This is a genomic window from Neopusillimonas maritima (genome assembly GCF_003576595.1).
GTDB lineage: Bacteria > Pseudomonadota > Gammaproteobacteria > Burkholderiales > Burkholderiaceae_B > Neopusillimonas > Neopusillimonas maritima.
The window spans coordinates 631318-744222 of the sequence record NZ_NQOU01000002.1 but is presented as its reverse complement, the minus strand read 5'-3'; the positions used below and the strand labels follow the sequence as shown (position 1 = coordinate 744222).

Sequence of the window (112905 nt, the reverse complement as noted above, 5' to 3'; positions counted from 1 at the left end):
TTCCCGTGTTACCAAGCCTCTGGCAGGTCACTTCGCCAAGGCCGGCGTTGAAGCCGGTAACATCGTTAAAGAATTCCGTCTCGACCCTACAAAAGCCGCAGAATTTGCTGCCGGCTCAGTAGTGGCTGTAGAAAGCGTATTCGAAGCGGGCCAAAAAGTCGACGTTACCGGTACCACAATCGGTAAAGGCTTTGCGGGCAACATCAAGCGTCACCACTTCAGTTCTCAGCGTGCTTCGCACGGTAACTCCGTGTCGCACCGCGCACCTGGCTCAATCGGTCAGGCACAAGATCCGGGCCGCATTTTCCCCGGCAAGCGCATGGCTGGTCACTTGGGTGACGTTACCCGCACTATTCAGAATCTTGACATCGTTCGCGTCGACGCCGAACGTGGCTTGTTGATGGTCAAAGGCGCTGTGCCCGGCCACAAGAACGCCAACGTTATTGTGCGCCCCGCAATCAAGATGTCGGCTAAGAAAGGAGCGTAATAAATGGAACTCAAGCTCCTGAATGATCAAGGTCAATCAGCTTCCACCGTCGCTGCGCCCGACACCGTATTCGGTCGCGACTTCAACGAAGCGCTGGTCCACCAGGTTGTGGTGGCCTTCCAGGCTAACGCCCGCAGCGGCAACCGCGCCCAGAAAGACCGCGCTGAAGTCAAGCACAGCACCAAGAAGCCCTGGCGTCAAAAAGGTACGGGCCGCGCCCGCGCCGGTATGACTTCCTCGCCCATCTGGCGTGGAGGTGGCCGTGCATTCCCGAACTCGCCGGATGAAAACTTCAGCCACAAGGTCAACAAGAAAATGTATCGCGCCGGTATTCGTGCGATTCTTTCCCAGTTGGCTCGTGAAGGTCGTATCTCTGTTGTTGATTCGTTCCAGCTCGACACCCCAAAAACCAAGCAGGCAGCCGCCAAGCTTAAAGGTATGGGTCTCGAGTCGGTTCTCATCATCACTGATGCGCTGGACGAAAACGTTTATCTCGCTACGCGCAACCTGCCACACGTTGCGGTAGTTGAACCGCGTTATGCCGATCCGCTTTCGCTGATCCACTACAAGCAAGTGTTGATCACCAAGCCGGCTATCGCTCAACTCGAGGAGATGTTGGGATGAACGCCGAACGCTTAATGCAAATTATTCTGGCACCCGTGGTTACTGAAAAAGCCACCCAGGTTGCCGAGCAAAATCAGCAAGTCGCTTTCCGCGTCGCCGCTGACGCCACCAAGCCGGAAATCAAGGCTGCCGTTGAATTGCTCTTCAAGGTTGAAGTGGAATCTGTCCAGGTTCTGAACCAGAAGGGTAAGGAAAAGCGCTTTGGCCGTTTCATTGGTCGTCGTCGCAATGAGCGCAAGGCTTATGTCTCGCTCAAAGAAGGCCAGGAACTCGACTTTACGGAGGTGAACTAAATGGCACTCGTAAAAGTCAAGCCAACCTCGGCAGGCCGTCGCGGCATGATCAAGGTGGTGTCGCCCCAGTTGCACAAGGGTGGCCCATTCGAAGGTCTGCTGGAAAAGAAAAAGCGCGGTTCCGGCCGTAACAACAATGGTCACATCACGGTACGTCACCGTGGGGGTGGTCACAAGCAGCACTATCGCCTTGTCGACTTCCGTCGCAACAAAGACGGTATTGTCGCCAAAGTAGAGCGTCTGGAATACGACCCGAACCGCACTGCGCATATTGCGTTGCTGTGCTACGCCGATGGCGAGCGCCGCTACATTATTGCGCCCCGCGGCCTGGAAGTCGGTAGCACACTGTTGTCCGGTAAAGATGCACCTATTCGTGCCGGCAACGCTTTGCCTATCCGTAACATTCCCGTCGGTTCCACTATTCACTGCATCGAAATGCAACCCGGCAAAGGCGCGCAAATTGCCCGTTCCGCCGGTTCGTCAGCGGTTCTGCTGGCGCGCGAAGGGGTTTATGCCCAGGTTCGCCTGCGTTCCGGTGAGGTTCGTCGCGTTCATATCGACTGCCGCGCAACCATTGGTGAAGTGGGTAATGAAGAACACAGCTTGCGTCAAATCGGTAAAGCCGGTGCCATGCGTTGGCGCGGTATCCGCCCCACCGTTCGTGGTGTGGCAATGAACCCGATTGATCACCCGCATGGTGGTGGTGAGGGACGTACTGGCGAAGGCCGTGAGCCGGTTAGCCCATGGGGCACACCGTCGAAGGGTTATCGTACTCGTCGTAACAAGCGCACGGACAACATGATTGTCTCGCGTCGCAAGCGCAAGTAAGGGGCGAACTAAATGGCACGTTCTATCAAAAAAGGCCCATTTGTCGATGCGCATCTGCTCAAGAAAGTAGATGCCGCAGTCGAGGGCAAAGACAAGAAGCCGATCAAAACCTGGTCGCGCCGTTCCACCATCCTGCCCGAGTTCATTGGGCTGACGATTGCTGTGCACAATGGCCGCCAGCATGTTCCCGTTTACATCAACGAGAACATGGTCGGTCACAAGCTCGGCGAGTTCGCGCTGACCCGTACGTTCAAAGGGCATGCAGCGGACAAAAAGTCCAAGAGGTAAGTGATGGAAACTACAGCAAATATTCGTGGCGTTCGTATTTCTGCGCAAAAAGCACGTCTGGTTGCGGACATGATCCGTGGCAAGTCGGTGGCCCAGGCGCTCAATATTCTTACGTTTACGCCTAAAAAAGCCGCGGGCATCTTGAAGAAAGCCCTTGAGTCCGCGATCGCCAACGCCGAACACAATGACGGCGCCGATATCGATGAACTGAAAGTCACGACAATCTATGTCGATAAGGCTGAGTCATTGAAGCGTTTCTCGGCCCGTGCAAAAGGCCGCGGTAACCGCATCGAGAAACAGACTTGCCACATCGTGGTCAAGGTCGGCGCGTAAGGAGTCGCAATGGGACAGAAAGTACACCCAACCGGGTTCCGCCTCGCGGTCAATCGTAACTGGACTTCTCGTTGGTACGCCGACGACAAGGCTTTCGGCGGTATGCTTGCCGACGATATCCGCGTGCGCGAATACCTGAAGAAGAAATTGAAATCCGCTTCGGTCGGTCGAGTCGTTATCGAACGCCCCGCCAAGAATGCCCGTATTACCGTCTACTCGGCTCGCCCGGGTGTGGTAATTGGCAAGCGCGGCGAAGACATCGAGAACCTCAAGGCCGATTTGCAGCGCCTCATGGGCGTGCCTGTGCACGTGAACATCGAGGAAATCCGCAAGCCTGAAACAGACGCTCAACTCATTGCCGACTCCATCGCGCAACAGCTGGAAAAACGTATCCAGTTCCGTCGCGCCATGAAGCGGGCCATGCAAAATGCCATGCGCCTCGGTGCGCAAGGCGTGAAAATCATGAGCTCGGGCCGTTTGAACGGTATTGAAATTGCCCGTACCGAATGGTATCGCGAAGGCCGTGTGCCCCTGCACACCCTGCGCGCCAACATCGACTACGGCACTTCCGAAGCCGCGACAACATACGGCATCATCGGTATCAAGGTCTGGGTCTATAAGGGCGACATGTTGCCTAACGGCGAAATGCCTCCTGAAGCAGCCGCACCGCGCGATGAAGAACGTCGTTCACGTCGTCCTCGCGGCGAGCGTCCTGAGGGTCGTCGTCCGGCGCGTGGTCGCGGGCCTCGCAAGTCTGATGCTGCTACAGCAGCACCAGCTGAAGGAGAATAATTATGTTGCAACCGTCACGCAGGAAATACCGCAAAGAGCAGAAAGGCCGTAATACCGGTCTGGCTACGCGCGGTGCACAGGTGTCGTTTGGTGAGTTCGGCCTGAAAGCAACAGGCCGTGGCCGTTTAACGGCTCGCCAAATCGAAGCCGCTCGTCGTGCGATCAACCGTCGTATTAAACGTGGTGGCCGTATCTGGATTCGTGTATTCCCCGACAAACCCATTTCCCGCAAGCCTGCTGAAGTGCGTATGGGTAATGGTAAGGGTAATCCGGAATACTGGGTCGCTGAAATTCAACCCGGCAAGGTGATTTACGAAATGGAAGGTGTCAGCGAAGAGTTGGCGCGTGAAGCGTTCCGCCTGGCCGCGGCCAAGTTGCCGATTTCCACGACGTTCGTCAGCCGTCGTATCGGTGCTTAAGGAGAAACGTTATGAAAGCCAGCGAACTCCGTTCCAAGGAAAAAGATGAGCTCCAGACAGAGCTCGAGAGCCTGCTCAAGGCACAGTTTGGTCTGCGCATGCAGCGTGCTACTCAGCAACTCTCCAACACCAGTCAGTTGGGCAAAGTACGTCGCGACATCGCGCGTGTTCGTACCGTCATGACTGAGAAGGCAGGAAAGTAATATGAGCGAAACTCAAAACACCACAGCCAAGCGCCAGCGTACTCTGGTTGGCAAAGTTGTCAGCAACAAGATGGATAAAACCGTTGTCGTTCGCGTAGAGCGTCGCGTTAAGCATCCTGTTTATGGCAAGATTGTGATTCGTTCCGGCAAGTACAAAGCGCACGACGAAACCAATCAGTTCAACGAAGGCGATATCGTCGAAATTGCTGAAGGTCGTCCTATCAGCCGCGATAAAGCCTGGACGGTTACTCGTCTGATCGAGGCTGCACGCGTTATCTAAACGCGTTGTCGTCCCGTAAAAAGCCAGGACTGCATTTTTGCAGTGCCTGGCTTTTTTTATGTGCGTTCCGCGATAAGTACGCCCTCGGCCGCCGTCTCAATATGTTGCATGAGTTTTTCGCATAACGCCGACGGTTGGGCATCGCGGCGTAAGATAAAACCGATTTCCCGCTCAGTGCCGGGAAGGTCAACATTCAGCACCTTGACCGAGCCGGATGCAATCTCATAGGCCAGGTACTCAGGTGATACAGCCGAAATGGCGTCGCTGCTGTACAGCAAGCCGCGCAGCAAACCCAGGTCGCCGGCTTGAGCAACCACGCGGGGCGATTCAAGCTTCAAGCGTCGAAACACATCGTTCAGCAATTCTCGTGTGGGCGCACCGCGGTCGCGCAATACCCAGGGATAGTGAAGGAGCGTTGCCGGGTCAATGAAGTCGTGATGTGTCAGTGGGTGGTCGGCGCGTGCCACAACGACCAGACGGTCCCGCCCGATAACCCGAATTCGGAAGTCGCGATGAAAATAGTCGGCGCTTAGCCCGGTTAGAATGAAGTCAATCTCGCCCGACTGCACACCCGCGAACAGCACTTCGAAAGGCGCGTCTACCATTGAAACCTGCACATCGGGGTGCCGGCTGCTCAGTGTTGAAATGGCTTTGGGCAAGACCCGCGTGCGAAGTGAAGGGAGCGCCGCAAATTGGATTTTGCCGGCAATTTCCCCACGCAACTGGGCGATATCCGCTTCCAAATGGCGAAGTTCCGCCAAGACACGCCGCAGTCTGAAAATTAACAGTTCACCGGCTTCGGTAACGATCATCCCCTTGGCGGTGCGGCGAAACAGCGAGAGCCTCAATGTGTTTTCGGCATCGCGTAAAAGTGCGCTAACCGCGGGTTGGGTCAGCCCCACTACCGCTGCAACACTGGGCATGTGTTTCATTTCCCTGAGTTTCACCAGCGCATGAAGTTGTCGTTCGCCGACGACCATAGAAAAAATGGGTGCATTGGTGGAAACCGCATAAGGTGCGAGTTCGACGCGGGCAAAATCCAGTTCGGCGGCAACCCGCCGGGCGCGTTTGTAGGCGGTCTGGCCGAAATGGGTGGGCGCCATGCCGGTGGCCTGACGTTCAAATAACGGTGCCCGGAATCGTCGCTCCAGTAAAAGTATGGCGTTACCGACGGCGGCGGGGGTGCGTAATAGGCGATCGGCAGCCTGCGCGATGCTGCCTTCTTCCACCACGGCAATCAATGCGCGAAGGTGGCGCATACAGTTTTTTTCATGCATGAAGGCGTTTTATGATTGAGCGAAAACTAGATCAATAAGAAAAATTTGGGTCATGTGAAGCATAACTTGGTTCCAGTTTGCTCAACAAGTCCCTAAAATCGATTTTAGAAATTCTATAAACGCATTCAGGAGACAACCATGCGACCGTTTCTAAAAACGTTGGGCTGTGCCTTATTTTCTGCTGTTTTTCTTTATTCATCAGGAGCTTATGCGGATCCCGTAAAAATTCGCGTGGGTCATGGCTCGGCTGCAGAGGAGCCCCTTTGGACGATGAAGGCCGCTCCGGAAGTTACGCCGAACCAGGGCAAGTCATATGATCTTGAATATGCCCTCTTCCGTGGTACCGATAAACGTTTTCAGGCTTTTGAGGCGGGTGAGCTGGATATTGCCACGGGGTCGGCCCACAGCGTCATGATGGCGGCGGCGGCAGGGGTAAAGTTCAAGGTCATTGCGTCTCTCTCCCGCGAGGGCGGTGAGAACGGTTTTGCCACCCAGTACATGGTCATGGACGACTCAGACATCAAATCCATTGCCGATTTGAAAGACAAAACCATCGGCATTAACGGTGCGCGCTCGTCGGCCGAAATCTGGGCTCGCCTGGCATTAGCCAAGAACGGTTTGAACCCGATGCGTGATGTGAAATGGGTGGCATTGCCCTTTCCAAGCCAGGGCGAGGCGGTGCGGGCCGGCAAGCTCGATGTGGGCGCATTCCCTCAACCCTTTGCCGCGTTTGAAGAAGGCCGGGGTGGGATGCGTACGGTATTTACCTCTACCGACGGTATCGGCCAGCAGGAAGACTTGATGCTCTTGCTGGTGAAAGAAACGTTCCTTCAGGAACATCCTCAAGTGGTGCGTGATTTCTTAAGCGATCTGGTGGCGGCGACCGATTACTACGTTAACAGCCCCGAGCAAAGTCATCAAAAATTGATCGACGCCAAGTTCGTGAATATTCCGCTGGAGATGTCGCTGAACATGCGCAAGTATGAGCACCCCATGGACGCCAAGGTTGATCAGTCTTCCATGGAAAAAATGGTCGATACACTTCAGGAATTTGGCTACATTAACGGCGACCTCGACCTGAAAACCGTGGTCGACATGAGTTATTTGCCGGAGTAACGATGTCGGAGGGATATCTCAAGGCGCAGGGCGTTTCCAAGACCTTCATGCGCAACGGTCAGGCGATTGTTGCGCTGGAAGCATTTGATCTTTCCATTGCCGAAGGTGAGTTCGTCAGCATAGTGGGTCCGTCGGGGTGCGGGAAAAGCACGTTTCTGCACATGGTCGGTGGCTTTGAACCCCGCAGTGCGGGAACGATTACGTTGGCCGGTACGCCGGTTTCACGTCCCGGGCCCGACAGGGGCATGCTGTTTCAAGACTATGCGTTGTTCCCCTGGCGTACGGTGTTGGGCAATGTGACCTGGTCGCTTGAGGTGAAAGGCATACCGAAAGCGCAACGCGTTGACCTTGCGCGCAAGTATATCGACATGGTGGGTTTGTCGAAGTTCGAGAATGCTTACCCGGCTGAATTATCGGGCGGCATGCGACAACGCGTGGCGTTGGCCAGAACGCTGGTGTATGAGCCGCAAATGTTGCTGATGGATGAGCCGTTCGGGGCGCTTGATGCGCAAACCCGCGAATTGATGCAGGAAGAACTGACCGACATCTGGCAAGCGAACCGGCGTACCGTGCTGTTCGTGACTCACGATATTGAAGAAGCCCTGTACCTGAGTGATCGGGTTATTGTGTTTACTGCTCGTCCGGGGCGCATAAAAGCGGATATGCGTGTGAATTTACCGCGTCCGCGTAGCGCCTCAATTCGCAAAAGCCCCGAGTTTATCGAGTACTACACGCAAATATGGGATATGTTGCGCGATGAGGTGCTGCGCGCCAGAGAGGCGGCATGACATCCCGGCCCAATAACAACAACGCATTGCGTTGGGTGGCCGGATTGGCGCTGCCCGTGGCGTTATTGCTGGCCATGCAACTGACGTCGGGGCAGGAAGGCATGCCGCGATATGTGGTTGCACCCACCGACATCGGCGCAACGTTATGGCAATTGCTGGTAAGTGGCGAACTGGTCAGTGATGCGGTCGCGTCGGCATACCGGTCCTACAGCGGTTTCCTGCTGGGTGCGGCCTTTGGAGTGGGCCTGGGGCTGTTAAGTGCGGTGTGGCGCCAGGCCGAAGCATTCTTCGATCCTTTGGTTTCAACTTTGTACCCGGTGCCAAAAATTGCGTTGTTGCCGGTCATTATTACGTGGCTGGGGTTTGGTGATGTTTCCAAGGTAGTGCTGATTGCATTGGCCGTATTCTTTCCTACTTTTATCAACACGTTGTATGGCGCGCGTGCGACCCCGGTAAGCCTGGTTTGGGCCGCTCGCAATATGGGTGCCGGCCGATTCTATATTTTCCGGCGCGTGGTGTTGCCGGCGGCGTTGCCGCAAATATTCACCGGATTGCGCTCGGGGCTGGCATTGTCATTCGTTGTGTTGTTTGCCGCTGAAATGGTGGGGTCGAACGATGGGTTGGGCGACATGATTATTCGTGCCGAAGAAGCCATGCGCTACGACTGGATGTATGCCGCCATATTAACGATTGGATTACTGGGCTTTCTGAGCGACCGGGTTCTGCTTGTAATTCGACGCAAACTGTTGGCCAACAAGTATCCAGGGGAGGCGGCGCGATCATGAAGCAACGTCTTTACGCTACGGTACGCCGCATGTTGGCAACGTTGTACCCGTTGGTGGTGTTGGCTATTGTGTGGGAAATTTTGTCCCGCTCGGGTTGGGTCTCATCCAGGCTTATGCCGCCGCTGGAGAAAATCTTTTCGGCGTTTATTACCGGAGTTGCCAACGGCGAACTGATCTATCACGCAACCGTGTCGTTTTCACGGGCCATCAGCGGTTTTGGGCTCGCTATTGTGGTGGGTGTTTTGCTGGGGGTGCTCATGGCGCGGGTGCGTTGGTTCGAATGGATGTTTGAGCCTATTTTTTCGTTTGGTTATCCGGTACCGAAAATCGCACTCTATCCAGTCTTTATTTTGCTTCTGGGGTTTGGCTCTTCGTCAAAAATCGCCCTGATTGCGCTGGAGTGCACGTTTCCCATTGCGGTGAACACGTACTTTGGTATTCGTGCCGTGGCCCCCCGCTTTATCTGGAGCGCGCAAAACATGGGGGCCGGTCCGTCGCGCATTTTCTTCAAAGTTTTGTTGCCCGCTGCATTGCCTTCAATTATGTCGGGTATTCGGGTTGCCTTGCCGCTTTCCATGGTGATTGTGGTGATTACCGAAATGATTGGGGAAAGTTCGGGCCTGGGGTATTACATTTCTTACGCATCCGCCTCGTTTATGTATGCGTCGTCGTATGCCGGGGTGATTGCCGTTGCCATGATTGGTTTCGTTATGGACCGAACCTTGGTGATGATTCGGAATCGCATCCTTTTCTGGGAGCCCAGCGGCGCGGCGCAGGCTTCAAAACTTTCTTTTTAAGAGTCTGTCATGGTGCTTGAAGAACAACTGGATCAATTGGCCATTGCGTGTCGTGTATTGGAAATGGAGGGTCACGGCGATATGACATTAGGTCATTTGTCTTTGCGTGACCCCGAAGGACGTGGGTTTTGGTTAAAGCGCAATGCGCGCGGGTTGGGTGAAATTCTGACGCACAAGGATTTTGTGCTGGTGAGTTTCGACGGCGAGAAGCTGGCCGGGGAAGGCGGTTTACACTCCGAGTGGCCGATTCATTCGGAAATTTTGCGTTTGCGCCCCGATGTGCAGGTGGTTGCTCATACTCATCCGTTCTACGCCAGTGTTTTGTCGGCTTTTGATACCGAGTTGTTGCCGTTTACGCTGGATGCCGATTATTTCGACGCACTGCCCTGCCACAGTGACGACGTGGCGTTGCTGAAAACCAAAGACGACGGTATCGCCCTGGCGCGAACGTTAGGCGCGCATTTTGCCGTGCTGATGGCCAATCACGGCGTGACTTTCTGCGGTACGTCAATTGCCCATGCGGTGTGTGTGGGTGTATTCCTTGAAAAAGCCGCCCGCACGCATGTACAAGGGATGCAGATTCGCGCCGATGCCGGTTTTCCAGACGCTGAAATTCGAGAGCGCCGACGTCATCAGATTATGACCTCGGTGCACGTTGAGCATTCCTGGCACTACTTTGTACGCAAGTTGCAACGCGTTGAGCAAGTGAATGGTCTGGCCGGGCTTTACAGTTAACAGGATTTCAGATGGGTCTGATTGATACGCTACTTTCTTCGTTACCCGAGCGCGATCGCGATGTCATGTCGCAATCGGGCTACGGTGCCACCATGGGTTTGGGGCAACGGCCCGTATTACTGGTGGTGGACGCCACCTATGGTTTTTGTGGTGATCGGCCCGAGCCTGTTCTGGAGTCAATCAAGCGCTGGCCTAATTCATGCGGGGAAGAGGCCTGGCTGGCACTGGCGCAAATTGAACGTTTGTTGAACGTGTTTCGTGCGCAGCAGCGCCCCGTTTTTTATACCCGGGGTGCTTACCGTGACGATAAATGGGATATGGGGTCGTGGTTATGGAAGCATGCCCGTTCACGCCCTGAAGAGGCACCACCGCCGGTTTCCGCGCATCATCATGACGATATCGTTGAGGCGATTGCGCCGCGCGAAAGCGATATTGTCATCGGAAAACAAAAACCCTCGGCATTTTTCTCCACGCCGCTGCAATCCTATTTAACGTTGGTCGGCGCCGATTCACTGGTGGTGGCGGGCGGAAGCACGTCGGGTTGTGTTCGGGCAACCGTGGTCGACGGCTTCAGTGCGAATTATCGGATTGCCGTGGCCGCCGACGCCTGCTTCGATCGCCTGCAGTCCAGCCATGCTATGAGCTTGCTGGACATGCATGCGAAATACGCCGATGTGCTGGAAACCGATGCGTTGATTCAGCAGATTAAGTCGTTGCAGGGCTAACATAGTTGTGCGCCATGTGCGCAACCAATAATTGCGCAGCCGGCGATAACGAGGCCCGAGACCGGACACATAAATGCAATTGCCGTTTTGCCCAGGGCTCATCCAGTTCGAGTATGCGAATGTGCAGGGCCTTGGCCTGTGTTTGCGCAACGCGGCGCGGCAAGATGCCGGTGCCCAGATCCGCCTCCACCATTAAACACAGGGCGTCGTAACCGGAAACCTGAAAGCGGCAGCGCCAGGTGCGGTTCAGGGCCAGCGCGGAGCGGGTTAATTGCAGGTTCATCTGGCTGCCGTGCGGTAACCCCACATAAGGGAAGTCTAGAGTTTCTTCGAAACGGACCTTGCGCCGTTTGGCCAGCGGATGATGCCGCGACGTAATAATGGCCAGTTCGTCGGAGCGGTAGGGTAAATACGTTAAGTCTTTAATGGGTTCATCCATGACCAACACGCCGATGTCGGCCGTGTTCTCGGCTACCGCTTGCGCAATTTCCGTGCTCATGCGTTCGGCCAGGTCGATTTGAATGTGGGGGTAGCTTTTAAGAAAGGCGCCCAATTCTGCGGGTAGAAATTGGTTGATGGCCGATAGATTGGCGTGAATTCGGACATAGCCTTTTTCACCTGAACCATAATCCTGAATATGGGTTTCCAGTGCGCCCAGATCGTTAAGGATGCGGTGCGCACGATCAATTAACGCGCGGCCGGCCGGTGTCGCCTTCAAGCCTTTGTTGCTGCGTTCCACCAGTGCGACACCCATTTGCTCTTCAAGATCGCTAATGCGTCGGCTAATTGCGGCCGCAGCAATGTGTTCTTGCTCAGCCGCCGCACTAATGGTGCCGGCCTGAATGACGCGGATAAACAGTTTGAGCGATTTCGGATCCAAAGCCATAACAAAAAGCGATAATAAGGGGTCAATTTTGATGGTTTATAGATTCATCATCGCATAAAACGATGATGGTATCGAAAATAACCGCTTTACAGTCAAGGTCGGTTAACGGGAAGATGACGGAAAGCGTAAAGAATGAGGAAGCTATGACGCAGGATAAGCAGGAAACCCCCATGGCGCTGGAAGGCGTTAAGGTACTGGAACTTGGCGCGCTGATTGCCGGCCCGTATGCCAGTACGTTATTGGCGCAATTTGGCGCTGAGGTGATCAAAATTGAACCCCCGGAAACGGGTGACCCGTTGCGCACCTGGCGCAAGCTGCACAACGGCACGTCGTTATGGTGGTATTCGCAGAGTCGAAACAAGAAGTCGGTTACGCTGAATTTGAAAGATCCCGAGGCGCAGGAGATGGTGCGCAAGTTGGCGGCTGAGGCCGATATCGTGATTGAGAACTTTCGGCCCGGTACGTTGGAAAAATGGGGCTTGGGTTGGGAAACCTTGTCGGAATTGAATCCGTCTTTAATCATGGTGCGTATCTCAGGCTATGGGCAAACCGGCCCGTATAGTCAAAAACCGGGGTTCGCAGCGATTGCGGAATGCATGGGCGGGTTGCGCTATGTCACGGGCTACCCCGATCGTGCACCGGTACGCACCGGCGTGAGCCTTGGCGATACGCTGGCTTCGCTGTATGGGGTGGTGGGGGCGCTGATGGCGCTGTATCACATTAAAGCCAATAAAGGTCAGGGTCAGTTTATTGATGTGGCCTTATACGAAGCGGTGTTTGCCGTGATGGAAAGCCTGATTCCCGAATACGCCGCCACGGGCACCATACGCGAGCGAACCGGCGCGGCGCTGCCGGGTATCGTGCCGTCCAACACCTATTTGTGTAAAGACGGCAACTATGTGGCGATTGCCGGCAACGGCGACGGGATTTTCAAGCGGCTGATGAATGCCATTGGCCGGCCCGATTTGGCCGAGAACCCAGAGCTTGAACATAACGACGGCCGTGCGCGGCATACGGAAATGCTGGACGGCGTCATTGGCGACTGGGCTGCCGAAAATCAATTGCAGTATGTGCTGGACACATTGGATGCCGCATCGGTACCGTGCGGGCGTATTTATACCGCCAAAGATATCTATGAAGACGCGCATTATCAGGCGCGTGAAATGATTCAGCGTTTTGAAATGGCCGATGGCGCACCTATCGACTTGCCCGGCATTGTGCCCAAGCTCAGCCAAACCCCGGGCCGCACCCGTTGGCTGGGTCCGGAATTGGGGCAGCACACTCGCGAAGTGCTGGAATCCATTGGTGTGACGCCCGAACAGTACGAAAAAATGAAACAGGCCGGCCTGGCGTAATGGCTGCGGTGGGCCCGAAACAGGAAATGGATATGCAAGAACGACAACGTGTTTACATACAGGAAGTATCGGTACGTGACGGGTTTCAAATTGAGGCCAAGTTCGTCCCTACGGAACAGAAAATCGAACTCATCAACGCGTTAAGCCGCACTGGTTTGGCCAAAATTGAAGTCACCTCATTCACTTCGCCCAAAGCTATTCCCAACCTGGCGGATGCCGAGGCCGTGATGAGCCAAATCGACCGTATGCCCGGCGTGGTGTACGCGGCGCTGGTGCCCAATGTGCGTGGCTGCGAGCGCGCGCTGGCTTGCAATGTGGATGAAATCAATTTATTCATGTCGGCCAGCCGAACGCATAACCTGGCCAATATCCGCATGACGCCCGAGCAATCGCTGGAGCAGTTTCAGAAGGTGGCGGATTTTACCGGCGATAAGGCGATGTTGAATGCTTCGGTGTCAACGGCCTTTGGTTGCCCTTTTGAAGGTGAAGTGCCGGCCGACCGCGTGATGGATTTAATTCAGCGTTATGTTGATATGGGCATTCAGGGTGTGAGCCTGTGTGACACCACGGGCGTGGCCAACCCCACCCAGGTGCGCGAGTTGTGTGAGCGGGTACGCAAACGCTGGCCTTCTTTGCTGTTAACGCTGCATTTCCACGATACGCGTGCAATGGGCTTGCCCAACGTGATGGCTGCGCTCAGTGCCGGGGTGGATCGCTTCGACGCCTCGTTGGGCGGCTTGGGCGGCTGCCCTTATGCGCCGGGCGCCAGCGGCAATGTTTGCACCGAAGACATGGTGCATATGTTGGAGGCCATGGGCTATGACACGGGTGTGGCGCTGGAGCCGTTGCTGGATATTGCACGCTTGTTGCCCGAGATTGTGGGGCATGAGGTACCGGGCCAGGTCATGAAGGCGGGGCCGTATACAAGGCGGTATCCAGTGCCGGAGTCGGTTAAGGGGATGTGAAAACGGGGTTAGCGCTTTAAAAGCCTGTTTGACCAGTCATTGAGAGCGGTCGCCCACAAACCGTCCACATCCCCAGCCGCATAACTTGCCGTGAAGTGGTTGCACCCCGGCAACTCAAGCGTTTCAACCGGAATGTCGTGCGCCTTCAGCGCGGCTTCCATTTCCTGGCCTTGGCGCTTTAAATGCGGGAAGTCTTCTTCTCCCCACGTGAGCAGGAAGGGCGGTAACCCCGATTTCAGATTTTTTATGGATGACGCGGCGGTGTCGGCGCCCACCTCGGGCGGCCCCAGGAAACGGGGCCGAATCGCCATCCCTGCATCTTCACCAAAATAATAAATGCCCGATATGGGCGCGCAGCCTTTTACTTGAGCGGAACACGCCATGCCGGGCACCGCCTCTTCAACAACGGCCAGAAGGGCGGCGTAATGTCCGCCCGCCGAATGACCGCTGACAAAAATTTTCTTGGGATCGCCGCCGTATTCGCTGATGTTTTTGCTGACCCAATCCAGCGCACGGGCGGCGTCTTGAAAGCCAACGGGGAACAAATGATTGGGTGCCAGACGATAGCCTGCTGAGGCAAACGTGATACCCAGTTTGTTCAGCGCGGGGGCGATGAAGTACATCCATTCTTTGTAGCCGTTAGTCCAGCCACCGCCGTGAAAGAAAAGCAGCACGCGGCCGTCGGGGTTTTCGGCAGGGAAAATGCCGATGCTTTGATAAGGATCTTCGCCGTAATTGACTTCAATGGGTTTCAGGCCCTTGGCCCGTTCAAGCAGATAGGCATGGTACTTAACCATGTTCTCGTTAAACGGTTCTTGTGCGGGGTAGCGTTCAATATCCATTATTTAACCTTTCTTTGCTTACACAAACCGATACCGATACACATGCCCCCGGGCTGCATCGGGGTCATCGTGTTTTACAACCTCGATTTTTCCTGCGTTCGGCGAAGGAAAGTGTGCCGGCATAACCGTGGTGCATTTGTGTGCCAGCTCGGCCATGGCATTTAAACGGGTGGCGCGTGACTTCAACGGATCGAGGCAAAACCGTGTGTTCCAGTGCGGGTAACAGCATTGCAAAGGGTGGTGGAAAAGGTCGGCTGTAATAAGGGTTGGCTCTGACACATCGTCAATTTCAACGCCCACATGCCCGGGCGTGTGCCCTGGCAAGGGAACCAATCGGATTCCAGGTACGATTTCGTGATCCATGTCGACCAAATCAGCCTGGCCGGCGTGGAACAGGGGCCATACTGAATCGCCAATGTAGTCGCCCGAGCGAACCAGCGCCGGGTGCCCCTCATTTTCTTTCCAGTAATCCCATTCCGGGGCGGTGAACAGATAGCGTGCATTGGGGAAAGTGGGTACCCATTCTTTGCCGTTGAAGCGTGTATTCCAGCCAACATGATCAACGTGCATGTGCGTTGATAAAACGATATCGATATCTTCAACGCCAAGGCCCAGACTTTCCAGCCCTTTCAGCCAGTTCCATTGTTGTTCGTGGAACTCTGATCGAACGCGTTGTTTGCAGTCGCCCACACAGGTGTCAATCAAGATTTTGTGGGTTTCTGTTTCCAGCAAAAACGACTGAATCGTAATGACCAGTTTGTCGGTCTCCGGATCGTAAAAATGCGGTACCAGCCAGTCGATGTTTCGGGCGATTATGTCTGGATCGGAATCGGGGAAAATCTCTGCAGGGCGAAGCAGTGGGTCGCTTGATTCAATGATGCGCGAGATCTTAACCTGGCCAAGTTGGGTGGTGGTTGTCTTCATCGTTTGAAATGCCGTTAGTTCTGCGGTTCAGCATACGAGAGTATGAGTTTACTGAAGAAGTCGAGATCCGCCTTTGATGTAATTTTCTTCTTTGTAAGATAAAAATTAATAGCATGTCCGTCGAAGGCCATTAATAGCAATGTTGCAATGGCCTGGATTCGTTCAGGGGCCAAATTCGACAAGCTGTTGCTCAACATCTGGCATAGTCTGTTTTCTACTGAAAGCCGTAGCGCCGGGCTGTAGCCTTCATTACTTGTTGCCGTTGATAGTGCCTGAATAAGGTTGTTGCTGAACCCCTTGTCTGCTGCGGGCAAGTCTCGCCACATTGTCGTCAAAATTCGCTGGAGTTTCTGTTCGTTCGTGCTCAAACGGTTTAAGGCTCTTTCCAGTTTGGCCATTCGTTCGTCCAGCCAGCCTTCATACAAGGTGAACAAAATTTCCAGTTTGGATGGAAAGTAAACGTAAATGTTGGCCGGTGAAGAGCCAGCCAACTTCGCGATCTGGGGTATTTTTGTACTGGAATACCCGTATTCCATGAAGCATTTATATGCGGCATCCAAGATTGCCTGCTTCATTTCCGGCTTTTTTACCTGAGCCACATCACCCCCTAAATATCTAATTTTTTTAATGTTACCTCATGGTAATCAAATTATCTTAAATAAGGAACGTTATTCGGTATTGACTTGCTTTTGGTATGTCAGTAAAGTCGTTCAAAGTGGGATGTTTTTCAGGTGGCCCATAGAAAAAGCAAGGAGATCAACATGTTGCAGGCAGACATCAGAACGCAATCGACGAATCCAGCGAAGCTTGCCGGGTTGTTCAAAAAGCAGTTCGAGCTATGCAAGGTTAAACCGGGAGAAACGATTGCAATTGTGAGCGACCTGGGCACCCGACGAGAATACATTGAGGCCTCATTCGCTGCAGCAGAAGAGCTTGGCGCCGATATTTATGAAATGTGCGTGAATGCCATCCCTACCTGGACCAGCGTGGGTGTGGAAACAGTGGGTAAATGCAAGGGCACGCTGGAGGCCTTGATGCAATGTGACATGGTCTTGATATTTCACGTGCCGCTGTTCAGTAGTTGGCTGAAGAAGGTAATGGATAACGGCGTTCGTATACAGATGATTATCGACGCCCCCGACGATCTATATGCTTTGCAGTCTCCGCCCGGTTTGAAAGAAGCGCTGCTGCACGCCCACAAACTGTACGAGAATACAAAGCAGGTGCGTGTAACCAGCAAGGCCGGAACCGACTTTACTTATGAGCGTGGCGAGTACCCCGTAATGAGCCAATACGGGTTTGCAGATGAACCCGGGCATTTCGATCACTGGGGTGCAGGCTTTCTTCATACGTTTCCCAATGAAGGTAGCGCAAATGGCACGCTGTATATACAGCCGGGCGATATTGTTATTTTGCCGTACAGCCGCTACATTCAGGACGAAATTATTGTCGAGGTTCGCGACGGGCATATCGTTTCCATCGAGGGTGGACTGGATGCCACTTTGATGCGCGAGTGGTTGGAAGACGGTAAGGATTTCCCCGAAGACCGCGACCCATTCGCTATTTCGCATTTGGGCTGGGGCTTGAATCCACAGGCTCGTTGGGACAGCATCGCGTTGTATGGTGATTCGCCCGAGCGAAACCGCGCGGCAACACGAGCGTTTCCGGGCAACTTCCTGTTTTCGACAGGCCCCAATACGCAGGGGGGGGGCACACGCAAAACGCGCGGCCATTACGACCTTCCCATGCGCGGGTGCACCATAGAGCTAGACGGTAACCGGATCATCGAAGACGGCAAGGTGCTTGATCCGAAAATGATTGTGCCACGGGAACGGCGTTAAACATCCCCGCACAAAAAGTGGAAGTGGCTGGGCAACACACCTTCAGTAAGCAATAAATGAAAACATCATCGGAGACAACTATGACGACACGACGCACGTTTTTGAATGTGGCTTTGAGTATTGGCCTGGCCGCAAGTATGTTTGGGGCGGCGGCTGCCGAGAAACCGCCTGTTCGTATTGGCTTTTCAATGTCGCAAACGGGGCCGTTTGCCAATGCGGCGCAAGACCAATATGCCGTTTATGAAATGTGGCGCGATGAGGTCAACGCGCGTGGGGGCATCGACGTTGCCGGTGAAAAGCGCTTGGTTGAGTTTGTCGAATACGACAATCAGTCCCGGCCGGAAATGTCGGTACGCATCTATGAAAAACTCATTACCGACGATAAGGTGGATTTGCTGATTGCGCCCTGGGGCACGCCGTTCCAGATTGCCCTTGCGCCGGTCGTGGAAAAGTATAAATTTCCGGTGGTTGGAAACACATCGGCCTCCGTCATGTTGCGTGAGGTGAAGCCCGGTTATATTTGGTTTCCCACCGCAGCCATACCCGATGTCATGGCGGTGGAACTGACCAAGCTGATGCAACAAAACAATGTTAAGTCGGTCGCCATCATGGCCAACGTGCTGTCGCTGACCAAAGAGCTGAAAACCTTTATTGAGCCCGAGCTTAAGAAGGCCGGAATAGAAATAAAGTTCAGTACAGAGTACCCGCCCAGTATTAAAGACATGACACCCATGTTGGCGCAAATCAAAGAGTTGAACCCCGATGCGGTGTTGGCGCTTTCCTATCCCGGCGATTCTGTTTTATATGGCAAGCAGGCTAAGGAAATAGGCATATCCAGTCCATTTCAATTCGTGGCGTTGGGCGCGTCGGCTGCTTTTTATCGTAAAGCCCTCGGTGATTCGGCCAATGGTTTTGTAACGATTGGCCACTGGGCACCGGATAACCCAGAATGGAAAAATGCGCGCAAGTTTTACGATAATTACGTTGCACGCTACAACCAGGAGCCCGACTATTTGAACGCTTCGCTGGCTTACTTGTCTTTGGAGATTCTGGAGCAAGCGGTTGCCAAAGTGGGTCTGGATAAAGAAAAGCTGCGCGAGACAATTGCCACCGACACGTTTGAAACCATTAATGGAAAGGTGAAGTTTGAAGGCGTGCAAAACGTTATTACCCCAACGGCATTCCTGCAAATTCAGGATGGGCACCTGAAGCTGATTTGGCCTGACTCAATTGCCACCAGCAAGTTCCAGCCAAAAGCGGCTATTAAATAATAAGCGCCCAACAAGAAAAAGGGCGGCCTAATGGGCCGCCCCTGGAACACTGACAGGGGTGTTGCATGAGTTTTGTGGATGTGTTTTTGTCGCAGCAGTTGCTGTTTGCCACGCTGGTAACAGGTGCTCTTTACGCGATTATCGCGTTAGGCCTGAATTTGGTTTATGGAACCATGCGCCTGCTTAATGTGGCGCACGGTGAGCTGGTGATGGTTGGGGCATACGTAGGCTATTGGCTGTTCAGCGTTTTTGGGCTGTCACCCTTGTTCTCCACCGTGGTTGTCGCGGCCTTCAGTGCCATCGTTGGTGTGTTGCTCTATAAGTTTCTGTTGCGAGACATGTTGGTGCGTGTCGACCGCAGGGAGCGGCTTGAAGCGAACTCTTTGTTGCTGTTTTTTGGGCTTTCGTTGTTAATTCAAAACATCGTGGCTTGGGTGGAAACGGCAACCCCTCGCGCTTATCAATACATGGATCATGTGTATCGGTTCGGCGACCTGGCCATGACGGGAAACCGAATTATTGCGCTTTTGGTTGCGTTGGCGATATGCATCGGGGTCACACTATTCCTGCGCTGGAGCGTTTTTGGTCTTGCTTTGCGGTCGGTGATAGAGCAGCCTGAGGCGGCTCGCATTGTGGGCGTGAATGTCGAGCAAGTGCATATTGTGAGTCTGACCTTGGGCTTTGCGTCGGCAGGTGTTGCAGGTGTGCTGTTAGGCATGATGGAGCAATTTTCTCCGTTTATCGGGTTCCCGTTGGCGATTGCGGCTTTTATCGTTGTGATTTTGGGTGGGCTGGGCAATATTCTGGGTGGATTTTTAGCCGCTTTATTATTGGGGGCCATCGAAACCTATGGTGTGGCCTTGACGTCCCCTAATTTACGTTCGGTCTTGCTGTATGGGGTGTTCGTGGCAACACTCATGTTTCTGCCGCAGGGTTTATTTGCCAAAAGGGTCAGTCGATGAATGTCACCCTGAAAGAAATAACGGTTTTTGTTTGTTTGATTCTGGCGTTCGCCGTTCTTCCCTTTGTTGCACAAGACTATGCAATTGGCGTGGGCTTGGCCATTCTGATGTGGTTGGCACTCACGCAAAGCTGGGCAGTGCTCTCTAGCATGACAGGCTACATATCGCTGGGCCAGGTGGTGTTTTACGGGATCGGCAGCTATGTGGTTGTGGTGACCTGGCAATGGATGCCGCTCTGGCTGGCTTTGATCATGGCCGGCGCTATTAGCGCGCTGTTCGCGTTAGTTGTGGGTTTACCGGTCATGCGGGTTCGTGGGCCCTATTTTGTCATTCTTACGTTTGGCTTGGCTGAGTTGGTGAAGTATTCCCTGATGGCCATTGAGGCCAAAATGGGCATTTCCAGCCGCCTTTTGTTTGGTACGCCGCCAATCGAAACCATTTACTGGATTGTATTAGTGCTGGCGGTGGCGTCGACCTTGTTGCTGGAAACGGTCCATCGCTCACCCTTCGGGCATGGTTTACGTTCGCTGCGCGAGAACGAAGAGGCGGCGGAAACACTTGGTGTGCCCGTAGCGCGATACAAGCTCATCGCGTTCATCTTGTCCGCTATTATTCCCGGCATGGTGGGTGGGGTAATGGCGCTGCGCTCAAGCTATTTCGAGGCGACCCAGGCGTTCGACCCAATGATTTCCATTACCGTGATCGTCATGGCGATTTTAGGCGGGGGCGATAACGCGCGCGGCCCCCTGTTCGGGGTGATTTTCCTGGTTATCCTGTCTGAACTGCTTTGGACGAACGCGCCACAGTTCTACATGATTATCCTGGGTATTTTGTTGATCGTGTTTGTGGTGAAGTTACCGAATGGCTTGCTCGGTTGGTATCGTAATTACAAGCATCGGGCTCAAGGAGAAGGCTCATGAGCTTAATCCAGCTGGAGGGCGTGAGTAAGAACTTTGGGGGCCTAAGGGCGCTGGCTGAAATATCCATGACGGTTGATGAAGGGAAAATCCTGGGCATTATGGGGGCCAATGGGGCTGGCAAGACCACGTTGTTCAACGTGATTGCAGGGTATCTGCCACCCACGACTGGAAATGTTCTTCTCGAGGGAAAGTCGTTGCTGGGGCTTCGCCCGGACCAGGTCTGTCGACGAGGCATTGCCCGTACATTCCAAATCGTCAAACCATTCCAAAACCTGACGGTCATGGAGAACCTGCTGACGGCGGCGATGTTCGGTTCGGTTCTGATCCGTAATCGTCAACAGGCTGTTGCGCATTGCCAGACCGTCTTGAAAGACTTGGGGATGTTGGGCCTGGCCGATACACCGGCCCATGCGCTTACCTTGTCCAAGCAAAAGAAACTGGAACTTGCCCGCGCGATCAGTACAGGTTGCAAGGTCGTCATGCTTGATGAGGTTATGGCGGGTCTGACCCCGCCCGAAGTCAGCGAGATGCTTGGCATTATTCGCGAACAACATCATTCCCGAAAGCTAACGATTTTAATCATTGAGCATGTGATGCGTGCCCTGATGCAATTGTCGGATCGAATCGTGGTGCTGCATCATGGAGAGCGAATTGCAATGGGAACGCCGCAGGAGATCGCGGACAATCCGCGTGTGCACGAGGTTTATTTCGGAGAACAGAAATGAGCACAGATATCCTGAGCCTGAAAGAGGTGGTGGGCGGCTATGGGGAAGTGCAAATTATCCATGGTGTTTCTCTGAACGTGCGCGCAGGAAGCGTGACGGCCTTACTGGGTGCAAACGGGGCCGGTAAAACCACGATTATGTTGATGTTGGCAGGAGTGTTGCCGGTAACGCAGGGCGAAGTGCTGTTCGATGGAAAAAGCATGGGTGCCCAACGTGGCCATCAGCGGGTAAACGCGGGAATGGTGCTGGTGCCTGAAGGGCGGCGCGTTTTTCCTAACTTGTCGGTTGAAGAGAACCTGCGCCTGGGCGGTATCGTGCCGGCTGCGCGCCCCACCTGGAAGCAGCGTATTGAAGAAATGTATGAATTGTTTCCTCGGTTACGAGAGCGTCGTAGTCAGGCGGCCGGCACGCTTTCCGGCGGTGAACAACAAATGCTGGCAATTGCGCGCGGCCTGATGGCGCGCCCCAAGTTATTGCTATTGGATGAACCCACGTTGGGTTTGGCGCCGATTATGGCGCAGTTGGTTTTCGACACAATACGTTCCCTGAACAGGAGCGGCCTTTCCATTCTGATTGCTGAGCAAGACACCCGCAACACATTGAATCTGGCCGATGAAGCTTACGTGGTGGAAAATGGGCGCATTACGCTCCACGGCAGCAGCGATAATCTGAAGAACGACCCTCGCGTGAAGGAGGCTTACCTGGGGTTGTAGTATCGTTGCAGTAAGCGTTTAAGGAGAACGACATGGCAGATCTTTTCGAGAACCCAATGGGTTTGATGGGGTTTGAATTCGTTGAGTTCGCCTCACCGGAACCGAATGTGCTGGAGCCGTTGTTTGAGAAGCTGGGCTTCACCAAAGTGGCCGTGCATCGTTCGAAAGATGTGGTGTTGTATCGCCAGGGCGGCATTAACTTCATTATTAACAAAGAGCCCAAAAGCCTGGCAGCCTACTTTGCCGCGGAACATGGTCCTTCGGCGTGCGGCATGGCTTTTCGGGTGAAAGACGCGCACAAGGCCTATAAACGGGCGCTCGAGCTGGGCGCCCAGGCCTTGGAAATTCCCACTGGCCCAATGGAATTGCGTCTGCCCGCCATTAAGGGGATTGGCGGCGCACCGCTTTATCTGATCGACCGCTTCACCGATGGCATGACCATTTACGACATTGACTTCGAGTTTATTGAAGGTGTGGCGCTTCACCCTGCCGGGCACGGCCTGAAAGTGATCGACCACTTAACGCATAACGTGTATCGGGGGCGCATGAGCTATTGGGCCGGATTCTACGAGCGTTTGTTTAATTTCAGGGAAATTCGCTATTTCGACATCAAAGGTGAATACACCGGCTTAACGTCGCGCGCCATGACGGCTCCCGATGGCAAGATCCGCATTCCGCTGAACGAAGAAGCCGGCGGTGGCGGGCAGATTGAAGAGTTCCTGATGCAGTTCAATGGGGAAGGCATCCAGCATATTGCCTTGCTTACCGACAACCTTATGGATACTGTCGACCGCTTGCGCAATGCCGGCGTTAGGTTGATGACGGCACCTCCCGCTACGTATTATGAAATGCTGAAAGAGCGCCTGCCGGGCCATGGGGAACCGGTTGAGGCGTTGCAGGCACGTGGCATTTTGCTCGACGGCTCAACGGAAAAGAATGATAAACGCCTGTTGCTGCAAATATTTTCAGAAACCGTGTTGGGGCCGGTGTTCTTCGAGTTTATTCAGCGTAAAGGCGATGAAGGCTTCGGCGAAGGGAATTTCAAGGCCCTGTTTGAATCGATTGAACGCGACCAGGTGCAGCGTGGGGTGGTGGGGAAGAAAAGCTGAGCGGAATAAGGCGTCATCGTGTATGGACGGCTCACGAAGAAATATAAAAAAACATATACCTCATACAAATATTTCATCGATAAACATATAACAAAGTACACAAATCCCGCCTCAACCGACGTATATTCAGGGTATGGGAATTCGGAGTAACCATCGACGTGGTCTTTCACCACTCCAGGTTTCCGATTCTGTTTCAAGGAGATAGCCATGAATAGTCCGGTTGCGAACAAAGCCGAGCGCGAGGCTTACTACGCGCGGATCGACAAGAAAGACATGACCCCGTTATGGGAGTCATTGCACAGTTTGGTGCCGCAGTCGCCCACCACGGAATGTGTGCCGCATTTATGGCGTTATGACGCGGTTCGATCCGACATTATGGAGTCGGGTGAACTGATTACCGCCGAGGAGGCGGTGCGGCGTGTGCTGATTCTTGAAAACCCCGGTTTGCGGGGCCAGGCTTCGATTACCCCCACACTGTATGCCGGCCTGCAACTGATTCTGCCTGGCGAAGTGGCGCCCAGCCACCGCCACGTGCAGTCGGCCTTGCGTTTTATTGTGGAAGGCAAAGGGGCTTACACGGCGGTGAATGGTGAGCGCACCACCATGCATCCCGGCGACTTCATTATTACGCCCACCTGGACCTGGCACGATCACGGTAACGCCGCCGTGGCCGATGGGGGAGAGCCGGTGGTGTGGCTCGACGGCCTGGATATTCCCTTCATTCGTATGATGGGCACGGGCTTTGCTGAAAACTATCCTGAGCCGGTACAGCCGATTGCACGGCCCGAAGGCGATAGTTATGCGCGTTACGGCTACAACATGTTGCCGGTGCACTACGAGGTAAACGGCAAGACCTCGCCGATTTTCAATTATCCCTACGAGCGCACCCGTGAGGCCTTGTATCAGTTACAGCGTAACGGCGAAATAGACGAATACGACGGCATCAAGTTGCGCTACGTGAATCCGGCGACAGGGGGCTTTGCCATGCCCACCATGGCCACCTTCATGCAGCTGTTGCCCAAGGGGTTTAAAGGGAAGGCGTATCGCACTACCGACGCCACCGTGTTCAGTGTCGTAGAGGGTACCGGCAAAGCGTATATTGGTGATAAGGTGTTTGAGTTCACGCCGCGTGATGTATTCGTTGTGCCTTCCTGGCACAAAGTGCATTTTGAAGTGCAGGAAGAGGCTGTTTTGTTCAGCTATTCCGACCGTCCGATTCAAGTTGCACTGGGTTTGTTGCGTGAGGAGCGCCTGTAAATCCTTTTTTAAGCGGAATACGCGCGGGTTGGTTTAACTAATTCAATTTTATTAATCGAAATAAAGAGAGACCCATTATGTCTTATGTTGTGAAAGCCCCTGAAGTTGTTGGCGTGCCGGTTGTCGGCACCACTGAGCAGTTCCCGGTTCGCCGCGTGTATTGCGTAGGTCGTAACTATGCCGCTCATGCCCGCGAAATGGGCTTCGACCCCGACCGTGAACCGCCCTTCTTTTTTTGCAAGCCTACCGATTCCGTAAAACCAGTGGCGTACGGCGACACCCTGGAAGTGCCTTATCCGTCGGAAACCGAGAACTATCATTACGAAATTGAATTGGTGGCGGCCATCGGCAAAGCCGGCTCCAATATTAGCGAAGCCGATGCGTTGTCGCACGTTTGGGGCTACGCGGTAGGTTTGGATATGACGCGTCGCGACCTGCAAATGAAAATGCGTGAAATGGGCCGTCCGTGGGAAATCGGTAAGGCTTTCGACGACAGTGCGCCTATTGGTCCCATGCATCCGGCCGGCACGGTAAACAATCTGGAACAAGCTGAAATTGCCTTGAAAGTAAACGGCGAGTTCAAGCAGAAAAGCACCATCGACAAGCTCATCTGGAATGTGGCCGAAACGGTGAGCTATTTGTCGCGTTACTTCCGGCTGGAAGAAGGCGATCTGATTTACACAGGCACGCCCGAAGGTGTGGGCCCGGTTGTAAAAGGTGACCTCATGGAAGGCAGCGTTGACGGCTTGGGAACCATTGCTGTAAAGGTGGTGTAAATATGGATTTCTACAGTTTTTTCAACAGTTCCACCTCCTACCGTATTCGCATTGTGCTGGCGTTGAAAAAAGTGGATTTCAACCTGAATCCGGTGAATATCCGGGTCATGGAGCACAAGGCGGAAGATTACGTTCGCAAGAATCCCGCCGCCAATGTGCCCTTGCTGGTTGACGATAACGGGTTCGAGCTGGGTCAATCGATGGCCATTGCCGATTATCTCGATGCGCGTTTTCCCGAGCCACGCCTGATTCCTGAAGATCTGGAAAAGCGGGCGCGCGTACTCGAGGTGGCGAATCTTATTTCCTGCGATATGCATCCGCTGAACAATTTGCGTGTTCTGCGCTATTTGGTGAAAGAGCTGGGCGTGAGCGAAGAGCAAAAGAACGCTTGGTATCACCACTGGATTGCCGAGGGGTTCAAGTCGCTGGAAGCCTTGTTGGAGCGTGCTGATTCAGGCAACTACTGCTTTGATAATCAGGTTTCGCTGGCGGATTGCTGCCTGGTGCCGCAGGTGGCCAATGCCGCGCGCATGAAGTGTGACCTCACACCGTATCCACGTGTGCTGAGAGTCTACGAGCATTGCACATCGCTGCCCGAATTCAAGGCAGCCGCGCCGGCCGTCCAGCCCGATTATCAACCGTAACCAAGCGGTTAATTGAAAGTACAGAGGTAAGGAAACCATGTCAAAACCAGCACAACAGAAAGTCATTATTGTGGGTGGTGGAATTGGTGGGTTGGCGGCAGCGTTGTCGCTCACCCGTCAGGGTATCGAAGTGTTGTTGCTTGAGCAGGCTGATGAAATTGGCGAAATTGGTGCCGGTATTCAGCTCGGCCCCAACGCGTTTGCCGCTCTCGACGCCTTGGGCGTGGGGCAGGTGGCGCGCGAGCGCGCCGTATTCACCGACCATATCACCATGATGGACGCCATTGACGCAACGGAAGTGGTGCGTGTGGAAACGGGCGAACGTTTCCGTGAAAAATTTGGCGGCCCCTATGCGGTCATTCACCGCGCTGATATTCACCTGTCGATTCTGGAGGCGGTACAAGACAACCCTCTTATCACGTTCAAAACGTCTACCCACGTTGAAGATGTCAAAATCAACAAAGACGGCGTAGAGGTGAAGGACACCCAAGGCCAGGTGTACAAAGCCGATGCCCTGATCGGCTGCGACGGCGTGAAGTCGGTAGTGCGTGCGAAAACGATTGGTGCGCAGCACCGCGTAACGGGTCATGTGGTGTACCGCGCTGTGGTTGACCGGGAAAACATGCCGGAAGACTTGTGCATTAACGCACCGGTACTGTGGGCCGGCCCGCGTTGCCATTTGGTGCATTACCCCTTGCGTGCCGGCGCTCAATACAACCTGGTGGTGACATTCCATAGCCGCGAGCAGGAAGAATGGGGTGTGCGGGAAGGCAGCAAGGAAGAAGTGTTGTCATACTTCGACGGTATTCATCCACGTCCTGCCCAAATGCTTGACCGCCCCACTTCGTGGCGTCGTTGGGCGACAGCCGACGCCGATCCAGTGGAGTCGTGGAGCATGGGCCGCTGTACCTTATTGGGCGATTCGGCTCATCCCATGACGCAATATATGGCGCAAGGTGCGTGTATGGCGCTGGAAGATGCCGTTACCCTGGGCGAGGCGGTGGCGCGCAGCGACGGCGATTTCGAAGCGGCGTTCAAATTGTATGAGTCGATTCGCGTACCGCGCACAGCGCGCGTGGTGTGGTCGACCCGTGAGATGGGGCTTATTTATCACGCCAAAGGCGTAGAACGCCAAGTGCGCAATCTGCTCTGGAAAGGGAAGTCACAAGAGCAGTTTTATACACAATTGGAATGGTTGTACGGCTGGAAAAAAGAGAATTGCCTCGAACCGCGATAACGCTGAGGCCCCGCGACCTTGTCTGACAAAGGCTTGGACAAGGGGGCTACTTGCAGGGAACTAGGGATAATTCCCAATATTAGTGCCCCTAGAAAAGCTTGAAGGTTAAAGCATTTCTGTATAAAGTAGAGAAAATTTCTAAAACTCTGCGGCAGCACGAAAATGTGGTGGGCCATCCTCAGGCGTCGTCCGGTGGCGTCAGGTTCACAGTGCTGTCGGTGTCACTGGAAGGTTCCCATGTTCTTGTTCATCGAGCAGGCTTTGAACGGCCTGCAATACAGTGCCCTGCTGTTCCTGCTGTCGGCGGGCCTGACGCTGATTTTCGGCATTATGAATGTCGTGAATCTGGCACATGGCTCGTTTTATATGGTGGGGGCGTTTAGTGCGGCGTCGGCGGTTGCCCTAACGGGCTCGTTTTTTGCCGGCGCACTTGCCGCCGTGGTCAGTGCGGGGGTATACGGCCTGATTGTTGAGCGTTTAATTATCAGCAAACTCTACCAGCGCGACCACCTCGATCAGGTTTTGGCGACACTGGGGGTCATTTTCTTTACCAATGCGCTGGTCACGTTGGTGTTTGGTCGCAGCCCTCCTTATATGGACATTCCGCCCATTTTCGCGGGTTCGGTTGAAGTTATTCCGGGGTTGAATTATCCCGTTATGCGTCTGGCGTTTATTGGGGCCGGCATTATTGTGGCACTGGGTTTGTGGTATCTCATTTCCCGTACCCGTGTCGGCATGCTGGTGCGGGCCGGGGCCGATGACAGCGACATTGTTGAAGCCTTGGGCATCAATATCCGTCGATTGTTTCTGTTGGTTTTCGGGCTGGGCGCGTTGCTGTGTGGTTTTGCCGGGGTGATGAGTGCCCCTTTGCTGGCCATTGAAATCGGCATGGGTGAGGGCATTCTCATTACTACTTTTGTCGTCATTATTGTGGGGGGTGTGGGGTCTGTGCGCGGGGCGCTGGTGGGCTCCTTGTTGGTGGGTTTAACCGACTCTTTGGGGCGGGCTTATATCCCCATCTGGATGTCACAAATTTTGCCGCCCACGGCGGCGGGGTCGGTGAGCGCCAGCCTGGTTTCGGCCAGTATCTACATTCTTATGGCCATCGTTCTGCTGCTCAAGCCGCGCGGCCTGCTTCCAGCTCAAAGGTAGTGAACAATGACTCGCAAATATATTGTTGTTGGATTAATTTTTGCCCTGCTCTTGCTGGTGCCGCCTATCGCGAATGTCACTGATGACAGCTTTTTGGTCAGCATGGTGACGCGGTTCGTTATTTACGCGTTGGCCGCGGTAAGCCTTGACCTGGTGTTGGGGTATGGTGCACTCATCAGTTTTGGCCATGCGGCGTTCTTCGGGCTGGGCGGTTATGTGGTTTCGATCATCGGCTTTCATATGGACATGGTCGACCCCTTGTTCGGCTTTATGGAAACCAATTCTGCGTTGATTATCTGGCCGTTGGCCATGCTGGTCACTGCGGGGCTGGGCCTGCTTATTGGTGTGCTTTCGCTGCGCACCAGCGGGGTGCAGTTCATTATGATTACGCTGGCTTTTGCTCAGATGCTGTACTTTGTGCTGGTGGGTCTGGTGCAGTATGGCGGCGACGACGGCATGTTGATTACCTACCGCAACGAACTGCCCTTTATCGACCTGGAAAACGATACGGTGTTTTATTACTTGTGTGTCTTTTTCCTTATTGTTTGGGTTTGGTTTTGCCGCCGTTTGGTGAATTCGCCCTTCGGGATGGTGTTGCGCGGTTTTAAACAGAACGAACGACGCAATGTGAACCTGGGCTATGCGCCCATGCGATACAAACTTACCGCCTTTGTTATTTCGGCTGCCGGTACCGGTCTGGCGGGGGCGCTCTGGGCGAATTATGCTTTGTACGCCAGCCCCGACATGGCCTCCTGGTTGAAATCGGGTGAGCTCATGGCCATGATTGTTCTGGGGGGGATGGGCAGTATCTTTGGGCCTATTATTGGGTCGGCCGTGTACATTGGGCTTGAGCAGGTTCTTGCCGCCTGGACGGAAAACTGGTTGTTGTTCCTTGGGCCTATTCTGATTCTCGTGGTGCTGTTCAGCCGCCGCGGTATTTTTGGCTGGCTGGTTGGAGGTCGCCACTATGACTGATAAAACACCCAAACTTGAATTGCGCGATTTATGTAAGTTGTTCGGTGCACTGACTGCAACCGACCACGTTAATCTCACGGTTCATTCCGACGAAATCCACGCACTGATCGGGCCGAACGGTGCGGGTAAAACCACGCTTATTTCCCAAATCAGCGGCGAACTGATGCCCGATTCGGGCCAAATTCTGCTTGATGGCAACGACATCACCCGGGTGCCGGCACACAACCGGGCTGCGGTGGGCTTGGCACGGTCTTTCCAAATCAGTCAGCTTTACAAAGAGTTCACGGTAGAAGACAACGTGGCCATGGCGGTGCAGGCGCATACAAGCAAACGCTTCAATATGTGGCTCGACGCCCGTAAAGATGCCGAATTGCGAAAGCCCGCCTACGAGGCGCTGCGCAAAGTGGGCTTGGAGCACCGTTCCAACGAATTGGTTTCGTCACTGGCGCATGGCGAAAAACGTCAGCTTGAATTGGCGATTGCGTTGTCATTGAATGCACCGGTGCTGTTGCTCGACGAGCCCATGGCTGGGCTGGGTGCGGAAGAGTCCAAACTCATGAAAGACATCCTGCTCGATCTGAAAGGTCAGTACGCCATGTTGCTGGTTGAGCACGATATGGACATCGTCTTCGCCGTGGCCGACCGGGTAACCGTGCTGGTTTATGGCCAAACCATTTTTACCGGCACCCCCGACGAGGTGCGTGAGCATCCGGAAGTGCGCGAAGCTTATCTGGGAAATTAATAATGCTGAAAGCTGAGAAGATCGAATCAGGTTACGCCGAAAGCAAGGTACTGTTTGGCCTCGACCTGGAAATCCCCGACAAGAGCGTGGCGTCGCTTATTGGGCGCAACGGCATGGGTAAAACCACCACGGTACGCACTTTGATGGGTATGCTGCCGCTGCAGGCCGGTTCCATTACGTTCGATGGGCAGGTGGTGAATGGTTTTCGCCCCCACAAAATGGCGCGTTTGGGGTGTGGCCTGGTCCCGGAAGGGCGTCATGTATTCCCGTCGCTGACGGTTTATGAAAATCTGTATGCCACAGCGCGCAACGACCACCAAGGGCCGTGGTCGCTTGACACGGTATATGAGCTGTTTCCCCGGTTGCATGAGCGCCGAAATCAGTCGGCCCGCACCTTGTCAGGTGGTGAGCAGCAAATGCTGGCCATTGGCCGCGCACTGATGACCAATCCGCGTTTATTGATTCTGGATGAGGCGACCGAAGGCCTTGCGCCGGTCATTCGTCAGGAAATTTGGGCGTGCCTGCGGCGATTGAAAGAGCAGGGTCAAACCATTTTACTGATTGACAAAAACCTGAAGGAAATGCACGACTTTGTCGATCGGCATTACATGATTGAAAAAGGCCGTATTGTATGGAGAGGCTCGTCCGACGAGCTGATGGCGCAACCTGAGTTGGTTGATCAGTACCTGGGTGTTTGATTAAGCGTAAGCCCAGCTGCGCACGCTTATATGTCATATGCTGACAAGCCTTCAGGTTTTGACTTGGCCCGTTGGCGCTAACGACACTTCAATTAGTTCTGCGGTTTTGCGGTAGTGTGCTTGCAGCAGTGCCACCGCGTTGGTGGTATCACGGCTAAGTGTGGCGTCTACCAGGTCGCGGTGCTCTTTGGAGACATCGCGCGGTGCATTGGTGCGAAACAGATTAACCAGCATGGGCCGGCGGTAACGTTCCGTTTGCACGTAAAGCGTCATGGAAAAGTCCAGCAGCCAACGTGAATCGCAGGCTGCAATTAAGGCCTGGTGCAGCGCCAAATGGCGCTGTTCCACTTGGTCGTAATGGGCCTCGAACGCGTCGTCGGACACGGGCTGGCGCGTAATCCACGATAGCGTGTGAAGGCAGCCCACAATATGGGCTTCCCATTCGGCGTTGCCGCGCTCAATTGAGCGACCCAAGGCGTCGCAATCGATCAGAATGCGGGTGCGCATGGAGTCGTGCATTTCCTTAAGCGACAAAGTCGCCACCCGAAAGCCCTTTAGCGCCTCAGACTCAACCAGCCGTTCACTGTGTAGCCGGTTCAGGGCTTCGCGCAGCGGGGAGAAACTTAGCTCGTAGCGTGCTTTCAGGAACTCAAGCCGTAGCGCACGCCCTGGCTCGAGCGTTCCTGAAATAATGTCACGCTTGATGGCGCGATAGGCTTGCTCGGCCAGTGTTGACGTTTTCTGTACGGCGGCAGCTTCAGGCGCGGCGATCTGATTCATGACTATTTCCGCTTATTTCGTCGGGTTCGTAGTCGAATGATTCCTGCGCCGGCGTATCGATGAACTGGGCCGATTGCTGCGGCAGGCGATTCACCCGCAAATCAAAAATATCGAAGCGGTTGTAATGCCCGACGATGTCGTGCATTTGCCGTGGCTGAATGCATTTCGACAAATCGATATCGGCATACACAATCCCCTCTTTGTCGATAAGCGGTTTACCAATAACGCGGCCGTCGGGGCCAATGACGCCGGAAAACGCGCTGTTCTTGCGACGCAGCATTTTTTCCGCCTGAGGGTGGGTGCTGCGGAAGGCTTGAATGATCTCATCGGACACAGTGGAGCACGACACCACGGTGTATACCTTGCCTTCAAATGAGTGCGCCATGGCGCGCACTTTGATGGCTTCCGACATATCGTAGTCGGGCGGCGCCACCGGCAAAGAAATATAACTGGCCACGTGTAGTAGTTCGCCTTGTGCCAGCAGGCTGAAGCGTGCCAGGGTGTTGGTGTTCTCACCGCAGGCCAGCCCCCCCAGTTTGCCGATGGCAGTGTCGTACACGCGTAAAGACGCGCCATCGCCATTGGCCCACGTGAGCTTCTCGGCCCATGTGGGAATCAGTTTGCGATGGCGGCCCAGAATTTTGCCGTCTGGCCCAATGAAAACCAGTGTGTTGTATATCGTGCCGATACCGTTGCGGTTGCGCTCGTTCACACCCACCACGACGTGAACGCCGTTGGCTTTGGCTGCTTGCGCAACGCGATGGATCTCAGGGCCGGGAATTTCAATGGCGCTGCGCGCCAGCTTCTCGAACCAGGGGCTACCTTCTACCGGCGACATAAACCAGTTCCAGTAAGGGTAACCTGCGATAAACACTTCCGGGAATGCGACCAGTTGCGCACCTTTGTTGGCCGCTTCTTTAATGAGGTGGCAAACTTTCTCTACGGTGGCGTCGGTATCCAGGAACACGGGGGCGGCTTGAACGGCCGCCACTTTGCATTGGGGCAGATTGAGCATAATTTACACCGCGACGATAGGGTTGCGAATGGAGCCGATACCTTCAACGTGGGCTTCAATAACGTCGCCCGGCCAGAGCCATTCTTGCGGATCACGGCCGGCGCCTACGCCTGACGGTGTACCGGTTGCAATGATGTCGCCCGGCTCCAGCGTAATACCCTGGCTAATGTCGGATACCAGTGTCTTCACGTTGAACAGCATGAACTTGGTGTTGGAGTCTTGCTTGGTTTCGCCGTTTTTCGTCAGCCACAGATTCAGCGCCTGTGGGTCGGGAATTTCGTCGGCGGTGACGATGCAAGGGCCGAATGGCGCGTAGGTGTCCATGCCTTTGGAGTAAATCCACTGGCCGGCGCGGCGATTGTCGCGTGCGCTAATGTCAACCATGACGCTATAGCCGAACACATAATTTAAGGCGTCTTCTTCGGAAACCCGCTTGGCGCGCGTGCCGATAATGGCGGCCAGTTCCACTTCCCAGTCCATTTGCTGCGTGATTTTTGCATTGTGCTCAACTGCATCGTCGGGGCCGATGACGCAAGTGGGTGGTTTCGAGAAAATGACGGGTTGCTTGGGCAGGTCGGCCGAAGTGTCGAGCGAACGGCTGGACTCTTCCACGTGCTCAACGTAGTTCAGACCAATACCGAAAATGTTTTTGCGTGGGCGAGGAATGGGTGCCAGCAGTTTTACGTTTTGCAGCGGCTGGGTAACACCTACCGGCCAGTCATCGCGAAAGCTGTTCAGCAACTCGGTGGTGGTTTCAATGGCGTTGGGGCCCAGATCAATGAAGTCGAGCATGTCGCAGGGCATGTCGTAGCCGGCAGCGTCGCCCAGCCATTGAATATCGACAACAAGGTTGTCAACCAGCGCGCCCAGGCGAGCTTCTTCCAGAACATTGCGACGATAGGTCACTAAACGCATGAATAATCCTTTTCTTAAGCTAAAAAATAATAGGAGACGGCACCTTCGGAAAAACGGCGCCGACCGGTTTCAGGTTTTCGAATCAATCAAGAATGGGCTGATGACCGCCATTTTCTTTCAGTGCTTCTTCGCGATACAGGCCCAGTGATTTCATCACGGGTAAATCGTTGAAGCAGAACAGGCAGGCATCTTCCGATTCGCTGGCATTGGCATGTTCGTGCAACATCCAGGACGGCACACAGAAAATATCGCGTTCCTGCCAGTCAAAACGTTTGCCATTAATAATGGAATAACCTTTGCCTTTGGCAACCTGGTAGATATAACTGCCCGTGTGGCGGTGTGCTTTGGTGTGTTCACCCGGGCGCAGCATTTGCATGCTGGCACCAATGGTTTGCATGACGGGGCCGCCTGTTTTCGGGTTCACGTAATTCATGAGGACGCCGTCGTACGGTGAGCCGTCGGTGACTTTGGCGTAATTGGACAGGGCCTCGTAGGTGGGAGCCCATTCGTACTTCAGTAGCGGCGAATAAGCATGGGTCCATTTGTCGTCGGCGGGTACCAGGCCCGTGCCGCCCCAGGTGGCAGTACTGTCGTCAACCGGGTGGGTGACCGCCTGCTGCAGATCAGGGTGCACCACATAGAAGTTGGCTTCCAGTGCGTTCATCAGGGGGATGTCCAGGCCGTCTTGCCATATGCAAGGGGTGCCGTCTTCACTTACGCCGTGTTCATGCCAGGTACCGTTTGGCGTGAGCACGAAATCATTCGCGCCCAGTGTCATTTTGTGGCCGTCGACAATCGTGTAAGCGCCGCTGCCTTCCATAATAAAACGCAGGGCACTGGCTGAGTGGGCGTGCGCCGAGGCCAACTCGCCGGGATGCATGACTTGCAGGCCGGAATAGAGCCAGCCGACTGCCGCGGCGACGTCCTGGCGCCCGGGGTTGTTCAGGTAGACAACGCGTCGGCCGGCTTTTTCAGGGGAAACCAGGTCGACGGAGCGCAAAACATGCTCACGCAAGTCGCGGTAGCGCCAAATAACGGGCTCCGATGACGATTGCGGAAACCAGGGTTCGATTTTATTGGCGACCGTCCAGAGGGCGGCTGTATTTAAGCGATCCAGTTCGTCATAATAGTGAAGCAGTTCAGGCGTGTCTTCAACATTGGCGCGTCCGAGAACGTCTTCCCGGAAGTTGTTATGTTCACGTGCGGCAGATTTCATGGGAGCCTCCAGCAAGAGGATTTTATAAAATATGAGTAATTTTCGAAGACTTTACCGTTTTTGATTCGCTGAGACAAGGGTTTTCTCTGCCATGGCAACCGACTGGACCGATCGCATCCGTTTGCGCAACCTGCGTTTTTTGCTCAGTTTGGCGCAAACGCGCAACCTCAGTCATTCCGCAACCGTGTTGAACACGACTCAGCCGGCTTTATCGAAATGGTTGCGCGATCTGGAAACGGATATTGGCTTGACGCTGTTCGAGCGCCACGCACGGGGACTGACGCCAACTGAACATGGTTGGGTGTTAATTGAGCATGCCCGTCGGGTTGAGGCGCAATTGAATCGGGCGGTGGATGACATGGCGTTGCTGCGTGAAGGGGGCGCAGGTCGCGTGGTAGTTGGTGCGTCGGGGGCGGCGGCCTCGGAAACGGCGCCGCGCGCGATTCTGGCAATGGCGCAGCAGATGCCCGAGCTGCGCATCGATCTGGTGGAAGGCACGATGGATCGCCTGCTCACGCAATTGGCGCAGGGCGATCTGGATCTGGTGATCGGCCGAACTGCGCAGAAAACCATTGATCACACACTGATTCGCTCCGAATTGCTGTATACCGAACCCGTGGTGTTGGTGGCGCGTCCGGGGCACCCGTTGTTCGGGCACGAAGAAATCGGCTGGGACGACGTGTTGCGTTATCGCTGGATCGTGTGGCCGCGTCAAACGCCGGTGCGTAACGCGCTTGAGGCGGCATTGGCGAATGCGGGGCGCGTACTGCCCTCTAACTACATAGAGTCAAATTCGGTCATTGCCAATGTAACGCTGCTGAACCATAGTGACATTATTGGAACGGCCTCGTACCGGACCACATTGATGCTGAACCGGATGAAGCTGCTGCGCATTTTGCCGGTCGATTTGAAAGGCTTTGGGTCTGTGTCTATGTATTGGCGCCGCGACGAAATTTTCCCCCGCTCGATCGAGTGCGCATTGGAGTGTATGCGGGAAGCGGCCCGCGAGTATGACGACACTTACGACGACACATTCGACTGAAGCAGTTCCAAAACAGTATCGATTGCCGCTTTCCGGTGGTCTTTTCGGATGACGGCATGCACGTGGGCCTGAAGGCTGGGGTGTGCAAGCGGGCTAAAGTGCAGCGTGTTCGGCTGGTAGTTGCGGGTGGACGATGGAACCACGGCAACCCCCAGCCCCGCGCTCACCAGGCTAAGCTGGGCCGGTACCTCTGCAACAGTGTGGGTAACTCGGGGTGTGAAGCCGTCGGCAATACACGCGTTGAACAATTTTTCCGCGAATCGTGACGTTTCGCGTCGCAGCATAATGAAGCGCTCATTGGCCAGTTGCGGCAGCTGAATCGCAGCGTGCTGAGCCAATGGGTGCTTTTTGGGCATGGCCACCAGTAGCGGATCGGGCCATAACAGGCGGCTGCACAGGAATTCGTCGTCGACCGACTGGCGCGAAATGCTGATGTCGATGCGCTGCTCACGCAAGGCGTCGATTTGGTCGTTGGGGGCCATTTCGTTCAACACCACGTCGATCTCGGGGTGTGATTGCGCCAGGTCGCTGATAAACTGGGGCAAGGGTCCCAGGAAATGGGACCCGGAAAGCCCGATTTCCACCCGGCCGGCCAGCCCGCTATGTATATTTTGCACACGCTGCACGGCGTCCTTCAGGCGGCTTTGTATAGTGCGCACATCTTGCAGGAAGGCGGCGCCGGCATCGGTGAGCTCTACTTTTCGGCTGTTGCGGTAAAACAGTTTCACGCCCAACTCTTCTTCCAGCTGTGCAATTTGGGCACTGAGCGGGGGCTGGGAAATGTGCAAACGTTCGGCGGCGCGGGTAAAGTTAAGTTCTTCTGCTAGCGCGGTGAAGTAGCGTAATTGGCGAAATTCCATGTGGGCGGTTAAGGTTCAAGTGCCGCGTTTATAGGTAAAACATGGTGCGCAAGACGAAATGAATATTGGTTTAATCGCCGGAAATCGGCGATGATGAAACAGACTTAACTCATTATATAAGGTGAACTTCCATGTCACGTAACTATCGTATCGGCCAAATTGTGCCCAGCTCCAACACCACAATGGAAACGGAAATTCCGCTCATGCTGCGTAGCCGTGAAGCGCATTTCCCCGAGCGTTTTACGTTTCATTCCAGCCGCATGCGGATGAAGAAGGTGACCAAAGAAGAACTCGAAGCCATGGATCGCGACTCCGATCGTTGCGCCCTCGAGTTGTCTGATGCACGTGTCGACGTACTTGGTTATGCCTGCCTGGTGGCTATTATGAGCATGGGCCTGGGTTATCACCGCCAGTCGGAAAAGCGTTTGCATGAAGCCACCGTTGCAAACGGTGGGGCCGCTCCGGTTGTTTCCAGCGCAGGTGCATTGGTTGAGGGCCTGAAAGTGATGGGCGCGAAGAAAGTTTCTATTCTTACGCCTTATATGAAGCCGCTAACACAATTGGTGGTCGATTACATCGAAAACGAAGGAATAGAAGTGCACGATGCGGTTTCCCTGGAAATTCCCGACAACCTGGAAGTGGGTCGTCAGGATCCGTTGGCGCCGGCCGAGCATGTCAAGAAGGTGAACACCTCGGGCGTCGATGCGGTGGTGTTGTCGGCTTGCGTACAAATGCCGTCGTTCCAATCGGTGCAGCAAGTTGAAGACCGTCTGGGCCTGCCTGTGACTACCGCAGCGATCAGCACGGTGTATCAGATGCTGAAAGTGCTTGAACTGGAACGCAAAGTGCCAAACGCAGGCGCATTGTTGTCGGGCAAATATTAAACTTTGGGGTGCCCCTGATCCATTCCGGGGCCCCCGCCCAAACAGCGCTGCGCGTCTGGTCGCAGCGCTGTTTTAAATTCAGAAATAGTCCTTGCGTAATTTTCATTAACGGGTTATACTAGAAAACTTGCTGAATCAAATCGGCAAGAACTCGTTATTAGGCAAGATTTCAACCCAGGGTTCATTTTGAACCTGACGGGACCAAAACTGATTAGGTTTTTCGTCAATTGTTGGCAAAAACGTAATTAAGTTGGCACAGGAACAATCATGATACAAATGCAGACCACGCTGGACGTGGCCGATAACACGGGTGCACGCTCTGTCATGTGCATCAAGGTGTTGGGCGGCTCCAAGCGCCGTTATGCCGCTATTGGCGACGTTATCAAAGTCAGCGTCAAAGAAGCGGCTCCGCGCGGACGCGTCAAGAAAGGCGAAATTTATAACGCTGTGGTGGTTCGTACCGCCAAGGGCGTACGTCGTAAAGACGGCTCGTTGATCAAGTTTGGCGGCAACGCCGCAGTATTGCTCAATGCCAAGCTGGAACCCATCGGCACCCGCATCTTCGGTCCTGTTACGCGCGAATTGCGTACAGAGAAGTTCATGAAGATCGTGTCGCTGGCCCCAGAAGTGCTGTAAGGAGCGATCATGGAAAAAATTCGTAAAGGCGACGAAGTCATTGTTTTGACCGGTCGCGACAAAAAGCGTCGTGGCACCGTACTTCAGCGCATTGATGCCGATCACGTTCTGGTCGAAGGCATTAACGTCGTTAAGAAGCATGTCAAGCCTAACCCCATGGCGGGTTCCCAGGGCGGCATTATCGACAAAACCATGCCCATTCATATTTCGAATGTGGCTATTTACAACCCCGAAAGCGGCAAAGCCGATCGCGTTGGTGTAAAAGATGTCGATGGCCGCAAAGTTCGTGTTTTTCGTTCCAGCGGCGCAGTCGTTGGCGCTAAAGCGTAAGGGGCGACAAAATGGCTCGTTTACAAGAGTATTATCGCAATAAGGTCACTGCCGACCTGCAAGCCAAGTTTGGCTACAAAAGCGTGATGGAAGTGCCGCGTATCACCAAGATCACTCTGAATATGGGTGTATCTGAGGCCGTGGCCGACAAAAAAGTCATCGAACACGCCGTTTCCGACCTGTCGAAAATTGCTGGTCAGAAAGCCGTGATCACCAAAACACGCAAATCCATCGCGGGTTTCAAGATTCGCGACAACTACCCCATCGGCTGCATGGTCACGCTGCGTGGCCGCCGTATGTATGAATTCCTCGACCGTCTGGTTGCAGTTGCGTTGCCTCGTGTACGCGACTTCCGCGGTATTTCGGGTCGTGCATTCGATGGCCGGGGTAACTACAACGTCGGGGTTAAAGAGCAAATCATTTTCCCTGAAATTGAATATGACAAGATCGACGCGGTGCGCGGGCTGAACATCAGCATTACCACCACTGCCAAGACCGACGACGAAGCCAAGGCACTGCTTACCGCCTTCAGCTTCCCGTTTCGTAACTAAGGGGCGATGACGTGGCTAAACTTTCACTGATTAATCGCGACATTAAACGTGCCAAGCTGGCTGAAAAGTATGCTGCCAAGCGCGCTGCACTGAAGACGATCATCGACGATCAGTCCAAGTCAGACGAAGAGCGTTACCAGGCGCGTTTGCAATTGCAGAAACTTCCTCGTAATGCCAATCCCACACGTCAGCGTAATCGCTGTGTGGTTACTGGTCGTCCGCGTGGCGTTTACGCCAAGTTCGGGCTTACTCGTCACAAACTGCGCGAAATGGCGCTGCGTGGCGAAGTGCCTGGCATGACTAAAGCTAGCTGGTAGGAGAAAACACCATGAGCATGAGCGATCCCATCGCCGACATGTTGACTCGTGTGCGTAATGCGCAAATGGTCAACAAGACGTCGGTCAGCATGCCCTCCTCGAAGCTAAAGGCAGCTATTGCTGCCGTGCTGAAAGACGAAGGCTATATCGACAGTTTTGAAGTTACCGGTGATCAGGCCAAGCCTGTTCTCGAAATTGGTCTCAAGTATTATGCGGGCCGTCCGGTAATTGAACGTATTGAACGTGTCTCACGTCCAGGTCTGCGTATTTACAAAGGCCGCAACGCGATTCCCCAGGTCATGAACGGCCTGGGTGTGGCAATCGTATCCACTCCGCGTGGCGTGATGACCGACCGCAAGGCCCGTGCAACGGGTGTTGGCGGCGAAGTTCTCTGCTACGTAGCTTAAGGGGGTATTGATATGTCACGTATTGCCAAGTATCCCGTTACGCTGCCCAAGGGCGTCGAAATCACATTGAACCCCGACCAGATCATGGTTAAGGGTCCATTGGGCACCTTGTCGCAAGCGCTTACCGGCGACGTCAAAGTCGAGCAACAGGAAGGCAAATTAACGTTTGCAGTTGCCAACGACTCACGTCATGCCCTGGCGATGTCCGGCACGGTGCGCGCGCTGGTCAACAACATGGTTACCGGTGTCAGCAAGGGTTTTGAACGTAAACTGAATCTGGTTGGCGTGGGTTACCGCGCTCAGGTTCAGGGTAACGCGCTGAAATTGCAGTTGGGCTTTTCACACGATGTGCTTCATCCTATTCCAGAGGGCGTCAAAATTGAATGCCCTACCCAGACGGAAATCGTCGTGAAGGGTTCGGACAAGCAGGTTGTGGGTCAGGTTGCGGCTGAAATTCGTTCCTATCGTGAACCCGAGCCTTACAAAGGCAAAGGCGTTCGTTATAGTGACGAAACAGTCGTCCTCAAAGAAACCAAGAAGAAGTAAGCGCGCAGGCAAGGAAGAATTATGGATAAAAGAGTCTCCCGTTTGCGTCGTGCAATTGCGACCCGTCGGAAAATTTCCGAGCTGCGTGTTCATCGCCTCTCGGTTTTCCGCTCCAATTCGCACATTTACGCCAACATTATTTCGCCGGAAGGTGATCGCGTTCTGGTCAGCGCTTCAACCGTTGAGCCAGAAGTCCGCAAGGAAGTGGCAAGCGGCGGCAACGTGTCTGCTGCAACACTGGTGGGCAAGCGTGTAGCCGAGAAAGCCAAAGCAGCTGGCATCGAGCAGGTTGCTTTTGATCGCTCGGGCTTCCGTTATCATGGCCGCGTTAAGGCGCTGGCCGAAGCCGCGCGTGAAGCCGGCCTGAAGTTCTAAGCAAGGAATTGTCATATGGCTAAAGCACAAGGCAAGCATCCCGCCGACAAAGAAGACGACGGCTTGCGTGAAAAAATGATTGCGGTCAACCGTGTCAGCAAAGTGGTAAAGGGTGGTCGCACCATGAGCTTTGCAGCACTGACCGTGGTGGGTGACGGCGATGGTCGCATCGGAATGGGTAAAGGTAAAGCCCGTGAAGTGCCGGTTGCCGTTCAAAAAGCAATGGAACAGGCCCGCCGGGGTTTGGTAAAGGTTCCGCTGAAAAGCGGTACGCTGCACCATGCGGTGGTTGGTAAGCACGGTGCATCCACCGTTCTTATCTCGCCGGCTGCCGAAGGTACTGGTGTGATTGCAGGTGGTCCCATGCGCGCTATTTTCGAAGTAATGGGCGTTCGCAACGTTGTTGCGAAGAGCTTGGGTTCAAGCAATCCCTACAACCTGGTTCGTGCTACGCTGAACGGTTTGCGCGCCTGCTCGACACCCTCCGACATCGCTGCCAAGCGTGGCAAGTCGGTGGAAGAAATTCTGGGGTAAGTCATGACGACACAAAAGCAAATCAAAGTAACCCTCGTGCGTTCTGTTATTGGCACAAAGCAATCTCACCGTGCAACCGTGCGCGGTCTGGGTTTGCGTCGCGTCAACAGCAGTCGCGTGTTGGTCGACACCCCCGAGGTGCGCGGGATGATCCGTAAAGTGGATTACCTCGTGGCGGTCTCGGAAGTCTGAAAGGAATCGACATGTCTGTAACGCAATTGAATTCTCTGCAACCCGCTCCAGGTAGCAAGCGTCCGCGCCGTCGTGTTGGTCGTGGGATTGGCTCCGGTCTGGGCAAAACTGCAGGTCGCGGTCATAAAGGCCAGAAATCACGCTCCGGTGGTTTCCACAAAGTAGGTTTCGAGGGCGGTCAAATGCCGTTGTATCGTCGCCTGCCCAAGCGTGGCTTCACCTCTATGAGCCGTCATCTGCGTGCTGAAGTACGCTTGTCGGAAATTCAGGCTTTGCCGGTCGATGAGATCGACGTTCAAGCTCTGAAACAGGCAGGTGTAGTTGGCCACGGTGTACGTTTCGTGAAAGTGATCAAGTCAGGCGAACTGTCTCGTAAAGTCACGTTGAAAGGCGTGTCGGCTACGGCAGGTGCGCGTGCGGCAATCGAAGCAGCCGGCGGTTCGCTGGTTGAATAAGGGGTAACGGGTGGCTAAGGCTCAGGCACAGAGTAAGGCAGGTCCACGCTACGGCGATTTAAAGCGCCGTATCATTTTCCTGCTGCTGGCCCTGGTGGTTTACCGGCTCGGTACGCATATCCCCGCGCCCGGTATTAACCCCGACGCGCTGGCGGAAATGTTCCAGCAGAATCAAAGCGGCATCTTGGGCTTGTTCAACATGTTCTCGGGGGGCGCGCTAGAGCGATTCTCGGTCATGGCGCTGGGGATCATGCCGTACATTTCGGCTGCCATTATTATGCAGTTGATGTCCGTCGTGGTGCCTTCGCTTGAAGCGCTGAAGAAAGAAGGCGAGGCCGGTCGCCGCAAAATCACCCAGTACACGCGCTACGGCACGGTGTTTCTGGCGCTGATTCAGGCGGTGGGTATTTCGGTGGCGCTTGAATCGCAACCCGGCCTGGTAATTGATCCCGGTATGCTGTTTCGTTTCACTACGGTTGTCACCCTGGTAACGGGAACGATGTTCCTGATGTGGTTAGGCGAGCAAATTACCGAGCGCGGAATCGGCAATGGTATTTCCATCCTGATTTTCGCCGGTATTGTGGCGGGTCTGCCCAGTGCCTTGTCCGGCATGATGGATCTTGTCCGTACCGACGCAATGTCTATACTCTCGGCGTTGTTCATTCTGGTGCTGGTGGTGGCTGTGACGTATTTCGTCGTGTTCGTCGAGCGTGGCCAGCGTCGCATTACAGTGAACTATGCCAAGCGCCAGGTGGGCAATAAAATGTATGGGGGGCAAAGCTCGCATTTGCCGCTGAAGCTGAATATGGCCGGGGTTATTCCGCCCATTTTTGCCTCGTCCATCATTCTGTTGCCGGCCACTATTACCAGCTGGTTCTCCAGCAACCCCGATATGCGTTGGCTTAGTAACCTTGCCGGAGCATTGGCACCTCACCAGCCTTTGTATGTCACGTTGTTTTCAGCTTTAATTATTTTCTTCTGCTTTTTCTATACGGCGTTGGTATTCAACAGTCGTGAAACGGCAGATAACCTGAAGAAGAGTGGTGCTTTCGTTCCAGGTATTCGCCCGGGTGAACAGACCGCACGTTATATCGACAAGATTCTCATGCGTCTGACTCTGGTTGGCTCCATCTACATTACGGCGGTGTCTTTGCTGCCCGAATTCATGCAGATGCGCTGGAACGTGCCGTTTTATTTCGGTGGCACCTCGCTTTTGATTATTGTCGTGGTAACGATGGACTTCATGGCTCAGGCTCAGTCCTACATGATGTCTCAACAGTATGATTCGTTGCTTAAGAAGACGAACTTCAAAGGCGCGGGTCTGCCAATGCGGTAATTTGAAATGGCAAAAGATGACGTCATTCAGATGCAGGGCGAAGTATTAGAGAACCTGCCTAACGCAACATTCCGCGTCAAGCTGGAAAATGGCCATATCGTTTTGGGCCATATATCGGGCAAGATGCGTATGCATTACATCCGGATTCTGCCGGGTGACAAGGTCACAGTGGAACTCACGCCCTATGATCTGTCTCGCGCCAGAATTGTGTTCCGCTCGAAATAAGCGGCCCGGGTAAAGGAAACTAGGAGTCAACCATGAAAGTAATGGCATCGGTAAAAAGAATTTGCCGTCATTGTAAAGTTATCAAACGTCACGGCGTGGTACGTGTAATTTGCACCGATCCCCGTCATAAGCAGCGTCAAGGCTAATTGCCGACACGTAACGGATTAACAAGGAACAGTCATGGCCCGTATTGCTGGCATTAACATTCCGCCGCATCAGCACACTGTTATCGGTCTTACCGCCATTTTTGGCGTCGGCCCGACACGTGCTCGTCAAATTTGTGACGCAACCGGCATCGAACGTACAAAGAAAGTCAAGGATCTCACCGACGCTGAGCTCGAGAAAATTCGTGAGCAAGTGGGATCGTTCACGGTTGAGGGTGACCTGCGCCGTGAAGTTCAACTGTCTATCAAGCGTCTGATCGACCTGGGAACCTATCGCGGCCTGCGTCATAAGCGCGGTCTGCCGGTGCGTGGTCAGCGCACACGCACCAACGCGCGCACCCGTAAAGGTCCGCGTCGTGCAGCGGCTTCCCTGAAGAAATAATCTCGAGGACTAGAAGATGGCGAAAGCTTCCAACAGCGGCGCATCGCGCGTACGCAAGAAAATCAAGAAGGTTGTCTCGGACGGCATTGCGCACGTTCATGCATCCTTCAACAACACAATCATCACGATTACCGACCGTCAGGGCAATGCATTGTCTTGGGCGACATCGGGTGGCGCAGGCTTCAAAGGCTCGCGTAAATCCACACCGTTTGCCGCTCAGGTTGCTGCAGAATCGGCAGGTCGTACCGCGATTGAATACGGCATCAAGAATCTTGAAGTACGTATCAAAGGCCCCGGCCCCGGTCGCGAATCGTCCGTACGTGCGTTGAATGCACTGGGTATCAAGATCACCAGCATCTCCGATATCACACCCGTTCCGCACAATGGTTGCCGTCCGCCCAAGCGCCGTCGCATTTAAGAGGAAGCATCATGGCACGTTATATTGGACCAAAATGCAAGCTCTCGCGTCGCGAGGGTACCGATCTTTTCCTGAAGAGCGCCCGTCGCTCGCTGGATTCGAAGTGCAAACTCGAATCCAAGCCTGGTCAGCATGGCCGCACTTCCGGTGCGCGTACATCCGACTACGGTTTGCAGCTGCGCGAAAAGCAAAAGCTCAAGCGTATGTATGGCGTCCTGGAAAAGCAGTTCCGCAAGTACTTTGCTGAAGCCGAGCGTCGTCGCGGCAACACGGGTGAAACGCTCATTCAGTTGCTTGAGTCGCGTCTCGACAATGTTGTATATCGCATGGGCTTTGGCTCAACGCGCGCTGAAGCACGTCAGTTGGTGAGCCATCGCGCTATTCAGGTGAATGGTCAAACGGCCGACATCGCGTCGATGATCGTTAAAGCCGGTGATGTGGTTACCATTCGCGAGAAAGCCAAGGCGCAAGCACGTATTCGTGAAGCCCTGGATTTGGCTGCGGGTATTGGTTTCCCCCAATGGGTGGAAGTCGACGCAACCAAGCTAACCGGCACTTTCAAGCAAGCCCCCGACCGCGCTGATGTTGCTCGCGACATCAACGAGTCGATGGTTGTTGAATTGTATTCGCGTTAATTCGCGTCTGCGTTCTGCAGTGTCAGGCTTTGGCCCACTTTTCAGTCGAATCTGGAAAGTGGGCTTTGCAGTGAAAATTCCCGGCAGTTTTATATTGTCATTCTTGTCCGTCAGCCTTATCGGTGTAACGAGCCGAGGGTATTGAAAAGGAACATACATGTCGTCACAAGCTCTGTTGAAACCCCGATCCATCGAGGTTGAATCCCTTACCCCCAACCATGCAAAAGTAATCATGGAGCCGTTTGAACGCGGCTATGGTCATACGTTGGGTAATGCATTGCGTCGCATTCTGTTGTCTTCCATGACAGGTTATGCGCCAACCGAAGTTCAGATTACGGGTGTGGTTCACGAGTATTCCACGCTGCCCGGCGTGCGTGAAGACGTTGTCGACATTTTGTTGAATTTGAAAGGCGTCGTATTCAAGCTGCACAACCGTGAGGAAGTGACGCTTACTTTGCGCAAGCAAGGTGCAGGCGAAGTGAAGGCATCGGATATCGAGTTGCCTCACGACGTGGAAATCATCAACCCTGACCACATCATTGCCACCTTAACTGAAGACGGCAAGCTGGAAATGCAGATCAAGGTTGATCAGGGTCGCGGCTATGTGCCCGGCAACGTGCGTGCCCTTTCGGAAGACAACGCTCATACGATTGGCCGTATTATTCTCGATGCATCGTACAGCCCCATCCGCCGCGTAAGTTATGCGGTTGAAAGCGCGCGTGTTGAGCAACGTACCGACCTCGACAAGTTGGTGATGGACATCCAGACCAACGGGGTTATTTCGCCTGAAGAAGCAGTGCGCCAGGCGGCCCGTTTGCTCATGGATCAAATCTCGGTCTTCGCCGCGCTCGACGGCCCAGGCGATGTGGTAACCGAAGCAGTCGGCGGCACCCGTGGCGGCAGCAAAGAACCTATCGACCCTGTTCTGTTGCGACCTGTCGACGACCTTGAGCTGACCGTCCGTTCCGCCAACTGTCTGAAAGCCGAAAATATTTACTATATCGGCGATCTGATTCAGCGGACCGAGAACGAGTTGTTGAAAACACCGAACCTGGGTCGCAAGTCGTTGAATGAAATCAAGGAAGTGCTCGCCGCACGTGGCCTTACATTGGGTATGAAGCTCGATAACTGGCCACCACTGGGTCTTGAGCGTCCTTAACTGTTCGTTTTATTTCACCACCGGACCGCGGCGTAAGTCGATAGAAGATCCGGTTAACTATGCCGGCATGCCATGGCAATGCCGGTTTTTAAGATTCAAAGGAAATTATCATGCGTCACCGCAGTGGATTACGTAAACTGAACCGCACCAGTAGTCATCGTTTGGCTATGTTCCGCAACATGGCTGTTTCGTTGATTACACACGAAGCAATCAAAACCACCGTTCCCAAAGCCAAAGAGCTGCGTCGAGTTATTGAACCGTTGATCACCCTGGGTAAAGAACCCACGCTGGCCAACAAGCGTTTGGCTTTCGCACGTTTGCGCGATCGCGACGCAGTCGTGAAGTTGTTCGATGAGCTCGGACCGCGTTTCAAAGAGCGTAACGGTGGTTACACCCGCGTATTGAAAATGGGCTTCCGTCAGGGTGATAATGCACCTATGGCATTCATGGAGCTGGTTGATCGTCCCGCTGAAGAAGAAGCGCAAGACGACGCCGAATAAGCAAAACTGAATAACGGCGGCAGGTTTTTTGCCGCTGTTTGTCAGACATTTTTAGCCCCGTAAGGGGCTATTTTTATGGCTTTTTCCTTTCAAATGCTTGAAGGTTCAAGTTTTTTTGTAACAATTCGGGGAAACCCTGCCCGATTGCGCTTGTTCGCTTACATAAAACCCAATAAAGTTTCAGCATGACATCTGATTTGATCTGTCAATGTTCTATGTGTTTCTTAAGGGGAAGTTGAATGCTTAAAAAATTAGCTCTGGGGTGTATGGCTTCAGCCGTGATGGCATTAAGTACGAATGTCATGGCAAAAGACCCAGTTCGCATTGGTTTCATTACTACGCTTAGCACACCGGCCGGTTACCTGGGTGAAGACGCCCGCGACGGTTTTAATCTGGCGATTAAACAAGGTAACGGCACACTGGGTGGTGTGGCGGTTGAAACGATTGTTGAAGACGACGGCCTGAAGCCCGCCAACGGCAAGCAAATCGCCGACCGCCTCTTGGCCGACGACGTTAAATTGTTCACAGGCGTTATTTTTTCGAACGTGTTAACTGCTATTGCGCCGTCCATCGCTCAAGGCGATTCTTTCTATGTCAGCGTAAATGCAGGCCCGTCTCCTTTCGCGGGTAAGCGTTGTATGAAAAATTACTTTGTGGGTTCCTACGAGAACTCGGCACTGCATGCAGCCGGTGGCGCTGCCGCCAATGAGCTGGGTTACAAGCGGGTTGCCCTGGTTGCGCCCAATTACCAGGCTGGACGCGATGCGCTGGCAGGGTTCAAGCGTGAATACAAAGGCGAAGTGGTGGCTGAACTCTACACCAAGCTCGACCAGAACGACTTTTCGGTTGAAATGGCACGCTTGCGCGATCTGAAGCCTGACGCCATTTATGAGTTCCATCCAGGTGGTTTGGGCATTAACTTTGCCAAGCAGTATGCCGCTTCCGGTCTGGGTGAAACCATTCCCATGATTTTGCCGGTATTCTCGATGGATAACCGTATGTTGAAAGCAACGGGTGATTCCGCAGAAGGTTTGTACACAGTGGCCTTGTGGTCGCAGAACCTCGACGTACCTGCCAACAAGGCGTTTGTTGAGGCCTTCCAGAAAGAGTATGGCCGTATGCCCACCCACTACGCAGCCACTGCTTACGATACGGCAAACCTCATTGGTTCAGCTTTGAAAGCGGTAGACGGCGACATCAGCAAAACCGATGCATTCCGCGATGCGATGCGCAAGGCCGATTTCAATGCTGTTCGTGGCAACTTCAAGTTCGATACCAACCATCATCCAATTCAGGATTACTACCTGATGAAGCTCGAGCGTGATGGCAACGGTAATCTTACCCCCAACGTTGTGCGCAAAGTAATGGAAATGCAGGAAGACGTTTTCAAGTCTGAATGCGAAATGAACTAAAGACGGTATAACCAACAAGAACAGGCTTCGGCCTGACAGGTACGACAGACCTATTTGAACCCCCGCTTGCGGGGGTTTTTTCTATGGCTCGATTTGGTGTATTGCGCTTATTGCGCAAGGTAGCAAGTTAAATTGAACATTCTTGTGCCAGTGTTGCAACCAGTTCGGCAGCCGGTAGTTCTCGGGCCGTCAAAGCAGCTTGGCCCGCCCAATGAGCTGCAAACTCATGGTTCCCGCGATTTGCCGCCGCCGCATTGAGCTGCTTGGCTGCGTCGTAAGCGATGGGATATGCAGCGGGCTCTGGTGCAGTTGCCAATTCGGCGTGGTTGATGAATCGGTTGCGTATGCCTCGAGCGGGTCGTCCTGAAAATGCCGAGGTGAGGCATGTTGAAGCGGCGCGTTCACTCTTGAGGGCGGCTCGATAGCCTTCGTTGGCGGCCGATTCGGGGCACAGTATGAATGCCGTACCAAGTTGGGCGGCAGCGGCGCCCAAGGTTAAGGCGGCCTTGATCCCCTGACCATCCATAATGCCCCCGGCAGCGATGATAGGAAGATTGACGTTCTTGACGAGTAAGCGAACGAGCACGGATGTGCTTAACTTCTCATCAATTGCATCGGTACTGAAGAGACCGCGATGCCCTCCTGCCTCAATGCCTTGGGCAACGATCGCATCTATGCCGCGCGCTTGAATTCGACGTGCGTCCTCAAGGTTGGTTGCCGTTGCCAGTGTGCAAATACCCAGATTGCGTAGCGCTTTTATTTGTTCTGTAGAGGGTAAACCGAAATGGAAACTCACCACCGCCGGCCGAGTATCAAGCAGCATATTGAACACTTCATCGTCGCCAATAAAGCTTTTGTACATTTCGCTCAGTGACGTGGGTAAGCTCGCGCCGCACTCCATGAACAACGGCTTTAAATGTTCAAGCCAGGCAGCTTCCCTTTTTTTATCTCTTAAGGGAGGTTCGTGGCAGAAAACATTGACGTTGAAGGGGCGTGAAGTGAGCGCCTGGGTTTGCTCAATCATTTGCCTGGCCTGCAGCGCGCTGCTTGTGGCAATACCTAAAGATCCCAGGCCTCCCGCATTCGATACTGCCGCGGCCAACATAGGCGTGGCTACGCCGGCCATCGGTGCCTGAATGATGGGATGATGAATACCCAACCGGGTTGTGAATGGATTCAAGTTATTCATTTCAATTCAATATTAACAAGAGAGCAGAACCGTTGCATTAATACAAATGAGAATTGATGTCGTTTGTATTAACATATACAATCGCCCGTTGTGACAAAAATATGACGGGAGTTGTAATGCAACACGAGAAGCGATTTGCCGCCTGCGCGGCGCATTCCATGCCAGGGGCGCGTTTAAAGGCTGTGGCAGGCGTATTGGCCTTAGCGGGCTTATTGACTATGCCGGTACAGGCACAAACAAACGGTTCGGAAGGTGACGCCGCACAGGCGCCTGTGGCAACCCTTCCGCAGGTAACGGTACAGGGCATCAGGCTCGATACGTCGATCCAGCAACTGAATGAATCGGTGGATGGCGGCGCGTTGGGATCGAAAACCCAATTAGAGACCCCTTTTTCCACGACGGTTGTGACGGGTGAAGAGCTGGAGCGTCGCCAAGTGACGAAACTGGGAGACGTATTCACACTGGATGCGGCCGTATCAGACAATAGCGCGCAGGATGGCGCCTGGGCGAACTATCTTACCGTTCGCGGGCTTCAGCTCGATTGGCAGAATGGTTATCGCATCGATGGCAAGCCGTTTCTTAGCTATGTGACCGTGTTGCCATACGAGCAATTGGAGCGTGTTGAGCTGCTGAAAGGCGCCAGCGGCTTCATGTACGGGTTTGGGTCGCCGGGCGGTATCATTAACTACGTAACCAAACGCCCCACCGATGAACCGCTGCGCGAGGTGAGCCTGGGCTATCATTCCGACAGTATTTTCCGCGAGAGCGCGGATATTGGCGGACGGGCCGGTCATAATGACTGGTTCGGCTATCGGTTGAATGTCACGCACGAAGAGGGCGAAGGATTCAATAAAAGCAAATTAAACCGTAATGCCGTTTCGTTGGCGCTGGATGCGCGCATTACCGAAAAGCTTACGTGGGACATGCAGGCGCTGTATCAGCACCGTAAAACCAAAGATCCTGAACCAACGATTTATACCGGGCTTTATGCCGCAACCGATTTGCCCTCACCGGTGCGTAATAATGAAAAATTGGTGGGCGATGGTACGTATGTGGACAATGAGTTCCGCTACTTTGCCACGGGGCTCGAGTACCAGTTGGCACCCACTTGGAAAGTAAGAACCGATTTCAGCCACGCAACCACCCGTACACGCCGCGCCGAAGAGGTGATTTTTCTGCGTAACCAAGCGGGTGATTATGATGACTATCGTTCCGACTACGGAGAGTTCTACCAATTCAATTCGTGGCAGGCACAGGTGGAAGGCCGTTTCCAAACGGGCGCGGTCGGGCATGACCTGGTGGCGGGTATAGCGTATCAAGACCAGCATACCGATCTGGCCGCCAACGGTATTTATAAGCAAATCGGTACCGGAAATATTTGGAGTCAAAACAACAACGCGTTCTACACCTCGGGCACCATGGACAACGGTTTGGGCATGTATCGTGCCAACACCATTACGCAAAAATCAGTCTATGCCAGCGATACGTTGAAGTTTTCTCCTGAATGGTCGCTGTTGGCGGGCTTGCGGTATACAAATTACGAGCAGCGCACTTTTACGCCGGCCGGCGCCCAGAGCAGCGTTTATAAAAAGAATGGCGTGCTGACGCCCACTTTGGCCTTAATGTACAACTTCACACCTCGTACTATGGCCTACGTCAGTTACGTGGAATCGCTTGAGCCGGGAACCATTGTAGGCAGCACCTATGCCAATGCAGGAGCGTTGCTTGACCCGCTGAAGAGCCGTCAATATGAAATCGGTGTGAAAACCGAACAAGATGGCTGGTCTGCCACTGCCGCCGCGTTCCGCATCGAAAAAGCCGCGCAATACACCAACGCCTCGAACGAATTGGTGCAGGATGGTGAGTCTTTGTTCCAGGGCATCGAGCTGGGGGCATCGACCACTTTGGGTGACTGGTTCCTGGGTGGTACCGCGATGGCGCTGGATACCGAATACAAGAAAGGGGTGGCCAATATCGGTAAGCGGGTGGCGGGTGCGCCGCGCTTTATTGCGGCGGCACAGGTGGGTTATAACGTGCCCCAAGTGCCTGGGTTGCAGCTTTATGTTGATGCAAAATACACGTCCAGCACACCTTTGCGACCCAATAACGAGATTAGTGTGGATTCCTATACGCTGGTTAATATCGGTGCCAATTACGATACCCGGATCCATGGTTACGACACCACTTTCCGGTTGGCGGTGAACAATGTGTTCAACAAAAAATACTGGATGTATCAATATTCCGATTACATCAAGGCGGGTGACCCCACAACCGTTAGCCTAAGCGCAAGCATGCGATTCTAAAGCGCCTGCTGCCTTCGGTTAAACTGGTTCAGATTCTTTTTAAGCGAGTTACTATGTCTGAACTGGTTGTCATTCTAAGCAATGCGCCCGACTCATTGCTGGCCAAGCGCATTGCTCATATGCTGGTTGAAGAACAATTGGCCGCGTGTGTGAACCTTGGGCCGCCAAGCTTGTCTATGTATATGTGGCAGGGGCGGCTCGAGGGGGCGGAAGAGGTTCCCTTAACGATTAAAACCACGCGCGATATGGTCGCGCGGGTGATTGATCGGATTCGCGAGCTGCATCCTTACGAGGTGCCCGAAGCGCTGGTGTTACCTGTCGTTGGCGGGTTCCAGCCTTATGTGGATTGGGTGCGGGAGCAAGCGACCGGGCTTGCATCAGGGAACGAAGAATAATGCAGCAGATCAGTATGAGGTTTATGGTGGCTTTGGTGGCCGCCTTTTTTGTGTGGCTGGGGTTGTTGGGCTCCAGCCTGGCGCAATCGCCCGAAGACTTTCTCCCGCCCGACGAAGCTTTTTCGTTGTCAGTTGCCCAGCAAAACGGGCAAGTGCAGGTGCATTACCGCATCGCGCCTGAATACTATATGTATCGCGACCGCTTTCAGTTTGTGGTGGGAGAGCAAACGCTTGAACCTCAGTTACAAACCTTTCCGCCGGGCCTGGTGAAATATGACCCCACATTCGATCAGAATATGGAGGTGTATTACGGGCAGGTGACCGTTCTGCTCGACTTGCCCCAAGGCTTGCCCACCCCGGCCAAGTTAAGCATTACAAGCCAGGGCTGTGCCGATGCCGGTCTGTGCTATCCACCCCAAACTGAGCAATTGTCGTTACGCGCCCAGGGGGGGATGTATCAGATTAGTGGCGATGCGGTCGTCGATCAGGTGCCGCCGCCGCTGCAAACGGTTGTTGATCCCGGAAAGTCGGCTTCATCTGCAGGTGCGGTCGGCGGGACACAAGCAGGTAACGCGTCGAATGTCGGCTCCATCGGCCAGTTAAGCGATATTGGGTTGGCCGAGTATCTGGCTTCGGCCAATATCTGGACCATTGTCCTTGCCTGTTTTGTTCTGGGTATTTTGCTGACCTTTACCCCGTGTGTGTTGCCGATGGTGCCTATCCTGATGGCGGTGATAGCCGGTACGCACAAAGGCGATCAGAAGCCTGCGCGATGGCGCGGTTTGTCGTTGGCGGCAACTTATGTGCTGGGCGTTTCTTTACTCTATACCGCGATGGGTGTGGCAGCCGGGTTGGCCGGTGCCGGGTTGGCGGCCTGGTTGCAAAACCCGTGGGTCTTGTCGGTATTTGCCGCTTTGCTGGCCTTGCTGGCGTTGGCGATGTTCAATGCTTACAACGTTCAAACACCCTTGGCGCTGCAGAATGCGCTGGGTGCTTATTTACAGCGTATTCCGGGTGGCCACTACAGTGGCGCGTTTCTAATGGGCCTGGTTTCGGCGCTTATCGTTGGGCCGTGTGTGGCCGCGCCTTTGGCCGGCGTATTGCTGTTCATTTCGCAAACCGGTGATGCCGCCGTAGGGGCGGCCGCGTTGTTTGCTCTGGCGTGGGGCCAGGGCGTTTTATTGCTGGCCCTGGGGGCGGGTTCGGGCGCCTTGCTGCCCAAAGCCGGCCCCTGGATGGAAGGGGTCAAAATTTTGTTTGGGATTCTGCTTCTGGCCACAGCGTGGTGGATGCTTAATTCCGTGCTGCCCGATTGGCTGATGGTTTTGGGCTGGATCGTGTTGACGTTTTGGGCGGCAATCTTGCTGGGTGCTTTTCGTCAGGTTGCTTCAGGTCTGCTTGCGTATCTTGGCAAGGCGTTGGGGCTTTTACTGGCAGGCTGGGCACTGTTGATGATGGTGGGGATGGCCATGGGCACATACAGCGTACTTCAGCCATTAGGCGGCCCTGGCGGCGCAGGTATCGCTGCAAATGGCGGCACGGCGCGCGTGGGTGCGGTTCCCGACGTGAAGTCACAGTTTGTGAAAGTGCGTTCTGTACAAGAGCTGGATGCCATTCTGGCTGGTGCAAACCGCCCTGTGCTGCTGGATTTCTATGCCGATTGGTGTGTGTCTTGCATTGAAATGGAACGCTTTACCTTTACCGACCCGGCGGTTGCGCAGTCGATGAGCCAGTTCGTTTTGGTGCAGGCCGACGTAACCAAAAACACCGACGAAGACCGCGCATTACTTGAACGTTTCCGGTTGTTCGGCCCGCCCGGTATTATCTTTTTTGACGCCGCAGGCCGAGCACTGGATTCGCCGCGTGTGATTGGCTTTATGCGGGCGGAACCTTTTAACGACGCGTTGCAGCAAGTGCTAAGACAGCATGGAGCGCCGCCAACGCCCGCCGCAAACGTCTTAAGCAGTGCGTCCCCTGATGAAGCATCGTGGCTGACGCAGCAAGGCGTTAAGTAAGTAAGCTTTGCGCAATTGAAACCGTTTAAACGCGCGGTTCGCGGTACCCACGTTACAGGTTGCTTCCCATTTGAAATAACTCGCGGTGCTCTTTAATGGCAAAGCGGTCTGTCATGCCGGCAATATAGTCGGCAATGGCGCGGGCCTGTGCAAGGGGGGTAGCGCGCCGGTACTCCAGCGACAGCAAGCGGGGTTCGTTTTGGTAGGCGATGAAGAGCTCACGCACAATGCGGCGCGCTTTTGTTGTCATGCGAATCACGCGATGGTGCCGATACAGGTTTTCCAGCAAAAAGCGTTTCAGGGCGTCAGCCTGGGCCCGCATGGGGGCGGAAAAGGCCGCCAGCGGCGGGCATTGGCGGACATCGTTCGGGCTTTGGGGCTGATGCTGTTGAATGTTCTGTCGCGTGGTTTGCGTTAAGTCGATGATGAGCGTATTGATCATGGCGCGAATGGTTTCCGCAATGGCGCGCCGTCGTTCAAGATTGCGATGCCTGGCCATGACCTGCGCGTAATGAGTGGCGAAAATCTCCAGCATTTGCAATTGCTCGATGGAAATGAGTCCGGAACGCAGGCCGTCGTCGATATCATGGTTGTTGTAAGCAATTTCATCGGCCAGATTGGCAATTTGCGCTTCCAGTGTGGGTTGGCGTTTAAGCAGAAAGCGCTCACCCATTTCGCCCAGCTCCCGCGCGGCGCGCGGCGAGCAATGCTTCAGAATACCTTCGCGTGTTTCAAAACAAAGATTCAACCCGTTGAACGCAGCGTAGCGTTCTTCCAGTTCATCCACTACGCGCAGACTTTGCAGGTTGTGCTCGAAGCCGCCGGCGTCCGGCGCAAACTCACGCATGCAGGCGTTAAGTTCGTCTTGCCCGGCATGCCCGAACGGCGTGTGGCCCAGGTCGTGGGCCAACGAAATGGCCTCGATTAAATCTTCATGTAAACCCAAATTGCGTGCCAGGCTGCGCGCAATTTGCGCCACCTCGATACTGTGTGTGAGCCGTGTCCGGAACAAGTCGCCTTCATGGTTGATGAAAACCTGGGTTTTGTATTCCAGTAACCGGAAGGCGTTGCAATGAATAATGCGGTCGCGATCGCGTTGAAACTCGCTGCGCCCGGTGGGCGACGCTTCAAGGTGCCGGCGGCCGCGCGACTGTTCCGGTGTGGCGGCGTAGGGGGCCAAACCCGACATGCAGTCTCCTAAAGGGCCGGTACGGCGGTTTTATGCAGAACGTCGCGTACAACGTTCAGGGGTGCGGCCTGCACAACCGCTTTACCGATTTCGGGTAACAAGACAAAGCGAATCTGGCCTCCTTCCGCTTTTTTGTCGACCTGCATCAATTCAATCCATCGTTCTGTACCTAGATTGGGCGGTTTAACCGGGCAGCCGATGGCATGCACAAGATTGCGAATGCGTTCTACAGAAGCGGAGCCAAGCCCAACGGTGTGGGCCGACAGCGTTGCCGCCTGGATCATACCGCAACCCACTGCCTCGCCGTGCAGCCAGTCGCCGTAGCCTAACCCGGCTTCAATGGCATGGCCGAAGGTGTGGCCAAAATTCAGAATGGCGCGCAAGCCCGATTCGCGTTCGTCTTCGCCGACCACGTAGGCTTTGCATTCGCACGAACGCTGGATGGCATAGGAAATCGTTTCTTCATCGAGTGCCTTCAGGGCGCTTACCCGCGCCTCGCACCAGTTAAAGAATTCGGCATCGATAATGAGCCCGTACTTGATGACTTCGGCTAAACCCGCCGCCACTTCCCGTTCCGGCAATGTGTGAAGCACGTTGGTGTCGATCTCAACCGCGATGGGTTGGTAAAACGCGCCAATCATGTTCTTGCCCAGCGGGTGGTTAATGCCGGTTTTACCGCCAACCGATGAATCGACCTGGGCCAGCAAAGTGGTGGGTACTTGCAGAAACCGGACGCCGCGCATATAGCAGGCAGCGGCAAACCCCACCATATCGCCGATGACTCCGCCGCCCAGTGCCACCAGCAAACATTTGCGGTCGAAGCGGTTTTCCAGCAGGGCGTCGAAGATTGTTTGCAGGGTTTCCCAGTTTTTATGGGCCTCGCCATCGGGTAAGGTAATTTCAATAATGTGTTTGCCTGTGTGCACCAGGGATTCACGTGCCGCTTTCAAATACAGTGAGCCCACCGTAGGGTTGGTGACGATGGCGATGGCTGTTACGTTATCGGGCACGCTTTCGTGCAATTTGTGCAACCGGCCCGCGCCAATATGAATCGGGTAGCGTCCGCCGGGTGTATTAACTTGAACAGTGGTCATGAGAATAGGTTTGCAAAAGGTGAACCAAAGATTGCACCGCTTGGGCAATCGGCATACTGCCCGTGTCGAAGGTTAAGTGCGCAACCTCATTGTAAAGGGGGGTGCGAAGCGTGAGTAGCTCGTTCAGGCGCGCGCGCGGGTTCTGGGTTTGAATGAGGGGGCGATGCCGGTCTTTGGCAATACGGCGGTACAATTCATCTTCACGGGCGCGCAAATAAATCACAATGCCGTGCTTTTTCAGAGTGTGGCGATTTTCAGGTGCCAGCACCGCGCCGCCGCCGGTTGCCAGTACCAGGTTGTTTTGCGTGGCGTACTCGTTCAGCATAGCCGTTTCGCGTTTGCGGAACCCTTCCTCACCTTCAACCTCAAAGATATGGGAAATCGGAACCCCGCAGCGTGCCTCAATGACGAGGTCAAGGTCGATAAACTCGCGCCCAAGGGCTCGGGCCAAAGCCCTGCCGATTGTGGTTTTGCCCGCGCCCATCATGCCCACCAGAAAAATGGGGGTGTCGTATGGTAGCGACGGGTTGGCGATACTTGTATTGCCAGAACGTGAAGTGTCATTCATTCTAGTATTATCCCACTAGCCCAACCCCAATTGGATGCTGTGCTGCATTAAACTGTTACATAAACTTAATGCGCAAATCATAGTCTGATTCAACTTAGACTTAAAATCGCCGGTAATGAGCTCATCAAAAAATTCTTCAAAAACGTCGAATCCGCCAAACCACTGGTTTCGGCGTTTCTTTCTTAAAAGCGTTGTCTTCGTGGCGGGGCTGGGTCTGTGCGGGGCTCTGCTGGGGTCTTTAGCGTTGGCGCTAGCATGGCCGAATTTGCCTGATTTAACGGCGATGATCGACTATAAGCCCCGGATTCCGCTGCGTATTTATACGGCGGACAACGTGCTTATCGGTGAGTTCGGTGAAGAGCGTCGCAATGTGTTGCGCTTCGACGAAGTGCCCGATGTGATGAAATCAGCCATTCTGGCCGCTGAAGACGATCGCTTTTATCAGCATAGTGGTATCGATTGGATGGGTGTGGCGCGTGCGGTAGTGGCCAATATTTCGAATATGTCCAAGTCGCAGGGTGCCAGCACGATTACCATGCAGGTGGCGCGTAATTTCTATTTGTCGTCGGAAAAAACCTACACCCGTAAGTTTTACGAGTTACTGCTTACCTTCAAAATTGAAGCCACGCTGACCAAGAACGAAATTCTCGACCTGTACATGAACCAGATTTACCTGGGTCATCGGTCATACGGGTTTGCCGCCGCCGCCCGCACGTATTTCGGCAAGCAGTTGCAAGATATCACCTTGGCCGAGGCTGCCATGTTGGCGGGTATACCAAAAGCGCCGTCTCGTTTGAACCCCCGCTACAGTATGCCGCGGGCGAAAGATCGTCAAAAATACGTGTTGAACCGCATGTTGTCGTTAGGCTACATCACTGAACAAGAGTACCAAGACGCCATTAACCAACCCATTATTCTGAAATCGGCGCCTGGCACCCCGATGGGTGGTTACGCCATCCATGCCGAATACGTGGCCGAGCTGGCGCGGCGTCTGTTATTTACCGTTTACCAAGACGACGTTTATTCGCGTGGCTTGAATGTCTACACCACGGTGAACTCAAAAGAACAGCAAGCGGCTTACGAGGCTGTGCGCGCCGGTGTGCTTGATTACACGCGCCGGGCCCGTTATCCCGGCCCCGAAGAAACCATTGATCTGCCCGAGGGAATCGAGAACGACCCCGAGCGATTCAACGAGGTGATTGACCAAATCCAGGAGAAGTACCGTGATAGCGACGACCTTTTGGTTGGGGTCGTACTGTCGGCGGCGCCCGATAAGGTGGTGGTTGCCCGCTCACCTGAAAAAATTGTGGAAATTACCGACAAGTCGGCACTGAAAGTGGTGGCCCGGGGTTTGGTGAAGAACGCCAAGCCGCCCGAGAAAATCGAGCGCGGCTCAGTAGTTTATGTTCGGGATACGGGTGAATATTGGGAATTGCTGAACATGCCTTCGGTGGAAGCTGCATTCGTGGCAATGCGTCCGCAAGATGGCGCCATTCGTGCACTGGTGGGCGGTTTCGGCTTTGAAGAGCACTTTAACCGTGTTACCCAGGCGTGGCGCCAGCCGGGGTCGGCCTTCAAGCCGTTTATCTATGCCGCCGCACTCGAGCGAGGGTTGACGCCGGCAACACAGGTATCGGATGAGCGTTTTCGTTTAACCGCCGAGCAAACCGGCTCGCGGGCGTGGGAACCCAAGAACTACGGCAATGATTACGAGCCTATGCTAACCATGCGCCAGGGCTTGTATCGCTCCAAGAACATGGTGTCGATTCGCATTATGCAAGCAATTGGCCCGCAATATGCACAAGACTACATCACCCGTTTTGGCTTCGATCGTGCCCGCAATCCCGCCGTTTTGCCACTGGCATTGGGTGCAGGCGGCGTGACGCCTTTGCAGCTTGCCGGGGCGTATACCGTGTTTGCAAACGGCGGTTACCGGGTTCCTCCTTATCTTATCGACCGGGTCACTGATAGCGAAGGAAAAGTATTAATGCAGGCCCGGCCCGTGGTGGCCGGCGACACTTCGGCGCGGGTAATTGATCCGCGCACGGCATATGTGATGTATGACATGTTGCGTGGTGTGGCGCGTCAGGGCACGGCGGCGCGTTTGGCCCGCGATTTGGGGCGGGCCGATGTTGCCGGCAAAACCGGCACCACCAACGATTCTCATGACGCGTGGTTTGCCGGCTTTACGCCCGACTTGGTGGGTGTTGCGTGGATGGGCTTCGATCAGCCTCGCTCTTTAGGGTCGCGGGAAACGGGCGGCGGTGCATCGTTGCCTATTTGGCTCGATTACATGAGGCTTGCCCTAAAAGACATTCCTGTGGCCGAGCCAGGCCCAATGCCGGATGGCCTGATGCGTGAAAACGGTGAATTCTATTTTGCGGAGTTCCCACCGGGCCAGGCAGTGGCCCGGGTGGGGTTGCCTTCCCCCGAGGAAATGATGTTGAACGGGCAATTGCCCGAAGATATGCAACCGTTGGGCTCGGGAGGCGGCAATGACGGTATTGGCGCCCTGTTGAATCAATTAACCGGGGGTGGGGGTGATACTTCGCAAGACGCGGCGCAACCCGCACGCGTTCAGTTTTAGGCCCTAAACCGTTACTTTGATGGGTTTGCCGCTGATTTCCGAGCAAATTTGCGAAAGCGTGTCGGCCATGTCGGGGCCGCCTCGTGTATCCACCCATTTCTGCCCGTCGAAACGGTAGTGGAAACCGCCGGTACGCGCGGCCACCCACATTTCCTTCATGGGGGCCTGGCTGTTCACAACGACCTGAACATCATTGTTGAAGATGACGGTCAGAACATTGCCGTTGCGGTTGGCGTCAATGTCGAGATCGTAAAGCGCCGCCCAATCATCGGCCTGGCTTTCAAGGTGATCAAGAATGGCTTCACTGCGTGCAAGAAATTCTGATTCGTTCATAATGACTACCTATAATTTTTGGAGTGACTCATGCGAGCGTCGTTAAAACAGGCTCCCGCGTTAACATCGTTAACTCGCATTGTAGCCAGCATTGCATTGTTATGGGGCGTGGCCGCCTGTGGTTATAAAGGGCCGTTAACGCAACCGCCTCCGGCGCCGCCCGATTCCTCCCTGACCACTCCGCCGGCACCGCCCGATAACATGAGCGAAGGGCCGTCTACGCGTTAACCCTTGTGTTTTGCTTGCCCGGTTGGCCTGGTTCATTGCTATGATTAGGCCCGTTCCGAGGCATTATTACTTGTAAGTGACGTAATTTAAATGACCCCATTCCGTTTCAACGCATGACTGTTTCCCCTCATTTCAATTTTAAACAAGGCGTTTTGCATGCCGAGGGGGTGCCGCTTACCCTGCTGGCCGATGAATTCGGTACGCCTCTGTATGTTTATTCCCGTCAGGCACTCAACGACGCATGGCAGTCATACGCTGACGCGGCGGCGGGCCGCAATGTGTTGGTGTGCTTCGGAATGAAAGCTAATTCGAATCTGGCTGTGCTGAATGAGTTCCGCAAGCTGGGTGCCGGTTTCGATATCGTCTCCGGGGGCGAATTGGCACGCGTTATGGCAGTGGGGGCGGACCCTGCAAAAATTGTTTTTTCCGGCGTGGGTAAGCAAGCCTGGGAAATGCGGGCGGCTTTGGACGCCGGCGTAAAGTGCTTCAATGTCGAGTCTGAACCCGAACTGGAACGTCTGGCGCAAGTGGCTGCGGAAATGGGTAAAGTGGCGCCGGTATCGTTACGAGTGAATCCCGACGTGGATGCGCAAACGCATCCGTATATTTCCACGGGGTTGAAAGAGAACAAGTTCGGCATTGCCATTCAGGATGCCCCTGCCGTGTATGCGCGGGCGTCGGCCATGCCGAGTCTGAAGGTGGTGGGGCTTGACTGTCATATCGGCTCCCAGATAACCCAGGTGAGCCCGTATCTCGACGCGCTCGATAAATTACTGGTGCTGGTTCGAACATTGCAAAGCCAGGGCATTGCAATTGAACACCTCGATTTGGGTGGCGGTATTGGTATTCGTTATACCGATGAAACATTGCTGTCGCCGAGTGCCTTGCTGAATCAGGTTTACGCCCGTTTGCACCAAGAGCAATTAAGCGACCTGCAGATTGTGCTTGAGCCGGGCCGATCGTTGGTGGGCAACGCGGGGGTTTTGCTTACACGGGTTGAGTACCTTAAGCATACCGAAGCACGTAATTTCGCAATTGTTGACGCGGCCATGAATGATTTGCTGCGTCCTACGCTTTACGATGCCTGGCACGATGTGGAGCCGGTACAGCAACCCGCAGAGTCGGCGCAGGCGCAAACCTACGATGTGGTGGGGCCGATTTGTGAAAGTGGCGACTGGCTTGCCAAGGCGCGTACCTTGGCCTTGAAACAGGGTGATTTACTGGCGATTATGTCTGCCGGCGCCTATGCCTTTACGATGGCCAGTCAGTACAACACCCGGCCGCGCCCTGCTGAAGTGATGGTCGACGGCACTGCGTTCCATGTGGTGCGCCCGCGAGAAGCGCTGGCCGACTTGTTCGCTTCCGAGAGAACGCTATAGATGACGGCGTTTGACAACCTGGCAGGCTCAGAGTTGCTGTTCGCACTGGTCGTGTCGGCGTTGCTTGTTTTTGTTTTGGTGGTCAGTACCCGTTGGGCTGAGCGGCGCAGCCGCTTACGTTCCCAGGCTGAATTGCAGCGGGTATACAGTGTAGCCCCCATCGGCATGTTTTCACTTTCTCTTGAAGGCAAGCTCACCAATATTAATCATGTGTTGCGGGACATGCTCGATATTCCCGAGCTGAACGAGCATTATGGCTTGTGGGAAAACCATTTTGGCCGGCAAGCATGGATTCGCTTGGTGAATGCGCTTGAAATGGATGGTCAGGCCGAGCTTGAAATTCATAACCTGCGTCACGCACCTCATATTCCGCGTCGCTCTTATTTGGTTAAAGCGGTGCTTGAGGCCGATCGTATTGAAGGCTCTTTGCAAGATATCACCGGTCATGCCGATGCGATTTCCAAGTTGCGTTTGCAGGCCAACCGGGATCCCTTAACCGACGCCCTTAATTCCAAAGGGATCGATCTTCAACTGGCGGACAGTTTGCGACGGCTCGAAGAAGGTGAAACGTTCGTGCTGGGTTATCTGGAATTGAACTCCCTGAAAACGGTGAATAATCTTTACGGCAAATCGGCCGGTGACGATGTGCTGAAGCAAGTGTGCGAGCGCGCAAAACAGGTGCTGGGCATGGAAGGGCAATTGGGGCGACTAACGGGCTCCGAGTTCCTGATCTTTTTTGTGAATGTGGGTCTCGATAAGGCGCGCAAGCTGTGTCAGTCGATTCTGGATGACTTGCATAGTCAGCCTTGCCTGGTGGGAACAACCCCTTTTCGTTTCAAGGCGTCGATGGGTTTGGTGGGAATTGAACCTGCTCAAATTGATGCACACGACGCGGTATTGGTCGCCAAAAGAGCCGCGCGAGAAGCGCGTGAATCCGGTTTGAATCATGTTGTTGTGCATCAGCATAGCGCTGAGGCGTTGTCGGAACAAAGCCAGGAGCTGCGCTTGTTGCGTAAATTCAGCAGTGGTTTCGATGTCACCGGTTTCTCGGTTGTGATGCAGCCTATTATGTCGTTGAATGATCCATTCGGCTCACTGAATTTTGAGGTCTTGCTTCGCATGCATGATCCCAAAGGGGCGTTGGTACCTACCGGCAAAATCATTTCCGCCGCCGAAGAAAGCGGGATTATGCCGTTAATCGACCATTGGGTGGTCAGTACCACGCTGCAATGGCTGCATAATAATCAACATCGGCTTGAAAACACGGAGTTTGTCTGTGTGAACTTGAACGGCATGTCATTGAATGATGATTCATTTGTGGAGATGTTTTTTGCCCTGTTTAGTCGTTATGGTCATGTGGCGCGCAAATTGCTTATTGAAATTACGGAAAGCGTTGCCATAAAAGACATGGAGCGTACCCGAAGCTTTATTTCCCGGGCACAGGAAAAAGGCGCAAAAGTAGCGTTGGATGATTTCGGGGCAGGCTACACTTCGTTCGCCTACCTTAAGCAGTTGCCCGCCGACGCCTTGAAAATCGACGGCGCGTTCATCTGCAATATGAATGAGCATCCTACCGACGTGGCGATTGTGCGTGCCATTGTGACGTTGGCTAAAAGTCTGAACATGATCAGCATTGCTGAATGGGCCGAAGACCTGGCCACTTTGCGCACCTTGAAGGAACTGGGGGTCGATTACGTGCAGGGCTATGTTATTGCGCGTCCACAGTCGCCGGAATTAATCCCGTATGCGCTGAACAGCGCCGGGTTTATTGAAGATAAAAAAACGCGGCAGTATTTAAGCTATGGGCAGCCTGAAGCCCAAATTATTTAGCTTTACGCGTCAAGTTAAAGTCGCGCAATGACGTCGTCAGCGCCCAGCACATCCCCAAAATACAGCATCCACGCTTGCAGGGCGAACTCATGTTCCTGTGAGGTGAAGGCTGACAAGGCATCATGCACCATAATGCTGCGGTAATTCAACATCATGGCGTTACGGGCGGTGGATTCACAGCACACGTTTGTGGTGGTGCCGCCAATGAGCACGTTTTTGACGCCTTTATCCTGAAGGACCTCGTGCAGGTTTGATGAGTTGGGTGCCAGGGCGCTGTAATAGCGCTTCACCACGCGCGTGTCGGTTGGCGCGACGTCAAGTTCGGCAGCCAGCTCATAGCCCGGGTGGTCAACCGACATTTCCGTTAAACGGCGTTGGCTCAGTTCCGGTTTCAGCATGTCGTGATGAAAATGCGCCCAGAATGTGTCGGCATTATCGGCGCAGGTTTGCACCCAAATAACATGGCCACCCGCTTCACGCAGTGCGTTGGCCAGCTTGTTCACGGCAGGGAATGTGGCGGGTGCCGCTTTGCATTCGCCCATATAACCCGGTTGGGTGAAAAAGTTCTGCAAGTCTACAACCACAAAGGCCGTTTCTTCCGGTTTGAAGTGGTCGTAGGCGTGCAGTTTTCCCTGGCGGGCAATGACCCGGTCGGTGACCCATTTTGGGAATTCCATAAAAGCTCCTTCAGGGCCGTTTGAGCCAAGACGAGTCCTGCGCGTTCAGGTTATTCCGGCATCTGCGTCTTGAGCGGCCAATTTTTCAACAATACGACGTGCCGATATTGAGCCGCCATCTGCTCTGATACTGACCTCCGGTATAGCGCGATCATCGGTTTCAATTAATACTTGTTGCGCTTCGATCACTTCAACATCTTCCATGAACGTCTTAAGTATTTGGTCTTTTATGATCTCATCCAACTCTTCGTTCTCAAGATCAAAACAACGCGTGACTGTCCAGAAATAAAGTGTGTTTCGTTCGTCAACCGGTGTAAGGGAGTTCAAGGAAAACCAACGCATACCTTGTTCAAGATCGTCCACCCCAGTAGGGTAACCGCGCGCATCAATGGAGATATGCGCAGGCGCCTGAAAGCGAATGATTTGCCAGCGATCAATATTACCTTCGAAGCCGCGCACCCGTTTGAACAAGGGCGGTGGTGGGGTGTTCTCCATGATTCTTTTCACGTGGACTTCATGGCCATTCAGTTGGTATTCCATTGGTGTCTCAGCAACGGCGGAATTACCAATGGTTTTTCCGTGTACGTAAGTTTCATGCGTCAGGTCGAGCAAATTGTCGGTAAGAAGCTGATAGTTTGCTTTAACTGGGATACAGCCACCCAGCGCTTTCCAGCCTGGGCTATCGTTGTACTCAAACGCAGGAAGTAATGACTCGTCGGCCTCGTCGGGCTGGCCCATCCAGATCCAAATCCATTGCCATTTTTCCACGACTTTATAACGTCTTAAGCTCAATGCGCTGGGTACTTTTTCTTGCCCGGGAACCCGCACACAATTGCCTTGGCAGTCGAAGGTGATTCCATGGTACGCGCACTGGACATCATCACCCACCAGGTTACCTTTCGATAGTGACGCGCGCCGGTGGGGGCAGCGGTCGTGCAGCGCAACGACTTCCCCGGCTTGTGTGCGATAGAGCACAACCGGTTCGCCGGTAATCCATTTTTGCACAAGATGATGGCCGATTTCATCAGCCCAGGCGGCGGCATACCATCCATTCTTTATAAACATTGTTATCTCCTTCTCTAAAATTCTGTAAACAATGCGATTTCAATCAATTGTGTTGAACAGCTTTTATTCTTTTGGTTACGTTGAGATTCGGGTCGGTTCAAGTTAGCGGCATCCGGATAACGGGCTTGATTGCTACTCCCGACTCCATGTCTTCAACGGCCTGATTAATGTCGGCAAAATCGTAGAACCGAATGAGCCGGTCGAAGGGAAAGCGCCCTTGTTTGTATAGTTCGATCATCTGCGGGATAAAAATGTCCGGTACGCTGTCGCCTTGGTGAACGCCGCGGACCGTGCGTCCGCCCAATACCATTTGCAAAATATTAATGTGGGCATCGGCGCCTTTGGCTGTATTGATGAGGGCGCACACACCACGTGGTGTCATGTGGCCTACAGCCTCTTTAATAATGCCTAGGTGGCCAGTTGTGTCGACCACATAGTTCAGGCCCTGTGGGGCAATCTCACGAATGCGGGCAAAGGTGTCTTCTTCGGAGCCGTTAATGGTGTGTGTGGCTCCCAGCTCTTTTGCCAACGCCAACCGCGAGGCCTGGGTGTCGAGCGCAATAATGGTCGCCGCGCCGCACAAATGAGCGGCCATAACGGAAGCCATGCCCACTGATCCTACGCCCAGCACGCCAATTTTGCTTCCTGCGCGGACCTTCAAGGCGTTAATGACGGTTGAGGCACCGGTTTGAATGCCGCACCCCAACGGGCCCAGCAACTCAAGCGGTACCGATGAGTCAACAGGAATAACATTGCGTTCGGTGCAGATGCTGTAGGTGGCAAAAGAAGACTGGCCAAAGAAATGACTATGGATTTGTTCACTACCTTTACGTAATGATGTTGTGCCGTCGATGCGCTTGCCGGAAAATGCATGTCGGCCCAAGTATTGGCAATAAGCAGCGTCGCCCTGGATGCAGCTCAGGCAGTTGCCGCAAGAATCGAAGGTTATAACAACCGGATCGCCAGGCTTTACTTTTTTAACTGAATCACCCACCTTTTCAACAATTCCCGCGCCTTCATGCCCGAGCACGGTGGGCTTGGGCGTGAATCCGTCGGTATTGCGCATATTGACATCGGTGTGGCAGATACCCGTGGCGACGATCTTGACTAATACTTCATTTGGCCGCGGAGCCTCAAGCGCGAGTTTTTCAAGCGAAAATGGTTGCTGCGTTTCACGACAGACAGCGGCGGTGATTTCCATAGTCATGACGTTTTAGTTTCAAAATAAAAATGCTTGGTACGCATAAAATCGTACATGCCTTCGAGACCGTGCAGCTTTCCATATCCGCTGTCGCCATATCCACCCGTTTCGGCTTCGGCAAACAGGCGGTTGTGAGTATTGCACCAGACATTGCCAAAGTTCAGTTTCGAGGCCATGCGCCGGGCCAGGAAAAGGTCTTGTGTCCATACGCTGGACGCAAGGCTATAGCGTGTGGCGTTGGCGCGGTTGATGGCTTCGGCTTCGTCGTGGAAACGCTCCAGCACCAATAATGGACCAAACAGCTCATCTTGAATGAAAGGCGAGGCAAGGTCGTCGACTTCGATCAGGCTGGGCGTAATGAAGGCGCCGTTGGCCAGCTCGCCTTCGGGAATTTGGCCTTTTACAATGACGCGTGCTTCTTTTTCCGCACGCTCCACCAGCTTGGCTATGCGGTCGCGGTTGGCAGTATCAATGAGGCAGCCCATTTGTGAGGCAGCGTCATTGCCCGGCCCAACTTTAATGCTTTGCAAGGCCTGGGCCAATTGGGTTTTGAATGCGTCGTAAATGGCGTCGTGTACCAATACACGCGTAATGGCGGTGCATTGTTGCCCGGCCAGCACCGTTGCGCCTGCCACCACACCGCTAACGGTTTTGGCCATGTCGCAGTCGGGGAAGACCAGGGCGGGGGCTTTGCCCCCCAATTCCAGTGACAACCGCTTTAACGAAGGTGAGGTTGATTCGGCAATCAGTTTGCCCACGTGGGAAGAGCCCGTAAAGCTGATGACGTCGACATCCAGCGATTCGCACAGGTGCTGTGAAACGGCAATGCCGGACTCGATAACCGAGTTCACAATGCCGGCGGGGATGCGTTCGTCGTTGGTCAGGTACTCAAGAGCGAGGTTATGCGCGGTGCTGGTTTGAAAGGCGGGCTTGATAACAACGGAGCACCCTGCGGCTAACGCCGGCGCGAGCGATCGGACCAACAATAGCAAGGGCGCGTTCCAAGGCAGGATAATGGCGGCAACGCCGGCAGCTTCGCGATCGAGTATGGAGAACGCGCCGGGCTCGACCTCGAGATTGCGTCCGTACTGAGTGCGGGCCAACCCAGCATAGTACTTAAGCTCGGACACACTGCCCATCACTTCGCCCATGGCTTCGCGATGCAGTTTGCCATTTACAGTAACCAGCCAATCGGCTATTTCAGCTTTGCGCGCTTCCATACGGGCGGCAAAGTCAAAAAGTATGTCGGCACGCAAACGGGGGCTGTTTCGCCAGTTGGTTTCATCGAAGGCGCGTCGTGCAGCCGCGACCGCAGCCAGTGCTTCTGCTTCGGTGCCGTCGCAGTAGTCGTAGGCATGTTCATTGGTAGCTGGGTTGACGCCCTTTTTAATGTTGCCGGTACCTGATACGGCTGATGTCCATTTCCCGTCGATATAATGTTGCGCGAGTTTCATACTAAACGACCTCTTTACGTAAATCTTCTACTTTGAAACCCGCGACGCTTTTGTATTTGTTGGAAATCGAGGCGAGTTCATTCTGACTGATGTAGTCATCAAGGTTTTTGAAGGGCTTGCCGCCTGTGCGGTCGTGCACTTCTTTGAGAATTGTGTCAGGCGGAGCTACTCGATTCATGAGTACTACCTCAGTGGTAGCTTTGACCCGAATCCGATCGTATTCTGACAAGGCTTTTTCGGTTAAACCGTGCTGTCGAAGCTGTTCAGTCAGGCAGGGCGCATCGAGAATGGCTTGACCTGCACCATTGGAGCCTCGCGGCACCATGGGGTGCGCTGCGTCGCCCAGCAGGCTTATTCGACCAAAGCTCCAGCGTGGAAGGGGGTCTTGGTCGACCATGGGGTATTCCAGAATTTGCTCGGTCTGTTCAATCATGGCAGCCACGTCGAGCCAATCGAAATGCCAGTCGGAAAACGCGGGGAAAAAGGCCTCCAGTCGGCCTCTTCCATTCCAATCACGTTTGGCCGGGTATGGCGCTTCAATTTCGGCGACCCAATTAATCAACTGGTTACCTTGGTCGTCGATGTTGTTGCGAACAGGGTAAATAACCATTTTTCCAACTGACAACCAGCCTGCCCGTACCATACTGGCGCCGCTAAGGAACGGTTTCATGGGGGTTGTGCCACGCCACATATTTACACCTGAATAGCGCGGTGCGCCTTCATTTGGGTAAAGCTGTTTGCGGATGATCGAATGAATACCATCACAACCGATAACAATTGAGCCCTTTACATCGACCTTGGTTCCGTCGGGGTGCTCGAAGTGAACAATGACACCCTCATCGTTCTGTGTCGCCCCAGTGCAACGATGACCAAGATGAATGGCGTCGCGTCCGATGCGCTCATGTACGGTGTCGATCAGGATGTTTTGCAGGTCACCTCGATGGATCGAAAACTGCGGCCAGCTGTACCCGGCGTCGATACCTGAGGGCTCACTATACACGAATTGTCCGAATTTATTAAAAAAGACAGATTCTTTCGTTTTGATGGCGGCTTGGGATAATGCAGGCACTAGCCCGAGGCTATCGAGCACTTTGACTGAGTGGGGCAGGAGATTGACGCCCGCGCCTAAAGGTTTGATTTCCGGGACCGATTCAAACAGCGCGCATGAGAACCCTGCTTGATGCAAGTTAAGGGCGAGTGTGAGTCCACCGATTCCGGCACCCACAATGACGACATCATACTTTTTGTCCATTGTTCAATTTCCTAATCAAGTGGCGGGTGTTGCCGCTTCACGCTTTTTATGTAGAAAGTGCAGGCCTGTCAGAATGGCCATGAGTATGACGCCGACCACGTCAGTCCATCCTGCATCTGAGAAGGTATCTGCAGGAATTAACATGAGGAGTCCCGCGACCATAAACAAGATTCGATAACCACCATTGACGGCGGTCGAGAAATAGCCGACAACTGCAACTGTTCCCGCCAAAATGCCTATGGAGGCAGTGGTGACGGTCCACAGTACTGACGTCATCGTGCCCTCCATAAGTAAACTGGGCGAGAGGGCGAAAAGGAAAGGGACAATATAGGAGCACCATCCTACCCTGGTCGCGGCCCAACCGGCTTTGGAGCCGTCACACCCGGCAATATTGGCTGCAGCAAAGGCGGCAATTGCGACGGGGGGTGTCACCATGGACATCATTCCAAAGTACATGACGAACATGTGGGAAGCCATCGGTGAAATGCCCGCCTCGATCAGCGCTGGTGCGATGAGGGTGGCAAGCAGGATGTAGACCCCGACTGTGGGCATTCCCATACCCAGAATAATTGCTATAACGGCAGTCATGAGAAGGAGTATGAGAATACTATCGCCACTCACGGTCAAAAGTTGCAGGGTAAGCCCGAAAGCTAACCCAGTTAGATTTAACGTTCCAATTACCAAGCCCGCCGCTCCGGCAATGATAAGAATATCGATCGAGGCGCGTCCTGTATTAATGGCTGCCAATAGCAGTTCTTTAATTGGGGTGCGTTGCTTTTTATATCCGAACGCCAAGTTGAAAATAATCAATAGTGCTGAGGCTTGCAGTGCGGCATACTCTACTGCCACGCCGTAAAACATGATTCCCAGGACCAAGATGACGAAAGGGATAGGGAAATACCACCCATGTCGCAAAACTTCTTTCAGTGCCGGAAGGCGATCCATCGGTTCGCCTTTAATTCCTAGCTTAGCCGCGGCCAGGTCAACTTGAATGAAAAGTGCCAAGTAATATAGAAACGCAGGAATAAAAGCTGCTATCAGTACTGATGCGTAGGACACCTGCAGTAATTCGGCCATTAGAAAAGCCGTTGCGCCCATTACGGGAGGGGCGAGTTGCCCTCCTGTCGAGCCGACGGCTTCAATGGCGGCGGCGGTGTGACTTGGGAAGCCTGATCGCTTCATCATGGGAATGGTGACAACGCCGACAGCGGCGACGTTTGAGACGGCACTCCCGGAAATCATGCCAAAAAGCGCGGAGCCTGCAACGGAAATTTTTGCAGAGCCGCCTCTGTAGCGACCCATCATGGCCATTGCCAAATCGGCAAAAAATTGTGAACCGCCGGTTACAGCCAGTATTTGGCCCATAAGGGTAAAAGGGATAACAACAATGATTGCAATGGCCAGGGTTTGGCCCAAAACGGCATTTGTGTCCATCCCTAGATAAACCAGTAAGCGTGTGAAGTCGACCGGTCTGCTAACGAATGTGTCGGGTAGCAAATGCCCAGTTAGAGCATAGAGGAAGAGCACCAGAACGACGATAACCAGTGTTAAACCCGCTGTACGCCGAGTCGCCTCAATAATTAAACCGACAATTAAGGCACTAATAATAACGGCGTCCAACGGGCGGTAAATAACTTCATTTACCAGTGCGGGATAGCGTACCGCAATGTAAGTACACGCTATTAGCCCCGCTAGTCCCGCAATGGCATCAATCCAAGGCGTGGGGGCGTCGGGGGGGGAAGGCCGGGCACGGACGAGTAAAAAAGCCAGACCAAGGCCGAAGCCAAGAATCAGAGCCAGGAACTGTTCGTTATAGAACGTCCAACCCATATACAACGGCACCTTCAGGACCCAGCCGATCACTGTAAGTGTCAGCAAGGCTTGAAGAATGAGAGATGCCGTATTTCGCAAAGGTGCAGGAACACCTTGCTCAAGACGCCCGGACGCCGAGATTTTCATGATGCTTTTCCGCTTGAGGTGCAGGGTTATTTAACCAGCCCTACTTCTTTGAATAGACGCATTGAGCCGGCATGGAATTCAAGGGGCATGTCGGGCTTGTACATTTGTTTGACATTGAATCCACGGAAAGGTGCGAAAGAGTTGGCGAGTTCAGGCTGATTTTCATAAAGCGCCTTCATGGCTTTGTAGACGACTTCGTCAGGCGTGTTGGGGCTGGTTAACAATAAATTGTCGTAGGCCAGCACGGGTGTTGGCTCTGTGAAGCCGGGGAGGCCGGGGCGGGGCGCTTCATTGACTGAATAGCCGTAGGGATAAATTTTTCGCATCGCGGCCAATTGGGCTTCGCTGGTGCCCATGGGGAGCATGCGAAGACCGCCGACGGAAGCATCAACCTCGGTAACTTTGGCGGCACCCACCGCAAAATAGAATGCGTCAGCATTGCCGGCGATTAGTTCGTCGGCACCACGCACCACATTGGGGACTAGTACTTGGCGGATGTCGTCGGGACCTAAGCCACCTGTCGCTAGCAAACCGTCGAGTACGGTGTTAATCGAACCCATGGCAGTAAAGCCGTAAGTAACGCGTTTACCTTTCAGGTCGGCGAGGGAGTTGATGTCGGAGTCGGCACGTACAAACAGTGCGGTTTTCAGGGGGAATATAACGGAGGCAATTTGAAGGTTCTTAGCGGGTCGGCCCTCAAACGCTCTTTCGCCGTGTTTTGCTTCAGCGGACTCAAGGATGTTGGCAATACCAAAATCAAGCTCGCCCATATCAACGAGCGGAATTAAAACGCTTTCACCGCTATTGGGCTGTACACGAGCCTGCATTTTGGTTTGTTCGGCAATCACTTTGGCGATGGCCGAGCCGCTGGAGTAGCTCATGGTGCCTTGGCTCATGGTACCGACCCCTACATTCTGGGCGGCGGCAGTGCTGGTAAGGCCAACGGCAAGCGCCAGCCCGGCAAGAAATTTCAATTTCATTTTTGTCTCCTGGAGTGGAACTGATTTTATGTAGTGGCAATGTGAAATTTCATTGCCCTACATGCTGAAAACATAGGGGGTTAAAAATTTCTGAAACATGCTCATTTTTGACTCTAGCATATTTTTACCAAAAAAAAGAGTTGGGGAAAACGCACCCCCAACCCTTAAGGCTATTCGATTTGCGCAGCGCGCCGGACGCTGTTGATCATTGACGAGTTCATCAGAAAGGCCCGGTGTTTTTCCGGATCTGCGGCGGTTTCGCGCATTTCGTCCAGGCGCTGGGCGCGGATTTCAGGGTCGCGCTCTTCAAGCATTTTCTTGTTTCGGATGGTGATGGCCTGCACATATTCAACATTGGTGATGCGACGTTGGCGGTCATAAAGGTCCAACAGGTCGTTGTCCGCGTTTTCCTGCAAGACCTTGCCAAGTTTGTCGGCCAGGTTCATGGCGTCGTGAATACCGCTGTTCAGGCCCATGCCGCCCAGGGGGTTGTTCACGTGTGCGGCGTCGCCGGCCAGCATAATGCGACCCTGCCGGAATGTTTTGGCAACGCGCTGATGCACGCGATAGATGCTGCGATACGGAATGTCGTAGGTGCGGTCGGGCGATAAAAAGCCTTGGATTCGGCTTTGCACGTAGTCATCGGACAGCACGGTTTCTTCGTCTTGATCCGGCTGAATGGGGAACGCGATTCGATAAATGCCGGGGGGGCCATTGTGAGGCTGCACGAAAATGGCGGCCCATTCGTCGGGGTCGGCAATATAGGCGTTGCCGGTAAACCCGACACTTTTCAGATCGAACGTGGTGGCGAAAACCAAAAAGCGTTCGGGCCAGGTGAAACCTTCGAACTCGATGTCGGCTGTTTTGCGAACGATGCTGTGGGCACCGTCGGCTCCAATCAGGTAGCTGGCGCGTACCTCTTGTGTTGTGTCGCCCGATTTGATTTGTACCGTGACACCCTCTTTATCCTGGGTAAACCCAACACATTCATGGCCGAACAATACCTGTGCGTTCGAGAATTTCTGCAAGGCCTGGTAAGCAAGCCGGGAGACCTTATGCTGTTCGCAATGAAGGCGGAATGGGTAAGGGGTTTCGTCGGCGATACGACCCAGGTCGAACTGGGCAACCAGCCCTTTCTTGCGGTCGCGAATTTGCCACTCCGGCACTTTAATGCCCAGTTGCAGCAAATCCTGTCCGATGGAAAGCGTATCGAGCATTTCAACGGTGGGCGGGTGGAACGTGCCTGCCCTGAGGTCGGTTGGAATATCGGTACAGGTTTCCAGTACTACGACGTTAATGCCTTTCTCGGCCAGCGATAACGCCGCTACTAATCCCACCGGCCCGCCGCCGGACACAATGACAGGGTTGTTGTCCATAAGTTGTTTATCCGTGAAAATAGGATCGGGGAGGGTCGCGAAAGATAATGCTGTCGCTGTGTCTCCAAACCTGCCTATAATTATTTCTATTATTTGCTCAAAAATGAGCATGTTTCATTTTATGGGTGTGTTTTAATTTTGGTCAAGCGTGATCGTGTATCAGGCCACCAATTCAACCTTTTTGAGTCATGGAAAACCAGGTTATTCACAGGAAAACGCGAGCGGCTCAGGCGAAAATGGGTTTGCGCGAGCGTGGCAAGCTTGAGCGCCGCCGCCGTATTCAGGCCGCGGCGCGGCGGGAGTTCATGGAAAAAGGCTACGACGTGGCCACAACACGCGATATTGCCGCCTTGGCCGAAGTGGGAATTGGCACGTTGTTCACGTATGCGAAAGACAAACGTGAATTGCTGATGATTGTGAACGATGATCTGGACGAGGTCAGTGAACAGGCCGAACAGGCCATCGATGCCAACAAATCTTTGCTGGAGCAGATAACGGCCTTTTTCAGGCCGCGTTACGACTACTGGGCGGCTCATCCTGCTTTGGGGCGGCCTATTGTGCGTGAAATTATGGACGTGGTGGGGGCAACCGATGAACCGGGCCCTGAAACCGCCCGTTTTTACGAGCGTCGGCCACGTATGGTGAAGGCATTGCAGCAAATCGTGAGCCGTGGGCAGACGTCGGGGCAGGCAACCAAAACGGCCCCGGCTTCGCTGATCGCCTCGTTGTTTTTAACGATTTATTTAACCGAAGTGCGGCGTTGGTTGAATCAGGAAAAGCCTGATGCGGTGGAAGGGCTGGCCCGGTTCAGGGAACTGGTGGACCTGGCCATACGGGGCGTGAGGCCCGATTAATCTTTCGTGTTGCGCGTGCTTCGTTTTACGTATCTGCAACGTATCCAAGGGGCAAGGCCGTTGTGTATTTTATTTGCTCCATTGCAAAGCTTGAGCTCACGTCGGACAGTTCGGCCATATGGATGAGTCGTTTGTAAATGCGGTCGTAACCCGCCACGTCGGGTACGACAACGCGCATTAAATAATCGGTGTCGCCCGACATCCGATACAGTTCAACGACTTCTGGAATCGTTGAGACCGCCGCATGAAATTGCGCCAGCCATTTGGCATCGTGCCGGCTGGTGCGTATTGCCACAAAAACCGTTACGCCAACGTTCAGTTTTGCGCCATCCAATAACGCCACACGAGCGCGAACAATACCCTGCTCTTCAAGCTTCTGTATGCGCCGCCAGCAGGCTGTTGCGCTTAGGCCGACTTGTTCGGCGATATCGTTAACTGCAAGCGCGCAATCGGATTGCAAAATCTCAAGGATATGACAATCGAATTTGTCCATATTGTCTCAAAAGAAAATTTATTCCAGTAAATTAAATATAATTGAAATATTATTTTATTCTGAGAGAATGCGGTAGGTAAAAATCAAAATCATTTCGTCAGGGTGTCATTATCATATTCAGTATGAAAACCTCGCATGACGATACGCTTCTTATTCATTCCGGCCGGGCACCGGCGCATTTTGGCGGTATGGTGAATACACCCCCCTGTCGTGCGTCGACCTTGTTGGTTGACTCCTATGCCGACTGGAAAGCAGCACGGGCCAATGCCAACCCGTACGGGCACTACGCCCGGTTCGGAACGGCAACCACGCGGTCTTTTGAGGCGCTCCTTGCAGAGCTGGAGGGGGCGTACGACGCGCAGGTTTTTCCTTCAGGTTTGGCCGCGTGTACGCATGCAATGCTGGCATTCCTGTCACCGGGTGACCATATTCTGATCACGGATAACGTTTATGGTCCGACTCGGGCATTTGCGGACCAGGTTTTGAGCAAAATGGGAGTGCAGGTTGAGTATTTTTGCCCCTTGGAAGGAGCAAATATCGCGAAGCGGTTCCGCAGCACAACCCGGGCTCTATATCTGGAGTCACCGGGTTCACAAACATTTGAAGTGGTCGATGTGCCTGCGTTGGCGCAGGTTGCCCATGCTTTCGGCGCCTGGGTGTTGATGGACAACACGTGGGCAACGCCGCTGTACTTTAAACCGTTTCAGCATGGTGTCGATGTGTCTATTCATGCGGCCACCAAGTATCTTGTTGGACATTCCGATGCCATATTAGGCGCGGTGACGACCAATCAACGAGCCTGGTCGCGGTTGCAGGCGCATGCGCAGGCTTTGGGTCAAACTGCGGGGCCCGATGATATTTATATGGCGACCCGGGGTTTGCGCACTTTATCCGTTCGGCTTCAACGCCATCAGGCAACGGCACTGATGCTGGCTGAACGCTTGCAAGCGCATTCCGCAGTCGAGGCGGTACTGCATCCCGCACTTTCGTCATCGTCGGGGCATGCATTCTGGAAACGCGATTTCCTGGGGGCTAGTGGGCTGTTCGGTGTAGTGCTTCAGCCAGTGCCTGCGGGGGCGCAGGCACTGGAGAAGTTTTTCGACCAACTGACTTTGTTTGGTATCGGCCTTTCATGGGGGGGCTATGAAAGCCTGGCTTTGCCGATTGATACGCCTTCCCGATCAGTCACGCCGTGGCCGTATCAAGGCCCATTGCTGCGGCTGCACGCCGGGTTGGAGGACCCGGAGGCCCTGTGGGCGGATCTAACGAACGCCTTGTCGGTTTACTGTGACACGAAAGCGTTGGCCCTTTAAAGCTCGCCGTAAGAGTGCAGCCCCGACAAGAACATGTTTACGCCCAGGAATGCAAAGCTGGTAATCACTAGGCCGACCAGCGCCCAGTAGGCCGCCATGGTGCCCCGCAAACCTTTCATCAGCCGCATATGCAGCCAGGCGGCGTAGTTTAGCCACACAATAAGCGCCCAGGTTTCTTTTGGATCCCACTGCCAATAAGCGCCCCAGGCATCGGCCGCCCATAGCGCGCCCAGAATGGTGGCAACGGTAAAGAATGCGAAGCCCACGGCAATAGCGCGATACATGATATCGTCGAGAATTTCCAACGATGGCAGGCGTTTGGCAATGGGGGCACGCAAGGCCAATATGGTGCCGACAATCAAGGCACCAATGCCGAAGTAAAGCATCCAGGTAGGAGACAGTTCTCGCGAACCAAACATGAACGGCTCGGCACAAAGAATGGCGCCCAGCAAAAACAAGGGAATCAACTTGCGCCGTGATTTCGTTTCACCATGCTCTTTGATTAAATAGGCAAACCCCACCATGGCGGCCAGCGAGAAGGTGCCGTAACCAATGAAATTAGCGGGCACGTGGATTTTCATCCACCAGCTTTTAAGCGCAGGTACCAAAGGCTGGATTTCAAAGGCATTGCGGGTGAAGGTATACCACAGCAGGAAAATAACCGCCGAGGTGACAACCAGCAGCACAAATCCGCCCAGCGCGCGGGTGGCGTAGCGACGCTCGTAATACAGGTAGAACAGGGCGGTAATCAGTGCGAAAAGAACGAAGACTTCGTACAGGTTGCTGACCGGAATGTGGCCGATATCAGGGCCTAAAAGATGGCCTTCGCGCCAGCGTACCAGCAAGCCGGTGGTGCCGGCGTACACTGCACCCCAGGTTAGCGCCGTGCCCAGCCATGCAGCGGTTTGGCTGATAATGCCGACCCAGTATGAGATCGTTGCCAGAACGAACAGGGCGCACATCCAGAGAATGGCCGACTGCGACGAGAACAAATATTTCAAGAGAAATACACTCTCGCCGCGGGTAATGTCGCCCTGATCCAGCCCCTGACCGGCACTGTACAGCCAGATTGCCAGCAAGGCGCTTAAGCCACTGGCAATCAGCAGGGTACGCAGGGGCCGCCAAAGCCAGCCCAGCCACACTGTGGCCGGCACAGCGCACACCAGAATGGCTTTTTCGTAGATATCCATGTATTGACTGAATGCCGACAGCGCGTAAGCGGCGCCGGCCGACAATACGATGAGAAACAGCAGGTCCGTCCAGTCGGGCCGGCCTCGTTCGCCTCGGCCGTCGCCGCTGGCGGCCATGGCCGCTTCCCAGGCAGGTGAATGGGTATGGGCATCAGACATGATGAACCTCGTTAAGTGGACAGTTGTTTAAACGCATTCTTAAAGCGCTCAAACTCTTGGGTGAAATCCAGCGTGCGCCGTTGTGATGTCATGGCGGCAAGCCATTGACTACCATTGTGTTTGGGTTGAACCCAAATCCAGATGCGGCGATCGCGAATATAAAACATTGAAAATATGCCGATAACCAGAAACAGACAGCCCAAATACACGGTGGTTTGCCCGGGGCTGCGTGCCACTTGGAAAACACTGGCTTGAACGTGGTCGAATTGAGTTAATGACATGACGATGGGCGCCGGGTAGTCGGGCAGGTTCGACAGAGCCAAAAGCGCTTGTTGCATCCATTGGTTGTGAGCGTTGCTTTGTGCTTCATTGTAGGTGAGTTCGGGCAATCCGCGTTGGGCACGATCCAAATCGTATAAAGCTGAAAGTGAAAGTTGGATCATGGGTACGGCAAAGCTCAGGAAACGACCTCGCTCTGCTTCGGGCACGGGTTCAAGAAGTTGGTTGAATCCACCTTTGGAGAAGGCCTCCAATGCACCGGCCGCTGCTTTTTCCAGCAATGCTTTTTGCGACTCATTGTTGGCGCTTTGGGCAGCGAACTGTTGGGCGGCCTGTTGGCGCAATTCAGGGTTGTTAAGGGCGGCGCGCAAATGAATGAAAGACTCAAGCGAGTTGTTGGCGTCAGCGGGAATCCGGATATAGCGGAATGTTTCGGCCGGACTGTTTCGTACGCCAACCAGAAAAACCGGCCCGCCGTCGAGTGCGATGGGCATCATGTAGTTGTGATATTCAAACGATTGCCCATCGCCGCCGGTGAGCCGGTATTGCACGCTGGGACCGACATTGCGCAGGTTCTCGTTTTTCAGTGTTGTTGCGCTGCCTGTAACTGCAGCGACATGGTCAAGCACGGCGCGTGGTTGCGGGTCGGCGTTAATTTCCAGATTCTCAACGTTAATAACACGCAGGTCGGTTACGTTTAGTTGATAGCGTTCCGGTTGTTCCGTACTGGCATTGAGCGTAATGTTGGTTGGGTCGCCCACCGTGGTATCCACATTGAATGCTTCAGTGTTGTTGCCTGAAAGCGGCCAGGCTTTAAGCTGAACGTCGCTGCCGCCGTCATCGAAACTGGATTGATACACCGTGACGCCTTTGTAGCGTAGCGGTTCATTCACTTCAATCACTTGTTCGAATGTTTCGCCGGTATCGGGGTCGGAAACCTCAACGTGGCTGGCAAAACGGCTGGGCATGCCGGTGGAATAGTATTCAATATCGAACTGCTTCAGCTTTAAGCTGAACGGCATGGGTTGAACCAGTACACCGTCGCCCACGGCAACGATGGCACTGCTGCTTTGGCTGCCTTCCGGAATCAGTAAGTTGGCGCGATAACTTGGATTGGCAACCGACAGCCAGCCCGATTCCGGCACGTCTTTAATAAGCATGTTCTCGGTAATGGGGGTTTTGCCGCCCAACCACACTTGCATACGAACCGGCAATTCACTGTCGAGAATCCCCCCTACGCAAATGACCACAATGGCTGCATGCGCAAAAATATAGCCCAAGCGGTTTGTGCTGCCTTTCTTGGCCGCCAGCAGTTGGCTGTCGCCGTCTTGGCGAACCTTCACCTTGTAGCCTTGTGTATTGAGCCATTGTGTTAGTTTCCGGCTGCTTTCCTCTGGGCTGTAGGGGGTGTCGGTTTCGAGTTTGTGATGGAAGGCGCGCAGGCTGCTGCCACGAACATATTCGCGGAACGAGCGCATGTCTTTCACCATTTTGGGCGTATTGCGCAGCAGGCACAGGCTGGTGGACACCACCAAAAACGCCATAATGGTTAAAAACCACCAGCTGTTGTATACGTGCCAAAGCGCAAAGACGTCGAACAAGGCATACCAGAACGGCCCGAATTGGTCGATATAGGTGCTTGAAGCCTGATTTTGCGGCAGCACCGTACCAATGACACTGGCGACACAGATGAACATCAACAGGCTGACGGCGAACCGCATGGAGCCCAGCAGTTCGAATAAATCGGCACGTTGACGAGATGCGGTATTAACGTTGTTCACGAAAGGGTCTTTGCAAAGAAAAGGGGGGCCGGTAATGGCGCCCCCCCTTATGACCAGCTTAGGCAGTATTGGTTCTGCGTTAAAGCGGTTCGTTTATTGTTATCGCAGGCCGGCAGCGTAATCGGCTACTGCGGAGATGTCGTTGTCGGACATGCGGTCGGCAATGTCGTGCATCATGGGGCTGTTGGCCCGGTCGTTGCTGCGGAACAGTTTTAGTTGTGCTTCAAGATAGCTTGGGTACTGCCCGGCCAAACGCGGGAACAGGGCCGGAATACCCGCCCCGTTGGGTGAGTGGCAGGCGGCACAAGCCGGCACGCCACGTTCGGCGATACCCGCACGCCAGATTTTTTGCCCGCGCTCCATGGTTTCAACATTAGTTGCGGTGGCGGCCGTTTCGTAATTCAGTTCCTGCAGCGCCAGGTAGTAAGACACATTCTTGATGTCTTCTTCCGTGAGCGGGTTGGCGATGGCCGTCATGGCGGAGGGATTGCCATCAGCACCGGCCCGGGTGGGTGGGTCGTTGCCTTCGGATTTGAAATCCCGCAATTGCTTGGCAATGTATTCATGCGACATGCCGGCCAGATTCGGATTGGCAGGAAGCGTGCTGTTGCCGCCGGGGCCGTGACAGGTGACACAGGCCAGAATGCCGCGGGAGGAATCACCATTGGTATAGAGCTGTTCGCCCTTGGCTGCGTCGGGTTTGGAGACGATAACGTCAGCGGCATAGCTGACGCCAAGAAGGGAAGAGCCCAGCAGCAGGCCGCTGGTAACTAGCATTTTGGAAAGCACACGCTTCATGAGGACCTCGATGGATCGCGTTTTGGAAAAATCCGCTACAGTTTCAAACCCGCAATTATACAATAGCGTGTAACTTTAACCGTAACAGGCCTATCCTTTGTCTATTTTGCATCGTGCCGCGTTCACAACGTCGGCTGCCCGGCTCGACCAACTTCCACCGCCTGGGGCGCCCGAAATCTGTTTTGCCGGGCGCTCTAATTGCGGTAAATCGTCGGCCATTAACGTGTTGGCGAACCAGCGCCGTCTGGCGTTTTCAAGTAAAACGCCGGGCCGTACCCGGCTTATTAACATGTTCGGCATTCCCGATCCGCTTGCCCCGGGCGAGCAGTTGGGCTATTTGGTTGACCTGCCCGGTTATGGCTATGCAGCTATTGGCAAGCAGGCGCGTGAAGAATGGGCCGAGGTGCTGGGCGCTTACCTGCGCGAACGTTCATCCATTGCGGGTGTCGTGCTGTTGTTGGACATTCGTCGCGGGCTGACTGACCTTGACCGGCGTTTGGCTGAATGGATTGCGCCCACCGGGCGCCCGGTGCTTGTGCTGTTAACCAAGGCCGATAAATTTCCGTATGGGCAGCGCATTAAAGCGGTTCATGCCATTCGTAAGCAACTGGCACAAGACATTGGCGCTCTGCACGTCATACCGTTTTCCGCCACGCACCGAATTGGTCTGGAGGAAGCGTCCGCTCATCTTGAAAACTGGATTTCTCCGAAGGTTGTGCCATGACATCTTTTATTGTGAATGCCGATTTCCCGGCGCATCGTCCCCGTCGTAATCGTCGCGACGATTTCACCCGCCGCCTGGTGCGCGAAAACGTTTTAACGGTGAGCGATTTAATTTACCCGGTATTCGTTATGGAAGGCGAAGGGGTGCGCGAGCCGGTGCCTTCCATGCCGGGCGTGGTGCGCTATTCGCCTGATACGGTGTTGGAAGCCGCGAAAGAATGTGCGGCATTGGGCATTCCCGTGATGGCGGTGTTCCCGGTTATTGATCCTTCCTTGAAAACACCCGACGGCATTGAGGCAGTAAACCCAAAAGGCCTGGTGCCACGTGTGGTGGCGCAATTGAAAGATGCCGTGCCGAATTTAGGTGTGCTCACCGACGTTGCTCTGGATCCGTACACCAGTCATGGTCAGGATGGCGTGATTGACGATGACGGCTATGTGTTGAATGAGCCTACGGTTGAAATCCTGACGCAACAGGCCCTGGTGCAAGCCAAGGCGGGGGTCGACATTGTGGCGCCCAGCGACATGATGGATGGCCGCGTGGGGGCGATTCGAACCGCCTTGGAGGCGGAAAAATTCATCTATACCCGCATCATGGCGTATTCGGCTAAATACGCCAGCGCGTTTTATGGCCCGTTTCGTGATGCCGTAGGGTCGGCGGCCAATCTGGGCAAGTCGAACAAAGCCACGTATCAGATGGACCCGGCCAACCGCAACGAGGCTTTGCGAGAAGTGGCGGCCGATATCCGTGAAGGGGCCGATATGGTGATGGTGAAACCGGGGATGCCCTACCTGGATGTCTTGCGCGACGTGAAGCAGGCTTTCGGTATGCCCACGTATGCCTATCAGGTGAGCGGTGAATACGCCATGATCAAGGCTGCTGCGGCTAATGGCTGGCTCGATCACGACAAGGTCATGATGGAAGCCTTGCTGGCATTCAAACGGGCTGGTGCCGACGGCATTCTCACGTACTTTGCCATCGATGCCGCCAGGATTCTGAAAGCCTAACGTGTTGAGTGCCGGGTTTAAGCGCCCGGCTAACCTTGCAGTACAGTCGGCGCAGGGTTGCGCGCCGACTGTTGTTTTAGAACGGCGCGTCGTCGTCTGATGAACTAACGGCCTTTTTGGTGGCTGTTTTTTTGGCGGCCGCTTTCTTGGCTGTGGTTTTTTTCGCCGCTGTTTTGCTTGTTGCCTTCTTCGCGGCCGTCTTTTTGGCAGCTGTTTTAGTGGCGGCTTTTGTCGCGGTTTTAGCAGCCGTTTTCTTGCCGGCGGCTTTTTTGGCCGCTCCACCCTTACCGGGTGCACGTGCTTCAAATTCGAAGCCCACTTTACCGTTAGCCTGTTTCACCAGGAACGCCTTGAATTTACGATTGGTGCGGCTGGAAACAAACCCGTCGAGCAAATCGGTTTTGCCTTCACTTAGCAACTTGCGCACCTGTTCGGGCGACACCTCCTGTTGCAGGATCATTTTGCCGGTACGGAAGTCGCAGGACTTTTCCGGGCCCACGGATTTTTCGCACACGTAATTCATGCCATGTTCGAACACCCGTGCCCCGCATTTGGGGCAGTCGCCCAAAGAAGTTTGGTCGGAGAAGTCGACTGGTTCTTTGTCGTCTTCATCGTTCTGGCCGAAATCGAACTCCAGTTTGTACTCATCAGTAATACGCAGCAAAGCGGCGAATGGACGCCCCATTTTGCTGATAAAGCCGGGTAGCGGGCCCAGTGTTTTGTCTTGCAGCAGCGTTTCAACTTCGTCAATTTCGAAGGTGCGCCCACCCGGGTGTTTGCCAATGGAAAAGTCGCATGCCGTGCAGGCATAGCGTCGATAGTTTTCTTTCACGACACCGCCGCATTTGGGGCAGGGTGTTTGTAGGGTGGCATAGTCGCCCGGAACGGTATCGCGTTCGTACTCTTTGGCCCGCTTCACAATGATTTGCGTCATTTGCGCAATTTCACGCATGAAGGCTTCGCGGTCCAGTTGACGCTGTTCGATCTGTTTCAGGCGTCGTTCCCAGTCGCCGGTAAGCTCCGGCGAGGTCAGCTCACTGACGCCAAGGCCGGAAAGGAGTGTCATGAGCTGGCGTGCTTTTGCACTGGGCACCATTTCCCTGCCTTCGCGCCGCAAATAGCCTTCGTTCAACAAGCCTTCAATAATGGCGGCGCGGGTTGCCGGCGTCCCCAGGCCGCGCTCAGACATGGCATCGCGCAACTCTTCGTCATCAACCAGTTTGCCGGCCCCTTCCATGGCTGAAAGCAGCGTGGCTTCGGTGAATCGGGCAGGTGGTTTGGTAACCAAACTCTTGGCCTCGATATCTTCGGTTTTAACAGATTCGTTATGTGCCACTGGAATCAGGTTCGTGTCGTCACCCTGAACCTGGCGTCCGTAGATGGCCATCCAGCCCGGTGAAACCAGTACCTTGCCTTCGGTTTTGAAGTGGTGCCCCTGAACTTGTGTAATACGTGTAGTGACCCGGAATTCCGCAGCCGGGAAGAATACCGCCAAGAAGCGTCGCGTTACCAATTCATATATTTTGCTTTCCGCATCGCTGAGTTCTTTGGGAACCTGCAGTGTGGGAATAATGGCAAAGTGGTCGGACACCTTCTTGTTATCGAAAATTCGTTTGTTCGGCTTGATCCAGCCCGATTCGCCCAGTTGCTTGGCAAAGGGTTGTATTGCCGCAGCTGCCCCATCGGGGGCGTCAGCCAAGGCTGCGACCGTTTGTTTTACGGTGGGTAGGTAGTCTTCCGGCAGGTAGCGTGAGTCGGTACGTGGATACGTTAGTGCTTTATGGCGCTCGTACAGTGTTTGCGCCAGTGACAGCGTGGCCTTTGCCGAGAAGCCAAAACGTGAGTTTGCCTCGCGTTGCAGCGACGTTAAGTCGAACAACGCAGGCGACATTTGCGTGGTGGGTTTGGACTCTTCGGTTACCGTACCCGGCTGCTCTCGGCAGGCCGAGACAATGGTTTTAGCGGCGGTTTCAGACCATAACCGCGAATCGCGTTTTTCCGGATCTTGTTCGTCTTTAATGAATTTTGGGTCGAACCAGCGCCCGGTGTAAAGCCCGGCGGCAGCTACGAAGGTGGCATGCACTTCCCAGTAGTCGCGTGATTTGAACTTGCGGATACGCTCTTCACGCTCCATCACGATGGCCAGTGTAGGAGTTTGCACCCGCCCTACAGGTGTTTTGAAAAAGCCGCCGTCTTTACTGTTGAACGCCGTCATGGCCCGGGTGCCGTTAATGCCCACCAGCCAGTCGGCTTCTGCGCGCGACCGGGCGGCTTCTTCCAGCGGTTTGAGGTCGTCGTCATCGCGAAGCGCATTGAAAGCATCGCGAATGGCCGTTTGCGTCATGGATTGCAGCCACAAACGCTGAATAGGCTTCTTTACTCCTGCATATTGAACGATGTAGCGAAAGATCAGTTCGCCTTCGCGCCCTGCGTCGCATGCATTAATAATGGCGCTGATGTCTTTACGCTTCAGCAACTTGACCAGCAGTTTCAACCGCTCCGCCGAACGCTTGTCGGTGGGGCCCAGCTCGAACTCGGGGGGGATGACCGGCAAATGGGTGAAAGTCCACTTTCCCCTTTTGGGGTCGTTCGGCGCAACCAGGCTCAATAAATGCCCGATACTGGACGCCAGCACGTAGTCGTCGCTTTCAAAGTAATCGCCCTCACGCTTGAAACCGCCCAGCGCGCGGGAAATGTCCAGGGCCACCGAGGGCTTCTCGGCAATAATCAGAGTTTTTGTCATCTATTCAGGTGAAAGACAGTAATACGAATGCGCTCAATATATCAAATGTTGAAAACGGGCTGCCCAAAGCGGTATGGCGTGTGCCCAAAACGCCTGCACCGTGGTGATGCCCGAAAGCGGTTCGAACCCCAGCCGCTGCCAGGCCCGGTTCAGCGTCGCAATGGGTTGGTCACAGCTAAAAGGTTGGGCGTGATTCTGCTTTGACAGTTTCTGCCCGAACTCGTCCAGCACCAAGGGTACATGCATGACGCGGGGGTAGGTATAGCCCAGCGCCTCGGCCAACTGGATCTGTCGCCCGGTTGAACTGAGCAGGTCGACTCCCCGCACGATATCGGTTACTCCCTGCCAGGCGTCGTCAATAACGACAACTAACTGGTAGGCCCATAACCCATCAGCGCGCTTGATAATGAAGTCACCTATGTCACGGCTGACATCTTGTTTTTGTGTACCGAGCCAACGGTCATGGAAGGACACGGGGCCGGCGTGGACGCGAAAACGCCAGGCACGCGCTGCCCGTCCTGCTGGAAGGCCGTTTCGACACGTGCCGGGGTACGGGCCTCGCCCAATTTCCTGACGCGTGCAGCCACAAGGGTAAACGAACTTGCGCTGAAGCAGGTACTGGAAAGTGGCTTCGTAGTCGGCCAGGCGTTGCGATTGCCAAATAGGCTCGCCATCCCATTGCATGCCCAGTGCGTCAAGTTGACCCATAATGACGCGATCGGCGTTGGGTACAACCCGAGGCGTATCGATATCTTCTATGCGCAGCAACCACCGCCCGTTTCTGGCGCGTGCATCCAGATAGCCGGCCATCGCCGCTACTAATGAGCCATCGTGTAAAGGGCCGCTGGGGCTGGGTGCAAAGCGGCCAACGTAGCCGCCTTGTTCAGACGTCCTCGTCAAGTGAATGCTCTGTGTTGCTAAGTTGATGAAGTAAAAATGCTTAGTGCGACAGCCGGGCGCTGTCGTGGGTTAACAACTCTTCAAGCACCAGGTGGTCCACCTCCACTTCCTGGCTCCAGAGCACCATAAGCGTGATGATTTTCAGTTTCTCGAGTGGAATAGGCGCTTCGGCCGTGGCTTCGGCCCGCTCGATAAGAATTTCGCGCAGCGCCGGCGGTAAAACGCCGGAGTTTTCCAGGAAGGTGATAAACCCGATAGCCTGTGTGCCCAAGGATTGATATTCGAGATCGGTGAAGACGCGCAGACTGTCGCCCTGCGACATTTCCGCCATTTGAACGCATTGTTCTGTTGTTTGGGCCAGCCCATAGAGCCAGCCCAGCGCTTCATCAATGTCTTCGTGCTCGAAGCCGGCCGCCGCAAGCTTGTGCGCAAGCACATCTGCTTCCGGACATGCTTCCGGCGTGTAGTAGTTCTCGAAGAGATAGACCAGGATGTCGAACATGATGAAAAAGTGGCAAAAAAAGAACCGTCAGGTGCAAACCACTGTACGCGGTTTTAATGGCGATCGCAACTCGGGTATTGTACGGTGACGCCGGTGTTGGATGGCAATTTGCTGCGTTAAATTTAAAAAGCACAATACACTATAAATAGGTATCGCCTTTGCGTGCGGACGATGCCAGTTGTTGAATAACGCCATAAGAGAGACACATGCTTAAATCATCGTGGGTAGACAAGGAAGGCAGAAAGGCGTCGTTACGCAGTGATGGATTGGCCGTATACGATAACGAGGGTGGCGCCGACGCCTCGAGTGAGAAAAGACCGGGCCGTCCAACCGTTAACCGGGATATTCGTAACCAGATTATCGATATTGCCGAAATGTATTTTGCTGAACGTGGCTATGCATTGACGTCGACCCGGGAAATTGCGGCGCAGGCGGGCGTTCGCCAATCGATGATTTCGTATTACTTCAAATCAAAGCGTAGTTTATTCGAGGCAGTCATCAAGAACAGGGGACAGGCGATCTCGGTTCAACGCATGCGTAACCTGGAAACGTTACTCAAAAAGTATGATGGGCAACCCCCCGTCGCGAATGTCATTCGTGCGTACTTATTGCCCTTGTTCAGCTTGTTACACAGTGGCCCGCGTGGCATTGCGTTTGTGCGTTTGCTAGCACGATTGCACAACGAGCCAGAAGAGTTGTCATTTCGATTGCGGCGCGAAGTTTACGATGATTCTGTTAAACATTATTTGGACGTACTGGAAATATTGCTACCCAATGTCAGCCCGGCGGATATTCATTGGCGCATGATGTTCTTAATTGGTATTTGCCTGTACGCGCTCTCAGGCCTGGGCCGATTAGAAGACTTATCAGATGGACGTTACACAGACGACAATATAGATGAAATGGTTGCCCGGTTAAGTACTTTTCTGGTGCATGGAATGCAAGCCCCATCAACACCTGGTTGGTAAAGCATGGGGTTATCCCGATCCCTAGGGAAAACACGAATCACAAATTGCCAAGCGTTGTGTCAAAGTAGGCTACCTGAAGTCGTCTGACAATGGTGGAAAGGCACGATTGAAAGAAGACAGAGTAGTTGAGTAACAAAAAGTTGTAGGCAGTTCTGTTTTTTTTTGGCCTTAAATTGGTCGTTCGACCGGTTTATTGTTTTGGCCTGCTAATTTGCTCTATTTAAGGAAGGGTGACGCTCGATGAAAAAGAACGCTTTATCACTACTGCTTGGGGGCCTGCTGATGACGGCGGTAGGCGCTGTTTCTGCGGCAGACGCAACCGATAACTGGGAGCTGAACGTAAAAGAACGTACGCCCCCGTTTTCTGAAAAAGGGGAATGGAAAGACGCGGTTTATAAACCGCTACCGAAATCCGATGTGTCGGAAAAATGGAATATCTGTGTGTTGTTTCCCCATACGAAAGATCCTTATTACATGGCGATGACATATGGCGCAGTAACCGAGGCAAAAGCTAAAGGGATTGCGCTGAATGTATTTGCCGCTGGCGGTTATACCGAGTTGCCAACCCAGATCTCGCAGCTTGAGGACTGTGTTAGCCGAGGTGCTGACGGCATTGCAATGGTGGCGATTTCTGCAACTGGCTTGAACCGCGCTATTGCGCGTGCGGCCGATCAGGGCGTACCAACGGCTATTACGGGTGGGGATGTCACTTCTGATCGCGTGGCGGCGCGTGCCCAGGGAAATTGGTTTGATGCTGGGCGCATGGTGGGTGAGTACCTAATGAAAAAACACCCTAAAGGTAGTGACTCAGTGAAGGTTGTTTGGTTGGGTGGCCCCGAGGCGCCTCGCTGGTCGAAGGATTCTGCCGATGGGTTTGTCGCGACCTTAAAAGATGTCGACAACATTGAAGTGGTGAAGGTTATTTGGGGCGAGCCAAGTAAAGCGGCACAAATTCCTTTAATTGAAGATGCATTGCTTGCATATCCGGATGTCGATTATATCGGCGGTATTGCGCCTGCGATCGAGGCCGGCATTCAGGTGTTGAAAGAAAAGGGCAAGACAGACATTGGTTTGTTGTCGTCTTACACAACACCGGTTGTGGAAGCGGGTTTGCGCGACGGTTCAGTTGAGGCGACTGCCACTGATTACACCGCTGCCCAGGCGCGTGTGGCAATCGACCAGCTCGTCAGACTTCTGGAAGAAAAGCCAGTGGCGCAAGATGTAGATACTGGTTTTGGCATTATCGACCAAGAGTCTGTGAAAACCCACAATCGGGCATTGTCGTTGGCCCCAGAAGGCTGGGAACCCTACTTTGAAGTTAAGTAAGGTGGTTAATGATGAGTTTGCAGGCCTTGGGTGCAGGAAGAAATCTAATGCCAAATGAAACCATCTGGTCTGAACCAGAGGCTGCCGGAGCGATTGCGGATGCGTTGCTTAGTGTTCGCAAAGTTAGTCGGCAGTTCCCTGGTGTACAGGCGCTCACCGAAATGGACTTGGATGTTCGTGCCGGTGAGGTGCATGTACTGTTCGGTGAAAACGGTGCCGGCAAGTCGACACTTATTAATATTATTTGTGGTGCCTTGCCGCCATCGTCAGGTCAGATATTTATCGATGGCAAACCCGTTACTTTCCGCTCTGTTCAGGATGCGCGTCATGCGGGGGTCTCTGTTGTGTATCAGGAGTTTAGTCTTGCCCCCGACATGACCGTTGAAGAAAATCTATTCCTTGCGAATGAAAAAAGGGGCTGGTCAGGGTTATTGCAAAAGAAAGCAATGCGCACAACAGCATTGCAGCATTTTCAACGACTTGGTTTTCATATCAGCCCTGATGCGTTAGTGGGCAGTTTGTCGCGTGCCGAGTGCCAAATGGTAGAAATTGCCAAGGCGGCACTAACCGAACCCCGCATTCTTATTCTTGATGAACCCACTGCCTCTTTGACGGAGGCGGAGACCACGCAACTGTTTGAACTCATTCGAGGTTTGAAGCGCTCGGGTGTGGGGGTGATCTACATTTCGCACCGAATTAGCGAAATTCAGCAAATTGGCGACCGCGTAACGGTAATGCGCGACGGCCGACATATTGCGACCGTGGGCGCTTCTGAAACAGACCGCAAGCAGCTTGTCGAACTCATGACAGGCCGTAGCTTCGGCGGGTTTTACCCCGAGATCCAGTTCAGCCCGACAGAAACGCTGTTAACGGTGTCCTCACTTTCAACGGTGAATGGAAAAGTGCGTGATGCCTCGCTTACCGTGCGGCGAGGCGAAATTGTTGGCCTAGCTGGTTTGGTTGGTTGCGGCAAGTCTGAGATAGGCCGGGCTTGTTTTGGGGTAGAGCCTCGTGCAGGTGGCGCCATTCAGCTAGGAGATATCGACTTAAGTCATGCTACACCCCGAGATTTCATTCAGTCGGGCGTCGCCTACGTTACCAACGATCGAATACATGAAGGCATGCTGCTATGCCGTAGTGTTCGCGAGAATATCTCATTGGCATCGTTAAAGTCGCCAACGCTTCTAAGAAGCGGGATGTTATCGCGCAAAGCAGAAAAGCGTGAGTCGTTCGACATGGCCAAGCGCATGTCTCTTGCGCCCTTGGATATCGAACGTACCGCCCAAGGTTTTTCTGGCGGGAACATGCAAAAAGCCCTCTTGGGGCGGTTTTTGGCGCGCGAACCGCAGTTACTCATTTTGGATGAGCCTACAGTTGGAATCGACGTTAACGCGAAAGCCGAAATTTACGCAGTGCTGGAGCAGTTGGTAAGCGCGGGTATGGCTGTTCTATTGATTAGCTCGGATCTGCCTGAAGTATTAAGCCTCTCGAACCGCGTTTATGTAGTGCGGGAAGGGTTAATTGTGGATGAGTTAACCGGAGACAAGCGGACTGAAGAGAACGCGTTATCCGGATTTTTTGTGAAGGAATGAGGGAATGAGTGGGGTTTCAACACAAACACAGGTCGCTCCGGCTTCGCAGGGTGTGAGCTGGCGCAGTATTGCTGCATCAATAGGCATGATGCCACTACTGCTGCTGGCGCTAATCGTTTTGTTCGGCTTGCTGGAGCCGCGGTTCGTATCCGAGGCCAATTTGTTTAACCTAACGCGGCAATCTACATACTTAATTATTGTTTGCGTTGCCCAGTTTTTGATACTGATTACAGGCGGAATCGACTTGTCGGTTGGCAGTAACGTCGCATTAGTCAGTGTGGTAACCGCAACCGTAATGAAATATATGCTGGGCATCGACCCGGAGGCCGTCAGCTGGGCCGTAACAGTTGCCATTGTGTCGGGTGTGCTAACAGGCGCCGGCGTTGGGTTGTTCAACGGCCTGGGGGTTGCCCTGTTTCGGGTAACACCGTTTGTGATGACATTGGGCAGTTTGTCTATTGCATCTGGGTTGGCGCTGTATATATCTGGTGGGTACAGTATTTCAGGCCTGCCGGAACAGTTTGGCAATGTGCTGGCTTACGACTCGGTTTATGGCATACCCGTACCGATTCTTTATGCTGCAGTTATTGTTGTTCTAACGTACGTCCTTCTAAGTTGGACGCGATTCGGCCGTTATTTTTACGCCATTGGCAGCAATTTTAAGGCGGCGCGGTTGTCTGGTGTTAGAACGTCGCTTAATCAGGTATTTGCGTATGTTGTCGCCGGCACAATTGTGGGCATTGGGGGGGTATTGCTAACTGCGCGCACTGAAAGTGGCGAGGCGACCCTGGGTGGAACCGATTTGATTCTGAACTCGATTGCAGCATGCTTGATCGCAGGCGTTTCGTTAACGGGCGGGCGCGGGTTACTGCGTAACGTGGTGATGGGTGCAATTTTTATTACCGCCCTATCCAACGGAATGAACCTGCTTCGTGTAAACAGTTATCTACAAACCATCATTATTGGCGCCGTTCTAGTTATTGCAATTGCAGTTGACCAAATGCGCGACAGCAACCGAAATCGTTAAGTTTTGAAAGCCAGGGGGTTATTTACGTCCTGCATGGCTAAAGCATTGAAAAGGAGTGACTAAAAAATGAGTACTGCAGAAAAAAAGAAATCTTTTCCAAGCCCCTTTGAACTTCCAACGCCTGAAGGGGCGGAAGGTTGGGAAGAGCTGTATCCCTATTATTGCTTGGTAAGCCCCGAACGTCAGGAGCTGGAGGAAGGCAAGTTCTGGTTTTTTGATGGTATGCACAACCCGGAACCACTGTACCCGTTCGACACCATCATGACGGAAAACTGGTGGGTCGCATTAAGCCAAATGACGAATCGGGTATGGGCTTTTCCGCCGGCTATTGGTGTAGACCAACGTGTCATTAATGGGTATCTGTATGTCGCGCCAAATATTTGTGATGACCCAGTTAAAGTGGCTGAGCGTCAAGTGTATTTCACGCGTCGCGCCGGTCATTACTATGAAAATTGGGATGAGATTTTCGATAACTGGAAAGTAAAGGCAAAAGACTGCATTGACCGATTAAAAGCAATTGAATTTACACCATTGCCCGAGTATGAAAAAGAAGAGTACGTTACCGGACACCGTGGGCTTTACTCAAGCCATGACTTGCTGTGTAAATACAACCGCTTAATTGAAAACATGCTTGAAATGGGCTCTTACCATTTCGAAATGTTGAACCTGGGCTACGGCGCTTATCTGACTTTCCGGGAATATTGCCAAAGCGCCTTCCCCGGCATTGCCGACCAGACAGTAACAGACATGGTAAGCGGGATCGACATTGTTTTGTTCCGTCCTGATGATGAGTTACGTCGCTTAGCCAAACTGGCTGTAGAGTTGGGTGTTGACAAGGTTATTACAGATAACACCAGCCCCGATAAAACCGTTGAGTTATTGAAGAAAACGAAAGAGGGTCAGCAGTGGGTCCAGTCGCTTGAAGACTCCAAGGACCCTTGGTTCTGGTATTCAACGGGTGTGGGCTACTGCCATGCAGATCCGGTTTGGATGACGGATATGCGTTTGCCATTTACCGCATTGCGAGGTTACATCGAGGCCGTGCGCCGGGGCGAGAAAGTAGACCGTCCGTTGGATGAAATTCTAGAGAAACGCGCACGGGTAACTGCCGAGTATCGTGAACTTCTACCCACAGAAGAGGATCGTGAGTCGTTCGATGGTCTGGTGAACTTGGCTCGCAAGGTGTTCCCCTTTGTTGAAGATCATAATTTCTATGTCGAGCATTGGCATCACTCCATATTTTGGCAAAAGGTTCGTGAACTTGGCGACTTGTTTGTGAGCAGTGGTTTCTTTGCAGATCGTGAAGATATTTTCTATCTGCATCGCCATGAAGTAAGTGATGCGCTATACGACCTGTTGATTGGTTGGGCCACTGGCACGCAACCGCGGGGTGAGGTTTATTGGAAGCCGGTTGTTGAGCGCCGTAAGGCTAAGCGTGATGCATTGGCCAAATGGGCTCCCCCACCTGCATTAGGTACTCCGCCGAAGTCTATTACCGAGCCGCTAACAATTATGTTGTTTGGTATTACTCAGGAGACCGTGGAAGAGTGGCTCAGCGTTGGCCAAGACTCATCGAATATTCTGAAAGGGGTAGCTGCATCGCCCGGCAAAGTTACGGGCCGTGCGCGCGTTATTACAGATCCCGAGCAGCTTTACGAAATTCAGAAGGGTGAAATTTTAATTTGTCGTATTACCGCACCAAGCTGGGCGCCCGTATTCCCAATGATTAGCGCGGCCGTTTCTGATGTGGGGGGCATGATGGCCCATACCGCGATTATTTCTCGCGAATATGGTTTACCGGCTGTTGTGGGTACAGGCTTTGCCTCGTCTACCTTTAAAACGGGCGATCTTGTTGAAGTAGATGGCAACTTCGGTACTGTAAAGCGTCTTGAGGAGGCCGTTTGATGTCTGATGTAAAACCCAACATTCTTTGGCTGGACGATCCGGCGGCAAAAGATAACCCATTGCTGGGCGGTAAGTTTTCCAGTCTTGCAACTTCAATGGCTGCCGGCTATTCCGTTCCACCTGGGTTCGGCATTACGACTCAGGCGTTTCGTGAATTTGTTAAAGGCGCTGGGCTGGAGGATGAAATCAGTCGTGTCAGAAAGATTGCAACCGAGATCGAACCTGCGCAACTGAAAGTTGAAACAGCTAAATTAATTGATCAGATCATGACGGCGCCGATGCCTCAAGATCTTCACGATCAAATTGCGCAGGCGTATGAAAAACTTGAAGAGCGCACAGGCGTGATTGACGTGCCTGTTGCCGTGCGGTCTAGCGGCGAGTCGGAAGACCTGGCCGGCGCAAGTTTTGCCGGGCAGTACGAAACATTCTTGTGGGTGTCCGATGTTAAGAACGTTATTCGATACACGCGACAATGTTGGGCCGGCATGTTCAGCGATACCGTACTGACTTACCGCCATGAAGGTAAGCAGGTTGCTGCGCTTTCTGATTTCGCGATTTGTGTTGGCATTCAGCAAATGGTTCAGGCCCGAGCCGCCGGGGTCATGTTCACTTTAGACCCCATTACCGGCGATCGCTCAAAAATTGTCATCGAATCTTGCTGGGGATTAGGTGAGGGGGTTGTGAAAGGTGACGTTACGCCAACGCAGTTTAAAGTCGACAAAGTGACGTTGCAATTGCTGAAAAGGGAGCCACACACGCAAACGCACGAATATCGGTTTGACCCGCAAACCGGGGAAGTGGGCTTTTGCGAAATCGAGACCGAGCGCCAGGATGCCATTTGTCTGCCCGACGAAACCGTTATCGAGTTGGCAAAGTTCGCCAAACAAGTCGAGAAAGACCGGGGTGCGCCCCAGGACATTGAGTGGGCAGTAGACGATAGGTTGCAAATCCGGGTTCTGCAGGTACGCCCTGAAACCGTTTGGAGCAGCAAGCCTGCCCAGCCGATTACGCGTGTGAAGTCACCGGTTGATTATGTGCTTAAACGCATGACCGGTGGCCAAAGCCTGATTGAGTCAGGGAGAGAGTAAGCGGTATGAAAGCCCCTGATTTTATTTATCACAGGGCTTCTTCTGTGCAAGAAGCAGTTCAGCTATTGGATGAGTACGACGGAAACGCTCGAATCCTCGCAGGCGGTCAAAGCTTAATTCCAATGCTGAACATGCGCCTTTGGCGCCCCTCTGCTTTGATTGATATTAATCGTATTGAAGGCCTGGATGCGGTTAACGCGCAAGGGCATGAAACGGTGTTAGGTGCGCGTGTTCGTTACAACGTTATCGAGCATTCGGCGTTAATTGCACAACGTTTGCCGCTTTTGACCAACATGATTCGTTATGTAGGTGACCGCCAGGTTCGCCATCGCGGCACCGTTGGGGGTAGTCTGGTTCAAGGCGACCCAACCGGTGAAATGCCTCTGGCCGCGTTAACGCTTGGCGCAAAAGTGAAGGTTGTCAGTGTTAAAGGCGAACGGGAAATTCCGTTGACGTCATTTTATGAGGGTTCCTACGCTACTGTGCTGGAACCGAATGAAATGGTGGTTTCAGTCATCTATCCAAAGCATCCGCCTTTCTATGCGTTTTGTGAGATGAACCGCCGACATAACGATTTTGCCGTTGTGTCTGTGGCGGTAGCGGGTGAAATTGATGAGCAAGGACACTGGCAGGACGTACGTATTGGTATGGGCGGTGTTAATGAGTCGCCTATGCTGGCAACCGACGCAGCCAGTCTTCTGAATGGCTCGCGGATGACCGATGAGGATATTGCTCAGGCGGCGCAGCTGGCGTGTACGCAAGCCGATCCGCCCGATGATATTCGTGCGTCTGGCGAATACCGGCTACACCTTTTGAACGCTTATGTACGAAAAGCGTTAGGCAATTTGCGTCGCGAAGCGTCAAGTGCGTTTTCCAAAAGTCCGGTTAATTGAATGAAAGATTGAGAGTTTTAGATGAAATTCAAACAGGAATTTACGGTAGCCGAGCGCTTGCCGATAGTGTGGGCGTTCTTTCAGAAAGCCGATGAGGTAGCCCAATGTATGCCGGGCATTGACAACATTCAAGTGCTGGATCCCGATCAACTTTCTGTTCGCATGACTCAAAAAGTAGGTCCAATTTCAGCCAGTTTTGACACCAACGTTCGTATTACCGAACGTCAGGCGCCTGCGCTTATTCAATTTACGCTAATAGGTAAAGCGGTGCGGGGTGCTGTGGGTAATTTTCGGGCTACGAATACCGTTACTTTGCATGAGAAGGCGGATCAAACGCACGTTGTAGTAGAGGGCGAAGCAGCTTTGGCCGGCGCTCTTGGTAGCGTTGGTCAACGTATTATCGCGAAACAAGCCGAAAAGTTAACGGCTCAGTTCGCTGAAAATCTCGCTCGGGTATTGTCAGGTAATGAGGCAGGTGCAAAGCCGAATGTTTCCGCTGGCCATATATCGAGCCAGCCAGGTGCGGTGGCAGGTAACGCTACCGGACAAGTTGCAGTTGCCGCAAAAGAGGCAGCCAACATTAACAGGGCACACGCTCAAAGTGGCGAGCCTGCCCCGGTTCGCTTTGATGATCCCTGGAACAAAATAGCTGCATCATTCAGCGTGGCTACTTTTATTGTGTCGCTATTTGTTCTTTACCATGTGGTAAGCCAAGGATAGGTCATGGTTCAAGAATCAAACGTTGTTGAAATACAAGTTCGGCTTAACGATACAGAGATAGTCGAGCCGGCCCCGGTTCGCATGCATGCGGCGGACTTCTTGCGCCAACGCTGTGGTGCAACAGGCGTGCATATTGGTTGCGAGCAAGGCGTGTGCGGGATGTGCACCATAATGGTTAACGGTGAGGCAGTGAAGTCTTGTTTGATGCTGGCCGTGCAACTTGATGAGTGCGAGGTGCAAACAGTTGAGTCGCTTGCTCAGGGCGATGAACTAAATGAGGTACAGCGCGCGTTCCGTGAGAACCATGGATTGCAGTGCGGTTTTTGTACGCCTGGTTTTTTGATGTTGGCAACACACCTAAAACAAAGTGGTCGACGTTTTTCAATGGCGCAGCTGCGTGATGAAGTAAGTGGTGTGATGTGCCGCTGTACCGGTTACGAGGGGCCGGTGCGTGCGATTGCCCAGTATCTTGGCGAGCAGATGGTAGGTGAGGAGTAAAGGGACTATGCTGGATCGCGTTAATTACGAACTGCAGCAAACCAATGCAGAGCCAGACGAAGCCCTGCAGCAATTGTCGAGCCGGGAAAAACAAATTGGCAAGCAGGTTCTGCGTGTTGAGGATTTAAGGCTTGTGCGCGGTGACGGGTGCTTTGTTGATGACGAAAAGCCTGCGCGACAGTTGGAAATGGCAGTGGCCCGTTGTCCATTTCCGCACGCACGGATCTTGTCCATTGATATTTCAGAGGCATTATTGTTGCCCGGGGTAAAGCATATTTTGTGCCCGCAAGATATTGTTGAGCAGTCGGAACCCTTAACTGTTTTAAGGCCTGTTCCGGGTGCCCCCGCCCTTCCTTATTACGCACTGGCGCAGGAGCGCGCCTTGCATGAAGGACAGCCAATTGTGAGTGTTGCGGCCACCAGCCGGGCGATTGCAGAGGATGCAATTGAACTCATTAATATTGAATACGAACCGTTGCCATGCATTACAGATACCGCCCGAACTATTGAGCCCGACGCGCCTGTACTGCATCCAGAATGTTTGAAAAGCAACATTCTGGCCGAGAATGTTGACCAGGCTGGTGAGGCATTCCAAAAGTTTGATAGTGCTGAAATTACGATAGAAGACACCTTTCGCGTTAACCGGGTAACACCGTTGCCAATGGAGACACGGGGCATACTTGTTAACTGGCGTCCAGGTGCGCGTCGGCTTACGCTGCGAATGTCAACCCAAACGCCCCATCTCGTTCGCAAACAACTCGCTGAAATTCTTCGTATGGAAGAAAGTTGTATTGACGTTACAGCGTCCGACGTGGGCGGTGGCTTTGGTATGAAGTTGGGTGCATACCCCGAAGATGTATTAGCGTCATTGCATGCAATGGCCGTTCGTCAACCCGTAAAGTGGATCGAGGATCGGTTGGAGCATTTTCGTTCCGCAACACATGGCCGCGAGTCTCTTCACAATTATAGAATTGGTGCGACCAAAGACGGAAAGTTTGTGTCGTTGGTAGACGACTACGTTACTGACTTAGGCGGGTGGAATTCGTCGTTTGGCTCATCACAACTTTCCAGTGTGACGTTCACAGGCCCCTACAAGGTAACGGATGCTTATGTTCGGCGGCGTGTTGCAATAACAAACAAAACACCCGTGGGCGCCTATCGTGGATATGGTCAGCCGGAGGTTAATTTTGCGCGAGAGGTACTGGTAGACCGTTTGGCGCGCAAGCTAAAAATAAATCCGGTTGAACTGCGTCGCAAAAATTTGCTGCAACCATCAGACTTGCCCTGGAAAACGCCAAGTGGCGCGGTTTATGACAGTGGAGATTATCCGCTCAGTCTTGATATGGCGGTAAAAGCAATCAACTACGATGCCCACGGCAAGCAGGCACCTAACATTCGCGCAGACGGACGCCGGGTTGGCGTAGGTTTCTCTGTGTTTATCGAGCGAACTGGTTACGCCAGTGCCCGTTTTCTAATGAAACGGGGCTCTAAATTTGGCGCGCATGAAAGCGTTACTTTACGCGCGAATCGCTCGGGATATATCGATTTGTACACCGGGGTCTCTTCTATTGGGCAAAGTGCTGAAACTGCCATGATCCAGGTATGTGCGGATGTGCTTAATGTGGATATTGATCGTATCCGTGTGCACGCAGGCGATACGGCCTCGACCCCATTGAACACAGGTGCTTTTGCGTCACGAACGATGATTGCGGCGGCCGGTGCAATTAAAGAGGCGGGCGAGGTGTTTCGAGACAAGACACTTAGAATTGCCGCCGCAGCGCTAGAGTGCCCGGCCTCGGAGCTCATGATTGAAGGGTCGCTAGTTAGACATCGGCAAGATGCGCAGCGATGCGTACCACTGTCTAATGTGTTCAACCGCGCCATTGTTGGGCAAGGTATTCCGGCTGATGAAAGCCCGGGTCTGGATGCGACGGCGCATTACGAACCACCGGAAGCCGCGTTTGCTTTTGGTACAGCGGCAGCGCAGGTAGCGGTTGATCCGGTTACGGGCGAGTATGAAATTGAGCGGTTTATTCTGGTTCATGATTGTGGCACGGTTGTAAACCCAATGCTGGTAGAAGGCCAGGTTCGTGGGGCGTTAATGCAAGGGTTCGGTGCGGCATTAAGCGAGGAACTTCGCTATGACGATGAAACGGGGCAGCTGTTGAATGGAACTATGATGGATTATTTCGCTCCAACCTCTGCAGATGCGCCACCAGTTGAACTTCTGCACACGGAAATTCCTTCCCCTGTAACGCCGTTTGGTGTGCGAGGCGTGGGTGAGGTGGGAACGATTGCACCGGCTGCAGCGGTAACAAATGCTATTTGTGATGCGTTGGCCGAGTTTAATGTTGAAATTTCAGCGTTGCCGCTTACGCCGGAAGCCGTGTGGCGTGCGATGCATTCGCCCCAATTTGAACAAACAACATCTTGAAGGACACCTCGAGTATGGAATCCCCGACAGTGATGTCAGCATCCCTTGAAGATCAATTCAGGGGGCGTTTTTACGACTCTACGCTTTCCAAGCTGGAACTGGCTGCAATCGACTGGCTTGATGGTTTTTATCAACTTGAGCATTTGCTGTCGACCCGGGCATGGACTATTCGGTTGGTACCAGGCGGTGCTTCGCCCGAATTGAAATTCGCGGCGTTAGTGCATGATGCCGAGCGATTTTTCCCGGGCGGGCCGTCGGGTACACCTGATACAGCGTTCGATGATCCTGATTATTTATTTGCGCACTCAATTCGTTCGGCCGATATTGTCGAGGCTTGGTTGCGTGAACAGCCCGACGTACCCGAGTCGTTTATTCGGCGTGTACGAGCGTTGGTAATGCGGCATGAAATTGGGGGCAACACAGAAGAGGATATCTTGCAGGCGGCCGATTCTTTGTCTTGGTTCGACACCCTGGATTGGCTTGCCTACGAGTGGGCCTTTAGCGGAAAACTTCCGTACGAGAAAGTATATGCGAAGCTGGATTGGATGTTAACGCGCATTCGTCCGACCATTGCAATGGAAAATGCGCTCGGAATTTATCGCGACGCTATGGCCTCTCTTGAGGGGCGTAACGCAGTTGCTGAAATGGACTTAAAAGATCGACGTCGAATTGCCGGTAGCAAGAAGGTGTTATTGGGTCTTTAGTAGTAGATATTTGAAGGGAGCCCTACAGACGCGAGCGGTGCTCGCGTCTGTTTTACTTTGCCCCTACATTAATCGGGTCAGGGTGGCGCTGTTGTTAAACCATCTCGAACGCCATGGCCACTGCTTCGCCGCCACCAATACATAGCGATGCAACACCACGCTTGCCGCCGGTTTTGCGCAGCGCCCCAATAAGCGTGGCCACCAGGCGTGCGCCTGAGGCCCCAATGGGGTGGCCTAACGCGGTGGCACCGCCGTGAATATTCACTTTATTGTGATCAAGGCTTAATTCTTTCATGGCGGCCATGGTGACAACGGCAAATGCTTCGTTAATTTCAAATAAATCCACATCTTTGGTTTCCCATCCCGCTTTGGCCAATAGTTTCTGCATGGCGCTGACGGGCGCGGTGGTGAACCACTCAGGTTCGTGTGAGTGCTGGGTGTGCGCAATAATGCGGGCAATGGGGGTGGCGCCCAGTTTTTTCGCTGTCGATTCGCGCATAAGGACCATAGCGGCTGCACCATCGGAAATCGAGGATGAGTTGGCAGCGGTAACGGTACCGTCTTTACGGAAGGCCGGCTTTAACGTGGGGATTTTCTCGGGCATGGCTTTCATGGGGGCTTCGTCGGTGTCTACGACGGTATCGCCTTTACGGCCCGCAATGGTAACGGGTGCGATTTCCCATTTGAAGCTGCCGTCTTCGGTGGCTTGACGGGCACGACGCAACGACTCCAGTGAGAAAGCGTCTTGTTCTTCACGTGTGAAGGAGTATTTGTCGGCGCAACTTTCGGCAAAAACACCCATGGCGGTGCCACGCTGGTAGGCGTCTTCCAGGCCGTCAAGCGCCATGTGGTCGTACACGGTGGAGTGGCCATAGCGGTAACCTTGGCGGCCGCGTAAAAGCAGGTAGGGGGCGTTGCTCATGCTTTCCTGGCCGCCCGCCACCACAACGTCGGCGCTGCCCGCAAGCAAAAGGTCGTGTCCGAACATGGCGGCTTTGAGGCCGGAGCCGCATACTTTATGAATGGTGGTACAGCCGACACTTTGGGGTAGCCCCGCGCCCAGCGCCGCCTGACGAGCCGGGGCCTGGCCCTGGCCGGCCTGAAGCACGTTACCCATAATGACTTCATTAACAGCCTTATTATCAATACCGGCGCGTTGCAGCGCCGCTTTAATGGCTACGGACCCCAGCTCGTGTGCGGCCAGGCCGGAAAGGCTGCCCATCATGCCGCCCATGGGGGTGCGGGCGACGGAAACAAGGACGATGGGATCGGACATGAGAAACTCCTATGCTGCAATGCAAACAAAACATCATTTATAGGCTATTCTAGCGAAATTCGCAAAATTTTAATGTGACAGCGTTATGGCCTAAACTGGGGGTTGCCTGGGTAGGAACCAGGCGTTGTACCGGAGAAGCCGCGATATGAACCCGAATGAATTAAAACTGCACTACCCGCTGGGTAAAACCATGCCTGAACCCGGCCATGCCATGAACATTGCCGATGGCGTGCGCTGGATACGTATGCCCTTGCCTTTTGCGCTGGATCACATCAATTTGTGGTTGCTGCGCGACCGCATCGACGGGCGCGAAGGCTGGACGATCGTCGATTGCGGGGTGTCACGTGAGCCCGTTAAGGCGTTGTGGGAAGAGCTGTTTAAAAATGCACTAGACGACCTGCCCGTTTTACGCGTGTTGGTAACCCATATGCATCCCGACCATGTGGGGTTGGCGCACTGGTTGTGCGAGCGCTGGGACGTTCCGCTTTGGATGAGCATGACCGACTTCGCCATTGCTCGCCTGTGGTCACGGCAGCCGCCTTCGGCACAAGGCGATGGCGGCAGTGGCGGAGGAACCGGAGGACATGTGGCGCTGCGTCATTTTATGCGCCATGGCCTTTCCGATCCGGAAACCCAGGACAAGATTCGCGAACGGGGCCGCTATTACCCCAGTTTGGTGCCCGACATGCCGGAGTCCTTCCACCGCATCATGAATGGCGACCACATTAATGTGGGCGGTCGGGAATGGGAAGTGATTGTGGGTTATGGCCATGCGCCCGAGCATGTGTCGCTTTACAGTGAAACCCAGCAAATCCTGATTTCGGGCGATATGGTGTTGCCGCGCATTTCCACAAACGTGAGTGTGTTCGACTTCGAGCCCGATTCCAATCCCCTACCGTTGTATTTGAATTCACTGCGAGATTTCGACCACTTGCCGGCCGATACCTTGGTGCTGCCCTCTCATGGCCGCCCGTTTACCGGGTTGCACGAACGTATTGCCCAGCAATTGGCGCACCATGCCGAGCGCCTTGAAGAGGTTTTGCAGGCCTGTTCCAAGCCGACAACGGCCGGTGAAATTGTGCCGCTGATGTTTCAGCGGGAATTGGACGCGCACCAGCTGACATTTGCCATGGGTGAGGCCTTGGCGCATTTGCATGCGCTATGGTACGAAGGCAAGCTAAAGCGTGAAGTGGGTGCCGACGACCTGATTCGCTTTGTGCGTGTTTAGCGCTCCGACAGCAGCAGTCGCAGCGCCAAACCGGCAAAAACCAATGCCGACAACCGGTTGATCAAGCGCTGGGTAAAGGCCGACTTTTGCAGGTGGGCGCTGAAAAAGCCCGAAAACAGGGCGATTGCGCTGAACACCAAAAAGGCGGCCAGCATAAAGAGTGCGCCCAGGCTAATGGTTTGCAGGGCAACCGAACCGCGCATCGGAGAGGTGAACTGCGGCAGGAAGGCCAGGAAAAAGAGCGACACCTTTGGGTTGGTTAGGTTCATAATGATGCCGCGCCGGTACAGCGCCCAGTGCGACAAGGCCGGGGGGCGGGTTTCCGGGGCGGTACTGACCGGTGCGCGAAATGCGCCCCAGGCCAGGTATAGCAGGTAGGCTGCACCGGCCAGCTTCAGCACCAAAAAGGCGGTTTCCGACGCGGCAAACACCGCTGCCAGCCCGACGGCGACGGCCACCGTGTGGCCAATCAGGCCCGTGCACAGGCCCAGGACAACCGCCATGCCGGCATTTTTACCCCACATGGCCGACTGCATTAAAACAAACAGGTTGTCGGGGCCGGGGCTGAGCGCCAGCAAAACGGCAATGCCGAAAAACGACAGGGCAACATCAACAGTAAGCATGACGGGGTGAAATCTGTGGTAGCGTTTAAACCCGTTGATCTTAATTCATTTTAGAGACTATGGCTGACCTGAAATCGTCGCGTTTGGAAACCCGGCTTATGCATGCGGGTATGGCACCATTCAACCCTGAAACCCGTTCCGCGCCGGTTGCTTTGCCCTCAATGCGAACCAGTACGGTGCGTTTTGCCGATCTGGCTGCACTTGATCAGGCACGCCGGCGTCAATTGCAAGGCGAACGTGGCGTAACGTATGGTCGAGCGGGTATGGACACCCATGCGGCCCTGGAAGACGTCGTGTGCTGCCTTGAAAACGCGCAGCGGGGCTTTCTGGCCCCTTCGGGGTTGTCGGCCATTACTTTGGCCATGCTGGCGCTGCTGAATGCAGAAGACCATGTACTGATTGCCGATTGCGCTTACGGCCCGGTTCGGTATCTTGATAAAACCGTGCTGCAACGAATGGGTATTTCAACCACTTACGCGCGCGCCACACCCGGCGACTTGAAGCCGCTGGTGCGTGAAAACACCCGCATGCTTTATATCGAATCACCGGGTTCGTTGTTGTTTGAAATGCTGGATATTCCCGCCCTGGCGCAGTTTGCACGTGATCATAACCTGCTGTTGGTCACCGATAATACCTGGGGGTCGGGGTATGCTTATCGCCCGCTTGATCTGGGTGCGGATGTATCGGTGATTGCCGGGACCAAGTACATTGGCGGCCATTCGGATTTAATGCTGGGCGCGGTGGTGGCCAATGACGACGAAATCATTCAGGCCTTGAATGTGAATCACTATGCCATGGGTTATTCGGTGAGCGCCGACGACGCCTGGCTGGCTTTGCGCGGTGCACGCACTTTGCCGATTCGGCTGCGCGAACATGCGCAAAATGCCTTGCGTATTTGCGCGCATTTGGCGGATTGGTCGCAAACAGTGCAAATCTATCATCCCGCCTGGCCTCAGGACGCGGGTCATGCATTGTGGCAGCGTGATTGCACCGGCTCGAATGGGATGCTGGCGGTGGAGTTGGCCATCACCGAAGCGCAGTCCCGGCGTTTTGTCGACGCGTTAACGCTGTTCGGTATCGGCTTTTCGTGGGGGGGCTTTGAAAGCCTGGTGCAATGGGTGGAGTTGCCGGCGCTGAAAGTGCATAGCTATTGGCCGGGGCGCTCCAACCCGATTGTGCGTTTGCATATCGGGCTGGAAGACCCCGCCGACTTAATCGCCGACCTGGATCAGGCGCTTTATTGTGCGCTTAAAACCTGATCAACCAGTTTCTGGGCTTGGGTAATGGTGCCCTGGTAACTGCCTGTCATGCTGGGTGAGGTGACGTATTTGCCGCCGATAGCCAGTGTGGGAGTGCCTTGAACATCGTATGCTTGTTCCAGTTCTTTGGCGCGTGCCACTTTTGACGTTACGCCAAAAGAGCGGGCGGCGGCACGGTAGTCGTCGGGTTTCACGCCTTGCGTTTCAATCCAGTCGGCAATCGCGGTCTCAGTAAAAATCCGCTTGCGTTCATCGTGAATGGCATCAAAAACCTTGGGGTGCAAATCAAGGCGGCCCAGAGCTTCAAGCGCGTAATACAAGCGCTGCAAGTCTTCCATGCTGGCGTTGAATGCAACCGGAACCTGGCGCACGACAACGGTGTCGGGCAAATCTTTTTTCCATTCGGCTACCATGGGTTCGATGGTGGCGCAATGCGGGCATGAATACGCGAAGAACTCCAGTACTTCAACTTTTCCCGGTGTGTCGGTGGGTTGAGGCTGGGCCAGTGTTTCGTATGTGCTTTGGGCCTGCGTCGATAACGGCAAGAGGGCGGCAAGCCCCAGTGCGGCCATGGATAAGGTTTTGGAAAGAAAAGCGTGAACAGACATCATGAGTACAGTCCTTTATAACTTTATTATCAGAAAATCAGGGGCGAACAACAGAAGATTCAATCTGGGCTTTTGACAACTCGGCGCGCGCCTGGTTCATTTCGTCAATTCCTTTGAACGGCCCGAGCCTGACCCGATAAAGCGTTGCGCCATTAACTTGGGCGCTTTGTATTTGGGTGGGTTGCCCCATAAGAATAATGCGTGCACGCATGGCTTCGGCGTCGGTTTCGGAGCGGAACGCGCCTGCCTGCAGATAATAGGTGGTTTGGGTACCGGGCGGTGCTGGGCGGGAGGCTGATGATGCACTTTGGGCGGGTGACGCTTGATTGGCGCCACCGGCTGACGAAGGCGCGCGTGCCGGGCTTGCTGCCTCGCGCGGGGTTTGGGTTTCGCTGCCGTTATTGCCTGACTGCGTGGGTGCGCCCAGGGTGGCAAGTAGTGCGCCGATATCGTCGGTAAGGCTGGGATTCTCTTCCGAACCGGGTAGGGCTTGGGGGGGTGTGATGGCGTCGCGGTTGGCAATGCCACCGGCGCCGCCATCGCCCATGAGTGCCCGATTCGGGTCGGGCGCATCACGCACATCGGGCAGCAGCACGTTGGGTGCGCTGCGACTGGCTTTGTCGGCAAACGGCATGGGCACCTGGGTGACGAAATACGCCACTGCTGCGGCGATAGCCAGCCCCAGAATCAGGCCGAATAACAGCGTGAAAAGCGTTCCGCCGGATCGGGAAGAGGACGATGTTTTTCGTTGCTTGGTAGCCATAATTTCTAATGCACGCCTTTACATTTTTTCCGGAGCCGAAACCCCTAGTAGCGCAAGGCCTTCCGCCAGTACTTGCCGGGTGGCCTGGGCAAGACGCAAGCGGGCGGTTTTAAGGGATTCGTCATCCACCCGCACACGTTCAGCGTTGTACCATGCGTGGAAGTCGGCCGCACAATCGCGTAACCAGAAAGCAATATGGTGTGGGGCCAGTTCCTGGGCCGCCAACGTGATGGTGGCGGGAAATTCCGCCAACCTTTGTAACAGAGCAAACTCGGTGGGCGCAACCAGGCGGCTGGTGTCTGCTGTGGCCAGTGTGTTGGGATTCACCCCTGATTGCGCCAGTACCGAGCAAATACGGGCATGGGCGTATTGAATGTAATACACCGGGTTTTCTTCGCTTTTTGATAAGGCCAAGTCAATATCGAATACGAATTCCGAGTCGGCGCGACGTTGGGCCAGGAAAAAGCGCACGGCGTCCTGGCCGACCCAGTCGACCAGGTCGCGTAGCGTAACGTAACTGCCTGCGCGCTTTGAGATTTTCACTTCCGCGCCCTGGCGAACGACCTTCACCATCTTGTGCAGAATGTATTCGGGAAATGCTTTGGGAATGTTCATGCCAAGGCCTTGCAGGCCGGCGCGAACCCGTGCAATGGTACCGTGGTGGTCGCTGCCTTGAATGTTGATGGCGCGGTGGTAGCCGCGTTCCCATTTGGCGACGTGGTAGGCCACATCGGGCACGAAATAGGTGTAGCCGCCTTCCGATTTGCGCATGACGCGATCTTTGTCGTCGCCGGTGCCCAGTTCGGTGGTACGCAACCACAGCGCGCCGTCTTTTTCGTAAGTATGGCCGTTTTCTATAAGCGTTTTTACGGCTGCCTCAACCCGCCCGGAAGTATACAAACTGCTTTCCAGGTAGAAGTTGTCGAACTTCAGGCCGAACGCCTGCAAGTCGAGGTCTTGTTCGCGGCGCAGGTAAGTTACGGCAAAGTGCCGGATATCCTCCAGGCTATCGATATTGCCGGTGGCAGTGACGGCGTCGCCGTCGGCGGCCTGCACAGTGCGTTTGGCAAGAAAATCGTTGGCAATATCCACAATGTAGTCGCCCCGGTAGCCATCGGCGGGGAAGTCGGCGGAGTCGGGTTCGATACCCCTGGCGCGCGCTTGCACGCTAATAGCCAGGTTGTCGATTTGGTTGCCCGCGTCGTTGTAGTAGAACTCGCGAATAACCTCGTAACCTTGAGCGGTTAAAAGACGGCACAAAGAGTCGCCCAGCGCGGCCTGGCGTGCATGGCCGACATGAAGCGGCCCGGTGGGGTTGGCTGAAACGAATTCAACCAGCACTTTTTCGTTGCGCGCGGGTTGCACGCCGTAGTGGTTACCTTCTTCCTGAATGGCAATCAGTACCGCCTGACGAGCGGCAGCGGTAAGACGAAAGTTAATGAAACCGGGTCCGGCCACTTCCGCCGATTCGATGATTTCCAGCACTTCGGCTTGCTTCAGCAGGGCGTCGATAATGCTCTGAGCCAGCTCGCGCGGGTTTTGTCGTGCCGGTTTGGCCAGTTGCATGGCAATATTGCTGGCCATATCGCCGTGTGCCGCCACCTTTGGGCGCTCAAGCGTTATGGCTGCATGATGATTTGGTACCAGGTTTGAAACGACCTGATCGATGTGGGAAATAAGTGCTTGTTGTTGCCCGGGCAGCATAGATAAGATGAAGAAACTTAAGAAAAATTTGAACAAAAAGCGGCAAAAAACCGCGAATGGTCAATGATAGCGTGAAACGTTCCCTGTTGTCGTGTCGGGTGCCTGCCAGCCCAGGGTATCGTAGAGCCAGGAAGCATAGCCTTGCATGTCGACCTGCCCCACTTCGTTGCCTGCCTGGCGCCGCCAGTTGGGCAGGCGCTGAATAAATGACTCAACCTGTTCACGTGTAACACGCCCCAGACGCGGGTCGTGATCCTGGTAGTTGTTGCGTTTTGTTCCGTCGGCGTTTTCAATGCGGCGATCACCGTTCTGAACGGAGCGCAGGGTGGGGTTGCGCGCATCATGCAAAATGGGGTTGGAAATGATTGCGTCATCGAGCGAGTCGCTGAACTGCAGGTTGGCTGCACGGGCCTGCCAAAGCATCCAGTTCAAACTTACGTCCGATAAGTCTCCGCGCGAGATACTTTGCCCGTTTTCATCAATCACAATGCCGCCGCCGATATCGGCGTGGGCGCCGACAAACGGCGCTTCAACCGAATTCAAAGCATGGTTTTGCCCCACGACCATGAGAGGGAAAAGCCAACGGTGCTCATGCAAGGCAATGGCATGGGCAACCCATTGCCAACTGTCGTCGATCGTCATATTGAATTCGTCGTTGCGGCTACCGCCGATGCCGAATTGGGCAACCGTGTCGAACAAGCCCAGAAAGCGCAAATCGACACAGGCGGAGACCAGGCCGCGTAAAGGGTCGTGAAATGAGAACTGGTTGTTCAGGGTGTACTGGCTGATCTGATTGGCGAAGTGGCGGGCCATGGCACTGCCGCGCGAATAGCCCAGAATGTCGATGGGGCGCATATCGTCGGGGCTTAGCGTTGCGTTGCCCAGGCCGGACAACAGATTCTGCCATTGTCGGTTGATAATGTCAGGTGCGCTATAGGCGGTCAGCGCGTCCCAATCGGTTTCGTATGGGTTGCCGGGCCCCGACTGGTAAAAAACCGGCCCGCCTTCATAACGCTGGGCCAGTTTCCATACATTGCTTTGTGTTTGCGCATTATTACGGGTACCGTCGAACGCGAATAGCATGAGTCCCAATGGGTCGATATACCGGCGTGGTTGTTGCCTGGCATAGCCTAATGCGTCGCCGCCCGGAAACGGCCCCAGTGGGTCGGGCTCCAGATAGTGGCCGGCCTGCGGGTCGTAGGTGCGATGCAGGTTGTCGTGCCAACCGGTATCGGGGTCGGCATGTTGGCCGGGCAGGCGCAGGTTGAGCGACAGGCGCTCAATTTTCACGTTGGCCTGGCCGGTAGGTGAGTAGGAGGCCAGCCACATGATTTCCTGATTGGCATCCGTCACCAGTCGGGGGGCGCCCAGGAGATCGCTTTGAATAAAGTAAAGCCGGCCTTGTGGATATCGGAGGCTGTATTGAATGAAGCCAACCGGGGTGTGGTGTACATAAAGGTACCGGCGCGACAATAGGGGCTGTAACGAGTGCGCATTGTTTGAACTTCGTTCGGCAACGCGTTGGCCGTCGAGATACCAGAAAGCCTGGGTCGGGGTTGTGTCGCGGCCCGAGCGGTATCGCTTTATAAGCCGGCCGAATGCGTCGTGTTGATAGTGAATATGATGGGTGGTCAATACGGTTTTCAGGCGTCGATCAGCGCCATACCGAACTGGGGTTTGGTTGATTTGCGTCGGCAGCCCCGAGGCGTCGCGTTGGATACGCGGGTGCTGTGTGCCGCCGGAGTGCTTGTGGGCCAAAAGCGCACCGCTGTCTTGCCAGGCATACCAGCGGGTTTGTCTGTGATGTAAATCGCTTGCCGTGTTGCCTGTCATGTGCAGGGCGCCGATCAGGCGTTGCTTTTGGTCGTGCTGATAGCGCCGGTGACGTATTTCGGCGCCGGCGATATCCTCTTCAACAACCTGTCCTTGGGCATTCAGCCGGTAAGTTTGTTGCCAAACCACCGGCCGACTCCCGTTTGCCGCGGCAGCCTGAAGGCTTTGGCGCGCAAACCCGGGGCCGATTGTGGTGGAGGCTTGAAGCCCGTTGCCGTAGCGATAACCGGCGGTTTGGTTGGGCACGGGTGGTGCTTGCACTACAACGTAACGGCGCCCTTGAGCACTCTCCCAAACAAGCCGTTGCAACTGCGTTCCGCGCCAGGTGTAATGCAAGTTGCCGCCTTCAGGCAGCGCGTGTCGAATACGTTGGTTTTGTTCGTTGTAGGCGAACCGGGATCGTAATATAAGCGCCGCTCCTTGGCCCGGGCGGGTTGATTCTTGCGAAATAAGGCGTCCCTGCAAATCGTATTCAAATTGCAAGGTTTCGTTCGGGTGACGCACGTGAGTTAAAAGATTTCCACGCCATTGCAACGCGGTGGTGACGCGTTTATTACCTGGGCTCGAGGAGATGATGTTTACCGGCCGCCCGGCACCGTCGTAGTGGTAGTGCCAAACATCGCCGTTGGCGAAAACGCGGCGGCTTGGCAAGCCGTTTGGTGTTCGGTTCAGTACGGTGTTGCCGGTCAACAATGAATACCACCGTTGCAGTTGTCCTTTTCGATTGAAATGCAGTTGCAGATTCGGCCATCCGGATTGGCGCGAATTTAATTGCCGTATTTGCCCTTGTGGCTTTCGGAAAATATGTAGTCCGTTGATTTGTTTGAGTTCGCCGTACCGTGTGTATTGTGCGCGGGTGCCGGGTGCCGCGCAGCCCGGGCAGGGGTCTCCGCTAACTGCATGAAGCCGCGGCCGACCATTAACCCAGCGAAAAAGAAAGCGAGTGTGATGGCCGTTGGCTTGTTGCACGTTGGTAACGCCTGTGCGTCTCGGTACAGCAACGCTTTCATATTGAAATGTTAGGTATTGCGTATGGGTTTTGGCTGGGCTCAAATGATGCAGGGCAAGCAATTTAACCCGCCCGTTATGGTCAAGTGTCCAGTGTCGCCACGGTTTGAAAAGCGTATTGGGCGCCTGTTTTTTGTCGATGCCGACCAAGCCGCCGGAATGAGGTGGTGAATGTAAAGCATAGTGATACCGGTGGGCGGTTCTATCGGGCAAAATAGCCTGGCGCAACCGCGGTATGCGTTGGTAACCGGCAAGCGTGTACAAGTAACGCAGGGTGCCGGTTGGCATTTGCATGGCGCTTAAACGTGGTTGGCCTTCCAGAAAGCGATATTGCAGTGTGATTTTTCGGCCGTTAAGAACAAGGGTGTGCGCCAGCCCGTACAATGCCTGCCCCTTTTCCAGGTGGCGCAGCACGTGAAGCTCGACGTGTGCATTGCGCAACCGAATCAGTTGGCCGTTAAGGTTGAACGCAAGAGTTTGGCCGCTTAAGCCTTGCCATGTCCAACCTTCGTTCGTTTGCTCGAGCTTGCCGTACGGGCTTGTGTACGCTGAATGGGTGTTCCGGCGGGTGAAATGCGTTCGGCTTGCGTCAGCATGCCGTATGGTGGCGTGATGGGACGATAGGCTCAAGCGCGTTTCCCAATCCATTGACCATGCCGGCCCAAGGATACTGCCGGGACCTTGGTTGTTCGCATGGTAGTGGCGCCGGAACGGCCCATCGCGCTCGAAGTGTATTTTGTGGCCCGTTGCCAAATGAACTGGGTTGCCTGCGCCTGAGTTTAATGAAGGTTCGGTATGAACGGCCGAGGTAAGGCCGCCCGGTAGGCAGGGGGCGTCGGTGCCCGGTCGCATGCATTGGCTTTGCGCCGTAACCCTGGGTGTAAAAACAGTGAGCGTCAAAAGAAGGGTCGTGATAGCTGCTGCAAAACGTGCGCCTTTCAACTGGGTGATGCCATGTGATGGTGTCTGCCTGCCTTTCATAGCCCTTGTCTGAGTGGTTCTGTGCAAGCCGTTATCTTGCCGCTTGGCAGGTTATGAAAGTTGGGGTAGTGTATGAATCTATCTATTGGGAGAAACCGAAATGCTAGTTGTCTTTCATGCCAAGCCGGCTGCCGAAGTGCTTATGTTCGGCAACCATGCGCTCGATGTATTACGCGCTGCCGGGCGCCATTACGATACGCTGCCGGAGCGCGGGGTGATTACGTCGGCGCAGCTTGACGATGCCATTGCCAATATCGAAAAAACCATGTCTTTTGAGCCAACGTCGTACCAGGATGACGATGGCGAGGAAAACGATACGAAAGAACATCCCATTTCCCAGCCGGTAAGCTTTCGCCAGCGGGCATTTCCCTTGTTGGCCATGATGCGTTTATGCCGCGAGCATAAGGCCGACATCACATGGGAACCGGCGCCTACCTGGTAATGCATAAAAATGGCCGCCCTGAGGCGGCCGAACCGGGTTGTGTTGTAACGCCAGGCCAGGCCTGGCTTAACGCTTTACGCCGCCGCTTTGGTTCGCGCGGCTTGTTCTTGCGCTGCGTGCCGGTTAACGGCACTTAAAATAGCCAGGAACGAGGCGGTAACAATATCAGCGTGAATACCCACGCCGAAGCCGGGCATCGATTCACCCACGCGAACCTCCACATAAGATGCCGCCCGGGTGTCGGTGCCGGTGCCAATGGCGTGTTCGTGGTAGCCCAGTATCGAAATGTCGGCTCCCAATGCGTTCACAAAGGCGGAAATGGCGCCGTCGCCCTGCCCTTTCAATTGCACCAGCTTGCCTTTGTGCTCAAGCTCGACCTCAATAGCGAAGTGTTCGCCGGTTTTGGCGCTGGGGTCGCCGGTGATGCGGTGGCGCACCAGTTTCCACGGGCGTTCCAAGTCAAGGTATTCCGAACGGAACAAATCGTGAACATCGCCCGCCGTGACTTCACGACCGGTTTCATCGGTAACGCGTTGAATGGCGCGGCTGAATTCAATTTGCAAGCGGCGCGGCAATACCAAGCCGTGTTCTTGTTCAAGCAAGTACGACACCCCGCCTTTGCCCGATTGGCTGTTCACGCGAATGACGGCGTCATAATTGCGGCCCACATCGGCCGGGTCGATGGGCAGGTAGGGCACTTCCCACAAGGCATCCGCGTCCTGAACGGCAAACCCTTTCTTGATGGCGTCTTGGTGCGAGCCCGAGAAGGCGGTGAAAACCAGGTCGCCCGCATAGGGGTGGCGCGGGTGAACCGGCAATTGATTGCAATATTCTACGCAGCGACGCACTTCGTCGATGTCGGAAAAGTCGAGGCCGGGGTGGATGCCCTGGGTGTACAAGTTCAAGGCCAACGTAACGAGGCACACATTACCGGTACGCTCGCCGTTGCCGAACAAGCAGCCTTCCACTCGATCGGCGCCGGCCATTACAGCTAATTCAGCAGCGGCAACGGCTGTGCCGCGGTCGTTGTGCGGATGCACGCTAACGACAATACTTTCGCGGTTCTTCAGGTTTTTGCTGATCCACTCAATTTGGTCGGCATACATATTCGGCGTGGTCGCCTCAATGGTGGCCGGCAAGTTCAGGATAATCGTGGACTCGGGCGTAGGCTGCCATGCTTCAACCACGGCATTACACACTTCAAGCGCGAATTCGGGTTCCGTGGTGCTGAAAACCTCGGGCGAATATTCGTAACGCCAGTAAGTTTCCGGGTGCTTGGCGGTGAATTCCTTCACCATGCGGGTACCCGCAACGGCCAAGTCGCGGACCTGGTCTTTTGTCATGCTGAAGACAATCTTTCGGAACGCCGGAGCACAAGCGTTGTACAAGTGCACAATGGCTTTCTTTGCGCCCGCAGCCGCTTCCACCGTACGCGCAATCAAGTCTTCGCGCGATTGGGTCAGCACAATAATGCTAACGTCGTCGGGAATGCGATCCTCCTCAACCAGCTTGCGGACAAAATCAAAATCGGTCTGCGAGGCCGATGGAAAACCAACTTCAATTTCCTTGAAACCGATTTTGATCAATTGTTCGAAAAAGCGCAGCTTGCGCTCGACACTCATGGGCTCGATGAGTGACTGGTTGCCATCGCGCAGATCGGTGCTCATCCAGATAGGGGGCGCCGTAATTTTTTTGCTGGGCCAGGTGCGTTCTGAAAAGTCACGTGTGAACGGTACAAACGGGCGGTATTTGTCAGATGGATTCGAGAGCATGGTACACCTACTGATTAACTGGTTATTTCTTTAATCAACAACCCGTTGCCTTCAAAGGGTCGATACAAAGCCGACGCGAAATTTTGAAGGGAAGCTTGATTGACCAAGCGGGTTGTATTTTGATTCGGGAAGAAAATTTGGCGTGGCACAAACGGCTGCCGGACTGCCACATAGCGCTAGGCCCGACAACCGATCGGTAGTAGCAGGGGTAGAGCCAGAGAGAAGAGAGGAGAAACCGTAGCCGCAACCGGGCTGCCGCGGTGAGCGCGACCCGAAATGCCAGCAGAGGAAAAAGTTACGGTATCCATACCCATAGTCGACCATATTTATGCCGAATTTGCAAGCTTTTTCAGGGCGGGTCGACAGGGGGGGACCCCAGTAATTGC

Annotated in this window: 117 protein-coding genes (2 of these 117 cut by a window edge); 79 read left to right on the top strand and 38 right to left on the bottom strand. The window is 54.1% G+C overall.

The annotated features are described in order from the left end of the window. The 10 genes in view from rplC to rpsQ are tightly spaced (at most 12 nt apart) and all read left to right on the top strand, a layout consistent with a single transcriptional unit that may run on beyond the window. Positions 1–487, top strand: the 3' portion of a protein-coding gene (gene rplC, locus CJO09_RS08560; protein ID WP_166127800.1) for a 50S ribosomal protein L3. 203 nt of this gene lie to the left of the window's left edge; only the last 487 of its 690 coding nucleotides appear in the window; the start codon falls outside the window, past its left edge; it ends in the stop codon at positions 485–487. A 3-nt stretch (positions 488–490) separates the two neighbouring features. Beyond that, positions 491–1111 carry a 50S ribosomal protein L4 gene (gene rplD / locus CJO09_RS08555; protein ID WP_114419002.1) on the top strand — a complete coding sequence of 207 codons (621 nt, stop codon included), beginning with the start codon at positions 491–493 and terminating at the stop codon, positions 1109–1111. Next, a complete protein-coding gene (gene rplW / locus CJO09_RS08550) occupies positions 1108–1404 on the top strand; it encodes a 50S ribosomal protein L23 (RefSeq protein WP_114419003.1) in 297 nt (98 codons plus the stop codon). Before rplD ends, rplW begins: the two co-directional genes overlap by 4 nt. Then, positions 1405–2232: a 50S ribosomal protein L2 gene (gene rplB / locus CJO09_RS08545; RefSeq protein ID WP_114419004.1), complete on the top strand. Its 828-nt coding sequence runs from the start codon at positions 1405–1407 to the stop codon at positions 2230–2232. It begins immediately after the preceding gene. Between the two features lie 12 nt (positions 2233–2244). Next, positions 2245–2520 carry a 30S ribosomal protein S19 gene (gene rpsS / locus CJO09_RS08540; RefSeq protein WP_114419005.1) on the top strand — a complete coding sequence of 92 codons (276 nt, stop codon included), beginning with the start codon at positions 2245–2247 and terminating at the stop codon, positions 2518–2520. Continuing rightward, entirely contained in the window at positions 2521–2853 is a 333-nt protein-coding gene (gene rplV / locus CJO09_RS08535) for a 50S ribosomal protein L22 (RefSeq protein ID WP_199532349.1), read from the top strand. 9 nt (positions 2854–2862) lie between these two features. Beyond that, positions 2863–3645 carry a 30S ribosomal protein S3 gene (rpsC, locus tag CJO09_RS08530; RefSeq protein WP_114419007.1) on the top strand — a complete coding sequence of 261 codons (783 nt, stop codon included), beginning with the start codon at positions 2863–2865 and terminating at the stop codon, positions 3643–3645. Positions 3646–3647: 2 nt separating this feature from the next. Then, on the top strand, positions 3648–4064 hold the full coding sequence (rplP, locus tag CJO09_RS08525) for a 50S ribosomal protein L16 (RefSeq protein WP_114419008.1): 417 nt from the start codon (positions 3648–3650) through the stop codon (positions 4062–4064). An 11-nt stretch (positions 4065–4075) separates the two neighbouring features. After that, positions 4076–4267, top strand: coding sequence for a 50S ribosomal protein L29 (rpmC, locus tag CJO09_RS08520; RefSeq protein ID WP_114419009.1), 192 nt, complete (start codon positions 4076–4078; stop codon positions 4265–4267). A gap of 1 nt (position 4268) precedes the next feature. Beyond that, positions 4269–4547, top strand: coding sequence for a 30S ribosomal protein S17 (gene rpsQ, locus CJO09_RS08515; RefSeq protein WP_114419010.1), 279 nt, complete (start codon positions 4269–4271; stop codon positions 4545–4547). A gap of 56 nt (positions 4548–4603) precedes the next feature. On the opposite strand, the gene CJO09_RS08510 is transcribed toward rpsQ, so the two are convergent. Beyond that, on the bottom strand, positions 4604–5806 hold the full coding sequence (locus CJO09_RS08510) for a LysR family transcriptional regulator (protein WP_158582741.1): 1203 nt from the start codon (positions 5804–5806) through the stop codon (positions 4604–4606). A 156-nt stretch (positions 5807–5962) separates the two neighbouring features. Here CJO09_RS08510 and CJO09_RS08505 point away from each other — a divergent pair, with 156 nt between their 5' ends. From CJO09_RS08505 to CJO09_RS08480, 6 genes are read left to right on the top strand one after another with little or no spacing between them, the layout of a single operon-like run. Next, entirely contained in the window at positions 5963–6940 is a 978-nt protein-coding gene (locus CJO09_RS08505; RefSeq protein WP_119441948.1) for an ABC transporter substrate-binding protein, read from the top strand. A 2-nt stretch (positions 6941–6942) separates the two neighbouring features. Further along, positions 6943–7728 carry an ABC transporter ATP-binding protein gene (locus tag CJO09_RS08500; protein WP_114419013.1) on the top strand — a complete coding sequence of 262 codons (786 nt, stop codon included), beginning with the start codon at positions 6943–6945 and terminating at the stop codon, positions 7726–7728. Beyond that, positions 7725–8513, top strand: a complete 789-nt coding sequence (locus tag CJO09_RS08495; RefSeq protein ID WP_119441947.1) for an ABC transporter permease — start codon at positions 7725–7727, stop codon at positions 8511–8513. Before CJO09_RS08500 ends, CJO09_RS08495 begins: the two co-directional genes overlap by 4 nt. After that, positions 8510–9310, top strand: coding sequence for an ABC transporter permease (locus CJO09_RS08490; RefSeq protein ID WP_119441946.1), 801 nt, complete (start codon positions 8510–8512; stop codon positions 9308–9310). The genes CJO09_RS08495 and CJO09_RS08490 overlap by 4 nt, the downstream gene beginning before the upstream one ends. 9 nt (positions 9311–9319) lie before the next feature. Beyond that, positions 9320–10045, top strand: a complete 726-nt coding sequence (locus tag CJO09_RS08485; protein WP_119441945.1) for a class II aldolase/adducin family protein — start codon at positions 9320–9322, stop codon at positions 10043–10045. Positions 10046–10056: 11 nt separating this feature from the next. Beyond that, a complete protein-coding gene (locus CJO09_RS08480) occupies positions 10057–10770 on the top strand; it encodes an isochorismatase family protein (RefSeq protein ID WP_119441944.1) in 714 nt (237 codons plus the stop codon). Here the strand turns inward: CJO09_RS08480 and CJO09_RS08475 are convergent. Further along, positions 10751–11656, bottom strand: coding sequence for a LysR family transcriptional regulator (locus CJO09_RS08475; protein ID WP_119441943.1), 906 nt, complete (start codon positions 11654–11656; stop codon positions 10751–10753). The two genes, CJO09_RS08480 and CJO09_RS08475, sit on opposite strands and share 20 nt — an antisense overlap. A 143-nt stretch (positions 11657–11799) precedes the next feature. Between CJO09_RS08475 and CJO09_RS08470 the strand changes: the two genes are divergently transcribed. Both CJO09_RS08470 and CJO09_RS08465 read left to right on the top strand, forming a co-directional pair. Continuing rightward, on the top strand, positions 11800–13011 hold the full coding sequence (locus tag CJO09_RS08470; RefSeq protein WP_245961268.1) for a CaiB/BaiF CoA transferase family protein: 1212 nt from the start codon (positions 11800–11802) through the stop codon (positions 13009–13011). 32 nt (positions 13012–13043) lie between these two features. After that, positions 13044–13976 (top strand): hydroxymethylglutaryl-CoA lyase, encoded by a 933-nt coding sequence (locus CJO09_RS08465; RefSeq protein ID WP_119442004.1) that lies wholly within the window; start codon positions 13044–13046, stop codon positions 13974–13976. Between the two features lie 8 nt (positions 13977–13984). Here CJO09_RS08465 and CJO09_RS08460 read toward each other — a convergent pair whose 3' ends face one another. The 3 genes from CJO09_RS08460 to CJO09_RS08450 are packed head-to-tail and all read right to left on the bottom strand — an operon-like array spanning position 13985 to position 16341. Continuing rightward, on the bottom strand, positions 13985–14818 hold the full coding sequence (locus tag CJO09_RS08460) for an alpha/beta hydrolase (RefSeq protein ID WP_119441942.1): 834 nt from the start codon (positions 14816–14818) through the stop codon (positions 13985–13987). Positions 14819–14836: 18 nt separating this feature from the next. Next, complete coding sequence (locus CJO09_RS08455; protein ID WP_119441941.1) at positions 14837–15742, bottom strand: MBL fold metallo-hydrolase; 906 nt, start codon at positions 15740–15742, stop codon at positions 14837–14839. Positions 15743–15756: 14 nt separating this feature from the next. Continuing rightward, a complete protein-coding gene (locus CJO09_RS08450; protein WP_119441940.1) occupies positions 15757–16341 on the bottom strand; it encodes a TetR/AcrR family transcriptional regulator in 585 nt (194 codons plus the stop codon). Positions 16342–16503: 162 nt separating this feature from the next. Here CJO09_RS08450 and CJO09_RS08445 point away from each other — a divergent pair, with 162 nt between their 5' ends. From CJO09_RS08445 to CJO09_RS08375, 15 genes are all read left to right on the top strand, one after another. After that, the gene (locus CJO09_RS08445; protein ID WP_119441939.1) at positions 16504–17583 is read left to right on the top strand and encodes a 2,5-dihydroxypyridine 5,6-dioxygenase NicX family protein; all 1080 of its coding nucleotides are present in this window, start codon (positions 16504–16506) and stop codon (positions 17581–17583) included. Positions 17584–17663: 80 nt separating this feature from the next. After that, positions 17664–18854, top strand: coding sequence for an amino acid ABC transporter substrate-binding protein (locus tag CJO09_RS08440; protein WP_158582740.1), 1191 nt, complete (start codon positions 17664–17666; stop codon positions 18852–18854). Between the two features lie 65 nt (positions 18855–18919). Next, complete coding sequence (locus tag CJO09_RS08435; protein WP_119441937.1) at positions 18920–19816, top strand: branched-chain amino acid ABC transporter permease; 897 nt, start codon at positions 18920–18922, stop codon at positions 19814–19816. Next, complete coding sequence (locus CJO09_RS08430) at positions 19813–20736, top strand: branched-chain amino acid ABC transporter permease (protein WP_119441936.1); 924 nt, start codon at positions 19813–19815, stop codon at positions 20734–20736. The genes CJO09_RS08435 and CJO09_RS08430 overlap by 4 nt, the downstream gene beginning before the upstream one ends. After that, positions 20733–21461 carry an ABC transporter ATP-binding protein gene (locus CJO09_RS08425; RefSeq protein WP_119441935.1) on the top strand — a complete coding sequence of 243 codons (729 nt, stop codon included), beginning with the start codon at positions 20733–20735 and terminating at the stop codon, positions 21459–21461. Before CJO09_RS08430 ends, CJO09_RS08425 begins: the two co-directional genes overlap by 4 nt. Continuing rightward, a complete protein-coding gene (locus CJO09_RS08420; protein ID WP_218961042.1) occupies positions 21458–22174 on the top strand; it encodes an ABC transporter ATP-binding protein in 717 nt (238 codons plus the stop codon). Before CJO09_RS08425 ends, CJO09_RS08420 begins: the two co-directional genes overlap by 4 nt. Positions 22175–22206: 32 nt before the next feature. Next, complete coding sequence (gene hppD, locus CJO09_RS08415; protein WP_119441934.1) at positions 22207–23283, top strand: 4-hydroxyphenylpyruvate dioxygenase; 1077 nt, start codon at positions 22207–22209, stop codon at positions 23281–23283. A 207-nt stretch (positions 23284–23490) separates the two neighbouring features. Next, positions 23491–24540 (top strand): gentisate 1,2-dioxygenase, encoded by a 1050-nt coding sequence (gtdA, locus tag CJO09_RS08410; protein WP_119441933.1) that lies wholly within the window; start codon positions 23491–23493, stop codon positions 24538–24540. A 77-nt stretch (positions 24541–24617) separates the two neighbouring features. Continuing rightward, a complete protein-coding gene (locus CJO09_RS08405) occupies positions 24618–25316 on the top strand; it encodes a fumarylacetoacetate hydrolase family protein (RefSeq protein ID WP_119441932.1) in 699 nt (232 codons plus the stop codon). A 2-nt stretch (positions 25317–25318) separates the two neighbouring features. After that, on the top strand, positions 25319–25960 hold the full coding sequence (gene maiA, locus CJO09_RS08400) for a maleylacetoacetate isomerase (RefSeq protein WP_119441931.1): 642 nt from the start codon (positions 25319–25321) through the stop codon (positions 25958–25960). Between the two features lie 37 nt (positions 25961–25997). Further along, the gene (locus CJO09_RS08395; RefSeq protein WP_119441930.1) at positions 25998–27197 is read left to right on the top strand and encodes a 3-hydroxybenzoate 6-monooxygenase; all 1200 of its coding nucleotides are present in this window, start codon (positions 25998–26000) and stop codon (positions 27195–27197) included. 237 nt (positions 27198–27434) lie between these two features. Continuing rightward, entirely contained in the window at positions 27435–28349 is a 915-nt protein-coding gene (locus CJO09_RS08390; protein WP_114419051.1) for a branched-chain amino acid ABC transporter permease, read from the top strand. A gap of 6 nt (positions 28350–28355) precedes the next feature. Beyond that, a complete protein-coding gene (locus CJO09_RS08385) occupies positions 28356–29324 on the top strand; it encodes a branched-chain amino acid ABC transporter permease (protein WP_119441929.1) in 969 nt (322 codons plus the stop codon). Further along, on the top strand, positions 29317–30066 hold the full coding sequence (locus CJO09_RS08380) for an ABC transporter ATP-binding protein (protein WP_119441928.1): 750 nt from the start codon (positions 29317–29319) through the stop codon (positions 30064–30066). The genes CJO09_RS08385 and CJO09_RS08380 overlap by 8 nt, the downstream gene beginning before the upstream one ends. A gap of 2 nt (positions 30067–30068) precedes the next feature. Continuing rightward, entirely contained in the window at positions 30069–30764 is a 696-nt protein-coding gene (locus CJO09_RS08375; protein ID WP_119441927.1) for an ABC transporter ATP-binding protein, read from the top strand. 51 nt (positions 30765–30815) lie between these two features. On the opposite strand, the gene CJO09_RS08370 is transcribed toward CJO09_RS08375, so the two are convergent. The 4 genes from CJO09_RS08370 to CJO09_RS08355 form a co-directional block, all read right to left on the bottom strand. After that, on the bottom strand, positions 30816–31544 hold the full coding sequence (locus tag CJO09_RS08370) for a GntR family transcriptional regulator (protein ID WP_119441926.1): 729 nt from the start codon (positions 31542–31544) through the stop codon (positions 30816–30818). Further along, complete coding sequence (locus tag CJO09_RS08365) at positions 31522–32559, bottom strand: carbon-nitrogen hydrolase family protein (RefSeq protein WP_114419056.1); 1038 nt, start codon at positions 32557–32559, stop codon at positions 31522–31524. The genes CJO09_RS08370 and CJO09_RS08365 overlap by 23 nt, the downstream gene beginning before the upstream one ends. Before the next feature lie 3 nt (positions 32560–32562). Next, entirely contained in the window at positions 32563–33474 is a 912-nt protein-coding gene (locus CJO09_RS08360; RefSeq protein WP_119441925.1) for a fumarylacetoacetate hydrolase family protein, read from the bottom strand. A gap of 82 nt (positions 33475–33556) precedes the next feature. Further along, positions 33557–34690 (bottom strand): cupin domain-containing protein, encoded by a 1134-nt coding sequence (locus tag CJO09_RS08355; protein WP_119441924.1) that lies wholly within the window; start codon positions 34688–34690, stop codon positions 33557–33559. Between the two features lie 91 nt (positions 34691–34781). Here CJO09_RS08355 and CJO09_RS08350 point away from each other — a divergent pair, with 91 nt between their 5' ends. Beyond that, positions 34782–35732 (top strand): LysR family transcriptional regulator, encoded by a 951-nt coding sequence (locus tag CJO09_RS08350; RefSeq protein WP_119441923.1) that lies wholly within the window; start codon positions 34782–34784, stop codon positions 35730–35732. Here CJO09_RS08350 and CJO09_RS08345 read toward each other — a convergent pair. After that, positions 35711–36592, bottom strand: a complete 882-nt coding sequence (locus CJO09_RS08345; protein ID WP_119441922.1) for a LysR substrate-binding domain-containing protein — start codon at positions 36590–36592, stop codon at positions 35711–35713. The genes CJO09_RS08350 and CJO09_RS08345 overlap by 22 nt on opposite strands. A gap of 131 nt (positions 36593–36723) precedes the next feature. Between CJO09_RS08345 and CJO09_RS08340 the strand changes: the two genes are divergently transcribed. The 20 genes from CJO09_RS08340 (at position 36724) to CJO09_RS08245 (ending at position 48050) form a co-directional block, all read left to right on the top strand. Then, positions 36724–37476, top strand: a complete 753-nt coding sequence (locus CJO09_RS08340; protein ID WP_119441921.1) for a maleate cis-trans isomerase family protein — start codon at positions 36724–36726, stop codon at positions 37474–37476. Positions 37477–37743: 267 nt separating this feature from the next. Further along, positions 37744–38112 carry a 50S ribosomal protein L14 gene (gene rplN / locus CJO09_RS08335; protein WP_093971124.1) on the top strand — a complete coding sequence of 123 codons (369 nt, stop codon included), beginning with the start codon at positions 37744–37746 and terminating at the stop codon, positions 38110–38112. A gap of 9 nt (positions 38113–38121) precedes the next feature. After that, a complete protein-coding gene (gene rplX, locus CJO09_RS08330; RefSeq protein ID WP_114419062.1) occupies positions 38122–38442 on the top strand; it encodes a 50S ribosomal protein L24 in 321 nt (106 codons plus the stop codon). Positions 38443–38453: 11 nt separating this feature from the next. Then, positions 38454–38993, top strand: coding sequence for a 50S ribosomal protein L5 (rplE, locus tag CJO09_RS08325; protein WP_114419063.1), 540 nt, complete (start codon positions 38454–38456; stop codon positions 38991–38993). A gap of 11 nt (positions 38994–39004) precedes the next feature. Further along, on the top strand, positions 39005–39310 hold the full coding sequence (rpsN, locus tag CJO09_RS08320; RefSeq protein WP_114419064.1) for a 30S ribosomal protein S14: 306 nt from the start codon (positions 39005–39007) through the stop codon (positions 39308–39310). 11 nt (positions 39311–39321) lie between these two features. Continuing rightward, the gene (rpsH, locus tag CJO09_RS08315; RefSeq protein WP_114419065.1) at positions 39322–39717 is read left to right on the top strand and encodes a 30S ribosomal protein S8; all 396 of its coding nucleotides are present in this window, start codon (positions 39322–39324) and stop codon (positions 39715–39717) included. Positions 39718–39729: 12 nt separating this feature from the next. After that, on the top strand, positions 39730–40263 hold the full coding sequence (gene rplF / locus CJO09_RS08310) for a 50S ribosomal protein L6 (protein ID WP_114419066.1): 534 nt from the start codon (positions 39730–39732) through the stop codon (positions 40261–40263). Positions 40264–40284: 21 nt separating this feature from the next. Further along, positions 40285–40638, top strand: a complete 354-nt coding sequence (gene rplR, locus CJO09_RS08305; protein ID WP_114419067.1) for a 50S ribosomal protein L18 — start codon at positions 40285–40287, stop codon at positions 40636–40638. A gap of 15 nt (positions 40639–40653) precedes the next feature. Then, complete coding sequence (rpsE, locus tag CJO09_RS08300) at positions 40654–41172, top strand: 30S ribosomal protein S5 (protein ID WP_114419068.1); 519 nt, start codon at positions 40654–40656, stop codon at positions 41170–41172. Between the two features lie 3 nt (positions 41173–41175). Then, on the top strand, positions 41176–41364 hold the full coding sequence (rpmD, locus tag CJO09_RS08295) for a 50S ribosomal protein L30 (protein WP_114419069.1): 189 nt from the start codon (positions 41176–41178) through the stop codon (positions 41362–41364). An 11-nt stretch (positions 41365–41375) separates the two neighbouring features. Continuing rightward, positions 41376–41819 (top strand): 50S ribosomal protein L15, encoded by a 444-nt coding sequence (gene rplO, locus CJO09_RS08290; RefSeq protein ID WP_119441920.1) that lies wholly within the window; start codon positions 41376–41378, stop codon positions 41817–41819. A 10-nt stretch (positions 41820–41829) separates the two neighbouring features. Further along, a complete protein-coding gene (gene secY / locus CJO09_RS08285) occupies positions 41830–43155 on the top strand; it encodes a preprotein translocase subunit SecY (RefSeq protein WP_119441919.1) in 1326 nt (441 codons plus the stop codon). A gap of 6 nt (positions 43156–43161) precedes the next feature. Then, positions 43162–43380 carry a translation initiation factor IF-1 gene (gene infA, locus CJO09_RS08280; protein ID WP_073104500.1) on the top strand — a complete coding sequence of 73 codons (219 nt, stop codon included), beginning with the start codon at positions 43162–43164 and terminating at the stop codon, positions 43378–43380. Positions 43381–43412: 32 nt separating this feature from the next. After that, positions 43413–43526 carry a 50S ribosomal protein L36 gene (gene rpmJ, locus CJO09_RS08275; protein WP_114419073.1) on the top strand — a complete coding sequence of 38 codons (114 nt, stop codon included), beginning with the start codon at positions 43413–43415 and terminating at the stop codon, positions 43524–43526. A 34-nt stretch (positions 43527–43560) separates the two neighbouring features. After that, entirely contained in the window at positions 43561–43926 is a 366-nt protein-coding gene (gene rpsM, locus CJO09_RS08270) for a 30S ribosomal protein S13 (protein ID WP_114419074.1), read from the top strand. A gap of 16 nt (positions 43927–43942) precedes the next feature. Continuing rightward, positions 43943–44344 (top strand): 30S ribosomal protein S11, encoded by a 402-nt coding sequence (gene rpsK / locus CJO09_RS08265; RefSeq protein WP_114419075.1) that lies wholly within the window; start codon positions 43943–43945, stop codon positions 44342–44344. Positions 44345–44355: 11 nt separating this feature from the next. After that, entirely contained in the window at positions 44356–44979 is a 624-nt protein-coding gene (gene rpsD / locus CJO09_RS08260) for a 30S ribosomal protein S4 (RefSeq protein ID WP_114419076.1), read from the top strand. Between the two features lie 157 nt (positions 44980–45136). Then, positions 45137–46138, top strand: coding sequence for a DNA-directed RNA polymerase subunit alpha (locus CJO09_RS08255; protein ID WP_119441918.1), 1002 nt, complete (start codon positions 45137–45139; stop codon positions 46136–46138). Positions 46139–46248: 110 nt separating this feature from the next. Beyond that, positions 46249–46638, top strand: a complete 390-nt coding sequence (gene rplQ, locus CJO09_RS08250) for a 50S ribosomal protein L17 (RefSeq protein ID WP_114419078.1) — start codon at positions 46249–46251, stop codon at positions 46636–46638. Between the two features lie 239 nt (positions 46639–46877). After that, on the top strand, positions 46878–48050 hold the full coding sequence (locus tag CJO09_RS08245; RefSeq protein ID WP_119441917.1) for an ABC transporter substrate-binding protein: 1173 nt from the start codon (positions 46878–46880) through the stop codon (positions 48048–48050). Positions 48051–48177: 127 nt separating this feature from the next. Here CJO09_RS08245 and CJO09_RS08240 read toward each other — a convergent pair whose 3' ends face one another. Then, positions 48178–49239 (bottom strand): NAD(P)H-dependent flavin oxidoreductase, encoded by a 1062-nt coding sequence (locus CJO09_RS08240; RefSeq protein ID WP_119441916.1) that lies wholly within the window; start codon positions 49237–49239, stop codon positions 48178–48180. Positions 49240–49397: 158 nt separating this feature from the next. Here CJO09_RS08240 and CJO09_RS08235 point away from each other — a divergent pair, with 158 nt between their 5' ends. From CJO09_RS08235 to dsbD, 3 genes are read left to right on the top strand one after another with little or no spacing between them, the layout of a single operon-like run. Continuing rightward, positions 49398–51542 (top strand): TonB-dependent siderophore receptor, encoded by a 2145-nt coding sequence (locus tag CJO09_RS08235; protein ID WP_119442002.1) that lies wholly within the window; start codon positions 49398–49400, stop codon positions 51540–51542. A 53-nt stretch (positions 51543–51595) separates the two neighbouring features. Further along, the gene (gene cutA, locus CJO09_RS08230; RefSeq protein WP_119441915.1) at positions 51596–51937 is read left to right on the top strand and encodes a divalent-cation tolerance protein CutA; all 342 of its coding nucleotides are present in this window, start codon (positions 51596–51598) and stop codon (positions 51935–51937) included. Next, a complete protein-coding gene (dsbD, locus tag CJO09_RS08225; protein WP_391523615.1) occupies positions 51937–53952 on the top strand; it encodes a protein-disulfide reductase DsbD in 2016 nt (671 codons plus the stop codon). The genes cutA and dsbD overlap by 1 nt, the downstream gene beginning before the upstream one ends. 52 nt (positions 53953–54004) lie before the next feature. On the opposite strand, the gene CJO09_RS08220 is transcribed toward dsbD, so the two are convergent. Genes CJO09_RS08220 through CJO09_RS08210 form a run of 3 tightly spaced genes read right to left on the bottom strand, consistent with a single transcriptional unit; the run spans position 54005 to position 56803 of the window. Further along, positions 54005–55141, bottom strand: a complete 1137-nt coding sequence (locus tag CJO09_RS08220) for a deoxyguanosinetriphosphate triphosphohydrolase (RefSeq protein ID WP_119441914.1) — start codon at positions 55139–55141, stop codon at positions 54005–54007. 8 nt (positions 55142–55149) lie between these two features. After that, the gene (gene aroB / locus CJO09_RS08215) at positions 55150–56235 is read right to left on the bottom strand and encodes a 3-dehydroquinate synthase (RefSeq protein WP_119441913.1); all 1086 of its coding nucleotides are present in this window, start codon (positions 56233–56235) and stop codon (positions 55150–55152) included. Beyond that, the gene (locus tag CJO09_RS08210; protein ID WP_245961267.1) at positions 56216–56803 is read right to left on the bottom strand and encodes a shikimate kinase; all 588 of its coding nucleotides are present in this window, start codon (positions 56801–56803) and stop codon (positions 56216–56218) included. Before CJO09_RS08210 ends, aroB begins: the two co-directional genes overlap by 20 nt. A gap of 115 nt (positions 56804–56918) precedes the next feature. Between CJO09_RS08210 and CJO09_RS08205 the strand changes: the two genes are divergently transcribed. After that, a complete protein-coding gene (locus CJO09_RS08205) occupies positions 56919–59390 on the top strand; it encodes a penicillin-binding protein 1A (RefSeq protein ID WP_119441912.1) in 2472 nt (823 codons plus the stop codon). A 3-nt stretch (positions 59391–59393) separates the two neighbouring features. Here CJO09_RS08205 and cyaY read toward each other — a convergent pair whose 3' ends face one another. Next, entirely contained in the window at positions 59394–59723 is a 330-nt protein-coding gene (cyaY, locus tag CJO09_RS08200; RefSeq protein WP_119441911.1) for an iron donor protein CyaY, read from the bottom strand. A 30-nt stretch (positions 59724–59753) separates the two neighbouring features. On the opposite strand from cyaY, the gene lptM reads away from it, so the two are divergent. The 3 genes from lptM to CJO09_RS08185 all read left to right on the top strand — a co-directional run bounded on the left by lptM (position 59754) and on the right by CJO09_RS08185 (position 63160). Beyond that, entirely contained in the window at positions 59754–59951 is a 198-nt protein-coding gene (gene lptM / locus CJO09_RS08195; RefSeq protein ID WP_119441910.1) for an LPS translocon maturation chaperone LptM, read from the top strand. Positions 59952–60064: 113 nt separating this feature from the next. After that, positions 60065–61330, top strand: coding sequence for a diaminopimelate decarboxylase (gene lysA, locus CJO09_RS08190; RefSeq protein WP_119441909.1), 1266 nt, complete (start codon positions 60065–60067; stop codon positions 61328–61330). Then, on the top strand, positions 61331–63160 hold the full coding sequence (locus CJO09_RS08185) for a bifunctional diguanylate cyclase/phosphodiesterase (RefSeq protein WP_119441908.1): 1830 nt from the start codon (positions 61331–61333) through the stop codon (positions 63158–63160). A 14-nt stretch (positions 63161–63174) separates the two neighbouring features. Here CJO09_RS08185 and CJO09_RS08180 read toward each other — a convergent pair whose 3' ends face one another. The 8 genes from CJO09_RS08180 to CJO09_RS08145 form a co-directional block, all read right to left on the bottom strand. Next, the gene (locus CJO09_RS08180) at positions 63175–63837 is read right to left on the bottom strand and encodes a cysteine hydrolase family protein (RefSeq protein WP_119441907.1); all 663 of its coding nucleotides are present in this window, start codon (positions 63835–63837) and stop codon (positions 63175–63177) included. Positions 63838–63882: 45 nt separating this feature from the next. Then, complete coding sequence (locus CJO09_RS08175; protein ID WP_119441906.1) at positions 63883–64902, bottom strand: aromatic ring-hydroxylating oxygenase subunit alpha; 1020 nt, start codon at positions 64900–64902, stop codon at positions 63883–63885. A 97-nt stretch (positions 64903–64999) separates the two neighbouring features. After that, positions 65000–66103: an NAD(P)-dependent alcohol dehydrogenase gene (locus tag CJO09_RS08170; protein WP_119441905.1), complete on the bottom strand. Its 1104-nt coding sequence runs from the start codon at positions 66101–66103 to the stop codon at positions 65000–65002. 2 nt (positions 66104–66105) lie between these two features. Next, positions 66106–67557 carry an aldehyde dehydrogenase family protein gene (locus tag CJO09_RS08165; protein ID WP_119441904.1) on the bottom strand — a complete coding sequence of 484 codons (1452 nt, stop codon included), beginning with the start codon at positions 67555–67557 and terminating at the stop codon, positions 66106–66108. Between the two features lies 1 nt (position 67558). Further along, positions 67559–68809, bottom strand: coding sequence for a flavin-dependent oxidoreductase (locus CJO09_RS08160; RefSeq protein WP_119441903.1), 1251 nt, complete (start codon positions 68807–68809; stop codon positions 67559–67561). A gap of 15 nt (positions 68810–68824) precedes the next feature. Next, a complete protein-coding gene (locus CJO09_RS08155; protein ID WP_119441902.1) occupies positions 68825–70768 on the bottom strand; it encodes a TRAP transporter permease in 1944 nt (647 codons plus the stop codon). Positions 70769–70794: 26 nt separating this feature from the next. Continuing rightward, entirely contained in the window at positions 70795–71748 is a 954-nt protein-coding gene (locus tag CJO09_RS08150) for a TAXI family TRAP transporter solute-binding subunit (RefSeq protein ID WP_119441901.1), read from the bottom strand. Positions 71749–71918: 170 nt separating this feature from the next. Further along, positions 71919–73124, bottom strand: coding sequence for an FAD-dependent oxidoreductase (locus CJO09_RS08145; protein WP_158582739.1), 1206 nt, complete (start codon positions 73122–73124; stop codon positions 71919–71921). Between the two features lie 188 nt (positions 73125–73312). Between CJO09_RS08145 and CJO09_RS08140 the strand changes: the two genes are divergently transcribed. After that, positions 73313–73978 (top strand): TetR/AcrR family transcriptional regulator, encoded by a 666-nt coding sequence (locus CJO09_RS08140; protein WP_119441899.1) that lies wholly within the window; start codon positions 73313–73315, stop codon positions 73976–73978. A gap of 25 nt (positions 73979–74003) precedes the next feature. Here the strand turns inward: CJO09_RS08140 and CJO09_RS08135 are convergent, their stop codons facing one another. Further along, the gene (locus CJO09_RS08135; RefSeq protein WP_119441898.1) at positions 74004–74471 is read right to left on the bottom strand and encodes an Lrp/AsnC family transcriptional regulator; all 468 of its coding nucleotides are present in this window, start codon (positions 74469–74471) and stop codon (positions 74004–74006) included. Between the two features lie 122 nt (positions 74472–74593). On the opposite strand from CJO09_RS08135, the gene metC reads away from it, so the two are divergent. After that, the gene (gene metC / locus CJO09_RS08130; protein WP_119441897.1) at positions 74594–75784 is read left to right on the top strand and encodes a cystathionine beta-lyase; all 1191 of its coding nucleotides are present in this window, start codon (positions 74594–74596) and stop codon (positions 75782–75784) included. Here the strand turns inward: metC and ccsB are convergent. The 3 genes from ccsB to CJO09_RS08115 form a co-directional block, all read right to left on the bottom strand. Then, on the bottom strand, positions 75781–77133 hold the full coding sequence (gene ccsB, locus CJO09_RS08125; protein ID WP_119441896.1) for a c-type cytochrome biogenesis protein CcsB: 1353 nt from the start codon (positions 77131–77133) through the stop codon (positions 75781–75783). The two genes, metC and ccsB, sit on opposite strands and share 4 nt — an antisense overlap. An 11-nt stretch (positions 77134–77144) precedes the next feature. After that, positions 77145–79133, bottom strand: a complete 1989-nt coding sequence (locus CJO09_RS08120) for a cytochrome c biogenesis protein ResB (RefSeq protein ID WP_119441999.1) — start codon at positions 79131–79133, stop codon at positions 77145–77147. A 159-nt stretch (positions 79134–79292) separates the two neighbouring features. Beyond that, positions 79293–79991 carry a c-type cytochrome gene (locus tag CJO09_RS08115; protein ID WP_174233126.1) on the bottom strand — a complete coding sequence of 233 codons (699 nt, stop codon included), beginning with the start codon at positions 79989–79991 and terminating at the stop codon, positions 79293–79295. 97 nt (positions 79992–80088) lie between these two features. Between CJO09_RS08115 and yihA the strand changes: the two genes are divergently transcribed. Next, positions 80089–80715: a ribosome biogenesis GTP-binding protein YihA/YsxC gene (yihA, locus tag CJO09_RS08110; protein ID WP_114419101.1), complete on the top strand. Its 627-nt coding sequence runs from the start codon at positions 80089–80091 to the stop codon at positions 80713–80715. Then, entirely contained in the window at positions 80712–81722 is a 1011-nt protein-coding gene (gene hemB / locus CJO09_RS08105) for a porphobilinogen synthase (protein WP_119441895.1), read from the top strand. Before yihA ends, hemB begins: the two co-directional genes overlap by 4 nt. A gap of 76 nt (positions 81723–81798) precedes the next feature. On the opposite strand, the gene CJO09_RS08100 is transcribed toward hemB, so the two are convergent. From CJO09_RS08100 to CJO09_RS08090, 3 genes are read right to left on the bottom strand one after another with little or no spacing between them, the layout of a single operon-like run. Continuing rightward, the gene (locus CJO09_RS08100; protein ID WP_119441894.1) at positions 81799–84465 is read right to left on the bottom strand and encodes a DNA topoisomerase III; all 2667 of its coding nucleotides are present in this window, start codon (positions 84463–84465) and stop codon (positions 81799–81801) included. Between the two features lie 33 nt (positions 84466–84498). Further along, positions 84499–85365 carry a tRNA glutamyl-Q(34) synthetase GluQRS gene (gluQRS, locus tag CJO09_RS08095; RefSeq protein ID WP_119441893.1) on the bottom strand — a complete coding sequence of 289 codons (867 nt, stop codon included), beginning with the start codon at positions 85363–85365 and terminating at the stop codon, positions 84499–84501. Between the two features lie 40 nt (positions 85366–85405). After that, positions 85406–85867: a Smg family protein gene (locus CJO09_RS08090; RefSeq protein ID WP_114419105.1), complete on the bottom strand. Its 462-nt coding sequence runs from the start codon at positions 85865–85867 to the stop codon at positions 85406–85408. Positions 85868–86073: 206 nt separating this feature from the next. Between CJO09_RS08090 and CJO09_RS08085 the strand changes: the two genes are divergently transcribed. The 11 genes from CJO09_RS08085 (at position 86074) to CJO09_RS08035 (ending at position 99022) form a co-directional block, all read left to right on the top strand. Beyond that, positions 86074–86835: a TetR/AcrR family transcriptional regulator gene (locus CJO09_RS08085; protein ID WP_119441892.1), complete on the top strand. Its 762-nt coding sequence runs from the start codon at positions 86074–86076 to the stop codon at positions 86833–86835. Between the two features lie 240 nt (positions 86836–87075). Then, complete coding sequence (torT, locus tag CJO09_RS08080) at positions 87076–88161, top strand: TMAO reductase system periplasmic protein TorT (protein ID WP_119441891.1); 1086 nt, start codon at positions 87076–87078, stop codon at positions 88159–88161. Positions 88162–88208: 47 nt separating this feature from the next. Then, complete coding sequence (locus CJO09_RS08075) at positions 88209–89753, top strand: sugar ABC transporter ATP-binding protein (protein ID WP_245961266.1); 1545 nt, start codon at positions 88209–88211, stop codon at positions 89751–89753. Between the two features lie 4 nt (positions 89754–89757). Further along, the gene (locus CJO09_RS08070) at positions 89758–90780 is read left to right on the top strand and encodes an ABC transporter permease (RefSeq protein ID WP_119441890.1); all 1023 of its coding nucleotides are present in this window, start codon (positions 89758–89760) and stop codon (positions 90778–90780) included. Positions 90781–90846: 66 nt separating this feature from the next. Continuing rightward, positions 90847–92685 (top strand): PEP-utilizing enzyme, encoded by a 1839-nt coding sequence (locus CJO09_RS08065; protein WP_119441889.1) that lies wholly within the window; start codon positions 90847–90849, stop codon positions 92683–92685. Beyond that, the gene (locus CJO09_RS08060) at positions 92685–93773 is read left to right on the top strand and encodes a PEP/pyruvate-binding domain-containing protein (protein WP_119441888.1); all 1089 of its coding nucleotides are present in this window, start codon (positions 92685–92687) and stop codon (positions 93771–93773) included. The genes CJO09_RS08065 and CJO09_RS08060 overlap by 1 nt, the downstream gene beginning before the upstream one ends. A gap of 5 nt (positions 93774–93778) precedes the next feature. Beyond that, a complete protein-coding gene (locus CJO09_RS08055; RefSeq protein WP_119441887.1) occupies positions 93779–94666 on the top strand; it encodes an FAD binding domain-containing protein in 888 nt (295 codons plus the stop codon). Positions 94667–94687: 21 nt separating this feature from the next. Then, a complete protein-coding gene (locus CJO09_RS08050) occupies positions 94688–95386 on the top strand; it encodes an SRPBCC family protein (RefSeq protein ID WP_119441886.1) in 699 nt (232 codons plus the stop codon). A gap of 3 nt (positions 95387–95389) precedes the next feature. Then, positions 95390–95884 carry a (2Fe-2S)-binding protein gene (locus tag CJO09_RS08045; protein ID WP_119441885.1) on the top strand — a complete coding sequence of 165 codons (495 nt, stop codon included), beginning with the start codon at positions 95390–95392 and terminating at the stop codon, positions 95882–95884. Between the two features lie 7 nt (positions 95885–95891). Next, positions 95892–98318 (top strand): xanthine dehydrogenase family protein molybdopterin-binding subunit, encoded by a 2427-nt coding sequence (locus CJO09_RS08040; protein WP_119441884.1) that lies wholly within the window; start codon positions 95892–95894, stop codon positions 98316–98318. Positions 98319–98332: 14 nt separating this feature from the next. Then, positions 98333–99022, top strand: coding sequence for an HD domain-containing protein (locus tag CJO09_RS08035; protein ID WP_245961265.1), 690 nt, complete (start codon positions 98333–98335; stop codon positions 99020–99022). Positions 99023–99116: 94 nt separating this feature from the next. Here CJO09_RS08035 and CJO09_RS08030 read toward each other — a convergent pair whose 3' ends face one another. After that, entirely contained in the window at positions 99117–100298 is a 1182-nt protein-coding gene (locus CJO09_RS08030; protein WP_119441882.1) for an acetyl-CoA C-acyltransferase, read from the bottom strand. A 145-nt stretch (positions 100299–100443) separates the two neighbouring features. Between CJO09_RS08030 and CJO09_RS08025 the strand changes: the two genes are divergently transcribed. Next, positions 100444–101526: an MBL fold metallo-hydrolase gene (locus CJO09_RS08025; RefSeq protein WP_119441881.1), complete on the top strand. Its 1083-nt coding sequence runs from the start codon at positions 100444–100446 to the stop codon at positions 101524–101526. Here the strand turns inward: CJO09_RS08025 and CJO09_RS08020 are convergent. After that, positions 101523–102149, bottom strand: coding sequence for a LysE family translocator (locus CJO09_RS08020; RefSeq protein ID WP_114419118.1), 627 nt, complete (start codon positions 102147–102149; stop codon positions 101523–101525). The two genes, CJO09_RS08025 and CJO09_RS08020, sit on opposite strands and share 4 nt — an antisense overlap. Positions 102150–102208: 59 nt before the next feature. Between CJO09_RS08020 and CJO09_RS08015 the strand changes: the two genes are divergently transcribed. Continuing rightward, positions 102209–103408, top strand: coding sequence for a trans-sulfuration enzyme family protein (locus CJO09_RS08015; protein ID WP_119441880.1), 1200 nt, complete (start codon positions 102209–102211; stop codon positions 103406–103408). On the opposite strand, the gene CJO09_RS08010 is transcribed toward CJO09_RS08015, so the two are convergent. Genes CJO09_RS08010 through CJO09_RS07995 form a run of 4 tightly spaced genes read right to left on the bottom strand, consistent with a single transcriptional unit; the run spans position 103387 to position 110305 of the window. Then, entirely contained in the window at positions 103387–104019 is a 633-nt protein-coding gene (locus tag CJO09_RS08010) for a thiol:disulfide interchange protein DsbA/DsbL (RefSeq protein ID WP_342772188.1), read from the bottom strand. The two genes, CJO09_RS08015 and CJO09_RS08010, sit on opposite strands and share 22 nt — an antisense overlap. A 34-nt stretch (positions 104020–104053) precedes the next feature. After that, the gene (locus CJO09_RS08005) at positions 104054–104779 is read right to left on the bottom strand and encodes an SPOR domain-containing protein (protein WP_119441879.1); all 726 of its coding nucleotides are present in this window, start codon (positions 104777–104779) and stop codon (positions 104054–104056) included. An 18-nt stretch (positions 104780–104797) separates the two neighbouring features. Continuing rightward, positions 104798–106483, bottom strand: a complete 1686-nt coding sequence (argS, locus tag CJO09_RS08000) for an arginine--tRNA ligase (protein WP_119441878.1) — start codon at positions 106481–106483, stop codon at positions 104798–104800. A 60-nt stretch (positions 106484–106543) separates the two neighbouring features. Beyond that, positions 106544–110305: a phospholipase effector Tle1 domain-containing protein gene (locus tag CJO09_RS07995; RefSeq protein WP_119441877.1), complete on the bottom strand. Its 3762-nt coding sequence runs from the start codon at positions 110303–110305 to the stop codon at positions 106544–106546. Between the two features lie 100 nt (positions 110306–110405). On the opposite strand from CJO09_RS07995, the gene CJO09_RS07990 reads away from it, so the two are divergent. Next, the gene (locus CJO09_RS07990) at positions 110406–110747 is read left to right on the top strand and encodes a DUF1840 domain-containing protein (RefSeq protein WP_119441996.1); all 342 of its coding nucleotides are present in this window, start codon (positions 110406–110408) and stop codon (positions 110745–110747) included. Positions 110748–110821: 74 nt separating this feature from the next. On the opposite strand, the gene leuA is transcribed toward CJO09_RS07990, so the two are convergent. Together leuA and CJO09_RS07980 are read right to left on the bottom strand one after the other, a co-directional pair. Continuing rightward, positions 110822–112519 (bottom strand): 2-isopropylmalate synthase, encoded by a 1698-nt coding sequence (gene leuA, locus CJO09_RS07985; protein ID WP_119441876.1) that lies wholly within the window; start codon positions 112517–112519, stop codon positions 110822–110824. A gap of 349 nt (positions 112520–112868) precedes the next feature. After that, positions 112869–112905, bottom strand: partial view of a hypothetical protein gene (locus CJO09_RS07980; protein WP_119441875.1) — the final stretch only. Its footprint extends 509 nt past the window's final position; the window shows 37 of its 546 coding nt (coding positions 510–546); its start codon lies off the right edge, out of view; the stop codon is at positions 112869–112871.

Bases quoted from the DNA above. Each gene is read 5' to 3' on its own strand.
- rplD (WP_114419002.1), top strand. From the start codon at position 491: ATGGAACTCAAGCTCCTGAATGATCAAGGTCAATCAGCTTCCACCGTC.
- rplW (WP_114419003.1), top strand. From the start codon at position 1,108: ATGAACGCCGAACGCTTAATGCAAATTATTCTGGCACCCGTGGTTACT.
- rplB (WP_114419004.1), top strand. From the start codon at position 1,405: ATGGCACTCGTAAAAGTCAAGCCAACCTCGGCAGGCCGTCGCGGCATG.
- rpsS (WP_114419005.1), top strand. From the start codon at position 2,245: ATGGCACGTTCTATCAAAAAAGGCCCATTTGTCGATGCGCATCTGCTC.
- rpsC (WP_114419007.1), top strand. From the start codon at position 2,863: ATGGGACAGAAAGTACACCCAACCGGGTTCCGCCTCGCGGTCAATCGT.
- rplP (WP_114419008.1), top strand. From the start codon at position 3,648: ATGTTGCAACCGTCACGCAGGAAATACCGCAAAGAGCAGAAAGGCCGT.
- rpmC (WP_114419009.1), top strand. From the start codon at position 4,076: ATGAAAGCCAGCGAACTCCGTTCCAAGGAAAAAGATGAGCTCCAGACA.
- rpsQ (WP_114419010.1), top strand. From the start codon at position 4,269: ATGAGCGAAACTCAAAACACCACAGCCAAGCGCCAGCGTACTCTGGTT.
- CJO09_RS08510 (WP_158582741.1), bottom strand. From the start codon at position 5,806: ATGCGCCACCTTCGCGCATTGATTGCCGTGGTGGAAGAAGGCAGCATC.
- CJO09_RS08505 (WP_119441948.1), top strand. From the start codon at position 5,963: ATGCGACCGTTTCTAAAAACGTTGGGCTGTGCCTTATTTTCTGCTGTT.
- CJO09_RS08500 (WP_114419013.1), top strand. From the start codon at position 6,943: ATGTCGGAGGGATATCTCAAGGCGCAGGGCGTTTCCAAGACCTTCATG.
- CJO09_RS08495 (WP_119441947.1), top strand. From the start codon at position 7,725: ATGACATCCCGGCCCAATAACAACAACGCATTGCGTTGGGTGGCCGGA.
- CJO09_RS08490 (WP_119441946.1), top strand. From the start codon at position 8,510: ATGAAGCAACGTCTTTACGCTACGGTACGCCGCATGTTGGCAACGTTG.
- CJO09_RS08485 (WP_119441945.1), top strand. From the start codon at position 9,320: ATGGTGCTTGAAGAACAACTGGATCAATTGGCCATTGCGTGTCGTGTA.
- CJO09_RS08480 (WP_119441944.1), top strand. From the start codon at position 10,057: ATGGGTCTGATTGATACGCTACTTTCTTCGTTACCCGAGCGCGATCGC.
- CJO09_RS08475 (WP_119441943.1), bottom strand. From the start codon at position 11,656: ATGGCTTTGGATCCGAAATCGCTCAAACTGTTTATCCGCGTCATTCAG.
- CJO09_RS08470 (WP_245961268.1), top strand. From the start codon at position 11,800: ATGACGCAGGATAAGCAGGAAACCCCCATGGCGCTGGAAGGCGTTAAG.
- CJO09_RS08465 (WP_119442004.1), top strand. From the start codon at position 13,044: ATGCAAGAACGACAACGTGTTTACATACAGGAAGTATCGGTACGTGAC.
- CJO09_RS08460 (WP_119441942.1), bottom strand. From the start codon at position 14,818: ATGGATATTGAACGCTACCCCGCACAAGAACCGTTTAACGAGAACATG.
- CJO09_RS08455 (WP_119441941.1), bottom strand. From the start codon at position 15,742: ATGAAGACAACCACCACCCAACTTGGCCAGGTTAAGATCTCGCGCATC.
- CJO09_RS08445 (WP_119441939.1), top strand. From the start codon at position 16,504: ATGTTGCAGGCAGACATCAGAACGCAATCGACGAATCCAGCGAAGCTT.
- CJO09_RS08440 (WP_158582740.1), top strand. From the start codon at position 17,664: ATGACGACACGACGCACGTTTTTGAATGTGGCTTTGAGTATTGGCCTG.
- CJO09_RS08435 (WP_119441937.1), top strand. From the start codon at position 18,920: ATGAGTTTTGTGGATGTGTTTTTGTCGCAGCAGTTGCTGTTTGCCACG.
- CJO09_RS08430 (WP_119441936.1), top strand. From the start codon at position 19,813: ATGAATGTCACCCTGAAAGAAATAACGGTTTTTGTTTGTTTGATTCTG.
- CJO09_RS08425 (WP_119441935.1), top strand. From the start codon at position 20,733: ATGAGCTTAATCCAGCTGGAGGGCGTGAGTAAGAACTTTGGGGGCCTA.
- CJO09_RS08420 (WP_218961042.1), top strand. From the start codon at position 21,458: ATGAGCACAGATATCCTGAGCCTGAAAGAGGTGGTGGGCGGCTATGGG.
- hppD (WP_119441934.1), top strand. From the start codon at position 22,207: ATGGCAGATCTTTTCGAGAACCCAATGGGTTTGATGGGGTTTGAATTC.
- gtdA (WP_119441933.1), top strand. From the start codon at position 23,491: ATGAATAGTCCGGTTGCGAACAAAGCCGAGCGCGAGGCTTACTACGCG.
- CJO09_RS08405 (WP_119441932.1), top strand. From the start codon at position 24,618: ATGTCTTATGTTGTGAAAGCCCCTGAAGTTGTTGGCGTGCCGGTTGTC.
- maiA (WP_119441931.1), top strand. From the start codon at position 25,319: ATGGATTTCTACAGTTTTTTCAACAGTTCCACCTCCTACCGTATTCGC.
- CJO09_RS08395 (WP_119441930.1), top strand. From the start codon at position 25,998: ATGTCAAAACCAGCACAACAGAAAGTCATTATTGTGGGTGGTGGAATT.
- CJO09_RS08390 (WP_114419051.1), top strand. From the start codon at position 27,435: ATGTTCTTGTTCATCGAGCAGGCTTTGAACGGCCTGCAATACAGTGCC.
- CJO09_RS08385 (WP_119441929.1), top strand. From the start codon at position 28,356: ATGACTCGCAAATATATTGTTGTTGGATTAATTTTTGCCCTGCTCTTG.
- CJO09_RS08380 (WP_119441928.1), top strand. From the start codon at position 29,317: ATGACTGATAAAACACCCAAACTTGAATTGCGCGATTTATGTAAGTTG.
- CJO09_RS08375 (WP_119441927.1), top strand. From the start codon at position 30,069: ATGCTGAAAGCTGAGAAGATCGAATCAGGTTACGCCGAAAGCAAGGTA.
- CJO09_RS08370 (WP_119441926.1), bottom strand. From the start codon at position 31,544: ATGAATCAGATCGCCGCGCCTGAAGCTGCCGCCGTACAGAAAACGTCA.
- CJO09_RS08365 (WP_114419056.1), bottom strand. From the start codon at position 32,559: ATGCTCAATCTGCCCCAATGCAAAGTGGCGGCCGTTCAAGCCGCCCCC.
- CJO09_RS08360 (WP_119441925.1), bottom strand. From the start codon at position 33,474: ATGCGTTTAGTGACCTATCGTCGCAATGTTCTGGAAGAAGCTCGCCTG.
- CJO09_RS08355 (WP_119441924.1), bottom strand. From the start codon at position 34,690: ATGAAATCTGCCGCACGTGAACATAACAACTTCCGGGAAGACGTTCTC.
- CJO09_RS08350 (WP_119441923.1), top strand. From the start codon at position 34,782: ATGGCAACCGACTGGACCGATCGCATCCGTTTGCGCAACCTGCGTTTT.
- CJO09_RS08345 (WP_119441922.1), bottom strand. From the start codon at position 36,592: ATGGAATTTCGCCAATTACGCTACTTCACCGCGCTAGCAGAAGAACTT.
- CJO09_RS08340 (WP_119441921.1), top strand. From the start codon at position 36,724: ATGTCACGTAACTATCGTATCGGCCAAATTGTGCCCAGCTCCAACACC.
- rplN (WP_093971124.1), top strand. From the start codon at position 37,744: ATGATACAAATGCAGACCACGCTGGACGTGGCCGATAACACGGGTGCA.
- rplX (WP_114419062.1), top strand. From the start codon at position 38,122: ATGGAAAAAATTCGTAAAGGCGACGAAGTCATTGTTTTGACCGGTCGC.
- rplE (WP_114419063.1), top strand. From the start codon at position 38,454: ATGGCTCGTTTACAAGAGTATTATCGCAATAAGGTCACTGCCGACCTG.
- rpsH (WP_114419065.1), top strand. From the start codon at position 39,322: ATGAGCATGAGCGATCCCATCGCCGACATGTTGACTCGTGTGCGTAAT.
- rplF (WP_114419066.1), top strand. From the start codon at position 39,730: ATGTCACGTATTGCCAAGTATCCCGTTACGCTGCCCAAGGGCGTCGAA.
- rplR (WP_114419067.1), top strand. From the start codon at position 40,285: ATGGATAAAAGAGTCTCCCGTTTGCGTCGTGCAATTGCGACCCGTCGG.
- rpsE (WP_114419068.1), top strand. From the start codon at position 40,654: ATGGCTAAAGCACAAGGCAAGCATCCCGCCGACAAAGAAGACGACGGC.
- rpmD (WP_114419069.1), top strand. From the start codon at position 41,176: ATGACGACACAAAAGCAAATCAAAGTAACCCTCGTGCGTTCTGTTATT.
- rplO (WP_119441920.1), top strand. From the start codon at position 41,376: ATGTCTGTAACGCAATTGAATTCTCTGCAACCCGCTCCAGGTAGCAAG.
- infA (WP_073104500.1), top strand. From the start codon at position 43,162: ATGGCAAAAGATGACGTCATTCAGATGCAGGGCGAAGTATTAGAGAAC.
- rpmJ (WP_114419073.1), top strand. From the start codon at position 43,413: ATGAAAGTAATGGCATCGGTAAAAAGAATTTGCCGTCATTGTAAAGTT.
- rpsM (WP_114419074.1), top strand. From the start codon at position 43,561: ATGGCCCGTATTGCTGGCATTAACATTCCGCCGCATCAGCACACTGTT.
- rpsK (WP_114419075.1), top strand. From the start codon at position 43,943: ATGGCGAAAGCTTCCAACAGCGGCGCATCGCGCGTACGCAAGAAAATC.
- rpsD (WP_114419076.1), top strand. From the start codon at position 44,356: ATGGCACGTTATATTGGACCAAAATGCAAGCTCTCGCGTCGCGAGGGT.
- CJO09_RS08255 (WP_119441918.1), top strand. From the start codon at position 45,137: ATGTCGTCACAAGCTCTGTTGAAACCCCGATCCATCGAGGTTGAATCC.
- rplQ (WP_114419078.1), top strand. From the start codon at position 46,249: ATGCGTCACCGCAGTGGATTACGTAAACTGAACCGCACCAGTAGTCAT.
- CJO09_RS08245 (WP_119441917.1), top strand. From the start codon at position 46,878: ATGCTTAAAAAATTAGCTCTGGGGTGTATGGCTTCAGCCGTGATGGCA.
- CJO09_RS08240 (WP_119441916.1), bottom strand. From the start codon at position 49,239: ATGAATAACTTGAATCCATTCACAACCCGGTTGGGTATTCATCATCCC.
- CJO09_RS08235 (WP_119442002.1), top strand. From the start codon at position 49,398: ATGCCAGGGGCGCGTTTAAAGGCTGTGGCAGGCGTATTGGCCTTAGCG.
- cutA (WP_119441915.1), top strand. From the start codon at position 51,596: ATGTCTGAACTGGTTGTCATTCTAAGCAATGCGCCCGACTCATTGCTG.
- dsbD (WP_391523615.1), top strand. From the start codon at position 51,937: ATGCAGCAGATCAGTATGAGGTTTATGGTGGCTTTGGTGGCCGCCTTT.
- CJO09_RS08220 (WP_119441914.1), bottom strand. From the start codon at position 55,141: ATGTCGGGTTTGGCCCCCTACGCCGCCACACCGGAACAGTCGCGCGGC.
- aroB (WP_119441913.1), bottom strand. From the start codon at position 56,235: ATGACCACTGTTCAAGTTAATACACCCGGCGGACGCTACCCGATTCAT.
- CJO09_RS08210 (WP_245961267.1), bottom strand. From the start codon at position 56,803: ATGAATGACACTTCACGTTCTGGCAATACAAGTATCGCCAACCCGTCG.
- CJO09_RS08205 (WP_119441912.1), top strand. From the start codon at position 56,919: ATGAGCTCATCAAAAAATTCTTCAAAAACGTCGAATCCGCCAAACCAC.
- cyaY (WP_119441911.1), bottom strand. From the start codon at position 59,723: ATGAACGAATCAGAATTTCTTGCACGCAGTGAAGCCATTCTTGATCAC.
- lptM (WP_119441910.1), top strand. From the start codon at position 59,754: ATGCGAGCGTCGTTAAAACAGGCTCCCGCGTTAACATCGTTAACTCGC.
- lysA (WP_119441909.1), top strand. From the start codon at position 60,065: ATGACTGTTTCCCCTCATTTCAATTTTAAACAAGGCGTTTTGCATGCC.
- CJO09_RS08185 (WP_119441908.1), top strand. From the start codon at position 61,331: ATGACGGCGTTTGACAACCTGGCAGGCTCAGAGTTGCTGTTCGCACTG.
- CJO09_RS08180 (WP_119441907.1), bottom strand. From the start codon at position 63,837: ATGGAATTCCCAAAATGGGTCACCGACCGGGTCATTGCCCGCCAGGGA.
- CJO09_RS08175 (WP_119441906.1), bottom strand. From the start codon at position 64,902: ATGTTTATAAAGAATGGATGGTATGCCGCCGCCTGGGCTGATGAAATC.
- CJO09_RS08170 (WP_119441905.1), bottom strand. From the start codon at position 66,103: ATGGAAATCACCGCCGCTGTCTGTCGTGAAACGCAGCAACCATTTTCG.
- CJO09_RS08165 (WP_119441904.1), bottom strand. From the start codon at position 67,557: ATGAAACTCGCGCAACATTATATCGACGGGAAATGGACATCAGCCGTA.
- CJO09_RS08160 (WP_119441903.1), bottom strand. From the start codon at position 68,809: ATGGACAAAAAGTATGATGTCGTCATTGTGGGTGCCGGAATCGGTGGA.
- CJO09_RS08155 (WP_119441902.1), bottom strand. From the start codon at position 70,768: ATGAAAATCTCGGCGTCCGGGCGTCTTGAGCAAGGTGTTCCTGCACCT.
- CJO09_RS08150 (WP_119441901.1), bottom strand. From the start codon at position 71,748: ATGAAATTGAAATTTCTTGCCGGGCTGGCGCTTGCCGTTGGCCTTACC.
- CJO09_RS08145 (WP_158582739.1), bottom strand. From the start codon at position 73,124: ATGGACAACAACCCTGTCATTGTGTCCGGCGGCGGGCCGGTGGGATTA.
- CJO09_RS08140 (WP_119441899.1), top strand. From the start codon at position 73,313: ATGGAAAACCAGGTTATTCACAGGAAAACGCGAGCGGCTCAGGCGAAA.
- CJO09_RS08135 (WP_119441898.1), bottom strand. From the start codon at position 74,471: ATGGACAAATTCGATTGTCATATCCTTGAGATTTTGCAATCCGATTGC.
- metC (WP_119441897.1), top strand. From the start codon at position 74,594: ATGAAAACCTCGCATGACGATACGCTTCTTATTCATTCCGGCCGGGCA.
- ccsB (WP_119441896.1), bottom strand. From the start codon at position 77,133: ATGTCTGATGCCCATACCCATTCACCTGCCTGGGAAGCGGCCATGGCC.
- CJO09_RS08120 (WP_119441999.1), bottom strand. From the start codon at position 79,133: ATGCGGTTCGCCGTCAGCCTGTTGATGTTCATCTGTGTCGCCAGTGTC.
- CJO09_RS08115 (WP_174233126.1), bottom strand. From the start codon at position 79,991: ATGAAGCGTGTGCTTTCCAAAATGCTAGTTACCAGCGGCCTGCTGCTG.
- hemB (WP_119441895.1), top strand. From the start codon at position 80,712: ATGACATCTTTTATTGTGAATGCCGATTTCCCGGCGCATCGTCCCCGT.
- CJO09_RS08100 (WP_119441894.1), bottom strand. From the start codon at position 84,465: ATGACAAAAACTCTGATTATTGCCGAGAAGCCCTCGGTGGCCCTGGAC.
- CJO09_RS08090 (WP_114419105.1), bottom strand. From the start codon at position 85,867: ATGTTCGACATCCTGGTCTATCTCTTCGAGAACTACTACACGCCGGAA.
- CJO09_RS08085 (WP_119441892.1), top strand. From the start codon at position 86,074: ATGCTTAAATCATCGTGGGTAGACAAGGAAGGCAGAAAGGCGTCGTTA.
- torT (WP_119441891.1), top strand. From the start codon at position 87,076: ATGAAAAAGAACGCTTTATCACTACTGCTTGGGGGCCTGCTGATGACG.
- CJO09_RS08075 (WP_245961266.1), top strand. From the start codon at position 88,209: ATGCCAAATGAAACCATCTGGTCTGAACCAGAGGCTGCCGGAGCGATT.
- CJO09_RS08070 (WP_119441890.1), top strand. From the start codon at position 89,758: ATGAGTGGGGTTTCAACACAAACACAGGTCGCTCCGGCTTCGCAGGGT.
- CJO09_RS08065 (WP_119441889.1), top strand. From the start codon at position 90,847: ATGAGTACTGCAGAAAAAAAGAAATCTTTTCCAAGCCCCTTTGAACTT.
- CJO09_RS08060 (WP_119441888.1), top strand. From the start codon at position 92,685: ATGTCTGATGTAAAACCCAACATTCTTTGGCTGGACGATCCGGCGGCA.
- CJO09_RS08055 (WP_119441887.1), top strand. From the start codon at position 93,779: ATGAAAGCCCCTGATTTTATTTATCACAGGGCTTCTTCTGTGCAAGAA.
- CJO09_RS08050 (WP_119441886.1), top strand. From the start codon at position 94,688: ATGAAATTCAAACAGGAATTTACGGTAGCCGAGCGCTTGCCGATAGTG.
- CJO09_RS08045 (WP_119441885.1), top strand. From the start codon at position 95,390: ATGGTTCAAGAATCAAACGTTGTTGAAATACAAGTTCGGCTTAACGAT.
- CJO09_RS08040 (WP_119441884.1), top strand. From the start codon at position 95,892: ATGCTGGATCGCGTTAATTACGAACTGCAGCAAACCAATGCAGAGCCA.
- CJO09_RS08035 (WP_245961265.1), top strand. From the start codon at position 98,333: ATGGAATCCCCGACAGTGATGTCAGCATCCCTTGAAGATCAATTCAGG.
- CJO09_RS08030 (WP_119441882.1), bottom strand. From the start codon at position 100,298: ATGTCCGATCCCATCGTCCTTGTTTCCGTCGCCCGCACCCCCATGGGC.
- CJO09_RS08025 (WP_119441881.1), top strand. From the start codon at position 100,444: ATGAACCCGAATGAATTAAAACTGCACTACCCGCTGGGTAAAACCATG.
- CJO09_RS08020 (WP_114419118.1), bottom strand. From the start codon at position 102,149: ATGCTTACTGTTGATGTTGCCCTGTCGTTTTTCGGCATTGCCGTTTTG.
- CJO09_RS08015 (WP_119441880.1), top strand. From the start codon at position 102,209: ATGGCTGACCTGAAATCGTCGCGTTTGGAAACCCGGCTTATGCATGCG.
- CJO09_RS08010 (WP_342772188.1), bottom strand. From the start codon at position 104,019: ATGATGTCTGTTCACGCTTTTCTTTCCAAAACCTTATCCATGGCCGCA.
- CJO09_RS08005 (WP_119441879.1), bottom strand. From the start codon at position 104,779: ATGGCTACCAAGCAACGAAAAACATCGTCCTCTTCCCGATCCGGCGGA.
- argS (WP_119441878.1), bottom strand. From the start codon at position 106,483: ATGCTGCCCGGGCAACAACAAGCACTTATTTCCCACATCGATCAGGTC.
- CJO09_RS07995 (WP_119441877.1), bottom strand. From the start codon at position 110,305: ATGAAAGGCAGGCAGACACCATCACATGGCATCACCCAGTTGAAAGGC.
- CJO09_RS07990 (WP_119441996.1), top strand. From the start codon at position 110,406: ATGCTAGTTGTCTTTCATGCCAAGCCGGCTGCCGAAGTGCTTATGTTC.
- leuA (WP_119441876.1), bottom strand. From the start codon at position 112,519: ATGCTCTCGAATCCATCTGACAAATACCGCCCGTTTGTACCGTTCACA.